Here is a 115343-nt window from a genome sequence, read left to right on the forward strand (position 1 = left end):
ATGCCGCCTCCTCTGAGGCGGCATAAGTATCAGATAGCCGGATAGTCGCCAGTGCCTTCAGGCCAGGGCGTGAGCAGGTCAAAGCCCGTCTCGGTGACGGCGACGGTATGCTCCCACTGGGCAGACAGCGAGCGATCTTTTGTAACCACCGTCCAGCCATCAGAAAGCACACTGGTCCCTGCTTTTCCAGCATTGATCATGGGTTCGATGGTAAAAATCATGCCTGCCTGTAAAGGCATTCCTTCGCCCGGCGTGCCGTAGTGAAGAATTTGAGGTTCGGTATGATAAATCTCGCCGACGCCATGACCGCAATATTCCCTGACCACGGAAAAACCCGCGCTCTCAGCAAGGCGCTGAATAGCGGCGCCAATATCGCCCAGTGTCGCGCCCGGGCGAACCGTTTTAATGCCTGCAACCATGGACTGATAGGTAATATCCACCAGCCGTTTTGCACGCACGGATGGCGTCCCCACAAAATACATTCGGCTGGTATCGCCATACCAGCCATCTTTAATAATGGCGACATCAATATTCACAATATCACCTTCTTTTAATGTTTTGGCCGCCGGGATCCCGTGGCAAACAACATGGTTAACGGAAGTACAGGTGGTACGGGTGTAACCGTGATAACCGATATTGGCGGGCGTAACGTTGAGTTCATTGACAATAAAATCATGACAGATATCGTCCAGTTGCTCTGTCGTGATCCCCGGGCGTACATGAGGGGTGATCATCGCCAGCACCTGGGCGGCAGCATGCCCGGCAGCACGGGCTTTTTCAATCTCTTCTGCAGAATGGATCTTAACGTTCCCCATTACACTTCTCCTTGTGGGGTTAAATCGGCATGATGTAGTACCTGGCGAATATCGGCACCGCCGTTCATTTCGATGCGGATTAATGTTTGAGCAAGCTCATGTTGTGTCAGCTGGGGATACAGCTCGGCCAGCATACCCAGTTTTAACCAGTGCTCAGCCTGCGCATTTATTGAGCGGCTCATCGCCTGGCTGGCGATGCGTAAGTTTTCATGCATCAGATCGGATATTTTAACAATGCCCATGCGAAGCCTATATGGAATGTATACGTTTTATATATAGGTTACGCTTTTTGCGGTGACAGTGAAAGCTGAATTAACCGGTCATAAAATGCTTAAAGCGCCATTCTTCCAGTAGCGCGATGAATTTCTAACTTCATGGCACAGTCTGAGTGCGTATTTAATCTGTTCTGATCCCGCGCCTTTTATTGGCGTGCCGGGCAGAGTTAGTCTTTGATGTGACCGATCAGCAAAGTCAAACACCATTCTCTGACCGGGTTAAACTTCATAAACCTATGCGGCATTACCCAGGTTAACTTTTCATGTTACTTAGCAGATCATGAACCATAATCTACTGTTGAAAATCTGCGATATTGACGCATCACGCCTGTTCCGTCCTGGCCATCGCGCTGAGGTCTGCAATTCATGGGTTGGGTACAATCAGACAGAGATTTGTTTTTGTCTGATTGTTGCTCCTGCTTCAGTTACAGGCCGGTTGCGGATGTCCGTTGCCAAGACGCGGCGTGGATTGTGCAGAGTGGCGGTAATGTGCGGGAGGTTTAACGCAGGCGGTGGTATTTTATCCGGGGCTTTACGCCTTAAAACGGCATCATAAAAGGATTACGCGTGTCCACGTTGCACTTAACCACCGGGATTAACCTTATGAGAGCACTCTTCGTCACAGGCCTGATCTTTGCGCTAGCCGCATGCTCCAGCTCAGTGGGTCGCAATGTTGATACAGCAACCGTTCAGAAAATCAGGCCAGGCCTGACAACCCGAGCGGATCTGATCGCGATGTTTGGCCCGCCTGATACGGAATCCCCGTATCCCAACGGACAACAGTTACTGATGTGGAAATACAGTAAAGCCAGAGCGCTGGCTACCTCGGCAGGTGAAACGCTTACGGTACAGACAAAAAATGGCAAAGTGTTTAACTACACCTTCAGTAAAAGCTGACGTTTTATCCCGATATCTCTGCGCACAATAAAAAACGTGATTGTATTGCCAGGTTAACACAATCGCGGATCTGTGCAGGGAGATAACGTATTCCTCTTCGTTCAGGAGGGATGTGATGAATAAGCCCATCGTGGCAACCGGCACCGGAAAACGTATTCTGAAAATTGTCGGTATGGCCGGTGAGCTGGCCGATGCCATGGATAATATTTCGCTGTCCTTATCAATACAGGCAGGACATTTTTCAGGTCAGTATTGCCGTTAGCCAGATGGATGCTGCCACGCAAACGCACGCTGTATTTGTCGAAGAATCCTCCTTAGTCTCGCAATCTTAATCTGAGCAGATGTACGCTATGGTGAAAACCTCCGCTTAGCGCGCCCGCCCCGCGTCATTAACGTGTTTCCCGTTGTCTCGTCAGCGATGACTGTGCAACGCCATGTTGCGCTTGCTGCACAGCGCCGGTAAAGCCCGCCCACATCCTTCGGCGTGTTAAGTGCCGGGCAGTGAACACCTCATTCCCCTCTGAAAATCCCGACGGCAATGCCGATTTGAAGAAAAACGTCTCTCCTGGCGAATGTCACGGGGAAGGGCAGCTTCTCTGCGTAGCGTCGAGGCGTTAACACAGTCATTGCCGTTTTACATCCCTTTGCCTTGATTCCTTTTCAGAATCAGCGTAGCGACGTCTTTGTGACTCCAGACTTAACAGGTCTGGAGTCACAGTCGGCAGAAAGGTAGAATCTGCAATACGGCTTTATTATCTGGGAAGGGCAGTGGCTGAAATCAGCATAAATACAAGGTCGCCCCATGTCGGCCATCACGTTATGGTATGGCTGGAGCAGATCAGAAAGGCTTCGCTGTCTGAAGTCGATAATTTTGGTGACGAGGGCACGGTCGAGCAGGTCATTAAGGTCTGGGTAAAGCTGTCATTACTCGTTACGCGTCGCCGTCCTGAAATCGCGATTTCCTCCCTTCTCCGGCATGTCTTACCGAATATTGGCTCACTCCCGCTGAAGAATCTGACGCGATTACGACTAAACAGACTATATAACATACTGATTTCAGAGGGTAAAAAGGAAGAGGCGCGGCGCGTATTCGCGTTGACAAAACAGTTTTTATCCTGGGCAGAAATGCAGGGTTATCTTGAGCATTCCCCTGTTGCTTCAATAAAAAAACGTGACATTGCAGGCCGTGCGGCCTCACCGCGCAGTCGACAGTTGTCGGATGCTGAGATTTGGGTGTTCTGGCATGGGCTGGACAACTGGGCGCTTTCTGAACAGGTCCGTTGGGCACTGCGGCTTTGCCTGGTGAGCGCGCGACGACCAGACGAGATCGTTCAGGCTCGTAAAGCAGAATTTAATTTACAGTCAGGGCTGTGGAAACAAGGTACGCGAAACAAATCGCAACGTGAACATACGTTGCCGGTCTCTTCCCTGATGCGCCTGTGTATCGAGTCGTTGTTAAAGGCCAGCGATCCTGCTTCGCCCTGGCTGGTACCGGCACCGCGCGATGTGATGCAACCGCTGTCAAAAGGTGCGCTTAATCAGGCTCTGCGACGCATGTTGCGCGCACCGCGCGGCCTGGGACTGGAACATTTTACACCACGTGACCTGCGGCGAACGGCACGCTCAAAGTTATCTGCACTGGACACGCCCAACGACGTGGCAAGAAAAATCATGAATCATGCATTAGAAGGGATAGATCGTGTTTACGATACGCACGACTATGTCGTGCAGATGCGCGCTGCACTGAAAAAGTATTCGGAATCATTACAGGTAATTATCAACAGTGATAGTTACCATTTTCTACATCATCGTTATGAAGGTGAAAGGCTGAAATTAGACAGTTCCTCTGTCATGGTCATGAGCCTTTAACGGGACAGTCAGGCTGTTTCCAATAAAAAAGCGGTGTCCTCATCGACACCGCTTAATTATGTCAGATCAGGAAGTCATCGAGAGAACCGCCTGCATCCAGGGCCTTTTTAATAGGCGATGGTGTACGGCCCTGACCTGTCCATGATTTCTTTTCACCGTTTTCGTCGGTATATTGATATTTAGCCGGGCGCGGGGCACGTTTAGCTTTTGTTTTAGTTTCTGTAGGTAAATCCATCAGCTCAGAAATATCGATGCCGTCATTCATCAGCATTTCTTTATATTTAGCCAGCTTGTCTGCTTTTTCACGCAGCAGGGCTTGCTCAGCTTCTTCTTCTTCACGGCGTTCAGCGACAACGACAGAAAGCTTTTCGAGCATCTCATTTAACACATCAAGCTCAATTTCCCGGGCTTGTGCGCGTAAAATACGAAGGTTATTTAATGCTTTGAGCGCATCCATTGATTAATCCTTAAATTACAGCGAATATTTTAAACAGAGCCATTCTACGAAAAATATTCCCAGAAGGAAATATCTCTTCAGGCCGAAATGTACAAATTTGTTACTGTAAAGATTATTACTGACTTTCAGAACCTGAGAAACGGCATAAAGTTTAAGAATACATTGATGTTTTAAACATATTTAAACCGCCTCATGCCAATGAAAGGCGAGCAGGTTCTACACAACATGAATTATAGAATCTCTTTTTTAAGTTAAAAAATCAATGAAAATCAAAACCTAATACCTGGCTATCTTGATTTGTCGTCACGTTGCAAACCTGGAATGATGTGATTTGTCTCGTCAGAGAGAAATGATAACGTATAGTTAATAATAGCCACCCTTAAATAAAAGCTGGTCTGAGCGGACGAAATGCCTTACTAAAAAAACCGCTATTGAGGATAACGTTTTGTTATGTGTAAATCCTGATTTTGATGCCAGACATCCCTCAAACCTTCCTTAACCCGACCGTTGCAGCTGTTGGCTGCTTTGCGAAGGTGAGAAACGGCTTTACCCGATCTGAGAAAAATAGCATTCCGGATTTCGCAATTACACAAACCCGATAAAGCAACCTGTAACCTGTGGCAGGCTTCATGCCAGACGGAACGTTTTCTCTGTCAACCCAACGGCCATAAGTCTGTATTATCTGAACATAAGCGAAGCGTCAATAAGGGCAATAACGTTCACATCACCGTTGTTAATAACAGCCTTTACCCATTTTTTCCATATTGTTTAAACCTGCAGTCCACCTGTCTCAGATAATGACCGCATTATATATAAGGAAAAAAGACATAAGCGAGTGTGAGAAATAATTCTGTTCACACAGGGGTAAAACGGATGGCTCAAAAATATCCAGGCCAGCTAATTTCAGCGTTACGTCACGCGCTCGGGTTCAGAAGTACTGTGCCCGACTTGCGCTAAAACATCTGCATTATCAACAGAATACACACATCGGCTTTTCTGACGCTTTTAAAGATAAATGTTAACAATAACTTGCAATGATAATCTAAATGAGTATATTTCTCATTTGTTTTTACATGTTATTGTTTTTGTCCTTATTCCTGATGGCCAGCCCGCACGGTAGTTAACTGGGACTGATGCAGGGCAGTGGCAGCTAAAAAAAAGAAAACGAGGCGTTAGAATGTTTCTGAATATCCCCCTCCTGAACAGGGATCGCGTGAAGGCCACTTTTCCTCTGGTTCCCTCACGCTTATCACTTTTGGCAACCCTTGTGGCAGGCGTATCTTCACATAATGCGTTTGCAGAGACGCCATCGGATGTGAATACGAGCAACCCGACGCTTATCGTTACTGCGGCTGAACAGCCGGTTTCCGAAAATACTTCCTCGGACTACAGCGTACCTGTTACCCGCGCGGGCAATAAGTTACTTTCAACCGTGCGCGATATTCCTCAGTCTGTAAGCATCATCAGCGCGCAGCGCATGAAAGACCAACAGCTACAGTCGTTAAATGATGTTCTCGACAACACCACGGCTATTCAGACGAGCACAGCGGATATGGATCGTAAGACCTATTATTCTCGCGGGTTTTTAATCGACAATTACCTGATTGACGGTATTCCTACTGTATTCGAAGAACGCTGGAATTTGGGTGATGCACAGACGGATAGCGCATTATATGAACGCATTGAAGTGGTCAGGGGTGCAAACGGGTTATTGAACGGTGCCGGTAATCCTTCCGCTGCCGTTAACATGGTACGTAAACATGCCGACAGTCATCAGCCAGAAGGCGAGATATCCGCCAGCTATGGCAGCTGGAATAAACAGCGTTACGTTATGGATGTGCAGTCCCCGTTGAATGCTGCAGGAAATGTTCGAGGCAGAGTGATTGCGGGTTATCAGGATAATAATAGCTTTATTGAGCGTTATGGTGCTGAAAAGAAATTTGTTTATGGGGTGATTGATGCCGATCTCAATGACGCCACCACATTATCTGCAGGCTATGAATTTCAGCAGCTGAATACTGACAGCCCAATGTGGGGCGGTTTACCGCGTTGGTACACAGACGGTAGTAAAACCCATTTTCGTCGCGGCTTTAATACCGCCCCTGACTGGACTTATAACGATAAAGAGAGCAGAAAACTTTTTGCCCGGCTCAAACACACTTTTGCAAGTGGATGGCAATGGACCCTTAACGGCACCCATGATCGGTCAACGCTTAACAGCAAAATGATGTATATCGCCGGCTATTTTGACAAAAATACGGGTGCAGGCGTTTCTCCCTATGCGGATTATCCTGTCGTTGCGGGCACGGGATATAATGCAGCCAAACGTCAAGTCGATGCTGTGGATACCTTCGCCAGTGGCCCTTATCAACTCTTCGGACGCACCCATGAATTAATGGTCGGTGTTAGCTACAGCAAACAAAAAAACACTTATTACGGTACTTTTGCGAATATCTCGCCAGAAGAATTGGGGAATTTTAACCTTTTTGACGGCCAGTTCCCGGAAACGGATTGGGCGGCGCGCACCTTGTCCCAGCAGGATATTACCCGACAAACCTCGGGCTACCTTGCCACCCGTATTTCACTGGCGGATCCGTTAAATCTGATACTGGGCGCACGTTACACCCGTTGGAGCAAAAATACGCTGACCAACGATATGGAAAAAAATAACATCACGCCTTATGCGGGTCTGATTTATGACATTGATGAGAACTGGTCAACGTACGCCAGCTATACTTCCGTGTTTCAACCGCAGTCATATCGTGATCTCTCAGGTGCCTATCTGGCGCCGGTTATTGGTAAGAACTACGAAGCCGGCGTTAAATCTGACTGGTTCGACAGCCGCTTGACCACGTCAGTCTCGGTCTTTCGGGCTGAGCTGGATAATGTGGCACAGACCACCGGTCGCATTATTCCGGGTACCACCGAGTCAGCGTATGAAGGCAAAAATGGTACGGTAAGCCGAGGAATTGAATTCGAAATTAACGGCGCAATCACAGATAACTGGCAGATGACCCTGGGAGGCACGCGTTATATTGCCGAACAGCGTGATGGCACGGCGGTAAAACCCGACTTACCGCGAACGCAGTTAAACGTCTTTACGCGCTACCGTTTACCCATGTTCCCTGATCTGACTGTGGGTGGCGGAGTGAAATGGCAAACGCACGTCTGGAGCGATAATTCGGCACCGGAAGGAAACGGAACGTGGCGTGCAGAGCAGGGCAGCTATGCGTTAGTCAATTTATTTAGCCGCTACCAGGTGACGAAAAATTTTGCTGTTCAGGGCAATATTAATAATCTCTTTGATAAAACCTATGACACGAATGTTGCGGGGGATATCGTTTACGGTGAACCCCGCAACGTCTCTGTGACTGCCAGCTACCGTTTCTGAAGACGCGGACTTTCACCAGTGAGCGCCTCACCCGGGGCGCTTGCTTCCCCTGCTTTTTCCCCTTCGGCCCGACGCAAATCGCTGATCCATCACGTTTTGACGTAATTGCCAGGCCAGAAAGTCGGGGATTTGCGCTACACTGACCAGCGTTAATCCTCCATTCTGCCGCTATGATAGCGCTGTCTGAGGCAAACTAATTCACCTGGAAGAAGTATGAAAATCAGATTCCTTTCGGCTAATGAGCAAAAACTGGCGGAGGTGCGTGAAATCCTGGAGCCAGTGGGCGTCGAAGTCTTGCCGATCGCTCGTCGTATTGAAGAAATTCAAACAGAGAATGAGCTGGATTTGGTGCGTGACAAACTCACAAAAGCCTTCTCAATTATTGGGCGCCCTCTCTTCGTTGAGCATACCGGACTTTATCTCGATGGGCTGAATGGCCTGCCTGCGGGGCTGACGCGCATATTCTGGAACCGGCTGGATGCCGATCGTTTTGCCTCCCTCGTTAATGGCCTCGATAGCCAGGGCGTCACGGCCAAAACCGTACTGGGCTATTGTGACGGGCGCAAAATGTATCAGTTTTACGGCGAATTACGTGGCACTATTGCCTCAAAACCGGCGGGCCCGCGTGGTTTTCAGTGGGACTGCGTGTTTATTCCTGAAGGCTACGATCAAACCTTCGCTGAGATGGGCGACAAGAAAAATGAAATCTCAAACCGTCGCATTGCACTGGACCGCTTCGCGTCCTTCTTAAAAACAGCACGAGGCGTGGCATGAAACCTGAACTGAAGCGGGCTTATGACTCCGGTAAGCTGATACTCTTTGCCGGTGCAGGCCTGTCCCGCAATCTTGGCCTGCCAGAATGGCATGAGCTCATTGCCCATCTGGCCAACGAGCTGGGGTACGATCCCAAAATTTTTAATACCTATGGTACGCACCTTTCCCTGGCCGAATACTATAAGCAAAAAAAAGGATCGCTAGGGCCGTTAAGAAGCTGGATGGATCGCGAATGGCATCGGCCGGATATTGATGTTCGTAGCTCTGAAATTCACACCATGATCACGCAGGGCAACTTTTCGCGTATCTATACCACCAATTATGACCGCTGGCTGGAAGCGGCACATGAGGCGCACGGTGTGCCTTACTCAAAAGTCGCGAATGCGGCCGATCTGGTGTCATTAACTGAAGACAAGCGCCACATCATTAAACTGCACGGCGACTTTGATGATGATACCTCCATCGTTTTAGATGAAAGCAGTTACTTTGAGCGCCTCTATTTTGATTCGCCGCTGGATATCAAACTGACCCATGATGTCATGGGGAATTCGGTGTTGTTCGTGGGCTACAGCATCAGTGACTTTAATATTCGTCTGCTGTTTTATCGCCTGACCAAAATGTGGGGGCGCACGGGCCTGGCCACTGCGCGCCCCAAGTCGTACCTTTTCACTAACCGCAATAACCCGGTGGCAAAAGAAGTGCTGGGTCAGTGGGGCATTGAAATGATCGTCTCTGAAGAAGACGATCCTCGAAAAGCCCTGGCCGATTTTATGCAAGCGCTTCTGGCGTGATGCGTGGGGCGGGGCTGACCACGTCGTTGTAAAATCTGAACCGCATGTCAGGTTTATCGGGCGTGGTGATTCTTCTCTGGAAAATGCGGATTACTGTGGTATGCTGTATAAATACACAGTACCTGAGGGCAAAACTATGGCTGTTGAGACAAAATTTGTAGTGGTCAGAAAAGGTGAAGAGAAGATGACATTTGCCAACAAAAAAGAGGCTGATGCCTACGACAAAATGCTGGATATGGCGGAAGCGTTCACCGACTGGTTGCTGACTCATCAGGCGGAGATGGATGAATCTCAGGCTGAAACACTCGGCCTGTTGCTGGCAGAACAAAAAGACGCCGTGCAGCACATTCTTCGCACCAGTAAACTGCCTCAGTCAACCTCAGGCGGTAGCGCCCCTGAAGCGACGGATGCTGATCATGCGCCGCAAAGTGACAAGAAAGTCCGCGCCGTCAAAGCCGCCTGACCGGTTTATGCTGGAAGCCTGCTTCCAGCATAAACACTCTCTTTTCCCATCTTTTATCCGTCAATGACCGACTCAGCGGTGGGTTTTTGATCCTTCTCAGCGAATCAAATGCGTCACGGCAAAAGCATAGTGATGAAGGTATCTGGCCATGCACGTCATGCAAAGTACATAACCATGAAACCAGCCTGATTTGTTTAGCATGAATGGGTTCCCGGTTCAGTTATGCCTGGTTAGAAGAGGGCACAGACTGCCATTTAATCCCCGCCTATGTATTGTTTCATATCAATACTATTCAGATCAGTAACGGATTCCTGCGTATTATTATGGCCATGTTCAGGTCAGATCGGTACGATCGCCTCGGGTCGTCGGATGGGAAATAACTAAAAAAGTGACACTGTCATTTCCGTCGTTACGTGCCTGATGTTTCGCACCCGGTGAGATCTCAATGCCTTGCTGCGCCTGCAGGAGATGGACGATGCCCTCAATTTCCATCGTCAGCTCTCCCTCTAAAACGAAAAAGAACTGGCGAGACTGAACGTGAAAGTGTCGGGTTTCAGCAGTCGCAGGCGGCATATGTTCATGAATAATGCTTAAATCCTGGCGTTTCAGCAGATGCCAACCATCACAGTTATTTCCCCAAACATAATGTTCTGCGTTGTCTTTCGAAATCATAAATCCTCTTTTTGCCCGCAACGGATAATGTGAGCCGATTCTGGCTTTGATTCATCTTATTAAAGTTAAATTCTGGCGCGCCGATAGTTATTCCAGGGACATGAAAGATTGTATCTGACAGGGTGGTTAATTTAGCCGGTGTATTCCAGGGGAATCAATATGACCACTCAACCCATTAAAAAAACCATGAGTACCCGCACGCAGATGCTTCTTGCGGGCGGCCTGACGATTACGCTTGGGTTTACCGTGACGATTGGTGTTCTGAGCTGGCAGTCGGCAAAAGAACAAAAAACGCTGGCCGAACATTATCTGCAGCAGATCGCTCAAAGTCGCGGGCTGCAAATTCAACAAGAGCTGAGTTATGCCCTTAATATGGCGCACAGCTTAGGCCAAAGTCTGATTGCTCTGCCCAAAGCGGGCATTAACGATCGTAAAGTCGCTGACAGAATCATGGAATATTCACTCAGAGCCAATCCTGATTATCTCTCGATGTCTGTGATTTTTGAACCCAACGCGTTTGATGGTCGTGATGCTGAATTTGCAGGTCAGAGCGGACAGCCGCCACAGGGCCGTTATGCCTGGTTTGTTGACCGCGATCAGGCCGGTAATTACGCCATGCATCCGTTACTGTCCTTTTTAACGCCGGGTCAGGGTGATTATTATCTGGTTCCCCAGCAGACAAGAAAAGATACGCTGATTGAGCCCTACAGTTATGCCTACAATGGTATACCAACGTTATTGACCTCTGTAGCCTCACCCATTATCGATCAGGGTAAACTTTACGGCGTGGTGACTTCCGATATCTCCCTTGCCTCACTACAAAAGAAAGTTAACCAGATAAAACCCTGGCAGGACACCGGTTATGCCCTGTTGCTCTCTAACACAGGCAAAGTCGTTTCCTCGCCAGATAAAGATGAGGCGGGCAAAGCGTGGAAGGGGGAAAAAGACAATTTCACCCAGCAAATTGTGGAACATGACGACCCGGTGCTGGGCGAAAAAGCCATGTATACCTGGTATCCGGTCACGGTAGGCAATAGCGATAAGCCCTGGTACGTTGGAATTGTCGCACCGGTCAGCCAGGTGATGGCTGCGGCGAATCGCCAACTCTACTGGGCTATCGGACTGATGCTGGTAAGCATCCTGTTGGTCGGCGCGGTACTGGGGCTCTTGTTCAATCGCAAAGTCATGCGTCCGCTCGGCGGCGAGCCTGCAGAGGCAGCCAGAATAGCGCTGGCGGTTGCGGAAGGTAAGCTCAGTAACCGCTTTCACGTTGCACCGGGCGACAACAGCAGCCTGTTTTATGCGCTGCATACCATGCAAAGCCAGCTGCAATCTATTGTGGGCCAAATCAAAGATGCCAGCGCGTCGGTGCGAGAAGGGGCTAGCGAGATTGCCAGTGGTAACCTCGATCTGGCATCGCGTACCGAACAGCAGGCGGCTGCGCTGGAGGAGACTGCAGCCAGCATGGAGCAAATCAGCGCAACGGTTCGCCTTAATGCCGATAATGCTCAACAGGCCACGAATCTGACCGAAAATGCCACCTCAATCGCCAGCCGGGGCGAAGCGCTGGTTGGGCAGGTGGTGCAGACCATGTCACAGATTGATGACAGCTCGAAGAAAATTGGTGACATTACTACGATGATCAACAGCATCGCCTTCCAGACGAATATTCTGGCCCTTAACGCTGCGGTTGAGGCGGCGCGCGCTGGCGAGCAGGGACGAGGCTTTGCTGTCGTGGCCTCTGAGGTGCGTAATCTTGCCCAGCGAAGTGCGGGCGCGGTGAAAGATATCGCTGCCCTGATTGAAGAATCGAGCGTTCGGGTTCAAAGCGGCGTGAAACTGGTTAACGAAGCAGGCAAAACGATGCATGAGATGACGCAGGCCGTATCGTCAGTGCAGAGCATCATTGATGAAATCGTCTCTGCCTCTGATGAACAGGCGCGCGGTATCGGTCAGGTCACTGTCGCAGTTAACGAGATGGACGGTACGACACAACAAAACGCCGCACTGGTGCAGCAAATGTCGGCGGCCGCCAGCTCGCTGGAAGATCAGGCGCAGCAGTTGGCGCAAACGGTGGAGCAGTTCCGCTAACGCGCGGTAAACCGCTAAAACACAACCCGCACGGTGCGGGTTGTGTTTTCAGTCATTAACCCGGATAGATACCGCGATCTTTACGTGCCATCAGGATACGTTCGCAGGCCACGATATAGGCTGCGGTACGCAACGAGCACGCTTTCTCTTTGGCTTTTTCCCATACGTGAACCATGGCTTCCGTCATGATCTTGTCTGAGCGTTTATTAATTTCGTCTTCGCTCCAGAAGAAGCTGGCCATATCCTGCACCCATTCGAAGTAACTGACTGTCACACCTCCGGCGTTACAAATCACGTCGGGTACAACAATCACACCGCGGTTTGCCAGAACATCATCAGCATCCGGATAGGTCGGACCGTTAGCGCCTTCGAGCACCAGCTTACAGCTCAGGATCTCAGCACGCTCCCGCGTGATTTGTCCTTCCAGCGCGGCAGGGATCAGAATATCCATTTCCGTATGCCAGAAACGCTCTTTCTCGATGTTTTGTGCACCAGGGAAGCCTGCGATCTGCTTGTTTTCAGTCTGCCATTGTGTCAACGCATCCATATCCATGCCGTCAGCGTTGAACAGCGTTGCAGTGTGATCCTGAATCGCCACAACGCGCGCGCCCGCCTGACTAAACAATCGGGCGGCTTCACTGCCTACGTTACCAAATCCCTGTACGGCGACACGTGCGCCTTCAATCTGGATGCCGGCTCGGCCAGCAACCTCACGGCCAGTGACGAACACACCACGGCCGGTCGCTTTTTCACGGCCGAGGGAGCCGCCAAGGTGAATAGGTTTACCTGTCACCACACCAGTCACTGTGGTGCCCAGATTCATGGAGTAGGTATCCATCATCCAGGCCATCACTTTGCCATTGGTGCCGACATCGGGGGCCGGGATATCTTTTTGCGGTCCAATGATGATACCGATCTCGCTGGTATAGCGGCGCGTCAGACGTTCGAGTTCGCCTTCAGACAGTTTAAAAGGATCGACCCGAATCCCACCTTTTGCCCCGCCGTAGGGCAGATTGACAGCGGCACACTTGATGGTCATCCAGGCTGAAAGGGCCATGACCTCATTTAAATCGACATCGGGATGATAGCGAATCCCGCCTTTACCCGGACCGCGTGAAAGGTTGTGCTGAACACGATAACCCTCAAAATGACGAATGGAGCCGTCATCCATTTGCAGAGGAATATCAACAATTAATGCACGCTTAGGATGACGTAAAGTATCAATCCAGCGCGTAAGGTCGCCCAGGTAAGGCGCAACGCGATCGATTTGTTGTAGGTAGGTGGACCAGGCTGAAGTACTACTGTCAGACGCGTAAGATAACTTATCCATACAAAACCTTTCTTATCGAAGTTATTTATTGTGTTGAGCCGTGGAATGACGCGCGCTTAAGCGCGCCGACATAATTTATCATTACCAGAGAAAATATGATGTCGACCAGGCGGTCATTATCCCCATGCTATTTCGATTAACGGTGAATAAGAGTGAATAATATTTCGACTTATCGGCCCCGGATGCGGCTGTTTCGTGCATAAATAAGGCATTGTTAGTGCATAAACCTAAAATTTTATGATTTATCAGTTCTTTGAAGGGAGTCAAAAAGTTAATGAATTGTTTCAAAGGATATTGACTTTGTTGCACCGCCAGGGTGCATAAATATAAGTAATGCGAAGGTTACTTTCACTTATGCGAAGAGGCTAACGGACAATATCTCACGCTTTTTTCACCGACGGCAGGGCAGAAAATAAGACGTGCCAGCAAAATGCGTTTATTAAAACGGGATGGAACTCAACCGCTAAATTTTTACCCTGAATAAGGAAGACGGCCGTGAGCGGATGAAAAATGCTGCGAACAGCAGTGCATCAGTTTACGCTTTGACCTTCTGAAATCAGCGACAACAGATGGTTAACCGCTTTAGACGCATTATTCCGCCGCCAGGCAAAAGCCACATCGGTAAAAAGCGTATTGTTAGCGATTTCCCGGAAGCAAATCTGCGGATTCTGCACGCAAACCATCGATTCCGGTATAAGGGCTATACCGCAACCTGCGCCGACCATACCTAGAGAAGAACTGATTTGCGGAGCCTGCTGAAAAGACGATGAGGAGAAACCCGCGCGCAAACAGGCACTGACAATAAGCTCATACAGGCTGGGTGAAACGTCTCGCGGAAAAATAATTAAGGTTTCCTGCACCAGTTCGCTCAGCGCGATGCTGGATTTTTGTTGCAGAGGATGCGCAGCAGGTAAAGCCAGCAGCATCCGTTCGGTAGAAATGACGCGCAAATTAAACGATTTACTGCTTTCGCAGGGAAGACGAAGAAATGCCGCGTCCAGCAATCCCTCCTGGAGATCCTGAATAAGCAATGACATGTTCTCTTCCCGCGTCATCAGCTCCAGGGCGGGATAGCGATCTTTAAATCGCCGAATAATCTCAAAGACGTTGGGATCAAATGCCACCGAACTGGCAAAGCCCAGCGACATTTTGCCAGAGATCCCCCGGGCAACGCCTTTCGCCTTTTCCAGCGCATGATCGGCGAGTTGAATGATTTCAATCGCATCCGCCAGAAATGTTTTTCCTGCATCCGTCAGTTCCACACCGCGCGTCAGTCGTTTTAACAGCGGCGTACCGATTTCATGCTCCAGTCGCTGAATTTGCTGACTGAGTGGCGGCTGCGAAATGCCAAGCAATTCGGCCGCTCGGGTAAAGTGCTGCGTTTGAGCGACAGCAACGAAATAACGTAGATGGCGCAGTTCCATATTAAAAACGTCTCAAAGTTTACAGGTTTTGCTATTGGATTCTGTCCGCAAACAGGGTCACCATTATGTTAACACGGCTTAACAGTTAACCTACGAGGCATCCGATGAGCAATTTTGTAACTGATTGTTCCTGCGAGGATCAACTAAAATATACCGTCCAAAAGCTGCGAAAAAACATGCCAGAAAGTGTTATGTATCAAACCTCTTTGATGAGTGCGCTGCTGAGTGGTGTTTATGACGGTGAAACCAGGATTGCTGACTTACTGCGCAAAGGTGACTTTGGTCTGGGAACCTTCAATCAGCTGGATGGTGAACTCATTGCGTTCGACAGCAATGTGTATCAGCTGCGCGCCGATGGCAGTGCCCGGCCTGCTGATCCTGACCAGAAAACGCCATTTGCGGTAATGACCTTTTTTCAACCCCAGCATAAACACGTTTTTGAACGCGCGGTTCAGCGCGATGCGCTGCACCAGCTTATCGACAGCGAAATCACCTCCGACAACCAGTTTTGTGCACTGCGTGTAAGCGGACATTTTTCATCCGTCCAGACGCGTACCGTTCCGTGCCAGTGCCGGCCTTACCGATCGATGCCTGAAGTTCTGGGAAACCAGCCCATATTTGAATTCACGCACCGCCATGGCGAGCTTATTGGCTTCCGCACGCCGCAGTACATGCAGGGTATCAACGTCGCGGGATATCACGAACATTTCATCACAGACGACAGAACCGGCGGTGGGCATATCCTGGATTATGTGCTGGAGCAGGGCACGCTGACTTTTGGTGCCATCAGCAAGCTGGTGATCGATTTACCTGAAAACGCCGACTTTCTTAATGCCAACCTGACGCCGGAAAATCTGGATGATGCCATCCGTTCTGTCGAAAGCTAATCACGAGGCCTGAAATATGAAAACTCTCTCTGATACGACGCTCTGGCACTGCGGTGCAGACCTGGTTGTCGCGCAACTTGAAGCGCAAGGCGTCAGCCATGTGTTTGGCATCCCTGGCGCAAAAATTGATAAGGTATTTGATTCCCTACTGGATTCATCTATTCAGACTATTCCCGTGCGGCATGAGGCGAATGCCGCCTTTATGGCCGCGGCAGTAGGCCGTCTGACGGGTAACGCTGGCGTGGCGCTGGTCACATCCGGTCCGGGCTGCTCAAACCTGGTGACCGGTATGGCTACCGCAACCAGTGAGGGCGACCCGGTGGTGGCTATTGGGGGCGCGGTCAAACGCTCCGACAGCGCCAAGCAGGTTCACCAGAGTCTTGATACCGTATCTATGTTCCGCCCGGTGACAAAATATGCGGTTGAAGTCACCGACTCGTCGGCACTGGCGGAATGTGTATCAAACGCGTTTCGTCACGCTGAACACGGTCGCGGCGGCGGTGCGTTTGTCAGCCTGCCACAGGATATCGTTGATCAGCCGGTCACGGGTAAGGTGCTGAGCCATCACGGCCGCATCACGCTGGGTGCGGCACCGGATGTGATGATTGATGCGGTCAGCCGTGAGATCGCCCACGCAAAAAATCCCGTGATCTTGCTGGGCCTGATGGCAAGCCAGCCTGAGAATAGCGAAGCCATTCACGATCTGTTAAACCGCAGCCATATCCCGGTAACCAGCACGTATCAGGCTGCGGGTGCCGTTCGCCAGGAGCACTTTTCCCGTTTTGCCGGTCGCGTGGGACTTTTCAACAATCAGGCAGGCGACAAGCTGCTGCAACAGGCCGACCTGATTATTACCATCGGCTACAGCCCGGTTGAGTATGAACCTGCCATGTGGAACAGCGGGAATGCCACCTTAATCCACATTGACGTTGTGCCAGCGGAAACGGACAACCGCTATTTGCCAGATGCGGAGCTGGTCGGCAACATCGCCGCCACGCTGCGTAAACTGGCACAAAAGGTCAGCCAGCCGTTACAGCTCAGCAAGGAGGCTGCCAGTATCCTTGAGGACCGTCAGCAGCAGCGGCAGTTACTTGCATTACAGGGCGCGAGCCTGAATCAGTTTGCTCTTCATCCGCTGCGCATCGTGCGTGCGATGCAGGACATTATCAACAGCGACGTCAGCCTCACCGTTGATATGGGCAGCTTCCATATCTGGATTGCCCGCTATCTCTACAGCTTCCGCGCGCGCCAAATCATGATTTCTAACGGGCAGCAAACCATGGGCGTGGCCTTGCCCTGGGCGATTGGTGCCTGGCTGGTCGATCCACAGCGTAAAGTCGTCTCGGTTTCAGGAGATGGCGGCTTCCTGCAGTCAAGCATGGAGCTGGAAACCGCCGTCAGGCTCAACGCCAACATTTTACACATTGTCTGGGTCGATAATGCTTACAACATGGTGGCGATGCAGGAAGAGAAAAAATATCAGCGTGTTTCAGGCGTGAACTTTGGGCCCATTGATTTTAAAGCCTATGCGGAAGCATTCGGTGCGGCGGGATTCGCGGTGAACAGTGCCTCCGAACTGGAACCCACGCTGCGCAAAGCGATGGATGTTCAGGGGCCTGCTGTTGTGGCAGTGCCAGTGGATTACGCCGATAACCACTTGCTGATGGGGCAGCTTCACCTCAGCCAGTTACTTTAATTTCAACGGAATAAGGAAACGATGATGAAAATGCGGGTTGCGCTTGTGACAGGTGCGGGTCAGGGCATTGGTGAGGCGATAGCCTTGCGTCTGGCAAAAGACGGATTTGCCGTGGCCGTGGCTGATTATAATATTGAAACCGCGTCGCAGGTTGCGGAAAAGATTAAGAATGATGGCGGCCGTGCGTTTGCCATCAAGGTGGATGTAACAAAACGGGATCAGGTATTTCATGCCGTAGAAGAAGCGCGCAGCGTATTGGGTGATTTTAACGTCATTGTGAATAACGCAGGTGTCGCGCCCTCAACGCCCATTGATGAAATCACCGAAGAGGTCATCAACAAGGTTTACGACGTTAATGTCAAAGGCGTGATCTGGGGCATGCAGGCCGCGATAAAAGCATTCGCGTCTGAAGGCCATGGCGGAAAAATTATTAACGCCTGCTCTCAGGCCGGGCATGTCGGCAATCCCGAGCTGGCAGTTTACAGCTCAAGCAAGTTTGCTGTTCGGGGCCTGACACAAACTGCCGCACGGGATCTGGCACCGGCGGGGATCACCGTAAATGGCTTTTGTCCTGGTATTGTTAAAACACCGATGTGGGCGGAGATCGACAGGCAGATTTCCGAAGCGGCAGGCAAACCCGTGGGTTATGGTACTCAGGAGTTTGCGAAAAGAATCACGCTTGGTCGGTTATCAGAACCCGAAGATGTCGCAGCCTGTGTCGCCTTTCTTGCCGGCCCGGATTCTGATTACATCACCGGACAGTCGTTACTGGTAGATGGTGGCATGGTGTTTAGCTAACCGGAAAAATGTCTGGCGCTACGGCGCCAGACTGCCCGGTATTCTGTCACCTCGCATGAGGTAGGCTGAGATCCTGCATGACGTTCTGTGAAAAAATAACGCCGCTTACTTTTTCCCTCATTTCCTGACAATTTTAAGAGCATACCGAGCGTTTCCGGGCTTCCATCGTTCAGTGAAACGGCTAAAATAATGCGTTCATTTGCCAGGGAGTAGGACAGCTATAATGCGTTATCGTAATCTTTTTACCGCACTTGCGGTCGCCACAACATTAGCCGGATGCGCCCGGCATCCAGCCGCCAATTCCCCCGCTGCGGCAGCGGATGATTTTACGACCGGACAGACCCAGATCGATGTTTCACACGTGATTACGCGTGCGGATGACGGTTCACATATTTATCTGACGGTAGATGGTAAAGATGCAGGCGAACTGCCCAATGGTGAAAGCAAAATCCTTCGTGTTCCCGCGGGTAAACATGAAGTCGGCGGTTACGTGCGCACGTTGTTTGGCCTGGGGCGGGTAACTATTGATCCCCTTGAAGTGACAACGTCACCTGAAGACGTTAAAAAAGTGGCTTATACCGTGACTCGTAATAAGGCGACCTTTGTTGAACAACCTAAACAGAGCGAACCCCAGCCGGCACAGACGCAGGAACAGGGCTAATCTGTCCTGCTAACGCCAGGTCGTGAATTTCACTGCCTGGCGATCGTTCAGATAGCGTTACGGCAGCAGCAGGTTATCTCTCTGCTGACGTCGACCTGCCGTGTAGTGCCCGTGACCTCAGTGCTTTATGGCGTTAATCTCGCCCTTGACGACAGCCGTTGTGCTTTTGATGACACATGAGGCACGATGGCAATTTGGATCACCCATAGCGCCTGTTAATGAATGCCTATAGCCCCAGTTCACTGAGAGAGGGATGATCGTCCGGTCGGCGGCCCTGAGGCCAGTGAAACAGTCGCTGACTGTCGGTAATGGCCACGTCGTTAATGCTGGCATGGCGTTTCACCATGTAGCCATTCTCATCAAATTCCCAGTTCTCATTGCCGTAGGAACGGAACCAGTTTGCCTGGCTGTCATGCCACTCATAGGCAAAGCGCACGGCGATACGATTTGAATGAAAACTCCACAACTCTTTGATCAATCGGTACTCTGCTTCCCTTTGCCATTTATCTCGTAAAAACGCCACAATTTCGGCCCGGCCCGTAATAAACCTATCGCGATTTCGCCATGCGCTGTCGGGAGAATAGGCCAGAGAAACACGTTCGGGATCCCGGCTATTCCAGGCATCCTCTGCCAGGCGCACTTTCTTTATCGCATCCTGTACATCGTTAAACGGGGGTAGAGGCTGACGTGGTGATTCCATAAGGTCTCCTGAAACGCTGGCAGACTCAGCGACACTTCAGCATTGGAGTGCCGGCTGATGACATTCATAAACGGGCAGGTTTTAGAGCGAAATGGCGTGAACCTGACAAACGGCGCGTGCCGCTTCTTTACCTTTTTTCACAAAATGCTCGGTATAAAAACGCACGAATTCGTCCGCAGGCTGAAAATTATGCGGTGTCAGTGAAACAGAAAACACGGGAACATTGGTAGCCAGCTGAGCCTGCATGAGTCCACTGACCACGGCCTGGGCCACGAAGTCGTGGCGGTAAATGCCACCATCAACGACCAGGGCCGCACAAACAATGGCGTCAAACTGACCTGTCTGCGCCAGGCGCTGCGCCAGTAAAGGCATCTCAAAGGCACCAGGCACGTCCCAGGTTTTAATTTCGTAACGCGTGCCGCTGTTTTCCATTTCCTGATTAAAGCCAGCCAGGGTTTGAGAAACAATGTCGCTGTGCCAGTTTGCCTTGATAAAGGCGACTCTTAACGGTTGCATAACTTACTCCAGTAAACGTGACATCCGGTGCACGTGAAATCGCAAAACGATCGCATTCTTCCGAATCAAAAATAAAGCTGTCTGATGAGCAGCACAGTAAATTCGCTCAGCACTTCTTAAATCACCTGGCTACCTGAGCGCCGGAGCCGGATGACGTCTCTTGCTTATGGCCGACATTATAAACTGATGTCAATAATCCGTGCTTATCTTTAATCCGCTTTTACCGCCATCCACCGTTACGGACGGCACCGATCTTGCGCGGATCATCCGCCAGAGCGCTGTCGTGTTTTATCCGTCTGGCCAATGCTCGCTTTTTGCGTAACGCTTTCCATTAATGTATCAGCTTAAAAATAGTACTGGATATTTAAACAGGTAATTGTATAATTATTCCACTGCCCGTTGGGTGTTGTCTGGAATGATTAGGGGGTAAAGCCCATGATGATATCGACAGAAATCTTCAAAGCAACGGATCATGCCATTACGATGACAAGCCGTGAAATTGCCCAAATGACCGGCAATACGCACGGCGAAGTTAAACGCTTAATTAAAAGTCTTGAAACGGCGCAGCGCCTTTCTCAGCCGCTTTCAGTCAATCTCTATGAGCGCGAAGGCCAGACGCGTGAGGAGTTCTGCCTGAATAAACGCGACTCTCTGCTGGCTGTCGCCCGACTTTCGCCGGGTTTTACGGCCGATGCGCTCGATCGCTGGCAGGCCCTTGAAGAGCGTGTTCATCTGCCAGATTTTACGAACCCTGCTGAAGCCGCTCGTGCCTGGGCTGAACAGTTTGAACAGCGACGCGCAGCAGAGAAACAACTGGCAGAATCGGCACCAAAAGCCGCTTTTTTTGACCACTTTGTCAACGTTGAAACGTCTCTGGGTTTCCGTCAGTTGTGCAAAATGCTGAAAGCCAAAGAGCCAGATTTTCGCCAGTTTCTGCTGGAGCGCAATATTATGTTCCGTGACAAGGGAGCCTTAAGGCCCCAGCATTACCATCTGCAGGCGGGTTACTTTACACTGCATTCAGGTACGGCGGACAATCAGCATGCTTTCTCGCAGGCTCGCTTTACCGCCAATGGTGTCAGATGGATTGCCAGCCTGTGGGCCGGACATCTCTCTGCTCAACTCAAAGGTGCGGCGGCTTAGCCTCACTTCTAGCGTGGAACAGGCCGCTGACGATGCGGCCTGTTTCAGCCAGCCTTTTACCAGCCTTTGATCGCATCACCTTTGTAAACTTCTTCTGCTTTGGCCGCGACTTCCGGAGACTGTAACGCAGACTTCAGCTTTTGGATTTTATCGCTGTCTTTGTTGTCCTGACGTGATACCAACGCATTGACGTAAGGCGATGAGGCGCTTTCCATAAACAACCCATCGCGACGCGCCGACAGGCCAGCCTGGGCAGAGAAGTTGGTATTTATGATTGAAAGCGTGACATTTGGATCGTCAAGAGTACGGGTTAACTGCGGCGTATCCACCTCAACCAGCTTCAGATGCTTAGGGTTTTCGATGATATCCAGCGAGGTCGGCAAATAGCCCACGCCGTCTTTGAGCTTAATTAAGCCCTGAGCCTGCAACAGCAACAGACTGCGGCCCAGCGTTGTGGCCTCATTAGAAAGGGTAATCGTATCGCCATCTTTGAGTTCGCTGATGTTTTTAATCTTGTGAGAATAGGCAGCGATAGGGAAAACAAAGGTTTTACCGACAACGGCAAATTTGTAGCCACGCTCTTTAGACTGTTCTTCCAAATAGGGGAGGCTCTGAAAGGCATTGGCATCAACTTCTTTATTGTTCAGCGCTTCGTTTGGCAGCACGTAATCGTTGAAGTTAAGCACTTCAACATCCAGCTGATACTTGTCTTTGGCAATTTTCTGAACTTCCTGCCAGATAGCTTCGTCGGGACCGGTGTTGATCGCCACTTTAACTTTATGATCGTTATCAGGTGAGCAGGCGGACAACAGTAATACGGAACTGGCGATTAGCGCCGTAAATAAACCTTTCATTAGTAGCGATTCCCATCAGTAAAAGATGTCAAAAGCCTAATACAAATTATCCGCCTTGCGTACTGACGCGGCGATATAAGATATAACCATTACTGCATGATTTGTCTAAAAATTCACCGCGTGGTCATCAGGCGCTATCCTGGCGTTTTTAACCGCTGGCAGGGTAATTGACGTCGTCGAACACGATCATAGGCTACGTTTAAACACGTTATTCATTTCAGTATTGCCGACGCGAGTCAGGAGAAGCCATGTCAGGGAATCATTCAGATAAATCATCAGATAATAAAATCGTTGCCGTACAGGTGTTAAAAAGTAGTGAAGCATGGAACGGTCAACACATTGACGCTTATCCGCAGGGTGAACCCGAACTGACCGTGATGCGCCTGACCATTCCTGCTCATTCTTCGTTACCCTGGCATACGCATCCCATGCCGAATGCGTGCTTTATCCTGTCAGGTACGCTTGTGGTTGAGGATAAAGAAACGGGTGAGCAGCAAACCTTTCAGGCTGGCGAAGCGTTAAATGAAACGGTGAACAGCGCACATCGCGGCTTTACGCTGAACACGCCTGCTGAGTTGGTGATTACCTATGCGGGGGTGAAAGGGATGGAGCTGACCGACCCGCTTCCCGGCGAACCTGAAGAGTTCTAGCGTGAGAATGCCTACCGGTACAGTTTCGGGTTAAACACTTGCTGGAGCCAGTCCTTTGCAGATCGCGTGAACGGGGCAGAAAACCTGATTCAGGGTGCGCATTTGGCATCTGGAATACTGTGTAGGGTCATGGCGCAAAAAAAACCAGCCGGTGAAGGCTGGTTTACGTTTGTATGCAACTCTCATTACGCTTTCAGCGAGGCGCCGCCGCAGATAACCAGTTCCTGGCCCGTAATGGCTGCGGCGGGTTCGCTGAGTAGATAACCCACTAGCGAGGCGACTTCTTCAGGTTGAATGAGCCGGCCAATCGGCGGAACCATAGGGGCCGACGACGTACGTTCAGGTCGGGTGAGCATGGGGGTTTCGGTCGCACCAGGCGCAACAACGTTAACAGTGATGTTACGCGGTGCCAGCTCCATTCCCCACGAGCGAACCATGCCAACCAGCGCCGCTTTGGTTGCAGCGTACTGCGAGCGGTTAGCGGCACCTCGCGACGTGCGGCTACCTATAATGACAATCCTGCTGCCAGGCTGCATCATCGGCACAAAGTGGTTCACCAGGACTTCCGCCGCCTGAACGTGCAACGACCACAGGCGCGTGCCGGCAGCGCTATCAAGTTCGCCTAAGGGGGCGGCCACCATCATCCCTGCTGCATGTATCAACGCATCCGGCGTATCGAGTGTGCTGATAACCGACTTAAGCTGTTCCGCATCCGTTAAATCCACGGCAACCCAGTTAAGGTTCGGTGAGGCCATCTCTCCCTGGGTTCTGCTAAGTCCCGTCACTTTCCAGCCGTTATTCAGCAGATGATGGGTGATGGCCTGGCCGATACCGGAACTGTATCCCGTGACGATAGCGTGACGCATCTCAGTCTCCTAACATAGATTTTGGCACTTTAAACACCGCTTTGCGGACCGTCATCGGTTCGTTGACCGCGCACAGCGCCTGATGAGGCTCACCGGGCAGAAACACCGCAAAGTCCCCTTTGCGTAGCGTTATGCTCACGGGCCATTCGCGGGGGCGGGTGATGAACAGATCGGGTTTCTTCTCTTCATCATCCGTCTTCGCGACGGACTGCGTACCGGCGTTGATAATCTCTTCGCCTTCCAGCATCACCTGAATATCCGCCCAAAGATGGTGATATTCGGTGTGCCGTAACGCGGCATCTTCGGTAGTGGCCTGCTGAATATTACAAAACCACGCAACATTTTCTGGCTGCCATTTACCGATATCTTTTGCTGCCAGTGCCTCAAACGTGCATGAGGGTAAACGGAGCAGGGCCAGTAAGGGTTCAGGTAATCCTGCCAGGGCCAGGTTGTTCAGATTTCCAACAATCATCAGATTACTCCTTCACCCACTCAGGCGTGACGCGCGCGTATTTAATTGCCTGACGAAAATAGGTATAAGCGATATGCAAAGTCCCCCCAGCATCCTGCTTGATGCTGGGATAGGAAAATTCACGGTTGCGTTTTTCCTGAGAGTTATTGGTCATACAGTATCCATCGCCTTCATCGAGGTTTTTCTGCCATGGCCAGGTCTTGCCGCCATCCGCTGAAATAGCCACGGTCATAGGCGCGCGCGGTGCCCCCCAGAATGCGGTACGGCCCGTCGTTTCCGGCTCTTTTCTGCCATCACCGTCATCGATCTCATCATATAGAGAGGCACGACGTTCTGTGGCCCCGGCCGCACTCATATTGTTAAATACCAGCGCCAGCTCGCCGCTGTGCAGCGTCGTCACCTGAATAGAAGAGTTGTTGTTAGGTAAAACAGTGGCCTCGGGCGCTGACCAGGTTTCTCCGCCATCGGTGGAGCGGCTCAGATAGATATGATCCGCCCAGCGGCTGCGGTAAAGGGCAACTAGCGAACCATCCTGTAAGGCGGTGATATTCATGTGTACACAACCCAGGCTGTCTGGCACGACCACATCTCGCCAGCTTTTGCCCTGATCAGACGAAATTTTCACCGCGCTGATATCATCATTACCTACCCATTTTTCACCTGGCTGGGTGCGGCAGTAGAACACGGGCAGTAACCAGTTACCGTTATCCAGAACGGTAATGGGCTGACGGATAAAGGTGCCTGGCTTATCTAACAGCGTATCGATCGGGCCCCAGGTTTGGCCAAGATCGCTGGACTGGCGGTATCGGACAATCGCAGTATCCTGATTGCCGGAGATCTGCGCCGTCCACAATAGCCAGAGAACATTATTGGGCGCGAGAAACAGCACAGGGTTTTGCTCAGACCGCGTGGGATCGTCAGACAGTTTGACGGCTTCGCTCCAGGTGTCAGCGCCTGCCGGCAAGCGAGAGCACCAGACGGAGATATCGGCAATCCCTTCCTGTGTTCCGCCAAACCAGACGCAGAGCAGGGAACCATCCTGCAGTGGCAAAATATTGGCGGCGTGGTTTTGCGGGCATGACGAAGGCAACATTGCCGTCATTACTCGGCCATCTTTTTCCCATGGCTTCAGATGGCCATCACGAATTACGGTTACGGTCATTTTATTCTCCTTTGCTTGCTGCATTTTTTGCCTCTACAGCGGCCTGGGTCCGGGCTTTACTTGGGATCATATGGTCAATAGCCATAATCAATGCCGGTGTCAGTAGCGCGATATACATGTTGTTGATACCAAAAGGATCGCCTAACAGATACCAGATGGAAGTCACCACACAGGCGCCCACCAGGCCCGCATTTGCCCCACGCGTACTTCTGTAGAACGGCGCGTAGAAGGCAATCACCGCAACAACGGTAATAGACAGACGAATAGCACGTGTAAAGAAAGAGAGTTTTAAGACTTCAGGCACGAACAGAACAAAAATCAACGGCAGGAAACCAATCAACAGTGATAACCAGCGCGTTGTTTTAAATTCCTGATCGGGCGTCGGTTTGAAATAAGGCACATAGAAATCTTTCACTACCAGTGAGGCGATCGCCAGAGCGACGGTACTGACGCTGACAAAGATGGAGGCCACCAGCGAGGTCGTTACCAGACCCGCCAGCCAGGGGTTCATGTCCTGCAAAAACACCGGCATGGCGTACAGGCTGTTAATTTCTGGATGCAGGTACTTTGCGGCCACACCGATCACCGCAATCGCCAGCGCAATCGGCATACAGAACAGGAAAGCAATCCACGTGGAGCGCTGGGCAGATTTCACGTCTTTAGTTGAGGAGATAGCCTGAATAACAAACTGTGTGCAGAAAATCGAACCAATAGTACCGATGAGCCAGGCAACGATGGTTGATACGCCGATATTACCATCCCAGGTCCAGTAATAGGCGGGCATTTCGTCGATCATGGGTTTGAAGCCGCCCGTTTGCGACAGTGCAAACCACAAAATAGCCAGAATACCAAAATACTTCAGCGCGCTGTGCAGCATGGTGACCCAGGCGATTCCCTTTAAACCACCAAACGCAAAGTAGAAGGTACTGACGATAGCGGTGATAAACGCAGCAATGGGCAGGGTAACGTGTAAGACCGTCGCGATAGCTGCGGCACCACTCACATAATTACCCACGTTTACCAGCAGCAGGGCATAAATCATAATCAGTGAAATGATATTCTTGGTACTGCTACCGTATTTTTCAGCGATGGCGCCCGAAATGGTAATTTTGCCGGTGTTATAAATACGTTTAACCAGAATCATACCAAATAACGGAAAACCGATTGCCGCACCAATAACAGACCATGACGCGGCAATACCGCCTTCAAAAGCGGCCTGCGCGGTGCCGATGGTCGACTTTGCCCCTATATATTCTGACATCAGCAGAATACCAACAATAAAGGCGGGCATGGCGCGTGAGCCTTCCATAAAATCGCCAGAGTTTTTACTGCGTAAGCGAAACGTTAGCCAGGTGGTAAATAAAATATAAGCCACCACGATGCCAATAATTATCAGGGTGTCCTGAGCGTTGAAAGTTTTCATTATAGCCTCAGATATAACAAGATAAATTCGGGGAGCACAGCGACTCCCTGTCTTTACGTTTTATTACTTCTTATTATCATTTCAGGTACAGGTTGATGATTCTGCGGATTTCATCTTCCTGTGCGGTATCAAAGTGAACGGCATAACGGCTTTCGCCCACGTTATAACCTAAAATCTGCAACGCTTTTTTAACTGCTGCGGGTGAAAATGCCACTTTATAAAGGTCTGTGCGTAAGCCCGTGACCTGCTCTTGCGCCAGCCGCGATCCTTCACGATCTCCGGCATGGAAGCGAGACCAGATAGCATTGATTTGACGCGGCGCGACGTTAGCCAGGCCTGAAATACAGGCTGAGCATCCCTCGACATAGCCCTGGTGAATCAGTGAGTCCGGACCGTTCAGCACATCGAAGTCTTTACTGTCCTTAACGGCATCCAGATAACCTTTCAGGCTTTCATAGCTTCCGGCGCTGTCTTTCACGCCAATAATATTCGGGTGTTCAGCAAGTGTGCGGGCCGTTTGTGGCTCGATCGTATTACCCGTCCTGGCCGGAATGTTATACAAAAACACCGGAACGGAAAGGGCATCCGCAATGGCCGTGTAATGATGAATGAGTTCGCGCTGATTAAGCGGCACAAAATAAGGCGTAATCACCGAAACTGCGTCCACGCCCAGTTTTTCGATTTGTTTGCCCAGCCGAATGGTTTCGCGGGTGGAAATCTCACCAATATGCGCCACAACGTTTCCGCGCCCCGATACTTCATTAACACAGGTTTCAGTAACAGTGAGTTTCTCTTTCTCATTAAGGACAAAAAACTCACCGTTAGTGCCGCCACAGAAAATACCGTTGCCCGCATTAAGTTGGCGAATAACCTGACGCTTAAGTTCATCAAGGTTAAGTCCGCCTTCTTTATCAAAAGGGGTAACAATAGCTGTTAACACACCTTCAATTTTCTTACGCATTACCCACTCCTTTTTTAAATTAAATCTTGGGGAAAAGTGTCCGGTAAATTGCAGCCACATCCTGATGGCTGACTACGCAAGGCGAATTGTTCATCAATCGCTTCACGTTCAGAGCCGCTTCACTGAGGGAATCGATATCATCGGATGGCACACCCAGGGCTTCCAGGTTATCAGGCAGGTTGAGGCGTTTGACTAATTTGGCCAGATAGTCAACCAGCGCATGTGATTTCTCTTCCTGACTCAGCGTGGTATCGGCTTCCGGGATCAGATCCCAGACGTTGGCAAATTTCTCCACCGCAAAGGGCCGCACTACTTTCATGCAGGGCGCCAGCAGAATGGCGTTAGCGACACCGTGAGGCAGATGCCAGGTACCGCCTAAGGGATAGGACAGGGCATGAACAAGATGGGTACCGGCATGGGCAATGGCTGCACCGCCATAATAAGAGGCCCACAGCATTTCCAGCTTGGCTGTCAGGTTATGCGGTTCATTAACGGAGGTTTCCAGATGACGGAATAATTTATACAACCCCATGAGTGCAACATTGTCACCGACAGGGTTCGAAATCGTTGCGGTGTAGCACTCAAGTAAATGGCACAGCGCATCAATTCCCGTTGATGAGGCGATATGCGCTGGCATGCTGGTTGTCAGCTCAGGTATCAGGGCAACATAATCTGGCAGCATGACAGGCGAAATAATACCGACTTTGGTATTTTGCTCGGGAATGGCCAGAATGGCATTTGGGGTCGATTCCGATCCTGTGCCCGCAGTAGAAGGAATGAGCAGCGACGGCAAGCGCGCTTCAATTTTCTGACCGTCCAGCAGAGCCTTGAGCGAAGGACGGGACGCATGGCATAAAACCGAGAGGAGCTTCGCCACATCCAACACGCTTCCGCCACCAACACCCACGACCAAATCATAGGCCTTACCTGCCGTGCGCGTCAGCACTGTTTCAACGTCAGTATGCGTCGGCTCTGCCGGAACATCGTCAATGAGCTCTACCTGACGAGCATCCTGCCCCAGTAGCGTGAGGATCTGCGCTGTTGCCGGCAAATTCACAATGTTTTTATCTGTTAAAACCAGCAGTCGTTTTCTGCCCGCCACGACGGGCGCCAGTGCGTTTATCGCATGAGAACCGCTTAATATCGTGCTGTTAATTATGGCCACATTCTTCTCCCCGTTTATGACTGAAATTCATCATGCTGCTGTAGCGCAATCACTCAGCGACTAAATTTATAAATAAAATGGCGCTTTATTAAATTGATCTTGCTCACATATAATCGATTGTGATTGAATATAATCAAATGATCGAGCGGGTGCTTTGCACACCTGGTCGCTGTATGTAAATGCGCCTTTAGCTGAAGCCGTCAGTGAGCAGCACGCGATTTGCTGCCTGGTGCGTGTTCCGTTGGTGATGCGCAGCGCACCGTCAAATGCGGTATTACTCAGGTGCGGAGATTGCGACGGCATCGTGCGCGACGGGATTCAGAATTGAGGGCCGGGCGGGTGATTGTGCGCCATACAGATACTTTCCCGGCCGCGGCCGGAGTCTGACTGTATTGATTAAAGTCGGTGTTTTCGGAGATGAAACCACCCTTTCAGAAATATTGAGCTTCGTTGAGGAGAAAACAGGTGACGAATACTGTTGCTATAACAATGGGAGATCCTGCCGGGATCGGTCCTGAAATCATTATTAAAGCGTTAGCCGAAGGTGCATTGAATGGTTCACCCGCGGTTGTTATCGGCTGCGCTGAGACTTTCCGCCGCATACTGGCCATGAACATCACACCTCAGGTTGAACTCCGGGTGATCGACCAGGTTTCTGAGGCACGGTTCACGCCCGGCATCCTTCATATTATTGATGAGAAGGTGGCGCATCCCGAAGCGTTGCAATGTGGTGTGGTTCAGCCAGAAGCCGGTGATGTGGCCTACCGTTGCATCAAGCGCGCGACCGAAATGGCGCTGCGTGGTGAGGTAAAGGCGATTGCGACTGCGCCGCTGAATAAAGAAGCGCTGCATCTGGCAGGGCATCACTATCCGGGCCATACCGAATTACTCGCGAAGCTAACGGACACCAAAGATTATTCGATGGTGCTCTACACCGATAAACTGAAAGTCATTCATGTCACCACACATATTTCCCTGCGCAAGTTTCTGGATACGCTGAGTCAGGCGCGGGTGGAAACGGTGGTGAGGATTGCCGATACCTTTTTACGCCGGGTCGGTTTCAGCCAACCGCGTATTGCGGTGGCAGGAGTAAACCCACATGCGGGTGAAAATGGTCTGTTTGGCGATGAAGAGATCCGTATTCTGACGCCCGCTGTCGAAGCGATGAAAGCGCAGGGCATGGATGTGTACGGCCCCTGTCCACCGGACACCGTTTTCATGCAGTGTAACGAAGGCATGTACGACATTGTTGTCGCCATGTATCACGATCAGGGGCATATTCCGCTTAAGCTGCTTGGCTTTTACGACGGGGTGAACATCACGGCAGGATTGCCTTTCCTGCGTACTTCAGCCGATCACGGTACGGCATTTAACATCGCCTGGACAGGTAAGGCTAATCCGGAGAGTATGGCGATATCAATTGATATGGCCATGAAGATTACCCGGGAGTAATAATTTATCGAAAGCTAATGCTTTCTGGTCACTCAGGCGATGGCAAGACATCGCCTTTTCTTCACCGGGCTGAAGCGTCATCGCTGTCCACAACCCATCCACCTCAACACGTTACCTCCACTTCGCTTGCAAATGACTACGAGCAGATAGTCATGCTCTATTACATAAGTTCTCTTTATTTAAGTTTTGATCGGCAGCGACCTGCCTCAGTGGGATAATATGAATGGATTGTCTCAGTGCTGTAGCGACTTTCTTATTTCAACGTCATTAACATTCGCCGCTCAGTTAATAACTCGGCGATGTACATTGAAGTTTACGGATTTTAAGCAACCGGTGTGATTATTCATTTTTTAGGTGATCGCTGCCTCATATTATCTGGTTAAAAATGTCACATTTATTACCTATAAAGAAAATGGAAAGATAAGTTTTCATTGTTATCAACCTTAACCGACTTTTCTGTTTCTGTATGACCGACGGCCGTTACGCTAACGCTATGAATATTCAGCATGCATGGCCGATCTTTTTTTGATGTTTAATCATTTTTACGTTTTATACATTGTCAGAAAGGCGCGCATAGTGACGCGGCTATTTTCATCGCATGATAAATCCCGCATGATGGTGTCGTATTATTTCCACCTCGATTCTGAGGTTATTGTTATATCTTCCTGTGCATTTCATCTATGCACCAGACTTATTCGACGCGCATTTTTCTGCGTATGAAAATGGATAACTGGAGAAATAAACATGAACTATCCTGCCGAGCCTTTCCGCATTAAAAGTGTTGAAACCGTATCAATGATCTCACGCGATGAGCGTGTTAAAAAAATGCAAGAAGCGGGCTATAACACGTTTTTACTGAATTCAAAGGATATCTACATCGATCTGCTGACAGACAGCGGTACAAATGCCATGAGTGACAAGCAGTGGGCAGGGATGATGATTGGTGATGAAGCCTACGCAGGCAGTGAAAACTTCTACCATCTCGAAAAAACGGTGAAAGAGTTGTTTGGTTTCAAACACATCGTTCCAACCCACCAGGGACGCGGGGCGGAAAACCTGCTCTCGCAGCTGGCCATTAAGCCCGGTCAATATGTCGCAGGAAATATGTACTTTACAACAACCCGCTTCCATCAGGAAAAAAATGGCGCAACCTTTGTGGATATTGTCCGCGATGAAGCACATGACGCCAGCCTGAATCTCCCCTTTAAAGGTGATATTGACCTGAATAAATTAGCGACGCTCATTAAAGAAAAAGGCGCCGAGAACATTGCCTATATCTGCCTTGCGGTCACCGTGAATCTGGCGGGTGGGCAGCCCGTTTCAATGGCAAATATGCGCGCCGTACATGAAATGGCCAGCACGTATGGCATTAAGATCTTTTACGATGCCACCCGTTGCGTTGAAAATGCCTATTTTATCAAAGAGCAGGAGGCGGGCTACGAGAACGTCAGTATCAAAGATATCGTGCATGAAATGTTCAGCTATGCCGATGGGTGCACCATGAGCGGTAAAAAAGATTGTCTGGTGAATATCGGCGGCTTCTTGTGTATGAACGATGAGGAGATGTTCTCAGCGGCAAAAGAGTTGGTTGTCGTTTATGAAGGTATGCCGTCATACGGCGGGCTGGCCGGTCGGGATATGGAAGCAATGGCTATTGGGCTACGTGAAGCCATGCAGTATGAATATATTGAACATCGGGTCAAACAGGTGCGCTATCTGGGCGATAAACTCCGTGAAGCCGGCGTACCCATTGTTGAACCGACGGGCGGACATGCGGTATTTCTTGATGCTCGTCGTTTCTGTCCACACCTGACGCAGGATCAGTTCCCTGCGCAGAGCCTGGCAGCCAGCATCTATATGGAAACCGGCGTGCGAAGTATGGAACGTGGAATTGTTTCCGCCGGTCGTAGCAAGGAAACGGGGCAGAACCATCGCCCCAAACTGGAGACGGTACGTCTCACTATTCCACGCCGTGTTTACACTTACGCGCACATGGATGTTGTTGCCGATGGCATCATTAAACTGTACCAGCATAAAGAAGATATTCGTGGTCTGACGTTTGTTTACGAACCTAAACAACTTCGCTTCTTTACTGCGCGTTTTGACTTTATTTAATACAACCCTGGCCCCGCAGGGGCCCTGTTTCTCTCCTATAGCCCTTCCTTTATTTCAGACCTGCCGCCATGGCAGGTCTGCAGTAGAACCGTTATTATCCAGCGGATTCAGAATGACGCCAAAATGATAATAAAGAGTCAACAGGAGAATTTCTCATGGTTATTAAGAAAACAACACCCGGTTTAATGAGTGGAACGATGCTTATCATTGCCACCGTCATAGGTGGCGGTATGTTCTCACTGCCGATTGCTATGGCTGGCATATGGTTTCCAGGCGCATCAATTATTTTAACGCTCATTGCCATAATGATGCTGTTAACCGGACTGATGCTGGTTGAAGTCAATCTCCATTATGGCGGTGGTGCGAGTTTTAACACCTTCACACAGGATTTATTAGGTCATAAATGGAATGTTGTGGTGGGTATCGCATTTGGCTTTGTCTTGTATATTTTAACTTATGCTTATATTTCTGGCTCTTCTGCTGTCATCTCTCAGACGGTAGAAAAATACAGCGGATTTTATCTTCCAGCCCGCTTATCTGTGATCATCGTAAGCGTGTTGGTCGGTGGCATCGCATGGTACAGCTCACTTTTGGTTGGTCGTATTACAACGGTGTTAATTATCGGGAAGTTTGTTGCCTTTTTTGCTACCTTCTCTGGCCTGATATGGCATGTCGAAGGCGCTAAACTTATTGACAGTGCCGCCTGGGCGCTGCCTGACACGCAATATCTGCCTTATATTTTAATGACGCTACCTTTCTGCATCATCTCTTACGGTTTCCACGGCAACGTGCCCAGTCTGGTGAAGCTGTATGGCACTCAGGGGGTTGAGAATATCACCCGGTCGATTTTTATTGGCACGGCTTTCGCTCTGCTGCTTTACATATTCTGGTTGGTCGTCACCATGGGCAATATCAGCCGCGCCGATTTTTCGCCCATTATCGCCAAAGGGGGGAATATTGATGTATTTGTCGAGGCAATAGGGGGCTTATTTACCAGCACGTCTATGGATCTGATCCTCACTTTCTTTGGTAATTTTGCGGTAGCCAGTTCATTGCTAGCCGCGACGCTGGGGCTTTTCGATTATATTGCCGATCTGTTTCATTTTTCAGACGACCGTTCTGGCCGGTTTAAGACGGCCCTGGTAACGTATTTGCCACCCGCTGTCGTTTGTTTCATCCTGCCCGGTGGCTTTGTCTATGCAATTGGCTATGCCGGTCTGGCCTTTACGATCTGGAGCGTTATTCTGCCGCCTTTTCTTGTGAAGGCGGCCCGCAAGCGTTTTCCCACTGCAGTCTATACCGCACCCTGTAATAACATGATCCTTAATCTGGTTATCGTGGTGGGGGGATTCGTTTACCTGACGGTGGTACTTGATGTATTCCGGCTGCTGCCTTCGTTTAGCTAAAGTGAAGCGAGCGCGATGTGTGCACCTTATCACCATCACCATCCTGTGCTCTCATGCTGCCTGATTAGCCCAGTGTCCCTTGCCGGGGGCTGAGCGACTCACGTCTTCAACACTTCTCAGGCTTCAGCCGCGATGCTCCCACGGACAAGCTGGCTGAAGCTCAGTGTCAGGGCTCAGTAAGCCCCGATCGACAAAGCGTATAACGACCTGTTATTCAAGGTGTGATGACAGGCAGCAGGCTAAAGGGTAATACCCTGCTGCTGCAGTCGCGTTGCGCGGAATCTTACCTGAAGGCAAACATGCATCTCTTCATGGCAACATCCTGAGATGAGGTCTGAGCAATGTGAATTGGGGTTTTAACAAGAGCGGCCCTCATTAAAACCAGTCAGAGGGCCAGGAGAGATCGGGACAGTGGTATTTATTTTGCTGATTTATTATTGATTTTTACTCGTTCAGTTAACAGACTGGTTTCAAGATCAGAAAAATTCAGGGTTCTCAAGAAGGCAGGATTAATATTCTTACAGGGTAACAGTCGGGTATCACCAAGGTTATTGACAAGAATGAGGTAAGGATTTGTTCCTTGCATATCAATCACAGAGTTCAATTTCCACATAATTTCCTCCTTGGTTCATGGATGTCATGAACACAGCTGGAATTATGCGTGGTAATCCGCCGGAAAAATGAGGAATCAGTGCTACCTGATGCTCTGTTTCCCTCATGGTAAGCATTAAATTATAAATACTTGATGTACATCTATGTCATTAAATTGTCACAATGAAAGCCATCGCGAATCGCGTAAGAAATAACTAACTCAAACTTGATCGGACCGACGATGAAACAGTGTTGTCATAATGGAGCTAGTTATGAAGGGTTCATTTTCCTGCATCACACGTTTTGAATAAATTTGAATTTATTTTACATGACGCCCTGTCAGGCATTACGCCTTTTTCCGGATCTAAGCATTTTTTGCCAGAGACGGTGCTGTCTCTGATTACTTATGTCTTAAAATATTAATAACATAAAAACTACCAATTTAACCTCATGGAAACAGGCTTGTGAGGTATATTCCTTACATGCTTATTATTTATTTCGCTATCTCATCCCAGCGCATGTCACAATTCAGGCGTTGCTTCTGGTATGGTAGTGGACTTGCATATTTTCATAGCGATAATCTTGGTTTTGACGAAAAAATTGTTCAACGCACAATCTGCAATCCACTAATTGATCATTTTGTCGCGGCGGTCATTTAATTTTAATTACCCCTTTTTTTCATCAATGCTGTTATGTCACGCAAGGACACAGCGAATCATGCGGGAAATAACCAAATAATAACTTTAATTAACAGTGAGATTACAATGCCAAATAAATTACTCAGTGCTAACGCCACCGTTCCACAGTGGGATCGCCATAATCTGGTTCCGAGAATCGTTCATCTCGGATTTGGTGCGTTTCACCGTGCCCATCAGGCTGTCTATGCAGACGTTCTTGCTGCTGAACACAGCAGCGACTGGGGTTATATTGAAGTCAATCTTATCGGCGGTGAGCAACAGATTGCCGATCTCAAGCGTCAGGATTTTCTCTATACCGTGGCAGAAATGTCCGCCAGTGCGTGGTCAGGCAGGGTGGTTGGCGTCGTCAGGCAGGCGCTTCATGCGCAGGTTGATGGCACTGAAGCCGTGCTGGAGGCGCTATGCCAGCCGCAGGTTGCCATTGTGTCGTTAACGATTACCGAAAAGGGCTACTGCCACGCGCCCGCGACAGGCGAACTGATGCGTGACCATCCCCTCATCGTAGCTGACTTAGCACAGCCCCATCAGCCCCATTCCGCCCCAGGCATCATCGTTGAAGCGCTGGCCCGCCGCAGAGCGGCGGGGTTAGCCGCCTTCAGCGTCATGCCCTGCGATAACATTCCTGAAAATGGCAGGGTGATTGCCGGGGTCGTTTGCGCCTATGCGCGGCAATGCGATCGCGAACTGGCAAGCTGGATCGAACAGCACGTCACTTTTCCTTCTACCATGGTGGATCGTATCGTACCCGCCGTCACCCAGGAAAGCCTGAATAAAATTGCGCAGGTAACAGGGGTGCAGGATGCTCTGGCGGTGGCCTGTGAACCCTTCAGGCAATGGGTGATAGAGGATAACTTCGTAGCCGGACGTCCTGAGTGGGAAAAGGCCGGCGCAGAACTCGTTAACGATATTGTCCCGTACGAAGAAATGAAGTTGCGCATGTTAAACGGCAGCCACTCATTTCTGGCCTATCTTGGTTATCTGGCGGGCTATGAACATATTTGTGACTGCATGGAGGATCCCGATTTCAGACGGGCAGCACGAACGTTGATGCTGCAGGAGCAGGCACCGACATTGCAAGTTAAGGGCGTGGATCTGACGCGTTATGCTGACCTGCTGATCGCGCGCTTTGAAAACAATGCGTTAAAGCACCGTGCCTGGCAGATAGCCATGGATGGCAGCCAGAAACTTCCTCAGCGCTGGCTGGACTCGGTTCGTTGGCATCTCAGAAACGAAAGTGATTTTGACCTGCTCGCCCTGGGCATTGCCGGTTGGATGCGCTATGTCTCAGGCGTAGACGAGCAGGGAAATCCGATTGAAGTGATCGACCCGTTATTACCCACTTTGAACGCTGCTGTGGGATCCAGTGCTGATGGCGAGGCGAGGGTGAAAGCATTATTAGGTGTCGATGCCATTTTTGGTGAGGCGCTGGCAAATAATGCGTACTTTGTGGAGCAGGTAACCCGTGCCTATCAGCTTCTGCTTGATAAAGGGGCGAAAGGCGCGGTAGCCGCTGCCGTTGCGCATTAATCTTCAGTGAGGCAAGCCACGGGCAGTGGCTTGCCTGGCGATTACAGGTTATCGTTTGGACGGCCAGATTGGTCGGCAACGACGCCCGTATCTGGTTTGAGTTCGCGCGTAAACCAGCTTACGACTTCCTGGATAACCTCCGGCTGGTACCAGGTGAGGTCGGCATGCTCTGCCCCTTTCACCACAACGTAGTCCACTTTCTCACCGGCTTTCCTGAGTGCATCAAACAGCTGCGCACTTTGATGGGGCGATACCAGAGAATCTTTATCACCGTGCATAATCAGGAAAGGCGGCTTGCTGTTTCGTAAATGTCCCATAGGGCTGGCATGCCGTGCTTTTGCCGTGTCGTCCATGATGCTTGCGCCAGCAAACTCACGAAAGGCTGGACCGTGCACCAGCAATGCCTCGGTTACCGCAGGTGACTGATGAACTTTTTGAATTTCATCGGCATAACCTTCGCCAATGTTAAGGAGGTCGGATATGCCATATAGCGTTGCCACTGCCTGCACATCAGAGGATTTATCGGTGAAATCACCGCGATCAAACGCCGTTTCCCCCTGTGTGGTGCCGAGCATTTGCACAAGCCATCCCCCAGCCGAATCGCCGAGTACACCAATGCGCGCGGGATCAATGCCGTATGTCTCGGCATGTTGTCGCAAATAGCGCACTGCCGCTTTACCATCATTTACCGGAGCCGGGAAGGTATCCGGTACAACGCGATATTCCGCAGCGGCCACAACAAAGCCAGCCTCTGCCAGCGCCATACGCATCTGGATGTACTTATCGTGATTGGCACTGGTAAAACCGCCACCGGGAAAATAAATGATGGCGGGTTTAGGCGCGTCGGTGCGGGGCACTAACAGCGACATATGGAGCGGCCTGGTCTCTCGTGCCGTCGTGATTTGTGAATAAACGATGCCACTAATGGCATCTATCTGATTGCGTGTTGGTTTGACCTGAATAACCTTTGCACCCTCACGATAACCCGTCAGATCGTTATGCTCTGTCGCCATCGCGCTCCCCATTGTCATCATTGCTGCTAACCCACCAATTAAAAAATTGTGGCATAGATTCATAATTTTTCCCCAGACGTTGAGAGAAATGCTCTCAATTGAACAAAAAAAACTGCATTGAGGCTGTCATTTTCAGCAATCAGACGGTAATGCATAAACGGCAAAGAGAAGTTGAGCGAGATTATGAAAGCCGGATTTTGGGGGAAAGATTGCGGAGTGATGAGGCGCGGGCCAAACCTTGTGGCGGTCTGGCCCGATGAGATTAGCGAATGACGATGGTAAGCAGGATAAAAACGACTGCGATAGCTACCACCTGAATAAAAATCCGATCAAGCGTGAATTTACGCATAGCGTCACCTCACGGCGTCAGTATTTGCCAGATACCCAATCCTGTCAGGATCAGGCCGGTTAAAAGAAAAATGAACGAAATTGCGCTTTCAGATGAAAACTTCATGATGTGCTTCCTTGTCATTATGATGACGGTTAATCGCATCCGTTGATGTGAACATTAACGTCATCCGGTGAGACAGCGTCCGGCTTCTGCCTGTCAGGCAGCCGCGCTGTTATCCCGGCCCGAGTGCGCTGATGTTTCGGCGGCAGGCACCTCTTTATTACGCCGCTCGATATCAATGTTGCATCAGGTGATAAGTCTGACGGTTTAACGATAGGCGGTAAGCCTCTTTATCGGCTGATTTTGGCATCATGTTCCTGTGCGGCTATCCGCATGCATGGCGACAAAAAAGGGATGATCCAGCCTGCTGTTAACGCTGCTCGTGTAGGAATAACTGCTGCGACAGCAAGACATCGCGTCAATAAGGCTTACAGCGATTGCACTCGCTTTGCGGGAGGAGGGAATAGCGCGTTTTTGAACAGTAACATGACCACAGTCCTCATTCGTTAACTGCTGGCTGACCAGAATGGCGATTGTCATGCGGGTAATCATGGTCGGCTTTGCGAAACAGCCATCCGAACCTTCAATCACGCCGATACCATGAAGCCTGAATGAATGCGTGCCTAGTATAATCAGGATGCAACGTGAGTAAAGCCAATACCTGTGGGTGAGTGAGGATAGGTTTAAGTTACTCAGACATGAAATTATCGTTGCTGATTTCCGGTCACGGTTATCAGCCCTTACCAGTGCCTCTGATTCAGGGCGCTTTCACGCCATTCGCCATTCGCAGTTGCGAAGGGGTCAAGCCTGTCACCTGTTTGAAGCGGTGGCTGAAATGACTTAGCGAACTAAAGCCAGTATCCAGTGCGATTTGCGTCAACGGCAGCGAGGTTGACTGCACCATCTGCTGTGCTTTTTCCATGCGGCGCTGCATGACGTACTGATGCGGCGCAATACCGAGCGACTGGCGAAACATCCTGGCAAAATGGTACTCACTCAGGTTTGCCTGAGTGGCCAGTGCATCAAGCGTGAGGGGCAATGCCAGGTGCGCATCAATAAAAGCCAGCGTATTGCGTAATACAAAGGGGGCCAGTCCACCCGTTACCGCCGGAGGCCGCCACTGAACGCTGGAATAGTGCTGGATCAGATGAGTTAATAACAGGGTGCTGGCAGTGCTCAACATGAGGTGATTTGCGGGCTGCTGCCAGTCACAGCTGAGTAAGAACTGGCGATACAACGTGGTGATACTGGCATCACTGCAAAATATTTTCTCATCCAGTGCAATCGACAGCGGGCTGCGATCCCATATTTTCTCGCCCACATCGCGTAAATGCTCATCTGTGCAATAGAGATGCACAAAAGAGAGGTTATTACGTACGTCCCATGTGGATTCGCTCTGCTGCGGCATCAGGCAGAATTTATCTGGTCCACCGCCGTTTCGCCAGCCTGAAGCGGTTTTGTGGTAACTCTCATAGCCATCGGCAACATACAGGCTTAGCGTGTGATGGTTACTGTTTACGGTAATCCTGTCTTGCTTGTTGTGCCACGCTGCCAGCCGGATGCCGGAGTTAAGCATGACCGATTCGCGCAACACAGCTTTATTTTGACGCAGTATTTCAAACGTGTCGTAAACGCGAGACATAACTCTTTTCCGCCCGTTCATCAGAGGCTCAGTCTAGGGCGAGAGCCAGCAGGTAGCCAGATCTGTATCGTTAAAATGCGCAAGATTTTGCAAATCAGACGCAGGTTCATAGAAGCGTGCGTCCTCATCAGTTGGGACACTGTGTTCTGCTTCGTTTAAAGGAAAAAGCATGAACGCATTACTCTATGCTGTGGTCGTGGTTATCTGGGGTACAACCTGGATTGCCATCTTTTTGCAACAAGGGCCCGTTGATGTCACGGTGTCCGTTTTCTGGCGCTTCGCCATAGCCAGTATTTTATTGCTGACGCTCCTGCAGATAATGGGGCGCCTGCGCAGATTATCGCCGCGCGATCATCTGTTTTGCGCTTTGCAGGGCTGCTGTGTATTTTGCTTTAATTTTTGGTGCTTTTACACCGCCGCCGGTTATATCAATACCGGTTTAGAGTCCGTGATTTTTTCCATGGCGGTGCTGTATAACGCAGTAAACAGTTATCTGTTTTTTGGGCAGCGCCCCCAGCCGCGTTTCTGGTTTGCGGTCACGCTGGGATTAACGGGCATGATCCTGTTGTTTTGGGACGATCTGCACATCAGCGGCGCAAGCGGTGGACTGTGGCGAGGCATCGGCCTGTCGGCGTTGGGCACGTTTGGCTTTTCTCTTGGCAACATGATCAGCCTGCGGCATCAGCGCAGACAGCTGGAAACCATGACCACTAACGCCTGGGCTATGTTGTACGGCGCAATAGTCATGGGCATTATCGCTCTGCTTCGTGGCGTGAGTTTCTCACCGCTCTGGACACTGAGCTACCTCAGTGCCTTGCTTTATTTGTCCATATTTGGTTCGGTCATTGCGTTTTGGGCGTATTTCACCCTGGTCAGACGTACGGGCGCCGCTAAAGCCGCATACACAACACTGATGTTTCCGTTGGTTGCCCTCACCTTATCGACGGTTTATGAAGGCTATCACTGGCAAAGCCACAGCGTGGTGGGATTGCTGATGATCCTGGGCGGTAACCTGGTGATGTTCGGACGTCCCTTGCGCTGGCCAAAACCGAAACCCATGCCGGGCACGCTATAAAGCAGTGATCAGATAAGGCGTTATTCACTGGCTTGCGGAATGCTCTGCGGCTGAAGTTGATATATCCATGCGGTGACACTGTCACCGTTTTCCAGGGCCACCTTAACGCTGATCCGGTCATAACCCTCCTCAAATTCATCCAGCATCGGCCAGTGTAGGTACAGATTGTCCGAGGAAAAAAGAAAGCCCTGCACTTGTGGCCCGCGATCGTCCACAACAATACCGGGGAAGCCTGCAGCCGCGCCGCGCCCTTCAGTAAAAAAAACGCCCCGGACAACTCCGGCCTGCCAGGCGCCACCGATGTTCTCCAGAAGAGAGGCGTTACTGCGGCCCGGACACAGGGTGCCATAAACAAACAACCTTTCCATATTCGTCTCTGTCACAAAAAATGCCACCTTACCTGTCTGGAATGTCGTTGTCATCAGGCAGGGGCGATCAGGTCACGAGTCTGTATATCAGGCTGATAAACAACAACCTTATGCAAGGCAACGCGCAAATAGAACAGGGTTTAATCGCTAAAGGCTGAGGCAAGTCATTATTTTTTATTCCCGTCAGCGGTTGAGTGACTTAGTCTTTATTTTCTATTTATCAAGTTTTAGAAATTAAATATATCTCTGATTAACAGGTAAAGCTGGTTTGTACTGTGCCGATAAGAATGCATTGCGATAACCTTTTTTCAATTTCACACTCAGGGGCTTTTATGACTATTACCCAGCGTTTGGTGCTGGCATTTTCATTGCTGGCGTTATCACTTTGTGCGCTCGTTGCTGTTTCATTATCCGTGATATCCGGTTTCCAGTCGCGCTTTGAATATGTTCAGGTGAATGCGATACCCAGCATTAAAGATCTGAACAAGTCAATCAGTGCAACTAACCAGCTCGGGCTGGCATTGTATCGTCATCAGTCGATGGCCGACAGCGCGAAACAGTCCGCAGCTGAAGATAAAATCAATGGCATTCTTGATAATATTAAATCGCTGAATGACTACTATATGGCGAATGATATTTCCAGTGATGAAGATAAAGCGATGACGGTACAGGCGCAACGTAACCTTGACGCGGTTCGTAGCACGCTTCCGGCATTTCTTGCAGCTTCGCGCAGTCACGATAATGCCCTGTCGCTAGAACAGCTTCAGGGCGAAAACGGCATTGGCGCCGCTGCCCGCAAAATGGAGTCTGACTTCACCAAACAAATCGATTTGAATATTAAAATTGGTGATGGATTAAGAGCAGAGAATAACCGTATTTATTCACAGACGTTTTGGATGATGACAAGTGCATCCGTGCTGGTTATTGTGTTACTCGGCCTGTTCTCTGTCAGTATTATTCTGGGAATTAAAAGAAGCCTGACCAGCATTAAAGATACGATGTCGACCGTCAGTAATAACCTTGATTTAACCTGTTCAGCGCCTGTCCTCAGAAACGATGAAATAGGCCAGACCGCATCAGCGTTTAATGATTTGTTGAAACGTGTATCCACCACTCTGATGTCTGTGAACCATTCAGCGCAATCTGTCAGTACGGGCGCGACGCAAATCGCAGCGGGCAATGAAGACCTGTCATCGCGTACGGAACAACAGGCGGCTTCACTGGAAGAAACGTCAGTCAGTATGGCGACGCTGAGCGATACCGTGCGTCAGAATGCGGAAGGTGCGGTACAGGCCAGCAATCTGGCAAATAATGCCAATACGCTGTCCAAACAAAACGGCTCCGCAGTCAGTCAAATGTTGACGACGATGGGCGACATTCGCGGCAGTTCTGCCAAAATTTCTGAAATCACCGGGCTTATTGAGGGGATTGCTTTCCAGACCAATATCCTGGCGCTTAATGCCGCGGTAGAAGCGGCACGTGCCGGTGAACACGGTAGGGGGTTCGCGGTCGTCGCCTCTGAGGTCCGTAATCTGGCACAGCGCTCTTCGTCCGCAGCCCGGGAGATTAAAGATCTTATCAACGTGTCAGTTTCACAAGTTGAGCAGGGCCTTGAGCAGGCAACAAGCGTGGGCAGCAATTCAGACAACGTCAGCAATGCTATTCAACAGGTCGCTGATTTAGTCAATGAAATTGCGGCCGCTACGGCCGAGCAGAGTAAAGGCATTGAGCAGGTTCATCTGGCCATCGGGCAAATGGATGAAGTGACGCAGCAAAACGCCTCACTGGTTGAAGAAGCGTCTTCGGCGTCTAAATCTCTGCAGGAGCAGGCAGAAACGCTATCGAGACTGGTTTCAACCTTTAAGGTTAATGACAGTGTCACCCAGGTTGCTTCACCAGCCAGTGTGCCGGTGAGCCCGTCAGTACCCGCACTGAAAAGGCCGGATTTGAAAGCAGTCAACGTCGATAAGGTTAACTGGGAAAGTTTCTGATGCCTTCTTTAGGGATCTAAGCCCGCCGGTGCCTGCTGGCGACAAAAAGCGCTGTGTACGACAGCGCTTTTTTATTGCCCGATGCACGTCTTTTCTGCCAGTAAAGCGGGTGAGCGTGTCGCTTGTTGTCCTGGGTAACAGGCATGCCTGATCAGGCCCCCTGTTACTGCCGGTTATCACTCACTGATCTTGCACCTGATTCTGACGGCGTCCTTCTCTTTGCATGACCAGGCTGAGCGAGGCCGGTAACAGCGTTAACGTGACCAGCGTTCCGGTGACCAGACCGCCGATAATGGCGTACGCCATTGGCCCCCAGAACACCTGCCGGGAGATGGGCAACATGCCGAATATCGCCGCACAAGCCGTCAGTAATATTGGTCGGGCGCGATGAATAGCCGCGTGATAAATCGCCTCGTTGTGCATCATGCCTGCCTGAGTATTACTGTCCACCTCACTGATCATGATCACCGCGTTACGGATGATCATGCCTGCCAGCGCGATAATCCCTAACAGCGCAACAAATCCCATTGGCGTTCCACTCGGCAACATGGCGATAACGATGCCGGGTAAGCCGAAAGGGGCCATCAGCAGCGCCAGCAACATTCTTGAGAAGCGTTTCAACTGCAGCATCAACAGGATAAGCATCACACTCAGCGTGACCGGCAACACCGCAAACACCGATCGGTTACCTTTATCCGATTCGGCGACGGTACCGCCTTCTTCAATATGATAGCCGGCAGGCAAGGACGCGCGGAATGTATCCAGTTCGGGCTTCAGCTGATCTGAAACGTTTTCAGCACGCGCCGTAGGGGCAATATCGGTTTGCACCGTAATGTAAGGCTGGCGCTGACGTCGCCAGATAACCGGATCCTCAAGCTGCCATTTCAATGTCGCAACCTGACCCAGTGGGATTTTCTGTCCAGAGGCGGTATCCAGCATCAGACCGTTGAGGATATCGGTATTTTGCCGTTCCTCATCGTTTCCCCTGAGCACTACATCAATCAGTCGGTTACGATCACGGATCGTGGTTACCTTACTGCCTGACGTCACAGTATTCAGCATGGAGGCGATGCTTTCAGAAGAGACACCAACCGCACGCGCTGCCGTCTGATTGACATCAAGTCTGATAACCCGCTCGGGTTCACCTGCTGTCATATTCACCTCACGCGTATTTGGCGATCGTGACAGCTGTAAGGCCAGTTTTTCCGCAATTTCACGAACCTGCCTGTAGTCGGGGCCTGTAACGCGGTACTTTAGCGGCCAGCCAATCGGTGGCCCCAGTTCAAGGGGCGAAACGCGCGAGGTGATATCACTAAAGTCACGTGCCAGGATGTGATCCAGCTTGTTGCGTACTCTGTCACGAGCGTCAAGGCTCTTCGCAACCACCACCAGCTGGGCAGTATTTTCATTGTCCAGCAAGACCTCCATCGGCAAATAGAAACGTACCGCGCCAGAGCCGACATAACTGGAGAAATGATCGATGTCGTTATCGCTGCGTATCAGGTTTTCCAGTTGTCCGGTTCGCCGGGTGGTTTCGGTTTGAGAGGCATTCGCGGGCAATGTCAGGTTCACTAACAGCTCAGGGCGGTCTGAGGCGGGGAAAAATTCCCCCTGCATCAGCGTTGTGCCGAAGCTCCCCATGCCCAGCAGCAGGAGGGCGAGAGTGACCGTCGTCCAGCGATACTTAAGCGTTTGATCGAGCAGGCGGCGATAAAATCGGCCCATCAGCCCCGGCTGTTTGTGCGTTGCGCGGGCGCTATCGGTCAGCAGCCAGGTGCCTGTCACGGGTGAAAACAGAATAGCCACCACCCAGGAGCAGAGCAGAGAAATCAAGACAACCGCAAAAAGCGAGTAACAATATTCGCCCGCGCTGGAGGCGGCAAAGCCCACCGGGATAAAACCGGCTATCATCACCAGCGTGCCCGTCAGCATAGGGAAGGCCGTGGTTTTAAACGCAAATGTTGCCGCCTGCCATTTGCTGTCGCCTGCTTCAATGCGTGACACCATGGTTTCCACCGTGATCATCGCATCATCAACCAGCAGCCCGAGTGCAATAATTAAGGCGCCCAGTGAAATACGTTGCAAACCTATCCCTGCAAACGTCATTCCAACAAACGTCATAGCCAGCACCAACGGGATCGCCGCCGCGACCACCAGCCCCGCCCGAAAACCCAGCGAAAAAAAGGATATCGCCAGGACAATGATGACGGCTTCCGCCAGCACCTGAACAAATCCGCTAACCGCCGTTTTGACGACGGTGGATTGATCGGCGACTTTTATCATATTGATACCATGCGGTAACTGGCTGGCGATAATTACCATCCGCTGATTGAGTGCCTGGCCAAATCTGAGCATGTTGCCAGAAGGGGCCATGGAAACCGCCAGCCCAATGGCGGGCTCACCATTGACACGAAAGGTGGAAGAGGGTGGCTGTGAGGGCTGAAGCGAGATCGTCGCAATATCCGACAGCGGGATAAAGCGCTGACCAATGCGCAGTGTAACCGCCTCCAGGTTTGCCACCGTCGTCAGCGCACCGCTGACACGAAGCGCAATATTCTCTTTATCGGTGCGTATTTCCCCCGCGGGCGCCACGGCATTCTGCGCCGTTAATGCATCGCTGACTTGCTGAAGCGTAAGGCCCATACCATCCAGCTTCCTGGGTGAGAAGGCGATAACAATCTGCTCCTCCTGTTCACCCAACAGGGTAATTTTGCCCGTGTCAGGCACATCCATCAGGTCACGACGAATATTATCGACCTTATCGCGCAGTTCACGTGGGCTGAAGCCATCGGCGGTAAAACCATAAATGGTGCCAAACGTATCACCAAACTCATCATTGACGCCTGGGCCCTGAACGCCTTGCGGCAGGCTTGGGGCGATATCCTGCATTTTTTTCCGGATCTGGTACCAGATGGTTGGAACCTGTGCCGGGGGCGTATCATCGCGCAGATTAACAAATATCACCGTCTTGCCAGCCCGCGTTTCACTTTCAATAAAATCCAGCGAAGGCGTTTCCTGAAGCTTTTTTTCCAACGTATCGGTGACCAACTGCATGGTGTCTTCGACCGTGGCGCCAGGCCACTGTGCCGACACCACCGCCGTTTTAATCGTAAAGGCGGGATCTTCATTACGCGGCAGATCGATGTAGCTGAGAACACCCGTCGTCATCACTAACAGCATAAAGAAGATCACCAGCTGCTGGTGCGCTAGCGCCCAGGCGGACAGGTTAACGCCGTGCAGAGTGCTGTCCGGTTTCATTTGTCGTTCTCCTCAAGCCTGACGCGCTCGCCTGGCAGCAATGTTTTTACGCCTGCGGTGACCACGCGCTCGCCCGGCTGCACGCCAGCGCTGAGATAGATCTGCTGTGCATCAAACCGCGTCAGTTGGATGGGCCTGACCTGAATCTGCTGGGTTTTGCTGTTAACGACGAAGACGGCAGGCCGCTCCCCGGCTCGCGTGAGTGCACTGGCTGGCAGCGCAATGACCTGGTCCACTTTTCCGGGAAAAGTGCCCAGTACCGTTGAACCCAGTGCCATATCGGCTGGCGGATTGGTCAGCGTCACGCGAAGCCGCCAGGTGCGGGTTTGTGAATCGGCCTGCGGGCTGATATCACGAAACTGCCCGTCCGCCTTCAGCGCAGGATTGGATAACAGCGCGATCCGGATCGGCGTGGTTGTCGCCTTTTCTGTGAGTGTAGGTTCGGCGAGGTCAAACACGGCATCGCGCTTGCCGTCGGCTGCCAGCGTCATGACCGTCTGCGCCGCACTCACCACCTGCCCGGGCTGAACGTTTATCGAGGTGATCACGCCGTCACGCGGTGCGGTGAGCTGTGTCCAGGCCATATTATCGCGCGCATTTTTAAGCGCAGCCTCACTGCTTTGACGGCGGGAAACGGCGACCTGCCAGTCACCTTGCGCGCTATCTAACTGCGCGCGGGAGATGGCACCGCCCGGCATGAGCAGCTTCATACGGTGAAGCGTGAGAGCGGCAACGCGCTCCGATGCCCGTGCACTGTTGAGATCGGCCGTCGCGCTGCTGAGCTGATTTTGGGCAGCGTTACTCTCTAATGTCGCAAGCACCTGACCTGCGGTAACGTGCTGACCCATATCGGTCGTTCGGGCGGTTACCCGACCCTCCAGTCTGAACGCTAATGCTATTTCTTCGTGCGCCCGGATCTCACCCGTTTGCGTCATAAGACCGCCACTGGAAAAGGGCGGTACCGTCAGGGTACGGACGGGACGTAGCGTGTCCCGCTGGGCAGGCTTTTCATCTCTACACCCTGCAAGTATCAAGATGCCTACCACGAACAGTGGCGGTACAGCAGCGTTGAAGAGGGTGAGGTGGCGCAGCGCCTGGCGAGCAAAACAAGGAATAAAATCTGTCATAGCCGGATTCCTTAAATGAGACAGCCTCATTTAACGTGGCTTATGTCCAGAATCCTTTTATGAATCATCAAGAAATGGTCAAGGTCAGCAAAAATGCCTGGCGCAGGGCGCGCAGGCTTCACTTTTGCCGGTCCTACTCTGCTGGCAGGCTTTCTATTATGGGCAGCGTAATCATGATGTGTAATCCTCCTTCAGGCGGCAGGCTGGCACGGATAGCACCGCCGTGAGCCTCAACGATGGCTTTCGCAATAGACAATCCCAAACCGCTCCCGCCAGAATGACGGGCCCGGGAGGAGTCTGCCCGGGTGAAACGGTCAAAGATAACGCTTAAGAACTGAGGATCGACACCCGGACCATAATCACGAAACTGCAGGGTGATGGCGGAGTCTGAGGCGTGCGCATCAATGGAAATTCGCTTGCCTTCGGCCGCATAGCGCAATGCATTCTCCATTAAAATCGTGATCACCTGACCGAAGCGGAAAGCATCGCCCGTATAAGGCAACGATGTTGGTGACTGAACATCTATTTCCACCTGCTCAGCCTCCGCCTGTAGCGCCAGCCAGGAAGCCCTTTCCCGCACCAGGTCAGCAAGATTAAACCGGGACAGATTCAGGCTCAGCTGACCGGCATCGGCTAGCGACAGCAGATGGAGCTCGTCTGTCAGCCGGCTCAGTTGCGTCAGCTGCTTCATAATCATGGAAAACTGCCGAGGTTCGGGTTCAAACACGCCGTCCACAATGCCCTGTAGTCGCCCCATGGCCGCGGTTAAGGGCGAGCGGAGTTCATGGGCAATCGCAACATGTGAGGCTTTAAGTTCACGCTCATAGCGCGCCAGCTGCTGGGTCATCAGGTTAAAGTCATCGGTGAACCGCACTAACTCCTGCGGCGCGCCTTTTACCTGACCGACCGAGGTGCTGAATTTTCCCCGTGCGACATCACGCGCCGCGTGCGCCAACTGGCTGAATTGTTTTGCCAGCGGCAAGGCAAAGCGCAATCCCATCACCACAAAAAAGGGAATAATGAAAGCGACCAGCACGGCTACGGTAATCCAGTCCGAAGACGCAATAGAAGGGTCGGAAAAGCCAACGCCCCACCATTGATCGACGATCTGATGAAAGCGAGCCGGATCCTGCTCCGGATGCAGGCGCAGTTGGGAAAACTCTGCCCAGAGTGCGGCGGGCATACGGTAGTAAACCCAGAGTATTTGCAGGGCAAATCTCAGCCACATGCAAAAGGCGATAAGAATCACGCCGCCTAAGCCGAGAATCAGTATGCGGATACAGATCCAGCGCCACATTGAATCGTTGCTGTCTGGCTTCATGGTTGTCTGAACCTGTAACCCACGCTGCGCACTGCGGGTAAAATCTCCGTCATCCCTGCGGCCTCAAGCTTGCGGCGGAGATTGTAGACGTGAGTATCAACGACGCGTTCAAGCGCATCACTCTCTGGCAGACAGTTCTCGAGCAAAAACAGTCGGCTGAACGGGCGAGTGGGTGCGCGCATTAAGGTCACCAGAATGGAAAATTCCGTCGGTGTCAGATCGAGTCGGTGAGTGCCTTGTGCATTGTTAACCACCGCGGTCAGGGAGTCAGGATCGACCTCCAGCCCTGCCCAGCAGAGCTTATCATCCGCCACTTTCGCTTGACGCGCGCGGCGCAGTACGGCCTGAACGCGCGCGACCACCTCGCCGGGATGGTAGGGTTTAACGACATAGTCATCTGCGCCGTAGCGCAACGCGCCGATTCTGTCTGGCGCGTCTCCCATCGCGGTTACCATAATAACGGGCGTGTCACCGCTGCGTCTGATCGCGGCCAGCACTTCAGTGCCATTCATCACCGGCAGCATGACGTCCAGCAATATCAGGTCAGGTTGCCAACGCCCGACATGTTCCAGCCCCGTCATGCCGTTACTGGCGACCATCACGTCGTAGCCATCACGTTTCAGATAGGCTTCCAGTACGCTGGCGGCATCGGCGTCATCTTCAATAATCAGTACGCGTTTTGTTTTCATTTGGGCCACCTTGACCGTTTCTCCATCGTTTCCTGGGCTTTTGTTGACATGCTGTTTTTATACTCCAGCCTGGTCGCGACAATGTCGCCTTTACGACACCACCTGATGAGATCAAGCAAAGTGATAATAACCGGAAAACATGCGCTTCACATGGTCAGTTTAATGCTGACGCTAAGTGTTCTGAATGCCAGGGCAGATGACAGTTCTGCGCCGGAAAACAGCCTGACAGTGGGTTTGGCGGCAAACAATACACCACGTTACAGCGGGGCGAAACAGCATCACTGGCAAGCCGTTCCGGTTATTCAGTGGCGCGAGGGGCCGATATTTTTTGATTCTCAGAAAGGGATAGGTTACGACTTACAGGCTGAAAACGGCCTTTACCTGGAGCATACACTGGGATTAAGTCTGGGTCGCTCAGACCGTGATTCGTCGTGGAGAGCAGGGGACGACAGCCTGAAAGGCATGGGGAATATCGATCCGGTTGTCAATACCGCCCTGGCTCTCGGCTGGTCGGTAACGCCCTGGTTTATCGTGGAAGGAAAAGCGACGCTTCCGCTAAGCGACAGCCAGGGTGTTCAGTATCAGACATCGGTCACCCTCATTCCATGGCAGACGAAAAGTGACACTGTAGCATTGCAGATAGCAGGACTGTTTGGGGATGCGCGCTATATCAACACGTTTTACGGGGTAAGCAGGGAGCAGCATGTCCGAAGCGGTTACGCCGATTACACCGCCCATGGCGGCTTCTATGGGACGGATGCCAGTGTGACATGGAGCCATCAGTTTGCTTCAGGATGGGGAACCAGTTTAATCGGCGATTACAGCTGGCTGGATAAAAACGCGGCGGACAGTCCAATTGTCTTCCGCCGCGGGGGGGCCTCCGTGACGGCGGCAATCACCTACTCATTCTGACAGGCCAGACCAACAGGATTGTCTGACGGCTACGGGCGCTGAGTTCCTGTGAGGGTTAAGCCAACCCCCAAAACAGGTCTGTCAGCGCTTAACCTTTATGGCATGCAATCCGGTCATAGCCTGTTGGCGATTTCTTTGCGGCTGCTTTGCGCTTTTTGCTGTTGATCTTAGGCAGCCAAATCCTGAACTGCTCAGCCAGCAGTCTCGCCTGTTGTTCATCAACCGTCCGGCAAATAAACAGCTTACTCTTGGTCTGATGCGTCACATCAGTGGCATAAATTTCGTAGCTGCTGCCGCGCTGATCGTATTCGATGTCGGTGAAATGCATGTGTGGCCACAGGCCAGTTCTGACCTCAAATTTGCTCAATTCCATGTTTGTTACCGTTAAGTTATTGCTGTGATTAATGTCGTTATCCCTGGTCGGGCCAGTAAATGTAGAACAAATTAGGATTTGTGCCAGTGCGAGGCAAAATTTTTCCGTATTTTTCAAGAGTGATGTGTAAAATCAAGGTATTACCCTCTAATGCAGACTGGTCTTAAGGAGAAAAAATGATTGTCAGGACATGGCACGGATGCGTTCCGCGAGAACATGCCGAAGGGTTTGCCCGCCATCTACAAAAGACGGGTGTTGAGCACGCCCTGGCGACGCCAGGGAATAAAGCCGCTTTCGTGCATCAGGAAACGCAGGGAGAGTGGCAGCATTTTTTTCTGGCGACGTACTGGGAGGATTTAACTGCAGTGAAAAAGTTTGCGGGTGAAAATTACCACGTCGCCGTGACCTGGCCGGATGATAAGGCCTTTGCCTTAGTCTCTGACCCCTATGTTTTCCAGCATCAGGTGAGCGAAATCGTGCCGCTGTAAATGCTCAATATCGGTGCGCCCGTCGGTTGATGAAATCAGCCGACAGGCTGACAAAAGCGGAGAAGATAGCCGTCGGGGTCCTGAACCAGGAACTCTTTTTGACATTCGACGCGTTCCCCCGTGTCGTAACAATTTTCGCGTAGCGGCCGAAAGAGGGGCGTACTCAATCTGAGCAGACGACTGTAGAGCGTCTCGATGTCCGGAACGTCAATCTGTAAGTTTATTCCTCGTCCCAGAGGATAGGCCATTTCAGCGGTGAGCCAACCGCCATTGTGCACCTGTTCAATCATTAGCTGTGCTTGACCATAACAGAGATAGGCAAAGTCAGGATTCTCGCGCCTGATTCTCACCTTAAAACCGATCGCCTCCACGTAAAAAGCCCAGGATGCCGCAAAATCCGTCACGGCAAGTTCAGGCACCATCGGGTTCCAGTATTGAGTGGCTGAGGTTTCATTGGGACGCATGGTTACGGGTAACACCCTGAATTTCAATAAAATTGTGGTTAAGTGAGATTTTCTGTCGAATAAAGCGGGCCAGACGACTAATAAATAACGCGATTCACCTCTGTGACTTTCCCCGATCGTAGCGATTCTGTCAATTTTGTCTTCAGACTTTTTTGAACGCCAAACTGTCTTTTTAGTACCTTCACGCAACTGTCAAACATATCTGTTTATTTAATGTGATTAGTCTGGTAAAAGTGAGAAATATCATGTCAATTTGTTAATTTCTCAAGGTGTTTAATGTTTGGTTAAGGTTCCGGGCGTATGATTTGAGACCGGTGTGAAATAAATATTTTTCTAATGTTTTATTTCTCTTGCCAGATTTTTGTGATTTTGCCTGTTTTTTGCCGATTTTGACGACGTTTGATGAACGTTCAATTGCATTTTTCTCACTTTTGCATTTCAAACTTCATCTCAGTTTGTAGAAAAACGGCAAAACAGTTTAAGGATATTACTTGATGGCGTTTCTTCCGTTTTCCCGCCCATCTCTGGGTGAAACTGAACTGTCTGCAGTACGTGATGTGTTTGCATCGGGATGGATTACTACCGGGCCAAAATGTGCAGAACTTGAGCGTGCATTCTGCCAGCTGACCGGAAATCAACACGCTATCGCCGTGACTTCCGCCACCGCCGGTATGCATGTCATGTTGATGGCGCTGGGCATTAAGGCAGGGGATGAGGTTATTACCCCTTCACTGACCTGGGTTTCCACACTCAACATCATCACTTTACTGGGCGCCACACCGGTCATGATCGATATTGACGTCGATAACCTGATGGTCACGCCTGAAGCCATTGAAGCGGCAATCACCCCAAATACCAAAGCGATCATCCCTGTCCACTACGCTGGCGCACCCGCCGATATCGATGCCATTTATGCTATTGGCAAACGCCATGGCATTCCGGTCATCGAAGATGCGGCACATGCGGCCGGCACGTATTACAAGGGCAAGCATGTTGGCGGGCATGGCAATGCTATTTTTTCATTCCACGCTATCAAAAATATGACCTGCGCCGAGGGTGGTCTGGTCGTGACCGACGATGCTGCCCTTGCCGATCGGATCCGTAGCCTCAAATTTCATGGCCTTGGCGTCGATGCCTTTGACAGACAAACCCATGGCCGTCAGCCGCAGGCGGAAGTCATCATGCCCGGCTTTAAATACAACCTGCCTGATATCAGCGCGGCCATTGCGCTGGTCCAGCTTGAAAAGTTGCCTGAAATCAACCAGCGCCGCGCGGCCATTGCGCAACGCTATCTGGAGGCGCTGAAAGATACGCCCTTCAAGCCGCTGGTTCCGCCCGCCTGGTCGCACCAGCATGCGTGGCATCTCTTCATCATCCGTGTGGATGAGCAGGCATGTGGTTTCTCTCGCGATGCGCTGATGCAGAAGCTTAAAGAGCAGGATATCGGAACCGGCCTCCATTTCCGCGCGGCCCACACGCACAAATATTACCGCGAGCACTATCCGCAATTATCGTTGCCCGCGACTGAGTGGAACAGCGAACGCATTTGTTCGATTCCGCTGTTTCCCGACATGACAGATGATGACGTTGAACGCGTTATCAGCGCACTACGTGAACTGACTGGGGTTTAAATGTTCGACGATAAAGAGATTGAAAAAGTATCGGTAGTGATCCCGGTCTATAACGAGCAGGAAAGTTTACCGGCATTAATTCAGCGCACGAATGATGCCTGTAAAAGTCTTAATCTGGACTATGAGATCCTGTTGGTTGACGACGGGAGCCAGGATGCATCAGCCGTAATGATTGCTGACGCCGCCTCGCTGCCGGACAGCCATATTGTGGCTGTGCTACTTAACCGTAATTATGGCCAGCACTCCGCGATCATGGCGGGCTTCAGTCACGTCAGCGGAGATTTGATTATCACGCTGGATGCAGACTTGCAAAATCCACCTGAAGAGATCCCGCGTCTGGTGGCTGCCGCCCAGGAAGGCTATGACGTTGTGGGCACCGTTCGCCAGAATCGCCAGGACAGCTGGTTCCGCCGTCAGGCATCACGCACCATCAACCAGATGATTCAGCGCGTGACCGGAAAATCGATGGGTGATTATGGTTGCATGCTGCGGGCTTACCGTCGCCACATCATTGATGCCATGCTGAACTGCCACGAGCGCAGCACGTTTATCCCTATTCTGGCGAATACCTTTGCACGACGCACGATCGAATTGCCCGTCACTCATGCTGAACGTGAGCACGGCAGTTCAAAATACAGCTTCATGCGCTTAATCAACCTGATGTATGACCTGGTGACCTGCCTTACCACGACCCCGTTACGCATGCTGAGCGTGCTCGGCAGCCTTATTGCGCTGACTGGTTTTGCCTTCTCCGTGGTGTTGATTCTTCTGCGACTGTGTTTTGGAGCAGCCTGGGCCGGTGATGGCGTCTTCGTGTTATTTGCCGTGCTGTTTATTTTCATCGGCGCGCAGTTTATTGGTATGGGGCTGCTTGGCGAGTATATCGGCCGTATTTACAACGATGTTCGTGCCAGACCTCGCTATTTTATTCAACGTGTTATCAATCCTCAGAAAGACCGTTCTGTACAGGAAACCGAGTAATGAAAACTATCGTCTTCGCTTATCACGACATGGGTTGTGCGGGCATCAATGCGCTGTTAAAAGCGGGCTTTACCATCAGCGCGATCTATACCCATGCCGACACGGCGTCAGAAAATCACTTTTTTGGCTCAGTGGCGCGAATCGCGGCTGAAAATTCTATCCCGGTTTATGCTCCGGATGAAGTTAACCATCCTCTGTGGATCGATCGCATCAAATCGGCTGAACCCGATGTGATTTTCTCTTTCTATTACCGTAACCTGCTGTGCGATCAGATTCTGAACAGTGCGAAGCAGGGTGCCTTTAACCTTCACGGCTCACTGCTGCCGAAATATCGCGGACGCGCACCATTAAACTGGGCGCTGGTCAACGGAGAAACCGAAACCGGTGTCACTTTACACCGCATGGTTAAAAAAGCGGACGCGGGGGAGATCATTGCTCAGCAACGTGTCGCCATCGCCGATGAAGATAACGCACTGACGCTGCACCGCAAGCTGGTTGACTGCGCCAGCGCACTTCTTGAAAGTGCTTTACTTGCCATGAAACAGGGCAACATCGTTGGCACCCCGCAAAATGAAGCGGACGCCACGGTCGTGGGCCGTCGTACGCCAGAAGATGGCCGGATTAACTGGGCGCTGCCTGCCAGCCAAATTAATAATCTGGTGCGTGCGGTGACCGATCCGTGGCCGGGCGCGTTTGCCTTTGCCGGCACCACCAAATTCGTAGTCTGGAAAGCAAAAGTACTCTCTACCCCGCATAACGTCAGGCCCGGCACCGTGCTGTCTGCAGAGCCATTTGTCGTGGCCTGTGGAGAAGGCGCCCTGGAGATTCAGACCGGCCAGACCGCAAACAGCGTGTACATGAACGGTGTTCAGCTGGCTCAGCATCTGGGCATGGTGAATGGCGCACTGCTTTATTCACAGGCCGTTGCAGCCGTAAAACGCCGTACCCGTGTCTTAATTCTGGGTGTGAACGGGTTTATCGGTAACCATCTGACCGAACGTTTGCTGCAGGATGACAATTTCGAAGTCTTTGGTCTGGATATCGGTTCTGATGCGATTAGCCGGTTTGTCGGACATCCACGCTTCCAGTTTGTTGAAGGCGACATCAGTATTCACTCTGAGTGGATTGAGTATCACATCAAAAAATGTGATGTGATCCTGCCCCTGGTGGCCATCGCAACACCGATTGAATATACCCGTAATCCGCTGCGCGTTTTCGAACTGGATTTTGAAGAAAACCTCAAAATTGTTCGCGACTGCGTTAAATACGGCAAACGCATTATTTTCCCCTCGACGTCTGAAGTGTACGGCATGTGTACCGATGCGAATTTCGATGAGGATCACTCAAATCTGGTCGTGGGTCCAATTAACAAACAGCGCTGGATTTATTCCGTTTCCAAGCAACTGCTGGATCGCGTTATCTGGGCTTACGGGGAAAAAGAAGGGCTGCGCTTTACCCTGTTCCGTCCTTTCAACTGGATGGGCCCGCGCTTAGACAACCTGAACGCGGCGCGTATTGGGAGTTCACGTGCGATCACTCAGCTGATCTTAAACCTGGTGGAAGGATCGCCCATCAAGCTGTTTGATGGTGGTCGCCAGAAGCGTTGTTTTACCGATATCAGCGACGGTGTCGAAGCGCTGTTTAAAATTATTGAAAACAAAAACAATAATTGCGACGGACAAATCATCAACATCGGTAACCCGGATAACGAAGCCAGTATCAAAGAGCTGGCTGAGCGTCTGCTGGAAAGCTTTGAACGTCATCCGCTGCGTGCCAGCTTCCCACCGTTTGCCGGCTTCCGCGAAGTGGAGAGCAGCAGCTACTACGGCAAGGGCTATCAGGATGTTGAACACCGTAAGCCATCAATCCGTAATGCTAAACGTCTGCTCGGCTGGACGCCTACCGTGGAAATGAACACCACGATTGATAATACGCTCGACTTCTTCCTGCGTACCGTTGAGCTTCAGGACGACAAGGAATGAGAAAGGTTGGTCTGCGTGTTGATGTAGATACCTGGCGCGGGACAAAACTTGGCGTCCCCGCGCTTCTGGATCTGTTCAATAAACATGATCTCCAGGCGTCGTTTTTCTTTAGTGTCGGACCCGACAACATGGGACGCCATTTATGGCGTCTGATGAAACCACGCTTTCTGTGGAAAATGCTGCGCTCACGCGCAGCATCCCTTTATGGCTGGGACATTCTGTTAGCCGGAACGGCCTGGCCAGGAAAGCGGATCGGGGCAGGGATGAGCGATATCATTCGCTCAACCGCCGATCGCCATGAGGTCGGTCTGCATGCCTGGGATCATTTTGCCTGGCAAACCTGGGCGGGCGTCTGGAAAGCGCCGCAGCTCATTCAACAGATAGCGTTAGGGCGCGACGCGCTGGAAGCCATAACCGGACAACCTGTGACCTGCTCAGCGGTGGCCGGATGGCGCGCTGATGGTCGCGTAATCCAGGCAAAAGAAACGTTTGGCTTTCAGTACAACAGCGACTGCCGCGGTACCAGGCCGTTTCGCCCACAGTTAAGAAATGGCGAGCTGGGTACGGTTCAGATCCCTGTCACCTTACCGACATGGGACGAGGTCGTCGGACCCACGCTCAGCGCCGAACGTTTCAACGACTACATTCTGGAAAAAATTCAGGCTGACCAGGGCACGCCGGTTTATACCATCCATGCCGAAGTGGAAGGTATCAGCCAGCTTAGTGCGTTTGATACGTTGTTGCAGCGCGCCCGTGAGCAGGGAATACAGTTTTGCCCGCTGAGCGAACTCTTACCTGCAGACCTCGAAACCTTACCGGTGGGTAAAGTGGTTCGTGGTCATATCGCTGGCCGGGAAGGCTGGTTGGGTTGTGAGAATTTAACAAGGTAAGCACCATGACTGCCACCAAAAAGACCCTATTACTGGTTTCACTTTTTATCCTCTATTATTTAGTCCCTCTGGAGTTCCGTAATCTCTGGCAACCTGACGAAACACGTTATGCCGAAATCAGCCGGGAAATGCTGCAAAACGGTAACTGGATTACGCCGCATTTCTTCGGTCTGCGTTATTTTGAAAAACCGATAGCCGGATACTGGTTCAACACCGTAGGTCAGGCCATTTTTGGCCACAATAACTTTGCGGTCAGGATTGGTTCGGTCTTTTCAACGTTGATGAGCGCAGTGCTGATTTTCTGGCTGGGCTGCCGTATTTTTGCGCAGCGCAGCGTGGCGCTAACGGCCAGCGTGATCTTTTTAACCTCGCTGCTGGTTTACGGCGTTGGAAGTTACGCGGTGCTGGACCCGATGCTGACATTGTGGATGGTGGCCGCCATGTGCAGCTACTGGTATGCCAGTGAGGCACAAACTAACCCGCAAAGGGTCGTGCGTTATCTGCTGTTAGGGCTGACCTGCGGTATGGGCTTTATGACCAAAGGTTTTCTGGCTCTTGCCGTACCGGTGATAGCGATCCTGCCCTGGGCCATCTGGCACCAGCGTTTCCGCGAACTGGTTATTTTTGGCCCGCTTGCCATCGTCAGCGCGGCATTAATCAGTGCGCCTTGGGCGATCGCGATTCAGCAGCAGCAATCTGACTTCTGGCATTACTTTTTCTGGGTCGAGCATATTCAGCGTTTTGCAGAAGAGAATGCCCAACACAAAGCGCCTTTCTGGTATTACGTACCCGTCCTGATCGCCGGTGCGCTTCCCTGGCTGGCGCTGCTGCCTGGCGCATTGCGGTCGGGCTGGCGCGAACGCAAACAGTCTCCCGGTGCGCTTTATCTCCTGAGCTGGGTGGTCATTCCTCTGCTGTTTTTCAGTATCGCAAAGGGCAAACTGCCAACGTATATCCTGCCCTGCTTTGCGCCGTTGGCCTTGCTGATGGCCAGCTATGCCTGGCAAAAAGCCCGCCAGAACACGCGAGTCTTTACCATCAATGCGTGGATAAATATCGTATTCGGTACGGCCTGTATTATTGCGTTATTAGCCGTATTTGCGCCTTGGGGTTTGAGTCATCGACCGCTCTATGGACCGCATCAGTTGCTGGCGCTGTCTATGGCCGTGTTGTCCTTTGCTGGCTGGGCAATTGCGGGGCTTTTCAGCCTGAAATCGCCACAAAGTCGTTGGCTGGCAGCGGCACTATGCCCGCTGGCTCTGGCACTCTGTGTGGGTTCGGCCATTCCTGAAGGCGTTGAAAACACGAAGCAACCTCAGGTGTTTATTCGCAGCATTGAAAGCAGCCTTGCCAATAGCCGCTACATATTAAGCGATAATTCAGGCGTCTCTTCTGCGATTGCCTGGACGTTGCAGCGTAGCGATATCATTGCATACAGTCAAAAAGGCGAACTGCAATATGGCCTCAGCTTCCCTGATGCGCATTCCTCCTATGTCAGCAGCGAAGATTTCCCGCAGTGGCTTAAGGCACATCGTAAAGCGGGCAATGTCTCATTGATTTTAATGCTGGATCGTGGAGAAGCGACGCCAACAGACTTACCGCCTGCGGATGCTGTCTACCGTAACGGTCGGATGCTTTTGCTGCAATATAACCAGGCTGATGAGTGATGAGTTTGTTGTTGGTCCTGCTGACCAGTCTGCTTACCTGTGCCGGTCAGCTCTGCCAAAAGCAGGCGGCGCGTCAGACCAACCGGGCACGACTTACAGGCTGGCTGGTTGCCAGCTTGGCGCTGCTGGCGCTGGGGATGGTCGTCTGGCTGTTGGTGCTGCAGCGGTTGCCCGTCAGCCTGGCTTACCCAATGCTGAGTATTAATTTCATCCTGGTCGCGCTGGCCGCGCGCTTTGTCTGGCAGGAAAGAATGACCCGCTGGCAGTGGATGGGCACCGTACTGATTGTGGTGGGCGTGGCCATCATAGGGAGTTACGCATGAGAGGCTACCTGCTGGCACTGTGCAGCGTCTTACTGGTGACGCTGGCCCAGCTGATGCTGCGCTGGGCAATGCACCAGTTGCCCGCGCTGCCGATGTTGATAACGCAATACGCGCTTTACTGGCTACCGCTGCTGGTGCTGTGTGGCGGTTTAACGGCGTATGCCTGCTCGATGGTGAGTTGGTTTTTAGCATTGCGCCACCTGCCGCTGAGCCGGGCTTATCCGCTACTGAGCATCAGCTACGTGCTGGTGTGGTTGCTGGCGATCAGCCTTCCGCTGTTTGCAGAGCCGTTCCATGCGGGCGCGATGGCGGGGGTATTTCTGATCCTGGTGGGTTTACTTTGTCTGTGCGTCAAGCCAGGAAAAACGAGCTGAAAGCACGGTTTCGCTCTGAGCCATGTCAGGCAGTTAACGTCTGGCTATGCCGAAAGAGCAGGGGCAGGGTTGGCGAACCGCGTTGATGCGTATCAAACACAAACGCCGGCATTATGCCGGCGTTTTTTATCATCACAGTCAGAACGTTTCCCAGTTACCCTCAGCTGGACTGGGCTGACGAAGAGAGACAGGCGCTTTGGTCACAGATTTTGCTGTGTTGTGGCTAACGGCCATTCCACTCTTGTTCGCGGGCAAACGGAACACGGCGACCGTTTTTTCCAGCTCTTCTGCCTGAGACTCCAGCGAGCTGGCGGCGGCTGAAGACTCTTCAACCAGTGCGGCGTTTTGTTGTGTTGTGGTATCCATTTCTGTCATTGCCTGAGCAATTTGTGATATGCCGCGGTTTTGCTCATCGGAAGCCGCCGCGATTTCGCTCATGATGTCCTTCACCTGCGTGACGGACAAGACTATTTCATCCATCGTCGATCCCGCCTGATCGACCAGCGTGGACCCTTCGTTAACACGATGCAGTGAGTCACGGATCAGCGTCTCGATTTCCTTCGCCGCCACAGAACTGCGCTGCGCAAGATTTCTGACTTCGCCGGCGACAACTGCAAAACCCCGACCTTGCTCGCCCGCCCGTGCCGCTTCAACAGCTGCGTTCAACGCCAGAATATTTGTCTGGAAAGATATTCCATTGATTACGCTGATGATTTCGCCAATTTTACCTGAGCTGGTTGTAATGCCTTGCATGGTGGTGACTACGTTACGAATGATGTCACCGCCCCGTCCGGCATTCGCCGATGCTTCCGTTGCAAGCTGGCTGGCATGGTGCGCGTTTTCAGCATTTTGCTTAACGGTGGAAGTTAATTCTTCCATACTGGCAGCGGTTTGCACCACGGCGGCAGACTGCTGTTCAGTGCGCGATGACAAGTCCATATTACCGGCGGCGATCTCAGAAGAGGCACGCGCCACACTGTTCACTCCGTCGCGCACGTTGGTGATGATGTTTTGCAGACTTTCGTTCATCACGCTGACCGCCTGCATCAACTGGCCCAGTTCGTCGCGCCGCGTGGTTGAAAGCGTGGCGGTAAGGTCGCCTTCAGAGATGCGCTGAGCCACGCTCAACGTTTCTTTCAGCGGTACCGTAATGGCGCGCGTAATACGCCAGGCAACCAACAGGCTGAGCAGGATACACAATGCGGCAACGACGGCGATCTGACGTTCAGCGTTAAGTAGAGCGCTGGTAGATTCAGATGCCTGGTAGTCAAAGAGCTCAGCCACAGATGTATTTAACTTTTCGGCCACTGCACTGAGTTGTGAAGAGGCAGCGGCCTCTGCACCCACGGCAGTCATATAGTCCGTGAAAGCCTGCTTTAATTGCGTCAGATCCGTTTTTTGCGTATTAAGGACCGTCTGGATCTCAGGAATGGCGAGCGCCGAAAGCTGAGTTCGGATCTGCTCAATGGACGTAATATTACCGTAAATTTCGACTTTACTGGCTTCAGTGGGCTTGTCAATAAAGCGCTCGACGTCACCGGCGACCTCCTTCAGTAATGAGGCTAAGCGTAATACCTGCAGCATTACCTCTGGCTGAGCGGGAATATTCACCCCATCAAGACTTTGCCCAAGCGTGAGCAGATCGTTACCCTGAATAACCGCAGAAGCCGCAAAGGTCTTTTTGGAGGCGAGATAGAATGCCTGGCGCAGGGTTTGATAGCTTTGTAACGCGCTCCCCAGAACGTCAAGCTGTTGTTCACCCTGAGCGTTCCAGTCAAATTTCTTTAACGTGTCAAAATGGGCGCTTAATTCGTTGAGTGCGCGGGCGTTGACCTGAGCATACTGCTCGTCTTTCGTGTACTGATACAGTAAACGGTTCATGCGCGCTTTACTGAGTGTATTGACCATGTTGACGGTAACGTCTTGTTTTGCTGAATTCTCTTTAATGCTTTGGAAACCTTTAAAGGCCAGAAGCGCTATCGCGAGGGTCGCAACGATAAGCACGCCAAAACTCAACCCCAGCTTTTTTCCTATTTTCATATCGGAAAACGTACGTGTAATAAACATAATTTCACCCTGACAGGAAGGAAAAAGAAAGCGTGTTTTGCAGCCTGTATTAACCCCACACTGCTTAATGAAACTTATCGACTACCACCATGAAAACTTTAAAGACAATTTGAAATATAAATTCACAACTGTGACATCAGTCTGTTTAAGCGCTGTTTTACGACTTTTTTATGGTTTAGTATTAACAGTTAAGCCCATAATAGTTAGGGGGCGAATAATTTAAGCAGGTTTTTTGCTGACTTTTTTTTTCATTTGAAACCAGAAAAAATATAAAATTTAAAAATCTTTACCAAGAATAAAAGATTTTAAAATCAATAGGTTGGTTGATCTGCCTTCCGGCGGGTATTTATTAACATCTTAAAGATTTGATAATCACCCCTGAAACTTAAATGTGCAGAAAAAATACGTTACTTTCTCTTAACATCGCCAGCTTAGTGATTAACATTCTAGTTATAATTTGTATTAGTTAATTACAGAGATTAAATGATATTTCTATGAAACTCGCTCCCTGAGAGGTACGTTTAATCTGATTAATCTTTTTCAACTATTTGGAAACAGGCTAACCAAACATGCAATATATGACCTTTCTTCTTGCTGCATTAATTTTCTGCGGCTCTGCCGCCGCCGCGCCAGCGTCAGAACCCGTTTCACTACTCTCTCGGGCACTGCATGAGAGAATGCTGTTAATGAAGGATGTTGCAGCCTTCAAAAAAACGCACAATAAGCCGATTGAAGACCTGGCTCGGGAACAGGATGTGTTAGCCGAAGCCAAAGAGAAATCGGCAAAAGCTGGCCTCGATCCACAGTCTGTGACCGCTTTTTTTCAGGGACTGATGGATGCAAGTAAAGCGATTCAGTATCGTTATCTGGCAGACTGGTTGAGTGCTCCGCATGCCGTCCCACCCGCGAAAGATCTGGCAGAGTTGCGCCAGCAGATTAATCTGTTAGACGGACAGATTTTGCAAGCCATCAACCAGCAGCTGTCACAGGGTGGTTTTACCAAAGGCGATTTAGCTCAGCTACATCAGCAGCTAAATGTCCAGCATCTGAGTGATAACGACATCAATAACGTTTTGCTGGGGCTGGAGCACATTCGGCTCAAAAAATAACGGTCCGCCGCGCGCGGCGGAATGCACGTCCAACATCCTTGAACGTCTTCTCATACGTTTGCAACGTGACAGGTTATCTACCTTAACGGGTACCGCAATTTTTACTCTAAGAATCCTTAACTCCCCGAAGCGTCAGCAGGAAGTTGACGCTTCGTAACCCGGCAATTGCGCCTTTCGCGGCGAAAGCACGCTCATCCGGGTTACCTGCGTTTCTTCATTGCTGAAAGCCTGCAGGGCTGTTTAAAGAAAGGTAGGGAATGTCACGATTTATATGGCTGTAGCCGACTACGTTGGGCGTAAGGGGCCGTTCATCATCTGCGCCATCTTTTACGTCCTCTGGCGCCGTCATGCCGCTTAAGCGCCATACGAAACACGGCTCGTTAATTCAGATTAAAACGTCCGCTTTGTGCTGTGAGTTCAACCGATAGATGCAACACATTTATTGAACCCTTCTGCGGGTGATTCATAGTCTGGCGTTTTTCTCGGCCTTTCGTTGAGCTGTCTGGCAACGCTGTTTAGTCTTTGCTGGCTGTGAACCGATAAGTCAGTTCCCTTTGGAAAATATTGTCTGAGCATCCTGTTCGTATTTCCATTTGAGCCATGTTGCCAGGGGATTGAGGATCGCAGAAGTAAATCTGGATGTCTGCTGCTACAGTAAACCGGGTGTGGCGGGTCATCAGTTCTTAAAGGAGCCTCACCCCTGATTGTTTAGAGCGTTGATACTCTCGGAAGCGCTTAAAAACAGGGCATAAATAACCGTCGCAAGCACTTTTTTTGACAGTGAGTAAAAAACTGAGGTTTTTAGCAATAATATTTTTTTAGAAAAAGTATGAAAGTGACGCCTTTTTCCAGGGGCAAAATTAAATAATCCTCCCACTTTATGTAACTGCTCACTTGCAGGCAGGTAACAACGAAACAAATCGATTGGAAATTAATCAACTGTGATAGTATGAGTTTCATTCCTCTAAAGGGTAACCACCATGTCTCTTCTCGATTACGCCAGGAAGTTCATGAGTGCTCCGTCCACGGTAGTCTGTCCTGCCTGCGGTTTAAGTTCCTCCCAGCCTGCCTCAAAGATTCGCCTGAAACAGGCTATGCTTTGTCCGGGATGTAAATCTCTCTTTGTCTCTCCACGTTAGCACCTGACTTTCAGATCCGACGATCTTCCCTGTTATACCGTAAAGACCTGGACCTGCAGCTGATAAATCCCTGATGCCTTACGCCCATCCTGAGAGAACGTTTCTGAACTGATTTCTCAACTGCTCCTGCGCGTTAATGTCGCATGAGAGCAAGACTATGAAAATAAATCCTGGGGCATGGTTTCGCCGCGCCCGTATCATGACAAAAGCGCCAGGGCGCGCATCGTTTTCTTCCAATGACCCTATGGGGGAAAACACTCCGCGCCCGGAGCTGTTCTCAACGCCTCAGCTTGAGCGTTATGGTCAAAAGCTGGCGCATACGCATAAATTGTCGCCGGACAAGATGCCGTACTACCTGCTAAAACGATTAAGTGATAACGAAGCCGTTATTACACAAAACTGTTACACGCTTAACGCCGGTAAAAAAACCAGCATTATGCCCGCTGGGGAGTGGTTGCTGGACAACTACTACCTGATTGAGGAGCAAATTCGCAACGTCCGCCAGCACTTGCCGACCAGCTTTGGCAAAGGTCTTCCTTCACTCGCGTCTCCGCACCCTTGTCCGCGTATCTATGATATTGCTACCGAGGCGGTTGCGCATGGTGACGGACGCTGGGACACCGCCAGTCTGACCAGCTACATCGGCGCCTACCAACAGGTCACGCCGCTGACGTTAGGGGAAGTCTGGGCGTTGCCCGGTATGTTGCGACTGGCGCTGATTGAAAATCTGCGTCGGGTCAGTATTGAGGTGGTTCAGGCTCAGCAGGAACGCAGCCTTGCTGACAGCTGGATAACGCGGATGACCGACTGCGCCGAACATGCGCCAGCTGACCTCATTCTGGTGATCGCCGACATGGCGCGTTCCCGGCCGCCACTGAGCAGTGCCTTTGTCGCGGAAATGGTTCGTCGTCTGCACGGGCAGGGGAATGCGCTGGCATTACCCTTGGGCTGGGTAGAACAACGCCTTGCCGAGCAAGGCCTCACAACCGAGTTACTGATCCATCGCTTCAACCAACAGCTTGCGGCCAGTCAACTTTCCGTCAGCAACAGTATTGCCGGGTTACGCCTGCTCAATGAAACCAACTGGGCTGATTTCGCCGAGAACATTAGTGTGGTTGAGCAGACGTTACGTCGCGATCCGGCGGGCATATATTCCTGTATGCATTTTGATACCCGCGATCATTATCGCCATGTGATTGAGATTCTGGCCCGGGAAAGTCAGCTCAGTGAGCCCGACGTGGCAAGCCGCATACTGGCGTTGTCAGCATCAACCCAACCGGGCATGCCCTCTCATCACATTGGATATTATCTGATGGGAGAAGGGCGGCGTCAGTTAGATCACCATTTGTCGGTGGCGAGCTCTGGCCTCAAACGCTTGCGGCACAGTCTCAACAGATATCCTCTGTTATCCTGGCTTGGGAGCATGAGCCTGTTAACCACGGCGGCCACCGCCGCAATATTGTATGACACAGCGAGTCTGGGTATGGCCTGGTGGTTGTTACTACTGGCTTTACCTTTGATTGTGGCGTTGAGTCAGTTGGTCAGCGATATACTCAGTGAAGCGACGACCCGCTTTCGGACTCCCCGACCGCTGCCACGAATGGACTTTTCTGACGGGATTCCGGTGACATCCTCCACGCTGGTGGCGATCCCCTGCATGCTGACGAGTCACGCCGGCTTCAGCACGCTCCTCACAAGCCTTGAAGTGTGCTGGCTTGGCAACCAGGACGATAACCTCTGTTTCGCGCTTCTTACCGATTTTGCTGACGCGGCGACTGAAAGTACGGATGAACAACGCGCACTGTTTAGTCAGGCGATGTCAGAAATGCACCGGCTTAACCTGCGCTATCCTTGCCGCCATCAGCGCTTTTATTTGCTCCACCGCTCGCCTGAATGGAATGCATCGCAGGGGATCTGGATGGGTTATGAACGCAAACGGGGCAAGCTGGCGTTGCTGAACAGCTGGTTACGTCATCCAGACACGCAATTTTCCAGCGTTGCGGGCATGCCCGCGAACCGCTTACCCAGACAGATTAAGTATGTCATCACGCTGGACAGCGACACGCTCCTGCCACGTGATACCGCGCATAAGCTGGTCGCAACGATGGCGCATCCGTTGAACAAGCCGGAATACGATCCGCGATGTCAGCGGGTCGTCAAAGGATACGGTATTTTACAACCGGGGCTGGCAGAAGAGATGCCGCGTAACGGTCAGGGCCGCTATGCCGCGATGCGCAGCAGCGTACCGGGTAATAACCCTTATTCCATGATGTCTTCAGATATCTATCAGGATCTGTTTGAAGAAGGCTCCTTCGTCGGCAAGGGAATTTACGACGTGGATATTTTTGTCCAGGCCACGGCCAACACCTGCCCGGAAAATCTGGTGCTCAGTCACGATCTTCTGGAAGGATGCTATGCCCGCGCCGGGCTGCTGAGCGAGGTCTTACTCTACGAGCAGTACCCGAACAACTATCTGTCCGACGTCGCACGCCGTACGCGCTGGATCCGTGGCGACTGGCAACTGCTTAACTGGCTTAAGCTGCGGGTCCGAAAAGCGGATGGGACGCGGGATAAAAACCCATTGTCAGCGCTCTCTCGCTGGAAGCTGTTTGATAACCTGCGCCGCAGCCTGGTCGCCCCCGCATTACTGGTGCTGCAGTTTAGCGCGCTGCTGTGGGTGCCGAATCCGGGATACTGGCTGGGCGTTCTGGCCCTGGTCTGGCTGCTGCCTGCTGTGCTCTGTATCCTTATCGATCTTGCCAACAAGCCGCATCGTCGTCCTCTGAGGCAACATCTGGTGCTGGTTACGGCGGGGGCACTGAAGCGACTTTCCCGGATTGGACTCAATTTTATTTTATTGCCCCATGAGGCGGGCTATTCGCTGTATGCGATCGCCGTAACGCTCTGGCGCCTTGGCATCAGCCAGCGCAACCTGACGCAATGGTCAAGCCACAGTCCGGACAGCCTTCAGTCCCAACTTTCTGCCTTTCGTTTTTATCGGGTAATGTGGCTGAATGTGGCTTGTGGTGCGGCACTCACGCTTCTGACGCTGTTACTGGCGCCACAATGGCTGACCCTGGCCCTGATCATCAGCCTGTCATGGTGCCTGGCACCGCTATTATTGAGTGGACTGAGCCGCCCGCCAGCGCGTAAGGCGTTTCTGCCTGACCCGCAACAGAAACGACTTCTGCGTCAGACCAGCAGAGAAATCTGGGCGTTTTTCGAGACCTTCGCGACGGCGCAGGAAAACTGGCTTCCCCCGGACAATTATCAGGAAATCCCGGAGCCAAAAATCGCGCATCGCACGTCACCCACCAATATCGGACTGTCCTTGCTGGCGAACCTTACGGCCTGGGATTTCGGTTATCTCTCTGGCGCGGATGTCCTGCAGCGCATCACGCAGACGCTCGACACGCTGGATAAGATGGAGCATTACCGGGGACATTTGTATAACTGGTATGACACCCGCACGCTTGCGCCACTCAGCCCGCGTTATGTTTCCAGCGTTGACAGCGGCAATATGGCCGGCCACTTACTGACACTGCGCGAAGGGCTGTCAGCCATGCGTCATCAGCCCGTTTTCAACGGCGTACGCCTACTGGAGGGGCTGAATGATACTCTGCATGTGCTGGAAAAATATTGGGGCCATAACGCGCCAGCCAGCCTGGGCGTGCTGCGCACGCAGTGCCTTAATGCTGCATCGTTACCTTCAGGGCAGTGGTTAAGCGAACTCAAAAAAATGCAGGTGCACGGCAACGAACTGGCCCGGCTGTCTCAGGAGGAAAGCCGCGTGGTGGTGCGCTGGACGGCGCATCTGGTCAGTCAACTGCAGCAGCTCTGTGATGAATGGACGACGCTGCTTGGCTGGCTACCGGTGACATATCATGCACAGGCCCTGCCTACGCTGAGTGAGCTGGCTGGCGGAATCACCCTTGAAGCGGTTATCGCGCCGACAGCCGTTATGACCCAGGCCCGGCGGCGACTGGCGATTATCAGCGAACTTGAACAACGTCTCGCCGACCATGCGCGAATGGATTTTACGTTTCTGTATAACACGGCTACCAGCATGCTAAGTGTGGGCTACAACTGCGATACCAACACGCTGGATAAAAGCCACTACGATCTTTTGCCTTCAGAAATCCGCCTGACCAGTTTTGTCGCTATTGCGACGAATCAGCTGCCGCTTAAAAGCTGGTATGCACTTGGCCGACTGTTTACCACCATCGATCGTGAAACTGCCCTGATGTCCTGGAGCGGTTCAATGTTTGAATATCTGATGCCGAATCTGGTGATGCCAACCTGGCACGGCAGTCTGCTGGATGATATGAGCAAATCTGCGGTAATCAGGCAGATAAACTGGGGTAAAGAGCGTGGCGTGCCGTGGGGCGTCTCTGAGTCTGGCTACCATGCGTTTGATGTTCAACATAATTATCAGTATCAGGCATTTGGCGTACCCGGCCTTGGTCTCCGGCGCGGACTCGCCGACGATATGGTGGTGGCCCCTTATGCCACGCTGCTGGCGCTGTTGGTTTCACCGCAAAAGGCCTGCGACAATCTGCTCAGGCTGCAGGAAAACGGCGCGCGCGGCGAATATGGTTTTTATGAAGCGTTGGACTATACGCCATCGCGACTGGCAACCGGGCAGCTTTTCCTGGTTGTTCAATCCTGGATGGCGCACCATCAGGGCATGGCTTTCCAGGCGCTGGGGCATCTGCTGCTTGATGCCCCTATGGCCGGGCGATTCATGTCGAGTCCGGCGTTCAGATCGGCCAGCCTGCTGTTACAGGAGCGCGTACCCGATGAGGTTGAACTCTACAGCCCGCGTCGTCATTTTGAATCTCATGAGGGAAGAATTAAGCCTGTGCGCTATGAACCGCGAATCTTCACGCATGCGGATACGCCGACCCCCGAGATACAATTATTGTCCAACGGGCATTACCATCTAATGATAACGCCAGGCGGTGGGGGATACAGTCGCTGGAACAACATCGCATTGACACGCTGGCGCAGCGACAGCACCCGTGATAACTGGGGAACGTTCTGCTATATCCGGGATCCGCTCACTGACGAGGTGTGGAGCAATACCTGTCACCCTCTGGGGGCCAGTGCGGACATCAGCGATGAAATCATCTTTACCGATGCGGGGGCCGAGTTCAGGCGCGTGCTCGGCTCGCTCAGCGTGAAAACCCGGGTTGTGGTCTCACCGGAAGATGACATCGAACTGCGTCGTGTCACCCTGATGCATCGAGGCCGAAGCCCACGAACACTCGAGCTGACGACCTATGCTGAAGTGGTGCTTGCCTCGGACATCAGCGATCAGGCGCACCCGGCGTTCAGCAACCTGTTTATTCAGACGGAAGCCGATCCCAGGCATGATGCCATTTTGTGCCACCGGCGTGCACGCTCGCCGGATGAACAGAGCCCGTATCTGTTTCATATGATGGTGGTGCATGGCGATTGTTCAGAGAACGTTTCATTCGACACCGACAGAGCGGGATTCATCGGCAGGGGTAAAAGCCCGGCTGATGCCCAGGCGGTCAGCATGAACGGACCGCTCAGCAACACGTCCGGCGCCGTGCTGGATCCGATACTGTCGATACGCCACGCGATTACGCTCCAGCCCGGACAGCCGGTGACCATTGATATCGTTTTTGGCGTCAGCGAAAACCGTCAGCAAAGCCTCGCGCTGATGGAAAAATACCGCGATCATCCTATCGCCGATCGCGTGTTTGAACTGGCCTGGTCCCACAGTCTGGTTGTGTTACGGCAGATGAATGCCAGCGAAGATGACGCAACTTTGTTCAACCGCCTCGCCAGCGCGGTACTTTATCCCTGTCAGGAACTGCGCGGTGACGAACAGGCCATCAGCCGAAACCGACGTGGTCAGTCGGGCCTGTGGGGTTGGGGGATCTCAGGTGATTTGCCGATTGTGCTGATCAGCCTGACCAGCGAGGAAAAAATTGCTTCTGTCACCACGCTGATTCAGGCACATCGCTACTGGAGACTGAAAGGGCTGGAGGTGGATCTGGTGATTCTTAATAACAGTCCAGGTGGCTACCAGCAGGCGCTGCAGACGCAGATTATGGATTTAATCTATGCCGGTTCTGAAGCCAGCTTGTTAGATAAACCCGGGGGGATTTTTGTCCGTAACGGTGAACATTTGTCTGCCGAAGACAAGCAGTTGCTGATGAGCGTGGCCTGTCTGAGCCTGGACGATCGCGCTGACGGCATCAATGAACAACTTAACCAGCGTATTCACGCAACAAAAAAACGCGTCAGGCCTTTTGTGCCCTCGGTGACGTCAGAGAGCAATCATCACGCCGACTGGATACCGGAAACTCACCTGTTGCGCCATTTCAATGGATACGGTGGCTTTTCTCAGGATGGTCGCGAGTATCAGATCCTGCTGAGAGAAAACCAACCGACGCCAGCGCCCTGGTCAAACGTGCTGGCAAACGAGAACTTTGGCAGCGTGATTTCTGAAGCAGGCCAGGCCTACAGCTGGTTCGAAAATGCGCACGAATATCGCTTAACGCCGTGGGAAAACGATCCGGTAAGCGATCGTAGCGGGGAGGCATTCTATCTGCGTGATGAAGAAAGCGGCGCATGCTGGTCACCCATGACCCTGCCCGTGCGCGGTCAGGGCGATTATCTTACCCGCCACGGTTTTGGTTACAGCGTGTTTGCCCACCGTGAAAATGGACTGGACAGCGAACTGACAGTCCTGGTGGACGAACAGGCGCCGGTTAAGCTTGCAATACTGAAGCTCAGCAACCATTCGGGCCGTACACGCAAATTGTCTGTCACCGGCTACGTGGAATGGACACTTGGGGCAACGCGCAACCACTCTGCTGCGCATATCATCACGCATTCGCCCGGCCTCGCGGGGGGAAGTGCGGTCATGGCCAATAACTTCTACGGTGCTAATGGCGGGGAACGCACCGCCTTTTTCGCCGTTAACGATCCTCTGAGTACGGTAACGGGCGACCGCCGCGAGTTTATCGGGCGTAATGGTTCACTGCGCGCCCCGGCCGCCATGACGCTTCGCAGACTCTCGGGTAAAACGGGAGCCGGGCTTGATCCCTGTGCCGCGCTACAGTCGACAACCTCCCTTATTGACGGTGACCAGAAAACCTATGTTTTTGTCCTCGGCGTGGCCGATAACCCGGCACAGGCACAGGAAACGCTTGCCCGTTTTCTGCATGAGGAAAATGCGCGTCAGGCGCTGAATCAGGTTCACCATTTCTGGCACAACGTGCTTGATAAGGTCGTTGTGCAGACGCCCGACAGCAGCGTTGATTTGCTGGTAAACGGCTGGCTGCTGTACCAGACATTAGCCTGTCGCATCATGGCGCGCAGCGGCTACTATCAGTCCGGTGGGGCATTTGGTTTCCGCGATCAGTTGCAGGATACGCTGGCGCTGAGCCACGTTGCACCGGAGCGACTGCGCAGCCAGATCCTGCTGTGTGCCTCACGGCAGTTTATTGAGGGGGATGTGCAACACTGGTGGCATCCTCCGCAGGGTAATGGCGTGCGAACCCGCTGTTCGGATGACTACCTGTGGCTTCCGCTTGCGGTTTGTCACTATGTGGATACAACGGGAGATACTGGCGTGCTGGCGCAGCAGATTCCCTATCTTGAAGGGCGTCCGCTCAAGCCCGGCGAAGAATCAGTTTATGATACGCCGGTTATCAGCCACCTCGAAGAGACGTTGTGGCAGCACTGCGTAAAAGCGATTGAGCGGGGGCTAAACTTCGGCCAGCACGGCCTGCCGCTAATGGGGGCAGGTGACTGGAATGACGGGATGAATCTGGTCGGTATTGAAGGCAAAGGTGAAAGCGTCTGGCTCGGCTTTTTCCTCTACGATATTTTGCAACGCTTTGCGGCGCTGGCTGAACAGCGCCAGGATGAACGCGTGGCAGCATTGTGCTATTCAGAAGCGCTGAGCCTGCAAAAAAATCTCGAATCTTACGCCTGGGATGGTGCATGGTATCTCCGCGGCTACTTTGACGATGGTACGCCGCTGGGGACAAGAGAATCGCAGGCGTGCTGGATCGATGCGATTGCACAAAGCTGGTCCGTTTTGTCCGGCGCAGCTGATCCAGTGCGCAGTGCGCAGGCTATGCAGTCACTCGACAGCTATCTGGTGGATAACGATGCAGGATTGATCAAGTTGCTAACGCCACCGTTTGATGGTCATGGTCCTAATCCCGGTTACATACAGGGTTATCTTCCGGGTGTGAGGGAAAACGGCGGGCAGTACACGCATGGCGCCATCTGGGCGGTCATGGCGTTTGCCCGGATGGGACAAAAAGCGCGAGCGTGGCAACTATGGTCAATGATCAATCCGGTAAACCACACGCTGCAGACTGAAGGCGTTAACATCTACAAGGCGGAGCCCTATGTGATGAGTGCAGATGTATACAGCGTTGCACCTCATACAGGCCGTGCCGGGTGGAGCTGGTACACCGGTTCCGCAGGCTGGGCCTACCGTCTGGTGACTGAAGAGTTACTCGGAATAAAACGGCACGGAGAGACGCTGGTTATTCGCACTCACTTACCTGATGACTGGCCTTCGATCAGCCTGTCCTATCAACACGGGCGCAGTCAGTATTACATTAGGATTTCTCGTCACGACGGTGAACCTCGAGTGACTATGGATGGCACGCTCCTGCCGGATGACCGCATTCCTTTGCGGGATGATGGACAAAATCACAATGTCGATATTATTCAGCGCTGACCGTCCGCTCTGTGCCAGGAGCAGACATTGATAATTCAGCGTTACTGTGGTTATTTGGGTGCAGGCAAAGCGCCCGCCCCCAAAAAATCTCCCAAAGAAGCCGCATAGTTTCTCCCAGACATCAGGCTAACCCTGATATATTGACGCCAAAAACCTGCAAAAGAAGAATAATATTTAGCGTCACGATAATCACTGTGCCAATTACCGATAATATTACTGTAAGTTTATTATTTACAAACTCTCCCATAATGTCGCGGCGGCGAGTAAACATTACCAGCGCTATCATGGGCGCTGGCAAAGCCAGACTCAGGACAACCTGACTGTAAACCAGGGCATCTGTTGCATTAACTCCCATTGAAACCACGACAAATGCGGGGATCATGGTTACCAGACGGCGTAACCAAACAGGAATGTAGAACCCCACAAATCCCTGCATAATCATCTGACCCGCCAGAGTTCCAACCACTGAACTTGAAATGCCCGACGCAATCAGAGACAACAAGAATACGCCTGCAGCACTAACCCCCAGTAAAGGTGTCAGCGTGTGATAGGCCGTCTCAATTTCAGCAACATCACTGTGTCCAGCATGGAATGCACTCGAAGCCATGATAACCATCGCAATATTGACCAGTCCTGCAATACTCAGTGCAATCACAACCTCAATATTTGAGAAAGACAGTAATTTGCGGCGTTCACTTGAATTTTTTGCTGGAGTGCGGCTCTGCGTTAACCCTGAGTGAAGATAAATAGCATGCGGCATCACCGTTGCCCCGATAATTCCTACTGAAATGGTTAACGCCTGGGCATCAGGCAGCTTCGGAATGACCATGCCAAGACCTGCTGCAGTCCAGTTGACTGGGGCAATAAACATCTCGATCAGGTAACACAGCGCAATGACGGCAACCAGTCCACCAATCATCAGTTCTAACGGCCTGAACCCGCGTTTTTCAACCAGCAACAATGTGTAAGTGATCAGCGCGGTAATGCCCATTCCTACCAGTAAGGGGAGATGAAACAGGATTGATAGCGCCAGCGCACCGCCAAGAAACTCAGCCAGATCGGTTGCCATTGCAGCAATTTCGCTGACAACCCACATGCCCCATACCACGGGTGAAGAAAACTGGTCACGGCACATTTCAGCTAAATTTTTATTAGTGACGATACCGAGTTTCGCCGACAGAGCCTGGAAAAGCATGGCGATAATGTTGGCCATCACGACCACCCAAAGAAGGGTGTAACCATACTTTGCTCCTGCCTGAATATTTGTCGCAAAGTTTCCTGGATCCATATAAGCGATAGACGCAATAACCGCAGGTCCGGCAAAAAGTAACGGCGTCATTAAACGGCGTTGACGACCGGATAATACTTCTGCAATCGAACGATTGGTTCGTTCAGTTAAGGTTGAAGACCGAGTGGATCCGGACATAACGTTACTTACCCCTGTTTTGTATTTTTAGACTAATTTAAGAACCAAATCATAGCACTTGCTATACTTCATAGCGGAAGCTAATTTCATGATGAAATTAGTGCTATTTTGTATCTGAATGTAAGGGAAAGGTGAACGACTTGTTTCAGTTAAGTACTTAAGTACCACACCAACGCGAGCAATACTGGGAAGAATCAAAGGGGAATGTTCGCTTTTTTTCATAGTGGGCACTGCGCTTAGTAAACTCGTCTGCTTAGTGCCATAAGCGAAAGCAGCTAACAACAATTGTGTTGCCAACGGGGGAAAAAACGCAGGGTTCTCAGGAAGATGGCTGGAAGAACAAAATCTTTAGAAAATGGCCCGAAAAGTGACCTGCTCCCCGTTATTTGACACAGCTTGAGCAAAGTCCGCTTTGTGCCAGAAGCGGAACTTACTTAGATCGTGCTATGTTAGTTTGCCGGGAGCAGGTCAGCCAGCTTGACAAGAGGCGCTGGCCCCGATTTAGCTTATAAGCACTGCGCTCACTTATGAGGCCGGGCTTTTTGTTAGCGTAGAATCAACTTCGGTATTCTGTTGCTATATAATTCGAGGTATCTAAACAGCGCCACCTCGCCCGTTATCAGCCTGAAGAGAGTACAGCTCAAAAGGTCATCTTTGTAACGTAAGTAATTCTTTCTCTAAGCGGTCAAGACATCCCGAGTTTATGTCTGAAGGAGACGTTGCACCTGTCAGTGTCATTGTCACTTTCATATCTTCAGCATACAGCCGTAGTAAATGTTCTACTCCTTCTTCTCCGGCTGCGGCAAGAGCATAAATGTACGCGCGCCCCAGTAAAACTCCTTTCGCCCCAAGAGCAAGCATGCGGATAACGTCAACGCCAGACCGAATACCAGAGTCCACTAATACGGTGAGATCGTCTCCAACGGCATCTGCCACACGAGGCAGAGCTCTTGCTGTTGGAACTGCGCCATCCAACTGCCTTCCGCCGTGATTAGAAACGACAATACCATCAGCGCCAAGCCTTACTGCATTTCGTGCATCCTCAGGTTCGAGAATTCCCTTAATGATTAGGTTCCCTTGCCAGCTTTCGCGAATCCACTCCAGATCTTTCCAGGTGATAGATGGATCAAAATTGCTGCTGATGAATCCCATATAGTCTGCCATCTTCATCTTATGTCTGGTATAAGCCTCAATATTACCAAAGGATAGAGGACGGCCTCTCAGCCCGACATCCAGAGCCCATTGAGGGTGAATGCACGCCTGTACATATTGCCTAAGCGTCGACATCGGTCCAGACATTCCGGAACGTTTGTCACGGTATCTGGAGCCAGGTATGGGCATATCTACAGTAAACACGAGAGTCTTCATACCTGCGGCCCACGAACGCTCAAGCGCATTGCGCATGTATCCGCGATCCTTAAGCACATAAAGCTGCGACCAGAGTTCTCCAGATGCATGGCTCGCAACTTCTTCAATAGAACAAACTGATACGGTAGAAAGCGTATAGGGAATACCTGTTTTAGATGCAGCCCGAGCTGCCTTGACTTCCCCACGACGGGCATACATGCCAGTAGCTCCAACAGGACCCAATGCTATGGGTAAGGACCATGATGACCCAAGTACTTTGGTGGAAAGATTAGTTTCACCGACTCCACAAAGAACCCGCTGGCGAAGAGCTACGGATGACAGTTCGTAAGCATTGGCATTCATTGTATTTTCTGCCACAGCCCCACCATCTATGTAATCAAAGAGAAATCTTGGGATGCGCATACGTGCAGCTTCACGATAATCAGCGGGCGATGAAACTATCATTTTATCTTTTCCTTATTTAATAGAATCAGGTAGACGGTCTGAATACAGAAAAACTATATGCTTCATAAAGCCATTGCAGAAATGAATTTTTAGAACCGAAATCATTCCTTTTAGGAATGGCTTGAGTTTGAAGCTGATTATTTTTCCGGCGATATATAAGAAGACGTATTCAATGAATTTATCAGTGCTTACGGGGAAGAGCTTCTCGTCCGAGAGTGCAACACCCAACATTAAGGGTGGGATTTGATTACATTCCGGGCGCTACTACAGCATCAGGGAGGACATATGGTGTTCGAAAGGGTTGTTATGTTCATTATGTCAGAACTTCCATGTCTCTATCATTTTGACGTCCGCTGTTCGCTCATAGCAGACATATCTAAATTGTTTAATTGAACGTGCCAACATCAGACCAGCGCAGGATTGACCGGATCGTTCTCTTTCAGACACAATCGAAACGACGCTTCTGATGTGTCGGGGATACTTACTCAGAAACCGGCGGAATGGTTGTGGACTGTAGTTGTGCTAAACCCCGGCTCAGCTATGGCGTTTTGTCATTTATAGGGAGTAAACATGGAAGTAACGGTAGAAATGTGTCCGCCAGATGAATGGGAATCCATGGTGAAAATTTTTACCGAGATGGAAGAGCACTACTATGGTAAGGGCATCATTCAGAAAACACTGTTGAAGAATTATCTCCGCAATCGACTCTTCAGTCAGCTCTCCGGTACTCAGGTGCTCAGGGCTCGCCGCGATGCAAATATCGTTGGGCTGGCGTGTTGCAGCATTCTCTATCCTTCGCCCCGGTACAGTGGAGAGTTACACATCAAAGAGCTGTATGTTTCACGGAGTGAGAGAGGTAAAGGCACTGGGGAATCCATAATGCGCTTTATGGCAAAACTCGCTCTTGAGCATGAGTGTCGTAGCCTTAGCTGGAATGCCGAGAAATCAAACGCCGGAGCAAACCGTTTTTATCAATCTTTAGGGGGCAGAATAAATGGCGATATTGTGAATTATTATCTCCATGGTGACCTCCTGAGTAAACTGGCTTCCGGCAGTTTGGCACCGTCTGGAGGCTGTACCGGTTAGTCTCTCGCACTGATTTGGCTTGCCTGCAAGGCAGAGGCAACTGCGTAATATTGATGCCGTGTCCGCTCTGTGCCAGAAGCGGACATTACCAACCAGTTGATTAGCGGGTAGCAGGTCATCATGACCGCATTCTTATGCTAAATTTGGGTTTCGTGCATACAATAAAAGGATACGTATGAGAATCGATATCTGTGGAGATTCTGACATTCCCGATCTGGCAAAGATTTTTGTCGAGATGGATTCTTATTATTTCGGGAGTGAAGCGGCCAGCTATGAAGAAATGCTCTCTTATCTGACCCACAGGTTTTTTTCCGTCTATTCCGGAGTAAGTGTCGTAGGAGCATGGAAAAACGGAGTCCTTGTCGGATTTGCAACGTTCACACTGATGTTTCCTGCTCCAAAGTGCTCCGGTCAGGCATATATGAAAGATCTTTTCACTTCAGCGGCGGTTAGAGGTCAGGGAGTCGGTAAATCACTTATGCGATTTATTGCGGCTTTCGCCGTTGAACATGGCTGCACGCGATTTGACTGGACCGCTGAAACCACCAACCCGAAAGCTGCCGAATTTTACTTGTCCCTTGGGGCTTCTTTCATCAAAGAAAAGCAGTATTTTCGATTGGATCATCAGCGTTTAGCTGCGTTTGCTATGCACAACACACATCCCTAAAGCCTATCCCGGCTTAGAAGCTGCACTTCATGGCCGGGACGTTATTTTAATTTGGCAGAATTGCCGGTCTTCATCATGTTGACTTCCGCCTCTCGCTCATAGCGGACCTCCAGCTCAGTCAGCCTGTCCGCTTTGTGCCAGGAGCGGACCTTATAAACACTAAGGTACGATCGTTTAGGGGCAGTCTATGGTGAGTTATTATAGTGAGAACTCATCACGACCTAAGAAGATCGTAACAGATTCAGCCCCCTTGAGAGCGCAACATATAAATCAGTTGTGGACAATCCATCCGAGGCGTTCAGGCAGAGGCCAGCGCATGACTTCGCCGGTCCCTTCCAGAAAGGCAAGCATCAATATCTGTCGCGTGTTCTTTGGGACCAGAGGGGCACTCGCCCAGCAAATTGCTGACATGGGCTGCTACTGAAAATATGTTATTTCTCCAGGAGGATAAAAGTTGCGAGGGTGAACGAACCGAAGGTCAGTTACGTCTGCGACTGGACATACGTCCCTAACCAGCAGTGTCGCTTGGTTAATACAGAAAATGCTCGGTATGCCGGTCGCCAAAAAGCATGATGCCGAGCCCGGTCAGCATGACCAACACGCCGCCCATCTTCATGAGCGAAACCGGCCGTCATATAGCGCCCAGCAGACCAAAATGGTCGATCACCTGTGATGAGAGCAACTGTCCGACAATCGCCAACCCGAGCGGGGCTGAAAAACCGATTTTTGGTGCAAGTACCACATAGCTGAATAACGCACAGGCACCGATCTTTCCGCCCATCAGACTCCACAGAGGCTGTGAAGGGATGGCAGCAAGGGCGGTGAAAACCCCTCCACGTAGCAGAGAGTAAACGCCGAGGCTCAACGCCGAGGCCGTGAAGGAAAATAACGCGGCGGTGACCGGGTCGCCCCCGAGCCCTTTTGCAAGCTGACTGTTCAATGTTGTCTGCAGGGTAATACCCAGACCTGCTGCAAAAGCCAGTACGTAATAAATCGCGCTCATGCTGTTCATCTCAGTTAGTTTGCCTGCACCAGCGGCAGGAATTTTTCCGCAAAGATGTCTGGCTCATACCCTGCTGCCGAAAAAAGGTATTCACGTGATTCATCAATGGCTGCGCGAAGGCGTTCACTGTCCACACCCGCTTTCCCGGCTAACGCCGTCTGAAATGCAGAATGGAGGTCGGAGGTAAAAAACACCAGATGGCGGGGTGTAAAGGTATTGATCCCGTCGAACATAAATTCAAACACCTTGCCGGTTTCAGGGCTAAGGAGGCCGCTGAAAGGATAGCGCTGGCGCAGGTCTCCGACGTTTTCCGGCGCACACCTGGTCTGTCAATGAGCTCGGGAGATGTCATCAGGGCGTGATGAAGCCGGGTGATGAGCCTGACAATGACGTTTGGGTTTGGCTCCCGCTCAATACGAATCCCCATGTCTATAAGGGTTTGGCAAGGGGGAACGCATGATGGAGTTATGGCGCGCATAGCGCCCTCGCTTTTTTGCTTCTGTTGTGTAGATAAAATGCGCGTCTGTGGAGGAGGATGGGGGCATTTTTTTCAGGCGGGCTGAACCATGATGGTTGCTGCTGCTCCGCCAGAAAAAAGGCTATTCGTGATTCAGGAAAATATTTCCCATCGAATCAACACTTTGAAATCAAGTAATTAAGCTCGGATCGTTCCAGAGACGAAATCCCCCCTCGAATGCCAGTGTGTTGTCGCCTTTCCGGCACTTTGGCGGGAGTGAGTCAAGTTCATCTACGTTTCCTCCGCCTAAAACCACGTAGTCAGGCTGCAACGCGGTGGTCAGCATTTCCACCACGTCAAAAACCCGCGCCTGCCATTTTTTGTTCCCCTTTTTTACCCGGTAGGCTTCACCTACGTAGTGTTCGTAGCTATTGCCTTTGCGATAAGGTAAGTGAGCGATCTCCATGGGCTGAGCGACGTTTTCGATGATCATCGCAGCCCCTAGTCCCGTGCCAAGACCGAGGAACAGCATGCGTCCGCCCTGATAGGAACCCAGCGCCTGCATCAGGGCGTCGTTGACGATACGAACAGGGCAGCCAAATGCGCCTGCATAGTCAAACCCCACCCAGCCCTCACCGAGGTTGGCGGGCTCCCGAATGGGTTTATTGTCCGCGACGGGACCCGGAAATCCCATCGCAATCACATCATAGGACATGCCTTCCGCCAGGGTCTTAACCGCGGCAACCATGTCTGCGGCCGACATGTTTTTTCCACTATCTGCCTTCTTTTTTATCCCGCCAGTGCTGGAGAGGATCTTCACATGGCTTCCGCCGATGTCGATGGACAAAACAACATGATCTTTCTTTTTTTTAGTTTGCCGCGTCATTGGTAATTCTCCATAGGCTCAAACGGGATCGACCCAGCCGCCGGGGGGCATAAAGTCCGCCATAGCGGCAGGCCCCCAGGTTCCTGGTTTGTAGGCAGGTGGAACGGTTTTATCCTTCAGTATAGGTTCGACGATTTTCCAGGCCAGCTCTGCTGCATCCTGCCTGGTGAAAAGCTGACGATCGCCCGCCATGGCATCGCCAATCAGCCGCTCGTAGGGCGCCATATCGCCCAGACCATCGTCCAGCGCGGTGAGTTCGACCGCTTCACCCCGCATCTTTTCGCCGGACGCCTTGCGTCTCGCGCCAATGCCGATCGTAATATCTGGGCCGAGGCGAAAGCGAATATAGTTGGCGGGCTCGTCGGTAATTTCATCGAAAAGGGTAACCGGCGGTCGCCTGAAGCGCACAACCACTTCCGTGGCATGCGCGGGTAAATTTTTCCCAGCACGGATATAGAAGGGAACGCCACTCCAGCGCCATGTTGTAATCTGAAAGCGAACCGCAGCAAAGGTCTCCGTCAGAGAAGACGCGGCGACACCCGGTTCATCGGTATAGCCTTCAAACTGACCCCGAACCACGTCATCGTCTGACAGAGGCGGCATGGCCTTTAACACCTGGACTTTCTCATCAACCAGATCGTCGGATGCGCCGGAAGAGGGTGGTTCCATGGCAAGTAACAGAAGCACATTAACCAGGTGATTCTGGATCACATCACGGATGCAGCCAACTTCGTCATAGAATTTGCCGCGTCCCTTGATGCCGAAGTCCTCAGCCATGGTGATCTGAACGCTTTCGATATGTTCACGATTCCATATGGGTTCAAGGAAGCTGTTCGCAAAGCGAAAGTAGAGGAGGTTCTGGATAGCCTCCTTGCCCAGAAAGTGGTCGATGCGGAAAATCGCGTCCTCATCGAAAACCTTGTGCAGCACCTCGTTCAGCTGCTTTGCCGAAGCGAGATCGCGGCCAAACGGCTTTTCCACCATAAGTCGGGCGTTTTTCGCGATACCGGCCTCTGCCAGCCCCCCCGCAACCGTTTCGAACAGGGAGGGGGGAATGGCAAGGTAGTAGAGCGGGTTATGATGACCGGCAAGCGCCTCGCGCAGCCCGTCGAATGTTGACTGAGATCGATAATCGCCTGAAACGTAGGAAAGCCTGTCCGCCAGTGCGGCAAAGACCGCCTGATCGACCACATCGACATGTTTTTCAACTGCCTCTTTTGCACGCGCGATCAACTGGTCACGCGTCCAGTCTTCAAATGCAACACCGATAATGGGCGTACTAAGCGTTTTACGCTTCACCATTGCATAGAGAGAAGGGAAGATCATCTTGTAGGCAAGATCGCCGGTGACACCGAACACTACCAGCACATCTGATCGTTGCTGCGCCATCGCTGTGTACCTCCGCGTTACCTGGTTTTTTCCAAATGGCCGCCGAAGGCGTGCCGCATGGCTGAGAGGACTTTTTCGGCAAACAGTGCTTCGCCACGAGAAGAGAAACGCCCGAAAAGAGCAGACGCGAGAACCGGAGCAGGAACGCCCGTGTCGACAGCCGCCTGCAATGTCCAGCGCCCTTCACCGGAATCAGACACGCGGCCATCATAATGGTTGAGATTCGGGTCCTGTTTCAACGCCTCGGCTGTCAGATCCAGCAGCCAGGAGCCGATCACCGAGCCATGTCGCCATACCTCTGTAACGGCGGGAAGATTGATATCAAAACGATAATATTGCGGACTGGAAAGGGGCGCGGTTTCCGCATCAACCTCCCGCTCGCCGGTTCCGCTATTGGCGGCCTTTAATATGTTCAGGCCTTCGGCATAGGCGGCCATGACACCATATTCAATGCCATTATGTACCATCTTGACGAAGTGTCCGGCGCCTGCTGGCCCGCAATGAAGATAACCTCTCGGCGCCGTGCCCAGGGCCGCATCTTCCGCAATGTTCTGACCGGCACCGGGCGCAAGCGACGCAAAAATCGGGTCCAGGCGCTTCACGGCCGCCTGCGGGCCGCCAATCATCAGGGAGTAGCCACGCTCGAGGCCCCAAACGCCACCCGATGTGCCGACGTCGATATAGTCGATTCCGAGAGGTGAAAATTCCCCGGCGAGGTCGATAGCTTCACGGTAAAAGGAGTTGCCCCCATCGATAATAGCGTCGCCCTTATTCAGCGCTGCTGCGAACTCCCGCGCAATCTTTGGTGTTATCGCCGCGGGGAGCATGAGCCAGACCGCGCGCGGCGCCTCCAGCTTCGTAATCAGATCGCCAGGGGATAACGCGCCGGTTGCGCCTTCTTTAACCAGTGCGTCAACGTTATCGGCGTTCACGTCGTAAACGACGCATTCGTGGCCCTGTTTAAGAAGGCGACGTACCATGTTGGCGCCCATGCGGCCGAGACCTACCATTCCAATCTGCATATCATTCTCCATTGCCAATGCGGGTTTGATCGTTCGGTTCATTTACGACGTGAACGGTAAAATCGGTGTTTTCCCAATGTTCAACGTCAGGCCAGTAAAAGGTAAAGACAACGCGGGTTCCTGCGGTTTCGTGCTGTACAGGCAGGTCCACGTAATAGGTTCCAAGCCCCGATGAGCGCGCCGGGGAGTCAGAAACGGTAGCCCAGTCATCCGTACTCCAGTGCACCAGGGCGTTCGCTTCCGTTTCCAGCCTCAGTTGCTTCCCGACAGGAAGGGAGGATACGCGGTTGTTAAAGCGCCATATGCGCAAATGCGATACGGTCTGATTTCTGATATAGCGTTCAACGCCTTGGGGTGGCATATCGAAGACCGCGCCATCGCGAAGCGATCGCAGCAGTTTAATGTGTTCGGAATGTGCCCAGACAAGCGGCATGGCGCTACCGGAAGGACGCCCGAAGAACAGCGCCTTATCAGGAATATCGGGGCCGTCCCATACCTGTTCCGGTAACAGCCCGCCCGAGCCTGCCGATTTTTCCAGCGTGGCCAGGAGCGCCTCAGCCGCGTCGTGCCTGCCCGCTGCCAGCTCGTAATGCGCGCGTTCGCCCGCCAGCAGAGGCCATGGACGCCCCTGGCCGATACCGTCGAACGGCGCGCCGTCTGCGTGTTCGCCATAGCCATCACCGGTGTACCGATACCACAATGGCCCCTGGGGTAAATCGACCCGAAGACTGTGGTCAATAGCCTTTATCGTATCAAGGATGTGCGGGTCGTCCGCTGCACGCAGGCCGAAACGCACCAGTGCCAGGGCATCCGGGCTCAGCACATCAGCGGTCGGCAGAAGCGCCCGATCCGGTGTCTGGTTGCGAATCTCGGTATTGCCGGATGCGCTGACCTCATCCGTTGCGCCCGACGGCGCGATGCGGACATAGTGACCGGAAATGCCAATCGAGGTGCAAAAATGGGGATCCCCGGCAAAGGTCCATTTTTCAATCTGCTCATTCCAGCAGTCTGCGGTTTCTCGCAGGTGGTTTGCCGCCGCTTCATCTCCGTCTATCGAAAGCAGATCCGCGGCGGCAAGCAGTGCAGCGATCTCAACCGCCAGGGTAAACGGGCTGTAGCCTGAGTCTTCCTCCCAGCGGTCCTCCGCGGTCGCCGGGCCGTTGGTCAAAATGTAGCAGGCCGCGCGGCGTAGCATAGGCATAAAGCGTTTCTGCGCTTTATTGTCGAGATAGCCGAGTCTGCGCAGCATATCCATAAGCAGAAGGGGGAATGCACACTCATCCATCTGGATGCCTGTCCAGTAGGGTTTTCCATCCAGCCACAGGTTCTGTGGCCAGCGCCCGGAGGGCTCCTGAACACGACGGAGATATTCCAGAATGGCGAGTGCCTGGTCGGCGTCGCCTGCGGCCAGGAAACCCCCTGCCGTTTCGACCAGGTCTCGCGGCCAGACCAGATGATAGCCGCCAAGATCGTCATCGCCCTTCGAAAATCCCCAGGGTATCGTCAGGCTCGCGACAACGGCGCCGGGGCAATCAGCGGCTCTGTGCGAGGCCAGTACCGCCGTTGAAACCCGGTATGTATTGACGCCGTTTCGCGCTTCTTGATCGAGTGGAATGAGCCTCTCCTGCCACGCTTGCCAGTTGCGAATATACCCATCGCGCGCTTTATCAAAGCCCGCGTTAAGACTGGCGGTTGCCGCCGCTGCGGCCTCGGATTCCGTTTGGCCGAAACCAATAGCCAGCGTGGCTTCACTGCAGGCGTTGGTGAACGCCAGCTCTCCGGCAAGCGCGACATTGCCGTCGTCTGCCCGCCGGTATTGGTTCACGAGGCGTCCCTGTTCTTTAAGCTGCTGCCAGCCGTCTGACAGACCGACAAACCCGGCGCTCATTGCCGTCCAGGGGATGTCGCAGACGAGCGCCAGATAGCGGGAGCGGCCGGTGGCGAAAAGCACTGGCTTATCGTCAAATTCGCCGATCCAGGCGGCGTTCATTTGTCCGGCATTCACCAGATGGGGAGCGAGCAGTGCGGTGACGGTGTAATCCTCAACGTTCCCCTTCAACGCGGTGAAACGGACCCGCTGCAGCACACAGTCACGGGCCGGATCCGTAATGATGTCCTTCTCAAGCCTGTAGAGGCCGTCACGCGCCGTGTTGGTGATTGTGAAGGCCGGAATGCCTGGCGAGTGGGTACGGGTTTCGGTCAGGCAGTCGCGCTTTTCTTCGGAGAAATAACCTTCAGGCCCCGTGATGACGAAGACGCAATCGCGGGTACAGGCGCTGTCAACGCGTGGATAATAGATTTCGTTGAGAACGCCGTGGCTCAAGGTGAACCAGACGCGCGAGTCTGATGAAAGGGCCGTGCCGATTCCGCTCTTGGCACTCGATGTCCATCGGGCTTCAATTCCTGGCCTTCCCGGGGCGGCGTCAACGCCTGCGCGTAATGGCGGGTCGTCATGCTTCATGCACGTTTGCAACGGGACGGCGTCGCTGTCAGCGTTTGACATTTTTAGGATACCTTGGCGGTCTGCGTAGAAAATCTAGACGACGACGTTGCGGAGTAAATCCTGGCTTCATGCGGCGGCTTTTCTGTACCGGGGCAACCCGGTTCACCTTGCGCCTGAGCAATATAGAACCAAACTCCAAGATTTATATAGCGCTGATAGTGTGTTGAATCAACCATCCCTATCAGCGCAGCAACACCGAAAATTATTCACGACAAGACGACTTTTCGCCGCTCACCTTCATCCGCACATGAACGTCTTCCTCACTGACTCATTAACCGCCGCGACCCGCTCCCCTTCATCGCGCGGACACTAAACCCGCGCCCCATCTCTGGGTAGCCAGGGCGACGATGCGCCTTGCTTCAGACGAACCCGACTGATGCCCGGCAGCGCAAGAACGTGCGTCCTGATAGCACCGCTCTCCCGTCTGGATTTTCAGCTAAACGCATGAAATCACATCATTTAAAGGGCTGTACCCGACTACGTCGGGCGTACGGCGCTGAGCCGCATCTTTGCACTTATCGCTGTAGTCCTGGTCAGGCTAAAGGTCTGGCTCAACGATCGCTTTGTGCCCGTAGCGGACGTGATAGCAGGGTAGGTCAGATATCTAATGTACAAGGCCCCATCGGGCAAGGCAGCGTGAGATACCCTGTGGCCAGCTACGTTGAGCCTGGCAGGTAAATCGACAGTGCGCCCCTGCGTAATGTCTTTTTTTGCAATGTCTAAAAGCAGAAAACTTACATCGTGTTACGAGATAAACCCCATCGCCAAAGGTGACTGTATGTCACAGCCGAAAATGACAGATGCTGATTACATCTTGCTGGCCAACTTCCGCACGGAACTACGCAGATTTATTGCCTTTAGTGATAGTCAGGCACGCAATGTGAGATTGACACCACAGCAACATCAGGCGCCACTGACTATTTGGGTAGCGCGAGAAGCAACGGCAACGGTGGGTTAGGTTGCAGAGCGGCTGATTTTAAAACCGCACAGCGCGTCCGGGCTGATTAGCCGCCTGCAGGACGCCGGACTCATCACTCGCCAGGCCGATGAATCGATTGACACCTCAGGCGGAAGCCTTGCTTGAGGCACGCGCTGGCGCATATCGAAGCGCTCAAAACGCCAAAACCTTTGCAGGTAGAACGGGTCGATGAGCTTGATGGCTGACAGCGCTGGAGCTGTCCGCCGCGGTTAGCGTAAACAATCGATATATTTTTGCGCAGACTGCTTCACCACACTGCTGGCATCGGCAATAATATCGCGCCCTTCAAATGCGCTGTAAAGTTTCCTGAAATCATAGGGTTGAAGTCGATTGACGATCGCAGTGATTGTCGCGGCGGGTAAAGGAAGCATATTGGGATAACTCCACATAAAAGAGACTGCGTTTGACCCTGCGCTAACCTGCACGATATCACCAGAGAGCACGATGCCATCCTCCTTTGCCCAGTGCAGCACGGTTCCACCTTCAAAGTGTCCTCCCAGACGTAACAGTGTCACATCAGGCATGAGGGTTTTTGTCTCACCTTCCCATAACCGCAGATAGGGGCTGTCACGCATAATCCACTCGCTGTCACTGGCGTGCAGGTAAATCGGCGCATCAAAGACCGCTGCCCAGTCTTGCATGGTGCTGTAGTAATGAGGATGAGAAACCGCAATCGCGCTGATGCCGCCCAGGGCACGAACGATGTCAATCGTGGCATCGTCAAGATCGGGAATGCAGTCCCAAAGTACGTTGCCCTGCGCGCCCTTTACAAGAAAGGCCCGCTGGCCAATAGCAAATTCAGGAACCGTTTGCAGGCTGAATAATCCCTTTTCCAGCTGAGACCATTTATTACTGTGGGCCGCATGCAACGCCTCAGGTGAAATCCACTGTTGTCCTGTTGGCGGGACATACTGACGTTCGTCCTCACAGATTTTACAGCGATCAATGTGAACATCCTGCTGTTGATAAGACGTGCCGCACGTGAGGCAAATTTTGATCATCCTGCGTTCTCCCTTAACCCTTTCAGATTAATTTTAGAGCCTGTATCAGGTGCAGGTTTCAATTTGTGCCATAGGGCGTGAAGGACAATTAATGGCTGTAGACCAAAAAGTGGACGTTGTTGATGTAAAACTGCGCCACCTGGGTCATGCCAAGACGCTCGTGCGCCTGAATTGATCGACGATTATCAGCCTGGATAAACAGCACCGGGGCCTTAGTACCGTAGTGACTGCGCAGTTCATCGTACAGACGCAGCAGCAGGCCCTGACCGCGGGCCCGGGTGCTGATGCAGGCCGGGCCATAAATCCAGCACTGCTTCCCGGGCGGCCAGGCGCGCAACATGGCGTTCACCACCTCCGGGCCTTGCCGGAATGATGAGGTGCTAAATAACACGCCGGCAATCCCTGCCGCACACTGCGCGACTGCCACTATGGCGCCGGGGTGATTCAGCATGCCGGCAACTTTTTCGGCGGGGAAATCGCCATTCAGCGTGCCGCCATTGCCCGCTGCGTTTTCCTGAAGCAGTGCCGTGATGCCTGCCAGGTCATGCGTCGTTGCTTGCCGGACGAGATAGTTATCTGGGGTAGGCATAATGCGATACTCCCTTAAAGATGATGCCGCCGTCCGGTTTTACGGGGTATTGCGGCGGTACAATGCCCACTCATCTATGCGCTCTCCCGAAGGCAAGGTACAGTATCCCTCTTCGCCAGCCGCTGTTTTCACGCTGTCAATTTTGCCGCCGACAGCAAGGCAATGTTGGGATGCAGGATTAGCCAGCTGTGATGTCGATGTTTCACGCGGTGAGGGTGAGGACAGACAGCCAGAGAGCAGCAGAGAGAGTAAAATCGGTAAAAAGGTTCTCATATAACCTGCTTGTTGTTGAAGAGCGCATTCATATGCTATCTGGATTTATCGGGTAAATCATTATAGCCACTCAAAAGGAGAAGGATGATGTCTGACAAACCGTTAAAAATCGTCACGCTGCTGGGAAGCCTGAGGCAAGGCTCGTACAACGCCATGATCGCGCGTGCACTCCCACAGCTGGCGCCAGAGGGGATGACCATAGATGCACTGCCATCCATTCGGGATATTCCACTGTACGATGCGGATCTTCAGCAAGAAGAGGGATTCCCCGCCACGGTTGACACGCTGGCTGCACGTATTCGCGAGGCTGATGGCGTTATTATCGTCACACCCGAATATAACTACTCCGTGCCTGGCGGTTTAAAGAATGCCATTGACTGGTTATCTCGCGTACCGAATCAACCTTTGGCGGGAAAACCGGTGGCGATTCAAACCAGCTCCATGGGCGCTATTGGTGGAGCACGTTGTCAGTATCACCTGCGTCAGATTCTGGTATTTCTCGATGCCATGGTGCTGAACAAGCCGGAATTTATGGGTGGGGCGATCCAGAATAAAGTCGATGAGCAGGCCGGGAAGGTGATTGAGCAGGGCACGCTGGAACATCTGGCAAAACAGTTAGCCGCGTTCAGTGATTTTATTCGCAGGGTAAGCGAGGGGTGATTTAAGTTAATCCTCTGAGAAGAACCACGCTCTGCAAAAAGCGTGGTTCTTAAATTGTCGATTAACGAAGTAAAGACAGCATAGTCTGAGGTACCTGATTGGCCTGGGCCAGTACCGACGAGCCCGCCTGCTGCAGAATCTGCGCGCGTGACATGTTCGACACTTCCGTCGCATAGTCCGCATCCTGGATACGGCTTCGTGCTGCAGTCAGGTTAGTCACGGTGTTATTCAGGTTACTGATTGTAGACTCAAAGCGGTTCTGAGATGCACCCAGCAGGCTGCGCTGACTGTCGACGGCCTTGATGGCTTTATCGATATCCGCCAGTGGGGTGCTGCCTGATGCGGTGCCACCACTACCGCCGGTTACGGCACCCTTCAGCACGTCAAAACCAATAGCCGCAGTGCTACGGGCGGTTCCGTTAACTGTCTGGCCAGTGGTCACGCTGGTATTCTGCACGGTGCCTGACGAGGCGTTACCGGCCGCAGCAAGATCGAAGCTGTCACTGGAACTCAGAGTGATACCGATAGTCTGGCCATCCTGCGCACCGACCTGGAAATTGTAAGTGCTGCTACCCGATCCTGTGTTGAGGACTTTCAGACCGTTGAAATCTGTCTGCTTGGTATCGCGGTCAATCTCCTGCATACGCTGGTTAACTTCAGCCTGGATTGAGTCAATATCAGATGCTGAGTTGGAGCTGTTCTGAGCCTGAACAGTCAGGTCACGGACACGCTGCAGGTTGTTGTTTATTTCATCCAGTGCACCTTCAGCCGTCTGAGACAATGAAATACCGTCATTGGCGTTACGTGCGGCAACCGTCAGGCCGTCAATATTCGATGTGAAACGGTTAGCAATCGCTTCACCGGCCGCGTCATCTTTGGCGCTGTTGATACGCAGGCCTGATGACAGGCGCTCGATAGCCGTACCCAATGATGACTGTGACTTATTCAGGTTGTTTTGAGTAATTAACGACAGAACGTTTGTGTTGATCACTGACATGGTAAATTCCTTCTTATAGAAACGTATTATTTACGCCTTATTATTATCGAGCTGACTACGCCAAACTTTAATGAAAAGACGCCAGTTAAGATTAATTAGTGAATGGTTTTTTTTACAGGGCGGTGAAGTTGTAAATACAGAAAAAACTCAGAAAAAAGTTATTATAAGCACACACAAACCTCAATCAGAAGAATAACTTTTTAAAGGTTAAAAACCTTTTGTTACAGCATTTATCATCAAAAAGCACAGATGATTAAATATTTACATTATTAGCCGCATGGTATGATGAGTCATGTTTTTTCTGTAACACAGCCTCTCATTAAGGAAATTACATTAACTCTCCCTAATTAAAAAGTAAGATATATCATTATCCGGCATTACGATGATAATAATTATTTTTTTACATTTCCCCACAAGAAAGACAGACGTCCGTAGTCAAGAAAATTGCTGGCAGCGTTAAAACCAGTTTGTCATGAAAAACGACGGGAGTTCAGCCTTGGCTCTCATGCCCAGAGACATCGGTTAGCGGACGGGTAATAATGTTGAACGGATTTCTCGTGTTCAGCTTAAGCAGAGAAGGGACGAACGGGGAACCGGTCTGGGAAAGGACAACATCAAACGGCGGCGCGCTGATGGCAAGGTGTACCATCAGCGCGGAAGATAAAAATTTCGGCTAAACCAGAATTACATTTTTGCGAACTGTGCAGAGAGGTAATCCCCCGTCTGCGTCATTGAAGACACCAGCGTACTCAGATTGGTGAACTCCGTTTTATACTGCGCCATGACCGCGGTGATCTGATCATTAACGTTGTTATATTGATCAGACAACTGTTTTAGCGAGGTATTAATCCCTGTCGTCGCGTTTGATACCGTGCCGTTGCTGGCTAACATATCATTGAGTCTGTTGGTCACCTGCGTCGCGAACCCCGTAGTTTTGCCATCACCGGTCAGAAAACTTAAAACATCTGCAGGCTGATTGGTTAAGGCGGCATTCAGCTTGGTGCTGTCTACCGTCAGGTCACCTTTATCGTCCTGGGTAATGCCGAGTTGTGAGAGTACCTGAATGCTTCCGCTACCCTGAGGATCGGAAAACTGGCTGCGCAGGCTGGTCTGGATATTCATTAACGTATTATCCCCCAGCAGATCGCCATTATCGGTACTTGGCGCCTGGCCTTCCTGCACGGGTGTATAATTTGTCTGATCTGCAATGGTTTTTTGCAGGGAATTATAGGCATCAACGTACGTCTGAATCGCCGTCGCCATAGGCGTGGTATCCGTGGCGATAGATAAGGTTTCAGGGGAACCGCTGTTAACTTTATTCAGATTCAGTGTGACCCCTTCAGGGGCATCGGTGACGATGTTGCTGCTGCGCGTGATAGCCAAACCGTTTATCTTCAACTGAGCATCCTGAGCAGCAACCTGCTGTGTCATGCCGTTATTACTGCCGCCACTGCTGTAACTGATATACTGTGACAGCGTCGAGTCATTGGTGCTGACGGTCATCGCATTCGCGGTACCGCTATCACGTGCGGTCAGGGACAAATAGTAGGTGTTATCGTTTGCCATAATCACGCTGGCATTAACGCTACCTTGCTGCTTGTTAATTGCATCACGGATATCTGTCAGACTGGTCTGATCCTGGTTTAAGGTCACGGTCAGCGGCGATTTCTGCCCAGACTGGCTGATGGTAATCGTACGTGATGCCATGCTGCTGTCACCGAGATCGGTACTTTCGCTGCTGGCGGACTTAGAAAGCAGAGACTGCGCGGCGGCGAGCTGATCGACCTCAACGGAATAGTTTCCGGCTGCGGCACCGCTGGCAAGCGTGGCAGTAAAGGCGGTATTTGAGCTGGTGACTTTGGTTGTGGCAATGCTCGAGGCATTTTCCAGCGCAGAGGCGGCCGTTTGCAATTTCGACATTGAACTCTGAACCACGCCCCAGGCCGTCAGCTGCGCATTATAAGACGCCTGCTGATTAGTAATCGGTGTCAGTTGCGCCTGCTCAGCTGACTGTAAATTATCATATAACGTATTGAGGTCGAGGTTAGTACCAGCGCCAAGTGTGCTTATGCTTGCCATATTCTTGTCCTGATGAAGTGACACCAGAACTAAAAATACAATGCATTAATCAGGGGTTTTTCTGATTTTAAATGTTGTTGCAAATCGGTTTATTGTCATTACTTAACCATCAATTTTCTGTTAAGGAGGTAAAAAATTGTTAACGCAATAACAATTTGAAATTCTTCCGGGGCGGTTAATTTGGCTTTTGAATAATCTACATCGGTGCCGTCTGCAAACACATCAGCGATTAATCAGTCATTTAGCCAGCATCCTCCACCTTAAGCCAAATTCATTTTTCCTAATCATCATGGCTCAGTTATTCACTCTGCTTATCCTGTTTAAACCACGATCGACGACAAATTGATGCAAAAAACGGAAAAATACTTAATGCAAATTATGCGGTGTCCTGAAAATATCCGTCGCTAATCAATGCGTTTACAACCGGGCCAGAAAGGTGGATGACTGCTTTTTATTGCGTATTCTTCCCTGTTTCCGGTAAAAAATATTTTCGCTGCGCGTTAAGTTTACGATTGTTACATCCATTTACGGCAGCGATCGAAACGTTAACAAAGGTGCACGTTGAAGCACATATCGCAAAGCGGAGCCCAACCCGATGTCAGGGCGCAGGGCGACGTGAAGAGGTGCATATTAATGCGTCGGCCTTATACCTGTCGGGAAAAACGTGCGTCAAAAAGGAAGGGGATGTTTACTGCCTGTCTGACGATCGCACTGAATTCAGGATGCTCGGGATTGAGAAGATAATTCGATTCCACGGGCGAAAGGGCACTGGGCACGCGCAGTGCGACCGATCCCCCGCTTTGTATCCAGGCATCACCAAATAAACGCAGCGCTGCAGGCGCTTCCGGTGCGGCCCAGTCGTCAGGCAGTTGCTTGATATCAATCCATTCAATCAGCCTGTCGGGAACGTCAATGCTCATGAGGGTAAAAAAGTCCAGCACGCTGGCGCTTTGCAGATGGATAAGCGTCTCCAGCATGGTGAGGGAAGCGGTTTCAGAAGCGTAGACCATCGATACGCCGACGCTGTTCCAGCGTCCGCCGCCTTCACGGGCACCAAAACCGCTCCAGGCCGACCCCAGATAGCGCGTTTTGGTCATGCGATAGAGCTTCAAGAATACACACCGTGTTCAAGCCGGGTAATGAGTTTCAGCACTTCGTAAGCCCCGGTTTCTGACGCGACCAGATCAGCCGGTTTTTTATTGCCTAAGGCGCGCGCAGGCTCATTGAGCCACTGCCGTGCCTTTTCTTTATCGCCCTCAAACAGCTCAACCGCACGATCCATCACGCGAATAAAACGCACCAGCCGTTCGCTCTGCTCCGCAGTAAAGCGGCTTTTAACGCCGCGGGTGAAGGTTGAGCCCGCAATGCCGGTCATACGGCGCAGTTCTGCCTGAGAGATTTGCGCCCAGGTGACAATGCGACTGGCTACCGTGCCGTCCAGACCATCATCGATTTGATCCATCAGCATCACGCCGTCAGCACTGCTCAGGCCAGCAAATTGCCATAGACGATCCGGTTCTGCAGCGGATACGGGTAAAGTGAACTGTTTCATCATCACCTCCATTTGGTTGTTCTATTATAGCCAAATGGTGATGTCGTTCAATCAGCCATTGATGCACTGTCATCATAAGAAAATAAAGTCGTTTTATCATTTCTCTGGCTGCAGACAGAGACACGAAGTTATACCGCCCTGACGGTCAGCGCCGGGTCTGACAAGAAAACGTAAAAGCGAGACTGAAAACAAAGGAAAAACGGCTACGAACGACGCATTTAGCTGGACATCATTACAGGTACACCATGGTCAGTGTGGCTTCTACAGACAGGGCATCATTTTTTAACATGGCAAGATTTTTACCCAAGGCAACTCTTATCGATGACTGTGTTATATTGCCGCTCTTAAACACAGGTACTGGGCTCAACCGATAGGGACTATCCGTTATGAAACGACACGATATTAATTCTTCCTCTCTGTTCCGCAGTGCGGGATTCGACCCGACGTCAGGTGTACTGGAACTTGAATACCGCAATGGCACCTGCCGTCGCTGGCTTGCCGTGCCTGCTCATACCTATCAGGGATTCTGTGCTGCCCTCGATCAGGACGCTTTTTTCCGCGAAAGTATCGACAACCGTTTCTTCTCCATGTATCAAAAGAGTGATGCCTAGCGCGCATTGCTGAAGCCCTGAAAACATTGACCGCCGTCACCGTTTTCAGGGCATTGACGTGGCAGGGATAACCAGACACATTCGGGTCTGCCTGTTGCTGACTGCCAGTATTATCCCTGCAGGCTGATCTTTCTGTCTGCGCAGTGAGGTAACGATGAAAAAATCGCTTATCCGCGTTTTTTTAAGTTTAGTCACCCGCATGGCTGTGGTACTGGTTGCACTGACAGGAATAACGGTTGCCGCCGAAAACATTCCCTCGTCCGCGCGCTCCGCTGAGCAACCCTGCTGTGGTCCCGTCACGCCTGCCGCTCAGGCGATCCTCACCGTGCTTGATCGGTCGGACGTTGAGCATTTATGGCTCAATCATCATCACGTCAACTGGGAAACCGGTCAGCCTGACAAGCCGGATGACTATTCAGGCCCCGGCAATCATACTCACTGCAGTGCGTTTGCGGCGGCCATGGGGGCCCGGCTGGGTGTGTATATGCTCAGGCCACCAGAGCACAGCCAGATATTGCTCGCAAGCGCGCAGACACGCTGGTTCGACAGTCAGGAAGGGCGTCAGGCGGGCTGGATTAGGGCGGCCGATGCACTACATGCACAGCAGCTTGCTAACCAGGGAATGCTGGTCGTGATTTCCTATGAAAGCCCCGATAAGCACAGGCCTGGCCATATCGTTATTGTCCGACCTTCATCAATCACGCTGGCCAGATTGCGCGCAGAGGGGCCTTACATCACCCAGGCCGGAACCCATAACCTACTCGTCGGCAATGCAGCCACTGCGTTTGCGGGCCACCCGGGCGCCTGGCCTGACGGCGTGAAGTTTTTTGCGCACGCATTACGGCAATGACGCCGGGAGAGATGCGAGGCCAGTTTAGCCTGTGGTGTAAACAGCCTGGAACAGTAGCGTTCTGCCCGCCATTTTTTACGCCCGAATCTGAATCCCTTCGGTAATGATGTGCTGGACACTTTTCACCGTTTGTTCAAAAAATACAGGATCGCTGAGTGTTTTACCGGTAATCGCCTCAACCTGCACACCAAAATCTGCGTAATGCTGAGTGGTGGCCCACAGCATAAAAATCAACTGCATCGGATCGATGGGTGCGATCAACTCATCTTTAATCCAGCCGCGAATCACGTCCGATTTATCCTCCACCAGCGTTTTCAGGCTGCCGCCCAGCTCCTGTTTCAGCAGCGGTGCGCCCTGAACCATCTCCAGACAAAATAATCTTGAGGCCTGAGGATGGTCACGGGAGACGCAAAGCTTCAGGCGAATATATTCCCGTATTGCTTCCAGAGGATGCTGATCGGACTGCAGTGCTTTAAGCGGTGCCAGCCAGATATCCAGCAGCCCTTTGAGCACCGCAATGTATAAATCTTCTTTCGAGGGAAAGTAATAGAACAGATTGGTTTTCGAGACATCCGCGCGTTCAGCAACCTGCTCAAGACGGGTGCCGTGAAAGCCATACAGTGAGAAGAATTCCAGTGCAGCGGCCATGATAGCGCCACGTTTGGCAGCAACCGCTCGCGAACGTCGCGTCACAGATTTCGATGGCGTTTTCGCGGCGAGGTTTTCTCCGGCGTCAGAACCCGGGTTTTCGGACAATGGCTTCACAACATTTCCCTGATACACACAACAAGGTCAAAAGCATAACAAATAGGCATTAAGGCGACTATCGTCATACGCGTTATTTATAAACACAACCTGATAACAACCCAGCACAACCAATATTTAACAAAACTGCACCATTTGCGCTCAACTCTGCCTGATTAACGTGCAGTTATTTTTGAGTAAGTGGTCTGTTTTAGACCATTTACTCCATTATAAATCTACACAACCCCATAACATTCTGTTTTAAATTACTTTTTAAAAACTGGCATCCGCTTTGCAAATGTCCTTACGTCAGGAGATTTCAGCACGGTGCAACAGGAACCCGCAGGACGCACTTAAGCCGCGCAGAGATTTTCGCAAGCCCTTGTTGTCGTCCCAATTATTTTCAATCGAGGTGAGCTATGAAAATCGGTGTCTTTATTCCTATCGGTAACAACGGTTGGCTAATTTCAGAAACTGCGCCGCAGTACAAGCCAACCTTCGAACTGAATAAAACCATTGTGCAGAAAGCAGAGCACTACCATTTCGACTTCGCGCTCTCGATGATCAAACTGCGCGGCTTCGGCGGTAAAACGGAATTCTGGGAACACAACATGGAGTCATTCACGTTGATGGCCGGTCTGGCCGCCGTAACGTCCCGCATTCAGCTCTACGCCACCGCCGCCACCCTGGTCATGCCACCGGCAATCGTTGCGCGCATGGCTGCCACAATTGACTCCATCTCCAACGGCCGGTTCGGCGTGAACGTGGTAACCGGCTGGCAGAAACCGGAATACGAACAAATGGGCATGTGGCCTGGCGATGACTATTTTACCCGCCGCTACGATTACCTGACCGAATATGTCAGCGTACTGCGCGATCTGTGGGGAACAGGGCACTGCACGCTTGACGGCGAATTTTTCAAAATGGATGACTGTCGCGTCAGTCCACGCCCGCAAAGCGAAATGAAAGTCATCTGCGCCGGACAAAGTGACGCCGGCATGGCGTTTTCCGCCAAACACGCCGATTTTAACTTCTGCTTTGGCAAAGGCGTCAACACGCCAACCGCTTTTGCACCTACCGCAGCCCGCATGAAAACAGCGGCTGACGCTGAAAACCGTGACGTGTCCTCTTACGTGTTGTTCATGGTGATTGCCGATGAAAACGACGAGGCCGCGCGCGCCAAATGGGAGCTGTACAAAGCCGGTGCTGATGCGGAGGCCCTGTCATGGCTCACCGACCAGAGCAGTAAAGATACCCGATCCGGCAGCGATACCAATGTTCGCCAGATGGCCGATCCCACGTCAGCGGTCAACATCAACATGGGGACGCTGGTCGGCTCCTGGGCCAGCGTCGCCAGAATGCTTGATGAGATCGATACGGTTCCCGGTGCGGGCGGCGTATTGCTGACCTTTGACGATTTCGTCGAAGGCATTGAAAACTTTGGTCGCTACATCCAGCCGTTAATGAAAACGCGCCAGCACATCGGCATTGAGCAGAAAGAGGTCGCATGATGAACATTGTTGAAAATCAAACCGTGGTTCGCCGCGCGCCCGATAATGCTGGCGAGGAAAGGGTGCTGGCCGCGCGTCCTGAAGCGATTGGTTTCACCCCGCAGCAGACGGCGCTTATTGTGGTGGATATGCAAAACGCTTACGCCTCGCAGGGCGGTTATCTTGATCTGGCAGGCTTTGACGTGTCTGCCACCGCGCCGGTCATTGCCAATATCAAAGTGGCGATTGCCGCTGCTCGCGCGGCAGGCATTAAAGTGATTTTTTTCCAGAACGGCTGGGACAATCAGTATGTTGAAGCCGGGGGGGCGGGCTCGCCCAACTTCCATAAATCCAATGCGCTGAAAACAATGCGCAAACGTCCCGAGCTGATGGGCAAACTGCTGGCGAAAGGGGACTGGGATTACGATCTGGTCGATGAACTGCAACCCCAGCCGGGCGATATTGTGCTGCCAAAACCACGCTACAGCGGCTTCTTTAATACCCAGTTGGATAGCCTGCTGCGCAGCTACGGCATTCATCATCTGGTTTTCACCGGCATCGCCACCAACGTGTGCGTCGAATCCACCCTGCGTGACGGCTTCTTTCTGGAATATTTTGGCGTCGTACTGGAAGACGCGACACACCAGGCGGGCCCCGAGTTTGCGCAAAAAGCCGCGATTTATAACATCGAAACGTTTTTTGGTTGGGTCTCCAGCGTAAGCCACTTCTGCGACGCGGTGGGTTACAAAACTGAACAAAACGCGGCCTGACCGCTTGTGAAAAGGACAATGAACGATGCCTAAACGCGCCATTATTCCAGCCGGCAGCGGTGTTCCGCTGGCGCCATTTGTTCCCGGTACGCTTGCCGATGGGGTCCTGTACGTTTCCGGTACTTTGCCTTTTGATAAAGACAACAACGTCGTACATGTGGGCGATGCGGCAGCACAAACCCGCCATGTACTGGAGATCATCAAAAGCGTGATCGAAACCGCAGGCGGCAGCATGGATGACGTCACCATGAACTCGATTTTTATCACCGACTGGGCGAATTACGGGGCAGTGAATCAGGTCTATGCGGAGTATTTCCCGGGTGAAAAACCGGCAAGGTTCTGCATTCAGTGTGGGCTGGTGAAACCGGATGCGTTGATCGAAATCGCATCGATTGCCCACCTTGGCAAATCATCTGTTCGGTGATGTATTTCATCTGAGGAAACAGTATGTATTACAAGGTATTGGGTCAGCAAAACGCTGATGCAGAAACCGTCGTGCTCTCCTCGGGTCTCGGCGGCTCCGGGGGATTCTGGCAGCCTCAGCTGGCGATGCTCTCGGCGCATTTTCGGGTGGTGGTCTATGACCAGTACGGCACCGGCGCCAGTCAGGGTAGCGTACCCGCCGGTTACCGGATGGAGGATATGGCCGATGAGCTGGCAGGCTTACTTAACGCGCTGAATATCAGCCGCTGTCATCTGGTCGGTCACGCACTGGGCGGCATTATGGGTCTGCATCTTGCCCTGCGTTATCCCGCGCTGCTGCAAAGTCTGGTGGTAATTAATGGCTGGACAGTCCTTAACAGCCAGACGCGCCGCTGCTTCGACGTCCGTCGGAACCTGCTGCTTAACAGCGGCGTAGATGCCTACGTGCAGGCGCAGCCGCTGTTTCTGTACCCGGGTGACTGGCTTTCTGAACATGAAGCTTTCCTGCAGGAAGAGCGCCAGCATCAGGTGGCGAACTTTCAGGGGATGGAAAACCTGCTGCATCGCCTGCAGGCGCTGATGGACTCCGATCTGACCACCTCGCTCAAAGGCGTCATCGCGCCGACCCTGGCGTTGAGCGCTAAAGATGATTTGCTGGTGCCCTGGTCCTGTTCAGCCGATCTCGCCTCGCGTCTTCCCCATGGCGAGCACCTGCAAATGGGCTACGGCGGACATGCCATGAGCGTAACGGACCCCGATACGTTTAACCCGATTTTACTGGACTGGCTGCAGCGGCAGGCTTCGCATCCATCCGGAACACCGTCTGATTTCATACCTGTGGAGATGCCATGACCGAAGCATTAACCGCCAGCGCGCTGGCCACGTTGTTCACCGAAGCCCGCACCCATAACGGCTGGCTGAATAAACCGGTAACAGGCGAACAACTGAAAACGATTTACGAACTGGCGCGCATGGGGCCGACCTCGGCGAACTGCAGCCCGGTGCGCATCGTATTTATTCAGAGCCAGGAAGCGAAACAACAACTGGCGCCGGCACTTTCCAGTGGCAATCTGAAGAAAACGATGACCGCTCCGGTGACGGCGATTATTGCCTGGGATCCGGAATTCTATGAGCTGCTGCCTGAACTGTTTCCGTCCGGCGATGCCCGTTCATGGTTCACCTCCAGCCCACAGCTGGCACAGGATACCGCGTTCCGCAACAGCAGTTTACAGGCTGCGTATCTGATTATGGCCTGTCGCGCGATTGGCCTGGATACCGGACCGATGTCCGGTTTCGACAATGCCAAAGTTGATGAAACCTTTCTGGCGCAGGAAGGCTGGAAATCGAATTTTCTGATTAACATTGGTTACGGCGACAGCAGCAAAGTCTATCCGCGCGCACCGCGCCTGGACTTTGACCGCGCCTGTCGCGTGCTGTAAGCATCACCGATCATGACTGAGGACAAGAGCATGCAATCAACCCTGAACGCCACACTGCCCGAGACCGACATGCCCCTTGCTGAAAAAGAGGCTGCCGTTGAGAAACAGGAATACCGCAATGCCATGGCGCGCCTCGGCTCTGCCGTCAATATCATCACCACTGACGGCCCCGGCGGTCGGGCAGGTTTCACCGCCTCTGCTGTGTGCAGCGTCACCGATACGCCACCGACACTGCTGGTGTGCCTGAACCGTTCTGCGTCGGTACATCCGGCGTTTATACAAAATCAGGTGCTGTGCGTAAACACGCTGGCCGACAGCCACGAATCACTTTCTAATTTATTCGGCGGAAAAACGCCGATGGAACAACGCTTCGACGCCGCCGAATGGACAGATCTCGCCACCGGCTCCCCGATCCTCACTAACGCGCTGGTGTCATTTGACTGCAAGGTCACGCAGATCACCCGGGTCGGTACCCACGATATTATGTTTTGTGAAGTTGTTGCACTCCGTTGCAACGATGACTGCCACGGACTGGCGTATTTCGACCGACGCTATCATCCGCTGATGCGTCAGATAGCCTGTTAACTCAATCCGCATTCAACTTAGTAAGGATCGTACATGGCACATTCCTGGTTTCCGCAATGGCGTAAAAGAGAAGGTAATCTGGATGGCGCGGTGATCGCGCCGGATGAACGGCTACCGTTTGGCGCGACGGTGATCATGGGACTGCAACACACGGTGGCGATGTTTGGCGCCACGGTACTCATGCCATTGCTGATGGGGTTTGACGCCAATATGGCGATCCTGATGTCGGGCATCGGCACGCTGCTGTTCTTCCTGGTCGTAGGCGGGCGCGTGCCGAGTTATCTCGGTTCCAGTGCTGCATTTGTCGGGTTAGTGATTGCCGTGACCGGCTACAGCGGCCACGGCACGAACCCGAATATCGGCGTCGCGCTGGGCGGGATTATCGCCTGTGGCCTGATTTACATGCTGATCGGTTTTGTCGTCATGGCGGTCGGCACTCGCTGGATTGAGCGCCTGATGCCGCCGGTGGTGACCGGCGCGGTAGTGATGGCGATTGGACTCAATCTGGCGCCGATTGCCATAAACAGCGTATCCGCTTCATCGTTTGACAGCTGGATGGCGGTGATGACGGTGCTGTGTATCGGATCGGTGGCGGTGTTTACACGCGGTCTGGTACAGCGACTGTTACTGTTGCTGGGTCTGGTGGCGGCGTACCTGATTTATATGGCGATCACCAACGGCCTCGGGCTGGGCACGCCGGTGAATTTCAGCGCCGTGGCGCAGGCGCCCTGGTTCGGCGTGCCCACCGTCACTACGCCGGTATTCAGCACGCACGCTATGCTGATGATTGCGCCGGTGGCGGTGATCCTGGTTGCGGAAAACCTTGGCCACATTAAAGCCGTGGCGGGGATGACCGGTAAAAATCTCGATCCCTACATGGGCCGCGCCTTTATCGGGGATGGCCTGGCGACCTTGCTTTCGGCTTCGGCGGGCGGCACCGGCGTGACAACCTATGCCGAAAATATCGGCGTCATGGCCGTCACTAAAATTTACTCCACGCTGATTTTTGTCGCCGCCGCAATCATGGCCATTGTGTTGGGTTTTTCGCCTAAATTTGGTGCCTTGATCCACACCATTCCTGGCCCGGTGCTCGGTGGAGCATCCATCGTGGTATTTGGCTTGATTGCCGTAGCTGGCGCCCGCATTTGGGTACAAAACCACGTTGATTTGGGCCTGAATGGCAATCTCATCATGGTGGCAGTTACGCTGGTACTGGGCGCGGGCAACTTCACCCTAAGCCTGGGCGGCTTCAGCATGGGCGGCATCGGCACCGCGACCTTTGGGGCGATTTTACTCAATGCTTTTCTGAGCCGCAGCAAAATGGCAAAGACGCCGGCTGAGATTGAGGCAGCCACAGAAACGGCGCTGAGAGAGCCGTAACCTTTTATTGCTTCGTCTGTCGTCAGTGGGTGTTAAGGGTGCCTGGTGATCGTTGCATAACACTAACCAGGCATTTTTCACCGCCTTTGCGCGCCTGACATATTATCTTTTCCTATGAATTCCCCCGCAAACTGAACTGATTTTCGCCCTGATCCCTGAATTAACGTGGGTGCCATAACCTTTTCATCTGACTATAGCCTGCGGTTATATCCTCCAACTAAACAAGCATTCGTCACCTTTTGAAGCGCATGAAATAGTGGGTTCAGAAACTTACCTTTGTCTGAAACGAGAAATATCATGCTAATTCCACAACCCTATTTACTTTTTCTTGGCGATGTCACCGATCCACTCGCGGCAAAAACGGCGCGCGGTATTCATATCTGGCGGCCGGAGCAGTGCGTGGGCGAAATTAAACTCCCGGGCTGTACTGTCAGCCTGGGTCTGGATGAACTTGACATCATCAGCGCCAAAGCACGCGGCGCGAAAACGCTGGTGCTCGGTACTGCTAACGCAGGGGGCTATCTGCCAGAACACTGGCTGGATACGGTGAAAAGTGCCATCAAAGCAGGCATGAACGTTGCCAGCGGACTGCATCACCGTCTGGTGGACGAGCCCGAACTGGTGACGCTTGCCCAGACGTTTGGTGTTGAGCTTTTTGACTTACGTCATATGCGTCCGACGCTGAGCGTCGGCAGTGGTAAGAAGCGGACAGGCAAACGGATACTGACTGTTGGCACTGACTGCTCCGTGGGCAAGATGTACACCTCACTGGCGCTGGAAGCGGCGATGCGTGAGCGCGGAATGAAAGCGGATTTTCGCGCTACAGGTCAGACAGGGATTCTGGTGGCGGGCGAAGGGATTGCCGTGGATGCGGTCATCGCGGATTTTATTGCCGGTGCGGCCGAAGCGCTGTCACCCGCGAATGATGAGGATCACTGGGACATCGTTGAAGGGCAGGGGTCACTGTTCCACCCCTCTTACGCAGGCGTCAGTATGGGGCTCATGCACGGTGCGCAACCTCACTGGTTGGTGATGTGCCATGAAATGGGGCGCCCCCATATGCGCCATTTACCTCATCAGCCAATGGTCAGCCTGAAAGACTGCGTTGAAGCCAATCTGCGCGCTGCCCAGGTGACCAGCGCGTCTGTCCAGCTGGCGGGGTTTGCCATTAACACCTCAAATTACACGGAAGACGAAGCGCGCGCCTATTGCGCCGAAGTCAGCGCAGAGTTTGGTTTACCGGCTACGGATCCTGTGCGTTTTGGCATCGACGAGATCGCCGCACTGCTTCAGGCGCGGGGGTGAAATGAGACAGTTGCAGATTGACGTGGTGGAACTGCCGCTGGCACGGCCCTTTGCTATTTCGCGCGGTACGCGTACCGCCGTCACGGTTATCCGGGTCACGCTGGAGCAAAACGGTTTCATTGGGCGAGGCGAATGTACGCCCACGGCGCGCTACGATGAAACGCCAGACAGCGTTCAGGCCGAGCTTGAGGCAGTGCGCGCTGACGTTGAAGCCGGCCTGAGCCGTCATGATCTGCAACACCGCTTACCCGCCGGTTCCGCGCGCAACGTGCTGGACTGTGCGCTGTGGCGACTGGATGCCGCCCGCGCCAGTCAAACGCTATGGCAGAAAAGTGCACGTCCTCAGCCACGCTCGGTGATCACGGCGGAAACCCTCAGCCTCGATACGCTGGAAAATATGGCGCTGGCGGCGGCGGATGCCGTATCGCGTGGCGCCATCCTGCTCAAAATTAAGCTCAATCGTGATGCGGTTCTGGAAAAGGTGGCGGCCATTCGCGCTGCGGCACCGCGCGCCACGCTGATTATCGACGCTAATGAGGCCTGGTCGGGAATGGACCTGGAAAGCCTGCTGGCCGCACTTCAGGGCTATAACATTGCTATGGTCGAGCAACCGCTTCCCGCCGGTCAGGATCAGGACCTGCAACGTTTTCATCATCCGGTTCCCGTTTGTGCTGATGAGAGTTGCCATACGCGCGAGGATATTGCCGGACTGCGGAACCGCTACGAGATGATCAACATCAAGCTGGATAAGTGCGGTGGCCTGACGGAAGCGCTGGCGATGGTAGAAGAAGCACAAAAGCAGAATATGCGCATCATGGTCGGCTGCATGCTGGGCTCATCACTGGCGATGGAAGCCGCATTGCCGGTGGCGGTTAACGCAGAGCACGTCGATTTAGATGGCCCTATCTGGCTTGCTGCCGACAGTTCTCCTTTTTTGACCTACTCCGAAGGCCGTATCTGGCTATAACTCTACGAGGCGACGATGACGGACACACGACTCACTTCTTCTGCCAACAGTGCCGCCGGTTCATCACCCGTGCTTGATATTCGGGATCTCAGCGTCTCATTTCGTGGGCGCAGCGGCGAGAATCAGGCACTAAAAGGCATCAGTTTTGCCATTAATCCGGGCGAAATTGTCGCCGTAGTGGGTGAGAGTGGCTCAGGGAAATCAGTCACTTCTTTGGCCGTAATGGGCTTACTGGCGAACAGCGGCCGTATCGATCGCGGCAGCATGCAGTTTCGCGATCGTGGCGGAAAAGTACATGCGCTGGAAACACTGGATGAAAATCAGCGCCGCACGTTGCGTGGTCGTGAAATGGCGATGATCTTTCAGGAGCCCATGACCTCGCTGAATCCGGTGCTGCGCGTCGATGACCAGCTCACTGAAGCGTTACGCGATCATCAACAGTGCGACAAGAAAGAAGCGCATGCGCGCGTGCGTGAATTGCTTCGACAGGTGCGTATTGCCGATGTGGATCGTGTCATGAAAAGCTATCCGCACGCGCTCTCAGGCGGTATGCGCCAGCGGGTGATGATTGCGCAGGCGCTGGCCTGTGATCCGCAACTTCTGATTGCTGACGAACCTACAACGGCGCTGGATGTTACCGTGCAGGCGCGCATTCTGCACATTCTGCGTGAGCTGCAACGCGAGAAACAGATGGCGGTGCTGTTTATCACTCACGATATGGGCGTCGTGGCTGAAATCGCCGATCGTGTCGTGGTCATGCTGCGTGGCGAAGTCGTCGAACAGGGCAGCGTCGCAGCGGTTTTTGCCGCCCCGCAGCACCCGTATACCCAGGCTTTGCTGGCGGCGGTGCCGAGACTGGGCGACATGCGCGAATATGCGTGGCCGCAACGCTTTCCGCTGCTCGGCACACAGAATACCGTCGAAAATGAACAGCATACCGCGCGCTACGACACCGCGCCGTTGCTCGATGTGTGTGGGTTGAAAGTCTACTATCCCATCCGCAGCGGCATCTTTTCGACGCTCACGCATCATGTCCATGCGGTTGAGCAGATTGATTTCAGTCTGTGGCCAGGTGAAACCCTGGCGATCGTGGGCGAAAGCGGCTGCGGCAAATCGACGACCGGCCGTGCGCTGATGCGCCTGATCAACAGTGACGCCGAAAGCATTCACTTCGAAGGGAAAGAAATCTCTCACCTGAAAGAGGCAGCATTCCAGCCGCTCCGCCGTGAAATTCAGATGGTGTTTCAGGATCCCTACGCCTCACTGAACCCTCGGCTTACCGTGGGTTTCACCATTGCCGAGCCCTTGCTGTTACATGGCATGGTGTCCTCACTGGAACAGGCTTCGCCACAGATAGATGCGTTGCTGAAGAGCGTTGGTCTGCTGCCCGAGCACGCGCGTCGGTATCCACACGAATTTTCAGGTGGTCAGCGCCAGCGTATTGCCATTGCCCGCGCCATGGCCCTGAAGCCCAAAGTGATTATTGCTGATGAAGCGGTATCGGCCCTTGACGTCTCCATTCAGGCGCAGGTGGTGAACCTGATGATGGATCTGCAGCAGCAAACGGGCGTGGCGTGGATTTTCATCTCTCACGATATGGCGGTCGTCGAGCGCATTGCCAACCGTGTGGCGGTGATGTACCTCGGCCAGATTGTGGAGCTTGGGCCGCGTCAGTCGGTATTTAATCAGCCGCAACATCCTTATACCCAACGCCTGCTGGCCTCCGTGCCGGTGGCGGATCCCGAGAACCGTCAGCCCCGTATTATCGATGACAGCGAAATCCCTTCGCCGTTAAGAAAAGTGGGCGAAACGGTCACTAAACCCCGTTATCGACAGGTTGCGCCTCAGCACTGGGTCGCTGACGGCATTGCATTGCGATAATTCAACGACCAGGAGATTTTTATGAAAACGCTGTTTCGCCGTACTTCACTCGCCCTCGCATTGACGACGACGCTGGTCATGACTGCACAGGCACAGGATCTGCGTATTTCAATGTATGCCGATATTACGGGGCTGGATCCGCACGATACCTCAGACAATGTCAGCTATTCGGTGCAGAGTGGTATCTTTGAACGACTGTTTCAGTTCGATCCACACATGAAGCTCCAGCCCTGGCTGGCCACCGGTTATACCTCAAATGAAAATGCAACGGAGTTTACGCTGACGTTGCGCAAAGGCGTCACCTTCCAGGATGGCACACCTTTTGATGCGGAAGCCGTCAAAGCCAACCTTGATCGCCTGGCAGACCAGAAAAAAGGGCTAAAGCGTAACAGCCTGTACAAAATGATCGATAAGGTTACGGTGCTGGCACCCGATCAGGTAAAAATCGATCTTAACCAGTCGTTTGGTGCCTTTATTAACACGCTGGCACATCCTTCCGCAGTGATGTGGAGCCCGTCCATTCTCAAGCAATATCCAGACGAAGCCCAACTCCGGTTGCATCCGGTGGGTACCGGTCCGTTTAAATTTGTTGACTGGACACCGGGCAAAGCGGTCACGCTGGCGAAGTATGACGGTTACTGGCAGCAGGGATGGCCAAAAGTCGATCATGTTATCTTCTCACCCAGCCCGGAAGATGCAACACGCGTAGCCGCGTTGAAGTCGGGTCAGGTTGACGCAATCTGGCCATTGCCTTCGGATCTGATTGCTGCCGTGAAACAAGACAGTAACCTCTCTGTTCAGCGCGATCCCAGCATTTATCTTTATTACATGGCGATTAATACGCAGCACAAGCCACTGGCAGATGTTCGCGTGCGTCAGGCAATCAACTATGCGATTGACCGTAATCTGTGGCTGAAGGTGGCTTTTGCCGGTTTAGGTAAACCAGCCACATCCGCCATGCCCGAAGGTGTCCAGTTTTATCAGAAACAAAACGATCCTGATTATCACTATGCGCCGGATAAAGCCAAAGCGCTGCTGAAAGCGGCGGGCTATCCGAATGGTCTGGATCTCAAACTCTGGGTTACGAATGCAACGGCCAGCGTGCGCGCCGCTCAGGTACTGAAAGCGCAGCTGGGCACGGTGGGCATTCGTGCCACGGTAACTCCGATGGATTCCGGCACACGCAACGCTAAGTTATGGGGCGTACAGGACCCGAAAAAGGCGGAATTTGACCTGTACTATGGTGGCTGGTCGACGTCAACAGGCGATGCCGACTGGGCGCTGCGTCCGCTGTTCGCCACCGAATCCTGGGTACCCACCTCCTACAATGTCTCCTATTTCAGCAATCCTGATGTAGACAAAGCCATTGCCGCCGGGCTGGCAACGGCCGATCCGGCAAAGCGTGGTATCGCCTATGCGCAAGCACAGAAACTCATATGGCAGGATGCACCGGTGGCATTCCTTGGTACGCCAGACAATCTCGTTGGCAAACGCCGCACCCTGAATGGTGTTTCCATGCTGCCTGATGGCAATTTGCTCTTCACTCAGGCGTCGTTTAAATAAGACGCGGATTGCTCTCACGTCCCTTTCCCTCGCAGGGCAAAAGGACGTGAGGGCACCCGTCACAGTGCATTTCAAGGAATGGCATGTTTGCATACATCCTTCGCCGATTACTGGAGATGATCCCGGTTTTGCTGGTGGTCTCGCTGCTGGTTTTCGGTTTTATCAAGCTGCTGCCGGGCGACCCGGCGCGCATCTATGCTGGACCGGATGCGCCCATTGAGGCGGTTGAAGCGGCGCGTCAGCACCTTGGGCTTAACGATTCGCTGCCACAGCAGTACGTCCACTGGATCGATAGCCTGTTACACGGCGATCTTGGCACCACCTACCGCACCCAGCAACCGGTGCTGCAGGTGATTAAACAGGGCTTCATGCCAACGCTTTGGCTCGCCTTAGCGGGGTTTGCCTGGTCCGTGATTCTCGGCCTCGTACTTGGCGTTCTCGCGGCACTGAAGCGAGGAAAATGGCAAGACTGGACGCTGATGAGCATGGCGGTGGGCGGTATCTCAATGCCTGCTTTCTGGCTGGGTCTGTTGCTGATCCAGTTCGTCGCGATGCCTTTTGGGCTGTTCTCAGTCAGCGGTTTCAACAAAGCCAGTGATATTGTCCTGCCCGCCATCACGCTGGGTTCGTCAGTGGCGGCAGTGATGGCTCGGTTTACCCGCTCAGCCTTCCTGGAGGTGGCGCAGGAAGATTACGTGCGGACCGCGAAAGCCAAAGGACTGCGTAACCGCCTCGTGACGTGGAAACATGTGATGCGTAATGCACTCATTCCGGTGATTACCATGCTCGGTTTGCAGTTCGGTTTTCTGCTGGGCGGCTCCATCGTCGTGGAGAGCGTCTTCAACTGGCCGGGATTAGGCTGGTTGTTGATTGAGTCGATAAAAGCGCAGGATCAGCCGGTTATTCAGGCGCTGGTGATGCTGTTCGTGTTTGAATTTATTGTCATTAATCTGCTGGTCGATCTGCTTTACGCGGTCGTCAATCCGGCGATTCGTCTGCGACAGGAGCCGAGATGAGTATTCAATCGCTGACTGAAAACCCGACTCAGGTCATCCGTTCGCCGTGGCGCGATTTCCTGCATGCCTTTGTGCGTAATCCTCTGGCGCTGGTCTCAGGCGGATTTGTACTGTTGTTGATCGTAGTGGCGATCTTTGCGCCCTGGCTGGCCCCCTGGGATCCGATGGCACCAGACTGGATGGCATTGTCGTCACCGCCCAGCGCGGCACACTGGATGGGAACCGACGAGCTGGGGCGTGATCTGCTCAGTCGCATTATCTATGGCGCGCGTATTTCGCTCTATGTCGGCGTGCTGTCCGTAACGCTCGGCATGATTGTCGGTGTGGTGTTGGGTTTACTGGCAGGCTATTACGGCGGCTGGGTCGATATGCTGATCATGCGCGGCGCCGACGTGTTATTCGCTTTTCCCGGCATGTTACTGGCCATTGCGGTTGTCGCGCTACTTGGAACCGGCCTGAACAATGTGATCATCGCGGTCGCGGTGTTCAGCGTACCCGTTTTTGCCCGTATTGTGCGCGCCTCGACGCTGTCATTGAGACAGGCCGCCTATGTGGAAGCCGTTCGCTGTGCCGGTGCACCCGATCGCATCATTATCCTGCGACATATTTTGCCCGGTACGCTTTCCAGCGTGATTGTCTACTTCACTATGCGCATCGGCACCAGTATTCTCACCGCAGCGGGCTTAAGCTTTATTGGCCTGGGGCCGGAGCCGGATGTGCCTGAATGGGGTAATATTCTGGCGATGAGCCGGAGCATGATGATGGCTGGCGCATGGCACATGAGCGTGTTTCCGGGGCTGGCGATTTTTATCACGGTGCTGGCGTTCAACCTGCTCGGCGACGCGCTGCGCGATACGCTCGACCCGAAACTGAAGAGCTGACCATGGATTTTCAACAATTGCAGCGCGATCTGCTGCTAAACCACTGGCGTCACGCGCGTACGTTGGGACAGCCGCGCGGCGCTTGCGGGCCCGGCAATCGAATCAGCGATGTTGCCGGCGTGCGCGTCGGACATTACACGCTGAATGATGGAGAAAGGCAGACTGGCGTCACCGCTATCGTTCCGCCGGGCGACAATGTGTTTCTCACGCCGCTGCCGTGTGGCGCGGAAGTGCTCAATGGCTTTGCAAAACCGGTCGGGCTGGTACAGGTCGAGGAGCTTGGCGTGTTACAGACGCCGATTCTGCTCAGCAACACGCTGGCGGTGGGCACGCTGTTTACCACGCTGGTCCGGGATGCCATCCGTCGTAATCCGGAGCTGGGGCGGACATTGCCCACGGTAAATCCGCTGGCACTGGAGTGCAACGATGGCTGGCTTAATGATATCCAGTTGTTGTCCATCAGCGAGGCGATGGCGCAGGCGGCATTGCGCACGACCGCCGCCGATTTTGCACGCGGCAGCGTCGGGGCAGGGCGCGGGATGAGCTGTTTTAGCCTGAAGGGCGGGATCGGCACGGCCTCTCGTGTTATTCCCTCGCTCAACGCCACGCTCGGGGTGCTGGTGCTGGCAAATTTCGGTACGCTTAGCGCACTAACGCTTGACGGTGTGCGACTCGGCGACATGATAGCGCCGCTGCTGGCCGGGCAACCGCCGCAGCGTGATGCCGGCTCTGTCATCATCGTGATGGCCACGGATGCGCCACTGGATGCGCGTCAGTTGAAACGCATTGCCCGGCGTGCCGGCGCCGGCCTTGGACGGCTGGGCAGCTACTGGGGCCACGGTTCAGGTGATATTGCCGTGGCGTTCTCAACGCAACCCCTGCCGCAACCGCCTCAGGATGACCAGCTGGAGCCGCTGCTTGCCGCCGCGGCAGATGCAACCGAACAGGCTGTTCTGGATGCCTTGTTGAGCGCGGAGGCCGTCACCGGCTTTCGTGGTCACCATCGGCCCTCACTGACTCAGATTCTGGACAAATTAACCGCATGAAAATTTTTATCTCTGCCGATATTGAAGGTATCGCGGGCGTCATGCGCCCGGAGCACTGCACACCAGGCAACCCGGAATATCAGATGGCCCGGGGGCTGATGGAACAGGAAGTCAATGCCGCGATTGAGGGCGCGTTCGCGGGGGGCGCAACGGAGGTGGTGGTCGCCGACAGCCATGCGCAAATGACCAATTTACGTGCGGAAAATATTGATCCACGCGCCCGACTGGTGCAGGGTAAACCTCGCGGTCTGTCGATGGTTGAAGGGATCGAGCAGCAGACGTTCGACGGATTATTTCTGGTGGGCTATCACAGCGCAGCAGGCGAACCTGGCGTACTGGCGCACACCATTAACGGCCGCGCATTCTGGCGTATCCATATCAATGGCCTTGTGATGGGGGAAACCGACATTTATGCCGCCGCTGCCGCTGAACAGGGTACGCCTCTGTTGTTGGTCACCGGCGACGATCAGCTCCAGAGCTGGATAGCAGAATATTATCCCACGGTTGATTACGTCTGTGTAAAACGCGCCATTTCCCACACCTGCGCGGAATCCATCAGCCCCAAAGCGGCGCAGCGTGCAATATGCGCCGCGGCAAGCGCCGCACTGCAGCATTCACATCAGGCAAGCACGACTCGCCTGGCCGCGCCTTATCGCATGCAGCTCCAGGCCAGCAAACCCGTGCTGGCCGATCTGTTTAGCCTGATTCCCGGTGTCACGCGCATCGATGCGGTTACCGTGGAGTATCAGGCGGAGCGGATGGGGACGTTGATCAGCTTGCTCAGTGCCTTTTCCTATCTGGCGAGTACCCAATCGTCATAAGAGGATGTGCGTATCGGCAGCGGCAACGTTAGCGCGCCTGTTCTGCTGCCCTGAAACACCGCTGCCATACAGGACTACCCATCGGCCAGCCGCGCGGCTGGCCATCCAGCGATGTCGCTTCCGTTGCACCACGATGGGGCGAACGCCTGTCCTGACAGCGTTTCCATTCTGTCCGGCCCGGAGGTGCAAAAACCAGCGCGGCAGAGCCCATTTCATCTCCTCTCTTCAGACGCAGTCATCGACTCATACCGATAGCCAGATGAAGGTCGGCGACTCAGCCACCGTCAGCTTTACGGTACAAATTTTGCAAGAGAGCAGGGATTGCCATGTAATAACCTGGGGTTTGGGCTCTGCCGGAAAGCGGTTGCAGGCTTTCCCGTAAAGTTGCGGTGTTGGCAGTCTCATGCAGGCACTGCTGTAAAAGGGTGGTGACAACGGCCTGCGGTCAGGTGAATCCAGTTAAGGTGAATAATAATGCGGCTCCGTCACATAGAGGTATTTCAGGCCATCGTACAGACCGGTAGCATCAGCGCTGCAGCGCGCTTGCTGAATGTGTCCCAGCCGAATATCAGCCGCGTGCTGAATCATGCGGAACAGCAATTGGGTTTTGCACTGTTTGAGCGACGGATACAGGGAATGAGCGTCACGGCGGAAGGACGACGCCTGCTGCCCGAAGTAGAAGATCTTTATCAACGTTTGCAATCCATCACTCAACTCACCGAACAACTGCGACGCGGCGAAGGGCAGATAGTCCGCGTGGGTGCGGCTCACGCGTTTGGTCAAATGGTGCTGGCACCCGCATTGGTCACCTGGCGACAACAGGTGGCCTCGGTCAGTGTCGAACTGGTCACGGAGCACTTCAAGACCTTGTGCCAAATGATTCTGGAAAATCAGCTTGATTTCGCCCTGGTGTTTGGTCAACAGGTGGATGCAGACCTTTTGGCTGAACCGCTGTTCCAGTCTTCCATGGTGGCGCTGCTGCCGCTCAATCATCCCCAGCATGAACCCGTTTCGCTGGAATGGTTATGCAGCAATAATCTGCTGATGATGCAGACCCAGGATCCGCTTGGGCGCGTATTACACCGCGCGCTGCGCGATAAAAAGCTGAATCCCGCTGTGTCACTGTCGATTAAAACCTATTCGGTGATTGCGGATATGGTCCTGGCAGGCGGCGGCGTGGGCGTCGTGGATCTGTTCACGGCATGCCGCTATGCCGACCAGCTAAAATTGCTCCCCGTCGCGCAACCGTTGCCGTTTGAAGTGATGCTGATCAGCCGTCGTGATAAACCCCAGTCACAGTCCACTCTGCAACTTAAGCAGGTAATACGTAACAGGCTGTGGGAGATTGCCCGACAGTGCGAAGCACAGTTTCTGGTTGAGAAAGCAAGCTAAAAACGGCTTCTGGTGAATCTGGTGGTACACCTGCTATCGGCAAAGGTTTGCGTCACTGTTTTGCCTTTTGAAACCTGTTCTGGTCGTCCCGGTGCAGTCATGGATACTTATTTCTTTTAAAGACATCCGGCGCTTTCTGTCCCCGTCAGTTGTTCCGGCAGGGACTGAGAAGGGCACACACTTTACTTCTGAATCCAGCAAGGGCCCGGCCTGCCAAAGAGGTATCCCTGCAGTAACGGACATTCATTCGTCTTTAGCCACTCCGCCTGTGCAGGCGTTTCCACGCCCTCTGCGGTCACTTCAACCTGGAGTTGACGGCAGAGTGAAAGAACGGAGCTGACGATGGCAGCCGCTCCGGAGTCCAGGTGCAAATCGTTGATAAACGACCTGTCTATTTTTATCCTGCTGAACAGTCCGGAACTGAGGTGGTTCAGTGAAGAAAAGCCCGTACCAAAATCATCCAGTACGATATGAATTCCGGTATCCCTGAACCTGCGAATCATTTCGTAACTGCCTTCGGGGTTGTCGAACAGCGCCGACTCGGTGATTTCGAGCTCCAGCCGGTTTGGGTGCAGCCCACTCTCAATAAGAACCGTTTTCACCCTGTTGGCCAGCTGTGGATCACGAAACTGACGGGGCGAGATATTAACTGCCACGCGTTCGTGCCCTGACCACTCCGCCATATCGTTGCAGGCTCGCTCAAGCGCGAATGCGCCAATATCATGAATAAGCCCGGTTTTTTCAGCGAGCGGGATGAACACGTCAGGCGAAACATTTCCCCTTACAGGATGATTCCAGCGCAGCAGAGCTTCATAGGAAACCACTTCCTCACTGATGCTGCAGACGACGGGCTGGTAAAAAATCTGCAGCTCACCGTTCTCCAGTGCACCACGCAGGTCATTTTCCAGGCTAAAGCGCTCTGCCGCCGAACTGGCTAGCTCATCGGTAAAAATTACCCAGCCTTTGCGCCCGGCTGACTTGGCAGCGTAGAGGGCGATATCGGCCGCCGATAACATGCTTTCGGCATCACGCGCATAGCCCGGAAAGAGGCAAACCCCGAAGCTGCAACCCGAGGTGACTTTCCGCCCTTTCAGCATGAAGGGCTCCTTCAGGACCATCGTCAGGCGTGATGCTGTTTCGCTTGCGTCTTCTGCCGAGCTAATGCCGGGCAAAACGGCAACGAACTCGTCACCGCCCGTGCGGGCCAGAATGTCGCCCGGGCGCAGGACTGACAGCAGCCGTGCCGAAACCTCAATGAGCAAGGTATCGCCCGCCGCGTGACCCAGAACGTCGTTGACGCTTTTAAACCGGTCTATGTCAGACACCATGACCGCAAAGGGTTCGTCACCGTCCAGAAGCGTTTCAAGCTCAGGCATCAGGCCACGGCGGTTGAGAAGCCCTGTCAGCGGATCATGAAGGGCCAGATGGTTTGCTCTGACCGCAGCCTGATACTCCGCCGTGACGTCCAGTATGGTATACAGGAGATAGTCATCTCCACCGCCCGAATTCAGCCTTTCGGCGGAAATCCGTAGTGAAAATTCCGGCTCATTATCGCCCGAAGAAACCGTTTCACTAAAGCCCTGGTCGGGGAGGAGGTCAAATGCCTGCCTGAACACAGCCGCGAGATTGTCTGGCAGGCCCGCAGGCAGGGCGGTTCGGGTATTCCCACTGCGTACCCGTTCTTGCAGACAGGACAAATTCATGGCCGTCGGGTTCGCGCGTATGATGTCCCCCGATGCAACGTCACACAGGATGAGCGCGCAAGGCGTGTGGCTGAATACGGCGTCGAGCACCTTATTTGTGTCTGATAACTCGGTTTCCCTTTTCAGGATAACTTTTTGAGCGATGCGGAGCGCCGCCCTTTCCTGATAGCCTTGTGAAACGTCCCGCACGATTTTGATAAAGGCCGCATTATCTTCATCGGAAGGATTGAGAAATTCTATTTCAACTGATGCCCGAAACGCGCTGCCGTTTTTGCGCAGGCGCCAGCCCTCTCCTGTGAACTTGCCGCGCTCACGGGCCTCCCTCAGGTTGGCCTCAGGGATATTCCTGGCCTGCTCATCTTCATCATAAAAAACCGAAATATGCTGCCCTCGGATATCGCGGCTATCCCATCCCTTGATCTCACGGCATCCAAGATTCCAGCTCATCACTTCTCCGGTGGAAGACAGCAGATATATCGCACAAAGAGACGTTCTGGCCACGGCGGCCCCCAGTTGGTCATTGGTTACGGATTTCATGTGGCTATCCTTGATGAGTTCATCGACCTGTTCGGAGATGATCTGGCGTTAAAAACGATTATCGGCGCCGTTAGCCAGAAACAGAGACAAAAATTTGTAAAAATTTAGTTGAGGCCATATTACGCCACCTGTCTGGACCAGCCCAATCATAATGCACACGGGACTTAGCAGCGTTCGCTTTTCGCTGTAGAGTCAGTCGTTTCACGCACAATTAATTTTTTAAAAGTCTGCCGCAAGTGACTTAATGCAAATCCAAACAGCGCTATCTGCTGTACGCATTCCGGAGGCACCGATCTCACCAATACGGTTATCATCCCGCAAAAAGCGCGGAAGCCTTTTGCCGCTATCCTGTTTATGTGTTTAGATTGATAGAAATCTATCATCACCAGGCTGAGTAATGAAAAAAATCTCTATGTCAGCGGTGGCACGAGCAGCCGGCGTGGGCGTCGCTACCGTGGATCGCGTGCTTAACAACAGAGCTTCTGTTAAACAGGAAACCCGGCAACGGGTCCTGCGCGCCGCTGAAGCCTTAGGCTACCGTGAAGACCTCA

Annotated in this window: 98 protein-coding genes and 2 pseudogenes (1 of these 100 only partly in view); 55 read left to right on the forward strand and 45 right to left on the reverse strand. The window is 52.4% G+C overall.

The genetic code is table 11. The annotated features are described in order from the left end of the window. Positions 1-29 precede the first annotated feature (29 nt). Both map and QLG08_RS06565 read right to left on the reverse strand, forming a co-directional pair. Positions 30-815: a type I methionyl aminopeptidase gene (gene map, locus QLG08_RS06560; RefSeq protein ID WP_013028064.1), complete on the reverse strand. Its 786-nt coding sequence runs from the start codon at positions 813-815 to the stop codon at positions 30-32. Continuing rightward, entirely contained in the window at positions 815-1057 is a 243-nt protein-coding gene (locus QLG08_RS06565; protein WP_013028065.1) for a ParD-like family protein, read from the reverse strand. The genes map and QLG08_RS06565 overlap by 1 nt, the downstream gene beginning before the upstream one ends. Before the next feature lie 636 nt (positions 1058-1693). Between QLG08_RS06565 and QLG08_RS06570 the strand changes: the two genes are divergently transcribed. The 3 genes from QLG08_RS06570 to QLG08_RS06580 all read left to right on the forward strand — a co-directional run bounded on the left by QLG08_RS06570 (position 1694) and on the right by QLG08_RS06580 (position 3856). Next, complete coding sequence (locus QLG08_RS06570) at positions 1694-1987, forward strand: hypothetical protein (protein ID WP_033766331.1); 294 nt, start codon at positions 1694-1696, stop codon at positions 1985-1987. A gap of 115 nt (positions 1988-2102) precedes the next feature. Next, complete coding sequence (locus tag QLG08_RS06575; protein WP_014604589.1) at positions 2103-2249, forward strand: hypothetical protein; 147 nt, start codon at positions 2103-2105, stop codon at positions 2247-2249. A 506-nt stretch (positions 2250-2755) separates the two neighbouring features. Then, the gene (locus QLG08_RS06580; protein ID WP_282472859.1) at positions 2756-3856 is read left to right on the forward strand and encodes a site-specific integrase; all 1101 of its coding nucleotides are present in this window, start codon (positions 2756-2758) and stop codon (positions 3854-3856) included. A gap of 61 nt (positions 3857-3917) precedes the next feature. On the opposite strand, the gene QLG08_RS06585 is transcribed toward QLG08_RS06580, so the two are convergent. After that, positions 3918-4313 carry an H-NS family nucleoid-associated regulatory protein gene (locus QLG08_RS06585; RefSeq protein WP_013028069.1) on the reverse strand — a complete coding sequence of 132 codons (396 nt, stop codon included), beginning with the start codon at positions 4311-4313 and terminating at the stop codon, positions 3918-3920. 1177 nt (positions 4314-5490) lie between these two features. Between QLG08_RS06585 and fhuE the strand changes: the two genes are divergently transcribed. The 4 genes from fhuE (at position 5491) to QLG08_RS06605 (ending at position 9732) form a co-directional block, all read left to right on the forward strand. Continuing rightward, complete coding sequence (fhuE, locus tag QLG08_RS06590; RefSeq protein WP_272847714.1) at positions 5491-7704, forward strand: ferric-rhodotorulic acid/ferric-coprogen receptor FhuE; 2214 nt, start codon at positions 5491-5493, stop codon at positions 7702-7704. A gap of 213 nt (positions 7705-7917) precedes the next feature. Then, on the forward strand, positions 7918-8478 hold the full coding sequence (locus QLG08_RS06595) for a non-canonical purine NTP pyrophosphatase (RefSeq protein WP_013027794.1): 561 nt from the start codon (positions 7918-7920) through the stop codon (positions 8476-8478). After that, positions 8475-9269, forward strand: coding sequence for an SIR2 family protein (locus QLG08_RS06600; RefSeq protein WP_013027795.1), 795 nt, complete (start codon positions 8475-8477; stop codon positions 9267-9269). The genes QLG08_RS06595 and QLG08_RS06600 overlap by 4 nt, the downstream gene beginning before the upstream one ends. Before the next feature lie 136 nt (positions 9270-9405). After that, entirely contained in the window at positions 9406-9732 is a 327-nt protein-coding gene (locus QLG08_RS06605) for a YebG family protein (protein ID WP_014333057.1), read from the forward strand. Between the two features lie 333 nt (positions 9733-10065). On the opposite strand, the gene QLG08_RS06610 is transcribed toward QLG08_RS06605, so the two are convergent. After that, positions 10066-10404 (reverse strand): cupin domain-containing protein, encoded by a 339-nt coding sequence (locus tag QLG08_RS06610; protein WP_019105854.1) that lies wholly within the window; start codon positions 10402-10404, stop codon positions 10066-10068. A 159-nt stretch (positions 10405-10563) separates the two neighbouring features. On the opposite strand from QLG08_RS06610, the gene QLG08_RS06615 reads away from it, so the two are divergent. Further along, positions 10564-12495 carry a methyl-accepting chemotaxis protein gene (locus QLG08_RS06615; protein WP_014333058.1) on the forward strand — a complete coding sequence of 644 codons (1932 nt, stop codon included), beginning with the start codon at positions 10564-10566 and terminating at the stop codon, positions 12493-12495. Positions 12496-12550: 55 nt separating this feature from the next. Here QLG08_RS06615 and QLG08_RS06620 read toward each other — a convergent pair whose 3' ends face one another. Both QLG08_RS06620 and QLG08_RS06625 read right to left on the reverse strand, forming a co-directional pair. Continuing rightward, on the reverse strand, positions 12551-13825 hold the full coding sequence (locus tag QLG08_RS06620) for a Glu/Leu/Phe/Val dehydrogenase (protein ID WP_013027799.1): 1275 nt from the start codon (positions 13823-13825) through the stop codon (positions 12551-12553). 530 nt (positions 13826-14355) lie between these two features. Beyond that, positions 14356-15249 (reverse strand): LysR family transcriptional regulator, encoded by an 894-nt coding sequence (locus QLG08_RS06625; RefSeq protein WP_013027800.1) that lies wholly within the window; start codon positions 15247-15249, stop codon positions 14356-14358. A 104-nt stretch (positions 15250-15353) separates the two neighbouring features. On the opposite strand from QLG08_RS06625, the gene budA reads away from it, so the two are divergent. The 4 genes from budA to QLG08_RS06645 all read left to right on the forward strand — a co-directional run bounded on the left by budA (position 15354) and on the right by QLG08_RS06645 (position 19291). Next, on the forward strand, positions 15354-16136 hold the full coding sequence (gene budA, locus QLG08_RS06630; RefSeq protein WP_272847715.1) for an acetolactate decarboxylase: 783 nt from the start codon (positions 15354-15356) through the stop codon (positions 16134-16136). A 16-nt stretch (positions 16137-16152) separates the two neighbouring features. Further along, the gene (alsS, locus tag QLG08_RS06635) at positions 16153-17832 is read left to right on the forward strand and encodes an acetolactate synthase AlsS (protein WP_014604595.1); all 1680 of its coding nucleotides are present in this window, start codon (positions 16153-16155) and stop codon (positions 17830-17832) included. A gap of 24 nt (positions 17833-17856) precedes the next feature. Next, positions 17857-18630 (forward strand): (S)-acetoin forming diacetyl reductase, encoded by a 774-nt coding sequence (locus QLG08_RS06640; RefSeq protein ID WP_272847723.1) that lies wholly within the window; start codon positions 17857-17859, stop codon positions 18628-18630. A 223-nt stretch (positions 18631-18853) separates the two neighbouring features. Continuing rightward, positions 18854-19291, forward strand: coding sequence for a hypothetical protein (locus QLG08_RS06645; protein ID WP_272847716.1), 438 nt, complete (start codon positions 18854-18856; stop codon positions 19289-19291). Between the two features lie 226 nt (positions 19292-19517). On the opposite strand, the gene QLG08_RS06650 is transcribed toward QLG08_RS06645, so the two are convergent. Next, positions 19518-19991, reverse strand: a complete 474-nt coding sequence (locus QLG08_RS06650) for a nuclear transport factor 2 family protein (protein ID WP_014333065.1) — start codon at positions 19989-19991, stop codon at positions 19518-19520. 81 nt (positions 19992-20072) lie between these two features. Continuing rightward, the gene (locus QLG08_RS06655; RefSeq protein WP_272847717.1) at positions 20073-20507 is read right to left on the reverse strand and encodes a 6,7-dimethyl-8-ribityllumazine synthase; all 435 of its coding nucleotides are present in this window, start codon (positions 20505-20507) and stop codon (positions 20073-20075) included. 435 nt (positions 20508-20942) lie between these two features. Between QLG08_RS06655 and QLG08_RS06660 the strand changes: the two genes are divergently transcribed. Continuing rightward, a complete protein-coding gene (locus QLG08_RS06660; protein WP_014333068.1) occupies positions 20943-21650 on the forward strand; it encodes a phage antirepressor KilAC domain-containing protein in 708 nt (235 codons plus the stop codon). A gap of 56 nt (positions 21651-21706) precedes the next feature. Here QLG08_RS06660 and QLG08_RS06665 read toward each other — a convergent pair whose 3' ends face one another. Beyond that, entirely contained in the window at positions 21707-22504 is a 798-nt protein-coding gene (locus QLG08_RS06665) for a MetQ/NlpA family ABC transporter substrate-binding protein (protein WP_013027808.1), read from the reverse strand. A 248-nt stretch (positions 22505-22752) separates the two neighbouring features. Here QLG08_RS06665 and QLG08_RS06670 point away from each other — a divergent pair, with 248 nt between their 5' ends. Then, positions 22753-23154 carry a cupin domain-containing protein gene (locus QLG08_RS06670; protein ID WP_014604599.1) on the forward strand — a complete coding sequence of 134 codons (402 nt, stop codon included), beginning with the start codon at positions 22753-22755 and terminating at the stop codon, positions 23152-23154. 185 nt (positions 23155-23339) lie between these two features. Here QLG08_RS06670 and QLG08_RS06675 read toward each other — a convergent pair whose 3' ends face one another. From QLG08_RS06675 to QLG08_RS06700, 6 genes are all read right to left on the reverse strand, one after another. Further along, entirely contained in the window at positions 23340-24020 is a 681-nt protein-coding gene (locus tag QLG08_RS06675) for an SDR family oxidoreductase (protein WP_272847718.1), read from the reverse strand. A gap of 1 nt (position 24021) precedes the next feature. Further along, on the reverse strand, positions 24022-24492 hold the full coding sequence (locus QLG08_RS06680; protein ID WP_013027811.1) for a YhcH/YjgK/YiaL family protein: 471 nt from the start codon (positions 24490-24492) through the stop codon (positions 24022-24024). A gap of 4 nt (positions 24493-24496) precedes the next feature. Next, entirely contained in the window at positions 24497-25654 is a 1158-nt protein-coding gene (locus tag QLG08_RS06685; protein ID WP_105078508.1) for an exo-alpha-sialidase, read from the reverse strand. Position 25655: 1 nt separating this feature from the next. Beyond that, positions 25656-27077, reverse strand: coding sequence for a sodium:solute symporter family protein (locus QLG08_RS06690; protein WP_272847719.1), 1422 nt, complete (start codon positions 27075-27077; stop codon positions 25656-25658). Between the two features lie 76 nt (positions 27078-27153). Then, positions 27154-28038 (reverse strand): dihydrodipicolinate synthase family protein, encoded by an 885-nt coding sequence (locus tag QLG08_RS06695; protein ID WP_013027814.1) that lies wholly within the window; start codon positions 28036-28038, stop codon positions 27154-27156. Between the two features lie 19 nt (positions 28039-28057). Beyond that, positions 28058-29203, reverse strand: a complete 1146-nt coding sequence (locus QLG08_RS06700) for an iron-containing alcohol dehydrogenase (RefSeq protein ID WP_019105847.1) — start codon at positions 29201-29203, stop codon at positions 28058-28060. Positions 29204-29668: 465 nt separating this feature from the next. Here QLG08_RS06700 and QLG08_RS06705 point away from each other — a divergent pair, with 465 nt between their 5' ends. From QLG08_RS06705 to QLG08_RS06715, 3 genes are all read left to right on the forward strand, one after another. Next, on the forward strand, positions 29669-30655 hold the full coding sequence (locus QLG08_RS06705) for a D-threonate 4-phosphate dehydrogenase (protein ID WP_014604602.1): 987 nt from the start codon (positions 29669-29671) through the stop codon (positions 30653-30655). Between the two features lie 744 nt (positions 30656-31399). Next, positions 31400-32770 (forward strand): tyrosine phenol-lyase, encoded by a 1371-nt coding sequence (locus QLG08_RS06710; RefSeq protein ID WP_282472860.1) that lies wholly within the window; start codon positions 31400-31402, stop codon positions 32768-32770. Between the two features lie 155 nt (positions 32771-32925). After that, the gene (locus tag QLG08_RS06715; protein ID WP_104933809.1) at positions 32926-34176 is read left to right on the forward strand and encodes an aromatic amino acid transporter; all 1251 of its coding nucleotides are present in this window, start codon (positions 32926-32928) and stop codon (positions 34174-34176) included. Positions 34177-34594: 418 nt separating this feature from the next. On the opposite strand, the gene QLG08_RS06720 is transcribed toward QLG08_RS06715, so the two are convergent. Continuing rightward, complete coding sequence (locus QLG08_RS06720) at positions 34595-34789, reverse strand: hypothetical protein (protein ID WP_013027819.1); 195 nt, start codon at positions 34787-34789, stop codon at positions 34595-34597. Positions 34790-35531: 742 nt separating this feature from the next. Between QLG08_RS06720 and QLG08_RS06725 the strand changes: the two genes are divergently transcribed. Continuing rightward, on the forward strand, positions 35532-36992 hold the full coding sequence (locus QLG08_RS06725) for a fructuronate reductase (protein WP_282472861.1): 1461 nt from the start codon (positions 35532-35534) through the stop codon (positions 36990-36992). Positions 36993-37033: 41 nt separating this feature from the next. Here QLG08_RS06725 and QLG08_RS06730 read toward each other — a convergent pair whose 3' ends face one another. After that, entirely contained in the window at positions 37034-38068 is a 1035-nt protein-coding gene (locus tag QLG08_RS06730; protein ID WP_041931041.1) for an alpha/beta hydrolase, read from the reverse strand. A gap of 193 nt (positions 38069-38261) precedes the next feature. Between QLG08_RS06730 and QLG08_RS06735 the strand changes: the two genes are divergently transcribed. Then, on the forward strand, positions 38262-38417 hold the full coding sequence (locus QLG08_RS06735; protein WP_155644247.1) for a hypothetical protein: 156 nt from the start codon (positions 38262-38264) through the stop codon (positions 38415-38417). A gap of 288 nt (positions 38418-38705) precedes the next feature. Here QLG08_RS06735 and QLG08_RS06740 read toward each other — a convergent pair whose 3' ends face one another. Both QLG08_RS06740 and QLG08_RS06745 read right to left on the reverse strand, forming a co-directional pair. Beyond that, the gene (locus QLG08_RS06740) at positions 38706-38987 is read right to left on the reverse strand and encodes a hypothetical protein (RefSeq protein ID WP_013027822.1); all 282 of its coding nucleotides are present in this window, start codon (positions 38985-38987) and stop codon (positions 38706-38708) included. A gap of 166 nt (positions 38988-39153) precedes the next feature. Further along, complete coding sequence (locus QLG08_RS06745) at positions 39154-40038, reverse strand: AraC family transcriptional regulator (protein WP_014598165.1); 885 nt, start codon at positions 40036-40038, stop codon at positions 39154-39156. A gap of 169 nt (positions 40039-40207) precedes the next feature. Here QLG08_RS06745 and QLG08_RS06750 point away from each other — a divergent pair, with 169 nt between their 5' ends. Beyond that, positions 40208-41113: an EamA family transporter gene (locus tag QLG08_RS06750; protein WP_174261527.1), complete on the forward strand. Its 906-nt coding sequence runs from the start codon at positions 40208-40210 to the stop codon at positions 41111-41113. Between the two features lie 20 nt (positions 41114-41133). On the opposite strand, the gene QLG08_RS06755 is transcribed toward QLG08_RS06750, so the two are convergent. Further along, positions 41134-41481 (reverse strand): gamma-glutamylcyclotransferase family protein, encoded by a 348-nt coding sequence (locus tag QLG08_RS06755; protein WP_014333089.1) that lies wholly within the window; start codon positions 41479-41481, stop codon positions 41134-41136. A 332-nt stretch (positions 41482-41813) separates the two neighbouring features. Here QLG08_RS06755 and QLG08_RS06760 point away from each other — a divergent pair, with 332 nt between their 5' ends. Continuing rightward, positions 41814-43472: a methyl-accepting chemotaxis protein gene (locus QLG08_RS06760; protein WP_014333091.1), complete on the forward strand. Its 1659-nt coding sequence runs from the start codon at positions 41814-41816 to the stop codon at positions 43470-43472. A 180-nt stretch (positions 43473-43652) separates the two neighbouring features. On the opposite strand, the gene QLG08_RS06765 is transcribed toward QLG08_RS06760, so the two are convergent. The 4 genes from QLG08_RS06765 to QLG08_RS06780 all read right to left on the reverse strand — a co-directional run bounded on the left by QLG08_RS06765 (position 43653) and on the right by QLG08_RS06780 (position 49867). Next, positions 43653-46730, reverse strand: a complete 3078-nt coding sequence (locus QLG08_RS06765) for an efflux RND transporter permease subunit (protein WP_282472862.1) — start codon at positions 46728-46730, stop codon at positions 43653-43655. Continuing rightward, positions 46727-47857 carry an efflux RND transporter periplasmic adaptor subunit gene (locus QLG08_RS06770; protein WP_014604610.1) on the reverse strand — a complete coding sequence of 377 codons (1131 nt, stop codon included), beginning with the start codon at positions 47855-47857 and terminating at the stop codon, positions 46727-46729. The genes QLG08_RS06765 and QLG08_RS06770 overlap by 4 nt, the downstream gene beginning before the upstream one ends. Before the next feature lie 133 nt (positions 47858-47990). Next, positions 47991-49178: an ATP-binding protein gene (locus QLG08_RS06775; protein WP_029569546.1), complete on the reverse strand. Its 1188-nt coding sequence runs from the start codon at positions 49176-49178 to the stop codon at positions 47991-47993. After that, on the reverse strand, positions 49175-49867 hold the full coding sequence (locus QLG08_RS06780; RefSeq protein WP_041457877.1) for a response regulator: 693 nt from the start codon (positions 49865-49867) through the stop codon (positions 49175-49177). The genes QLG08_RS06775 and QLG08_RS06780 overlap by 4 nt, the downstream gene beginning before the upstream one ends. A 150-nt stretch (positions 49868-50017) precedes the next feature. On the opposite strand from QLG08_RS06780, the gene QLG08_RS06785 reads away from it, so the two are divergent. Then, positions 50018-50779: a MipA/OmpV family protein gene (locus tag QLG08_RS06785; RefSeq protein WP_241533463.1), complete on the forward strand. Its 762-nt coding sequence runs from the start codon at positions 50018-50020 to the stop codon at positions 50777-50779. Positions 50780-50867: 88 nt separating this feature from the next. Here QLG08_RS06785 and QLG08_RS06790 read toward each other — a convergent pair whose 3' ends face one another. Continuing rightward, entirely contained in the window at positions 50868-51152 is a 285-nt protein-coding gene (locus tag QLG08_RS06790; RefSeq protein ID WP_014604614.1) for a hypothetical protein, read from the reverse strand. Positions 51153-51328: 176 nt separating this feature from the next. On the opposite strand from QLG08_RS06790, the gene QLG08_RS06795 reads away from it, so the two are divergent. Continuing rightward, a complete protein-coding gene (locus tag QLG08_RS06795; RefSeq protein WP_014333098.1) occupies positions 51329-51640 on the forward strand; it encodes a hypothetical protein in 312 nt (103 codons plus the stop codon). Between the two features lie 35 nt (positions 51641-51675). Here the strand turns inward: QLG08_RS06795 and QLG08_RS06800 are convergent, their stop codons facing one another. After that, on the reverse strand, positions 51676-52062 hold the full coding sequence (locus QLG08_RS06800; RefSeq protein ID WP_272847724.1) for a VOC family protein: 387 nt from the start codon (positions 52060-52062) through the stop codon (positions 51676-51678). A 533-nt stretch (positions 52063-52595) separates the two neighbouring features. On the opposite strand from QLG08_RS06800, the gene arnB reads away from it, so the two are divergent. Genes arnB through arnF form a run of 7 tightly spaced genes read left to right on the forward strand, consistent with a single transcriptional unit; the run spans position 52596 to position 59952 of the window. After that, positions 52596-53735, forward strand: coding sequence for a UDP-4-amino-4-deoxy-L-arabinose aminotransferase (gene arnB / locus QLG08_RS06805; RefSeq protein WP_085980275.1), 1140 nt, complete (start codon positions 52596-52598; stop codon positions 53733-53735). Next, the gene (gene arnC, locus QLG08_RS06810; RefSeq protein WP_013027836.1) at positions 53736-54716 is read left to right on the forward strand and encodes an undecaprenyl-phosphate 4-deoxy-4-formamido-L-arabinose transferase; all 981 of its coding nucleotides are present in this window, start codon (positions 53736-53738) and stop codon (positions 54714-54716) included. Next, the gene (arnA, locus tag QLG08_RS06815; RefSeq protein WP_282472863.1) at positions 54716-56698 is read left to right on the forward strand and encodes a bifunctional UDP-4-amino-4-deoxy-L-arabinose formyltransferase/UDP-glucuronic acid oxidase ArnA; all 1983 of its coding nucleotides are present in this window, start codon (positions 54716-54718) and stop codon (positions 56696-56698) included. Before arnC ends, arnA begins: the two co-directional genes overlap by 1 nt. Beyond that, positions 56695-57588 (forward strand): 4-deoxy-4-formamido-L-arabinose-phosphoundecaprenol deformylase, encoded by an 894-nt coding sequence (arnD, locus tag QLG08_RS06820; RefSeq protein ID WP_013027838.1) that lies wholly within the window; start codon positions 56695-56697, stop codon positions 57586-57588. The genes arnA and arnD overlap by 4 nt, the downstream gene beginning before the upstream one ends. Positions 57589-57593: 5 nt before the next feature. Then, a complete protein-coding gene (arnT, locus tag QLG08_RS06825) occupies positions 57594-59255 on the forward strand; it encodes a lipid IV(A) 4-amino-4-deoxy-L-arabinosyltransferase (protein WP_282472864.1) in 1662 nt (553 codons plus the stop codon). Further along, positions 59255-59578: a 4-amino-4-deoxy-L-arabinose-phosphoundecaprenol flippase subunit ArnE gene (gene arnE, locus QLG08_RS06830; RefSeq protein WP_014333104.1), complete on the forward strand. Its 324-nt coding sequence runs from the start codon at positions 59255-59257 to the stop codon at positions 59576-59578. Before arnT ends, arnE begins: the two co-directional genes overlap by 1 nt. Then, positions 59575-59952, forward strand: a complete 378-nt coding sequence (gene arnF / locus QLG08_RS06835) for a 4-amino-4-deoxy-L-arabinose-phosphoundecaprenol flippase subunit ArnF (RefSeq protein ID WP_013027841.1) — start codon at positions 59575-59577, stop codon at positions 59950-59952. Before arnE ends, arnF begins: the two co-directional genes overlap by 4 nt. Before the next feature lie 138 nt (positions 59953-60090). Here the strand turns inward: arnF and QLG08_RS06840 are convergent, their stop codons facing one another. Continuing rightward, positions 60091-62019, reverse strand: coding sequence for a methyl-accepting chemotaxis protein (locus QLG08_RS06840; RefSeq protein ID WP_110015489.1), 1929 nt, complete (start codon positions 62017-62019; stop codon positions 60091-60093). 569 nt (positions 62020-62588) lie between these two features. On the opposite strand from QLG08_RS06840, the gene QLG08_RS06845 reads away from it, so the two are divergent. Continuing rightward, complete coding sequence (locus QLG08_RS06845; protein WP_013027843.1) at positions 62589-63128, forward strand: chorismate mutase; 540 nt, start codon at positions 62589-62591, stop codon at positions 63126-63128. A 417-nt stretch (positions 63129-63545) separates the two neighbouring features. On the opposite strand, the pseudogene QLG08_RS06850 reads toward QLG08_RS06845, so the two are convergent. Beyond that, positions 63546-63787: pseudogene (locus tag QLG08_RS06850) on the reverse strand (IS30 family transposase); the annotation flags it as partial. Positions 63788-64108: 321 nt separating this feature from the next. Here QLG08_RS06850 and QLG08_RS06855 point away from each other — a divergent pair. Together QLG08_RS06855 and QLG08_RS06860 are read left to right on the forward strand one after the other, a co-directional pair. Next, entirely contained in the window at positions 64109-64267 is a 159-nt protein-coding gene (locus tag QLG08_RS06855) for a YnfU family zinc-binding protein (protein WP_217267919.1), read from the forward strand. Positions 64268-64424: 157 nt separating this feature from the next. Beyond that, the gene (locus tag QLG08_RS06860) at positions 64425-73007 is read left to right on the forward strand and encodes a glycoside hydrolase family 94 protein (RefSeq protein WP_282472865.1); all 8583 of its coding nucleotides are present in this window, start codon (positions 64425-64427) and stop codon (positions 73005-73007) included. A gap of 121 nt (positions 73008-73128) precedes the next feature. Here QLG08_RS06860 and QLG08_RS06865 read toward each other — a convergent pair whose 3' ends face one another. After that, positions 73129-74433 carry an Nramp family divalent metal transporter gene (locus QLG08_RS06865; RefSeq protein ID WP_210454168.1) on the reverse strand — a complete coding sequence of 435 codons (1305 nt, stop codon included), beginning with the start codon at positions 74431-74433 and terminating at the stop codon, positions 73129-73131. A 648-nt stretch (positions 74434-75081) separates the two neighbouring features. After that, entirely contained in the window at positions 75082-76245 is a 1164-nt protein-coding gene (lldD, locus tag QLG08_RS06870) for an FMN-dependent L-lactate dehydrogenase LldD (protein ID WP_110021572.1), read from the reverse strand. Positions 76246-76815: 570 nt separating this feature from the next. Between lldD and QLG08_RS06875 the strand changes: the two genes are divergently transcribed. Next, positions 76816-77331 (forward strand): GNAT family N-acetyltransferase, encoded by a 516-nt coding sequence (locus QLG08_RS06875; protein ID WP_019105832.1) that lies wholly within the window; start codon positions 76816-76818, stop codon positions 77329-77331. Between the two features lie 175 nt (positions 77332-77506). Next, complete coding sequence (locus tag QLG08_RS06880; protein ID WP_105083254.1) at positions 77507-77998, forward strand: GNAT family N-acetyltransferase; 492 nt, start codon at positions 77507-77509, stop codon at positions 77996-77998. A 529-nt stretch (positions 77999-78527) separates the two neighbouring features. On the opposite strand, the pseudogene QLG08_RS06885 reads toward QLG08_RS06880, so the two are convergent. The 9 genes and pseudogenes from QLG08_RS06885 to QLG08_RS06925 form a co-directional block, all read right to left on the reverse strand. Then, positions 78528-79001, reverse strand: a pseudogene (locus tag QLG08_RS06885) (DMT family transporter). A gap of 14 nt (positions 79002-79015) precedes the next feature. Continuing rightward, positions 79016-79234, reverse strand: coding sequence for a hypothetical protein (locus QLG08_RS06890; protein ID WP_014604621.1), 219 nt, complete (start codon positions 79232-79234; stop codon positions 79016-79018). Between the two features lie 414 nt (positions 79235-79648). Further along, positions 79649-80344, reverse strand: coding sequence for an ROK family protein (locus QLG08_RS06895; RefSeq protein WP_210452088.1), 696 nt, complete (start codon positions 80342-80344; stop codon positions 79649-79651). A gap of 18 nt (positions 80345-80362) precedes the next feature. Next, on the reverse strand, positions 80363-81733 hold the full coding sequence (gene zwf / locus QLG08_RS06900; RefSeq protein WP_272847686.1) for a glucose-6-phosphate dehydrogenase: 1371 nt from the start codon (positions 81731-81733) through the stop codon (positions 80363-80365). A gap of 17 nt (positions 81734-81750) precedes the next feature. Next, entirely contained in the window at positions 81751-82755 is a 1005-nt protein-coding gene (gene gnd / locus QLG08_RS06905) for a phosphogluconate dehydrogenase (NAD(+)-dependent, decarboxylating) (protein WP_264418200.1), read from the reverse strand. 1 nt (position 82756) lies between these two features. Next, entirely contained in the window at positions 82757-85258 is a 2502-nt protein-coding gene (locus QLG08_RS06910) for a glucan 1,4-alpha-glucosidase (RefSeq protein WP_272847687.1), read from the reverse strand. A gap of 1188 nt (positions 85259-86446) precedes the next feature. After that, the gene (locus tag QLG08_RS06915) at positions 86447-87238 is read right to left on the reverse strand and encodes an MBL fold metallo-hydrolase (RefSeq protein ID WP_022622887.1); all 792 of its coding nucleotides are present in this window, start codon (positions 87236-87238) and stop codon (positions 86447-86449) included. A gap of 88 nt (positions 87239-87326) precedes the next feature. Beyond that, a complete protein-coding gene (locus QLG08_RS06920; RefSeq protein ID WP_014604627.1) occupies positions 87327-87827 on the reverse strand; it encodes an N-acetyltransferase in 501 nt (166 codons plus the stop codon). A 39-nt stretch (positions 87828-87866) separates the two neighbouring features. Continuing rightward, positions 87867-88100 carry a DUF333 domain-containing protein gene (locus QLG08_RS06925; RefSeq protein WP_013027857.1) on the reverse strand — a complete coding sequence of 78 codons (234 nt, stop codon included), beginning with the start codon at positions 88098-88100 and terminating at the stop codon, positions 87867-87869. 87 nt (positions 88101-88187) lie between these two features. Here QLG08_RS06925 and QLG08_RS06930 point away from each other — a divergent pair, with 87 nt between their 5' ends. Further along, the gene (locus QLG08_RS06930) at positions 88188-88760 is read left to right on the forward strand and encodes an NADPH-dependent FMN reductase (protein WP_014598338.1); all 573 of its coding nucleotides are present in this window, start codon (positions 88188-88190) and stop codon (positions 88758-88760) included. Between the two features lie 61 nt (positions 88761-88821). Here the strand turns inward: QLG08_RS06930 and QLG08_RS06935 are convergent, their stop codons facing one another. The 4 genes from QLG08_RS06935 to QLG08_RS06950 all read right to left on the reverse strand — a co-directional run bounded on the left by QLG08_RS06935 (position 88822) and on the right by QLG08_RS06950 (position 93388). After that, positions 88822-89757: a flagellin gene (locus QLG08_RS06935; RefSeq protein WP_013027859.1), complete on the reverse strand. Its 936-nt coding sequence runs from the start codon at positions 89755-89757 to the stop codon at positions 88822-88824. Positions 89758-90441: 684 nt separating this feature from the next. Continuing rightward, the gene (gene fliD / locus QLG08_RS06940; RefSeq protein WP_014333136.1) at positions 90442-91836 is read right to left on the reverse strand and encodes a flagellar filament capping protein FliD; all 1395 of its coding nucleotides are present in this window, start codon (positions 91834-91836) and stop codon (positions 90442-90444) included. Positions 91837-92480: 644 nt separating this feature from the next. Beyond that, positions 92481-92948, reverse strand: coding sequence for an RES family NAD+ phosphorylase (locus tag QLG08_RS06945; RefSeq protein ID WP_013027861.1), 468 nt, complete (start codon positions 92946-92948; stop codon positions 92481-92483). Then, positions 92945-93388, reverse strand: a complete 444-nt coding sequence (locus QLG08_RS06950) for an antitoxin Xre/MbcA/ParS toxin-binding domain-containing protein (protein WP_014598335.1) — start codon at positions 93386-93388, stop codon at positions 92945-92947. The genes QLG08_RS06945 and QLG08_RS06950 overlap by 4 nt, the downstream gene beginning before the upstream one ends. A gap of 386 nt (positions 93389-93774) precedes the next feature. Between QLG08_RS06950 and QLG08_RS06955 the strand changes: the two genes are divergently transcribed. Both QLG08_RS06955 and QLG08_RS06960 read left to right on the forward strand, forming a co-directional pair. Then, positions 93775-93999, forward strand: coding sequence for a KTSC domain-containing protein (locus tag QLG08_RS06955; RefSeq protein WP_013027863.1), 225 nt, complete (start codon positions 93775-93777; stop codon positions 93997-93999). 154 nt (positions 94000-94153) lie between these two features. Further along, complete coding sequence (locus tag QLG08_RS06960) at positions 94154-94849, forward strand: hypothetical protein (RefSeq protein WP_228225144.1); 696 nt, start codon at positions 94154-94156, stop codon at positions 94847-94849. Positions 94850-94924: 75 nt separating this feature from the next. On the opposite strand, the gene rutR is transcribed toward QLG08_RS06960, so the two are convergent. Next, entirely contained in the window at positions 94925-95614 is a 690-nt protein-coding gene (gene rutR, locus QLG08_RS06965) for an HTH-type transcriptional regulator RutR (RefSeq protein WP_014598333.1), read from the reverse strand. A gap of 398 nt (positions 95615-96012) precedes the next feature. Here rutR and rutA point away from each other — a divergent pair, with 398 nt between their 5' ends. The 16 genes from rutA (at position 96013) to QLG08_RS07045 (ending at position 112552) form a co-directional block, all read left to right on the forward strand. Beyond that, positions 96013-97104: a pyrimidine utilization protein A gene (rutA, locus tag QLG08_RS06970; protein ID WP_272847688.1), complete on the forward strand. Its 1092-nt coding sequence runs from the start codon at positions 96013-96015 to the stop codon at positions 97102-97104. Next, positions 97101-97853: a pyrimidine utilization protein B gene (rutB, locus tag QLG08_RS06975; protein WP_019105823.1), complete on the forward strand. Its 753-nt coding sequence runs from the start codon at positions 97101-97103 to the stop codon at positions 97851-97853. The genes rutA and rutB overlap by 4 nt, the downstream gene beginning before the upstream one ends. Positions 97854-97878: 25 nt before the next feature. After that, positions 97879-98277, forward strand: coding sequence for a pyrimidine utilization protein C (gene rutC, locus QLG08_RS06980; RefSeq protein ID WP_272847689.1), 399 nt, complete (start codon positions 97879-97881; stop codon positions 98275-98277). A 23-nt stretch (positions 98278-98300) separates the two neighbouring features. After that, positions 98301-99128 carry a pyrimidine utilization protein D gene (rutD, locus tag QLG08_RS06985; RefSeq protein ID WP_013027869.1) on the forward strand — a complete coding sequence of 276 codons (828 nt, stop codon included), beginning with the start codon at positions 98301-98303 and terminating at the stop codon, positions 99126-99128. Beyond that, positions 99125-99715 carry a malonic semialdehyde reductase gene (locus QLG08_RS06990; RefSeq protein ID WP_013027870.1) on the forward strand — a complete coding sequence of 197 codons (591 nt, stop codon included), beginning with the start codon at positions 99125-99127 and terminating at the stop codon, positions 99713-99715. Before rutD ends, QLG08_RS06990 begins: the two co-directional genes overlap by 4 nt. A 30-nt stretch (positions 99716-99745) precedes the next feature. Continuing rightward, positions 99746-100300 (forward strand): NADH-dependent FMN reductase RutF, encoded by a 555-nt coding sequence (gene rutF, locus QLG08_RS06995; RefSeq protein ID WP_019105820.1) that lies wholly within the window; start codon positions 99746-99748, stop codon positions 100298-100300. Positions 100301-100333: 33 nt separating this feature from the next. Then, positions 100334-101680 carry a pyrimidine utilization transport protein G gene (rutG, locus tag QLG08_RS07000; protein WP_272847690.1) on the forward strand — a complete coding sequence of 449 codons (1347 nt, stop codon included), beginning with the start codon at positions 100334-100336 and terminating at the stop codon, positions 101678-101680. 297 nt (positions 101681-101977) lie between these two features. After that, the gene (dgcN, locus tag QLG08_RS07005) at positions 101978-102985 is read left to right on the forward strand and encodes an N-acetyltransferase DgcN (RefSeq protein WP_014333151.1); all 1008 of its coding nucleotides are present in this window, start codon (positions 101978-101980) and stop codon (positions 102983-102985) included. A 1-nt stretch (position 102986) separates the two neighbouring features. Beyond that, positions 102987-103952: an N-acetyl-D-Glu racemase DgcA gene (gene dgcA, locus QLG08_RS07010; RefSeq protein WP_014333152.1), complete on the forward strand. Its 966-nt coding sequence runs from the start codon at positions 102987-102989 to the stop codon at positions 103950-103952. Positions 103953-103967: 15 nt separating this feature from the next. After that, complete coding sequence (locus QLG08_RS07015) at positions 103968-105833, forward strand: ABC transporter ATP-binding protein (protein WP_272847691.1); 1866 nt, start codon at positions 103968-103970, stop codon at positions 105831-105833. Between the two features lie 21 nt (positions 105834-105854). Further along, positions 105855-107396 (forward strand): glutathione ABC transporter substrate-binding protein, encoded by a 1542-nt coding sequence (locus QLG08_RS07020; RefSeq protein ID WP_013027876.1) that lies wholly within the window; start codon positions 105855-105857, stop codon positions 107394-107396. An 83-nt stretch (positions 107397-107479) separates the two neighbouring features. Next, positions 107480-108412, forward strand: a complete 933-nt coding sequence (locus tag QLG08_RS07025) for an ABC transporter permease subunit (protein WP_013027877.1) — start codon at positions 107480-107482, stop codon at positions 108410-108412. Continuing rightward, the gene (locus tag QLG08_RS07030; RefSeq protein WP_014598325.1) at positions 108409-109293 is read left to right on the forward strand and encodes an ABC transporter permease subunit; all 885 of its coding nucleotides are present in this window, start codon (positions 108409-108411) and stop codon (positions 109291-109293) included. The genes QLG08_RS07025 and QLG08_RS07030 overlap by 4 nt, the downstream gene beginning before the upstream one ends. Before the next feature lie 2 nt (positions 109294-109295). After that, positions 109296-110339 carry a P1 family peptidase gene (locus tag QLG08_RS07035; RefSeq protein ID WP_282472866.1) on the forward strand — a complete coding sequence of 348 codons (1044 nt, stop codon included), beginning with the start codon at positions 109296-109298 and terminating at the stop codon, positions 110337-110339. Beyond that, positions 110336-111160, forward strand: coding sequence for a M55 family metallopeptidase (locus tag QLG08_RS07040; protein ID WP_089528402.1), 825 nt, complete (start codon positions 110336-110338; stop codon positions 111158-111160). Before QLG08_RS07035 ends, QLG08_RS07040 begins: the two co-directional genes overlap by 4 nt. Positions 111161-111634: 474 nt before the next feature. Further along, positions 111635-112552 carry a LysR family transcriptional regulator gene (locus tag QLG08_RS07045; RefSeq protein ID WP_014333158.1) on the forward strand — a complete coding sequence of 306 codons (918 nt, stop codon included), beginning with the start codon at positions 111635-111637 and terminating at the stop codon, positions 112550-112552. Positions 112553-112734: 182 nt separating this feature from the next. On the opposite strand, the gene QLG08_RS07050 is transcribed toward QLG08_RS07045, so the two are convergent. Beyond that, positions 112735-114792, reverse strand: a complete 2058-nt coding sequence (locus QLG08_RS07050) for an EAL domain-containing protein (RefSeq protein ID WP_013027882.1) — start codon at positions 114790-114792, stop codon at positions 112735-112737. A 397-nt stretch (positions 114793-115189) separates the two neighbouring features. Between QLG08_RS07050 and QLG08_RS07055 the strand changes: the two genes are divergently transcribed. Then, positions 115190-115343, forward strand: partial view of a LacI family DNA-binding transcriptional regulator gene (locus QLG08_RS07055; RefSeq protein ID WP_112900541.1) — the 5' portion only. The gene runs 869 nt beyond the window's last position; 154 of the gene's 1023 nt are visible here — the first part of the coding sequence; the start codon lies at positions 115190-115192; its stop codon lies beyond the right edge, outside the window.

Origin of the sequence: Pantoea sp. V106_11 (assembly GCF_029967885.1) — a bacterium.
Classification (GTDB): Bacteria; Pseudomonadota; Gammaproteobacteria; order Enterobacterales; family Enterobacteriaceae; genus Pantoea; species Pantoea ananatis.

Excerpts from the sequence above, each read along its gene's own strand:
- alsS (WP_014604595.1), top strand. The coding sequence starts at position 16,153 with ATGAAAACTCTCTCTGATACGACGCTCTGGCACTGCGGTGCAGACCTG.
- QLG08_RS06840 (WP_110015489.1), bottom strand. The coding sequence starts at position 62,019 with ATGTTTATTACACGTACGTTTTCCGATATGAAAATAGGAAAAAAGCTG.
- QLG08_RS06730 (WP_041931041.1), bottom strand. The coding sequence starts at position 38,068 with ATGAATCTATGCCACAATTTTTTAATTGGTGGGTTAGCAGCAATGATG.
- rutB (WP_019105823.1), top strand. The coding sequence starts at position 97,101 with ATGATGAACATTGTTGAAAATCAAACCGTGGTTCGCCGCGCGCCCGAT.
- QLG08_RS06610 (WP_019105854.1), bottom strand. The coding sequence starts at position 10,404 with ATGATTTCGAAAGACAACGCAGAACATTATGTTTGGGGAAATAACTGT.
- QLG08_RS06950 (WP_014598335.1), bottom strand. The coding sequence starts at position 93,388 with ATGAAACAGTTCACTTTACCCGTATCCGCTGCAGAACCGGATCGTCTA.
- map (WP_013028064.1), bottom strand. The coding sequence starts at position 815 with ATGGGGAACGTTAAGATCCATTCTGCAGAAGAGATTGAAAAAGCCCGT.
- QLG08_RS06935 (WP_013027859.1), bottom strand. The coding sequence starts at position 89,757 with ATGTCAGTGATCAACACAAACGTTCTGTCGTTAATTACTCAAAACAAC.
- QLG08_RS06920 (WP_014604627.1), bottom strand. The coding sequence starts at position 87,827 with ATGCCTACCCCAGATAACTATCTCGTCCGGCAAGCAACGACGCATGAC.
- QLG08_RS06695 (WP_013027814.1), bottom strand. The coding sequence starts at position 28,038 with ATGCGTAAGAAAATTGAAGGTGTGTTAACAGCTATTGTTACCCCTTTT.
- QLG08_RS07015 (WP_272847691.1), top strand. The coding sequence starts at position 103,968 with ATGACGGACACACGACTCACTTCTTCTGCCAACAGTGCCGCCGGTTCA.
- QLG08_RS07030 (WP_014598325.1), top strand. The coding sequence starts at position 108,409 with ATGAGTATTCAATCGCTGACTGAAAACCCGACTCAGGTCATCCGTTCG.
- QLG08_RS06565 (WP_013028065.1), bottom strand. The coding sequence starts at position 1,057 with ATGGGCATTGTTAAAATATCCGATCTGATGCATGAAAACTTACGCATC.
- lldD (WP_110021572.1), bottom strand. The coding sequence starts at position 76,245 with ATGATAGTTTCATCGCCCGCTGATTATCGTGAAGCTGCACGTATGCGC.
- arnE (WP_014333104.1), top strand. The coding sequence starts at position 59,255 with ATGAGTTTGTTGTTGGTCCTGCTGACCAGTCTGCTTACCTGTGCCGGT.
- gnd (WP_264418200.1), bottom strand. The coding sequence starts at position 82,755 with ATGCAGATTGGAATGGTAGGTCTCGGCCGCATGGGCGCCAACATGGTA.
- QLG08_RS06745 (WP_014598165.1), bottom strand. The coding sequence starts at position 40,038 with ATGTCTCGCGTTTACGACACGTTTGAAATACTGCGTCAAAATAAAGCT.
- QLG08_RS06955 (WP_013027863.1), top strand. The coding sequence starts at position 93,775 with ATGAAACGACACGATATTAATTCTTCCTCTCTGTTCCGCAGTGCGGGA.
- QLG08_RS06660 (WP_014333068.1), top strand. The coding sequence starts at position 20,943 with ATGATGATATCGACAGAAATCTTCAAAGCAACGGATCATGCCATTACG.
- QLG08_RS07050 (WP_013027882.1), bottom strand. The coding sequence starts at position 114,792 with ATGAAATCCGTAACCAATGACCAACTGGGGGCCGCCGTGGCCAGAACG.
- dgcA (WP_014333152.1), top strand. The coding sequence starts at position 102,987 with ATGAGACAGTTGCAGATTGACGTGGTGGAACTGCCGCTGGCACGGCCC.
- fhuE (WP_272847714.1), top strand. The coding sequence starts at position 5,491 with ATGTTTCTGAATATCCCCCTCCTGAACAGGGATCGCGTGAAGGCCACT.
- QLG08_RS06890 (WP_014604621.1), bottom strand. The coding sequence starts at position 79,234 with ATGTTCGACGGGATCAATACCTTTACACCCCGCCATCTGGTGTTTTTT.
- QLG08_RS06795 (WP_014333098.1), top strand. The coding sequence starts at position 51,329 with ATGATTGTCAGGACATGGCACGGATGCGTTCCGCGAGAACATGCCGAA.
- QLG08_RS06880 (WP_105083254.1), top strand. The coding sequence starts at position 77,507 with ATGAGAATCGATATCTGTGGAGATTCTGACATTCCCGATCTGGCAAAG.
- QLG08_RS06665 (WP_013027808.1), bottom strand. The coding sequence starts at position 22,504 with ATGAAAGGTTTATTTACGGCGCTAATCGCCAGTTCCGTATTACTGTTG.
- QLG08_RS06605 (WP_014333057.1), top strand. The coding sequence starts at position 9,406 with ATGGCTGTTGAGACAAAATTTGTAGTGGTCAGAAAAGGTGAAGAGAAG.
- rutD (WP_013027869.1), top strand. The coding sequence starts at position 98,301 with ATGTATTACAAGGTATTGGGTCAGCAAAACGCTGATGCAGAAACCGTC.
- QLG08_RS06655 (WP_272847717.1), bottom strand. The coding sequence starts at position 20,507 with ATGCAACCGTTAAGAGTCGCCTTTATCAAGGCAAACTGGCACAGCGAC.
- arnF (WP_013027841.1), top strand. The coding sequence starts at position 59,575 with ATGAGAGGCTACCTGCTGGCACTGTGCAGCGTCTTACTGGTGACGCTG.
- QLG08_RS07025 (WP_013027877.1), top strand. The coding sequence starts at position 107,480 with ATGTTTGCATACATCCTTCGCCGATTACTGGAGATGATCCCGGTTTTG.
- QLG08_RS07020 (WP_013027876.1), top strand. The coding sequence starts at position 105,855 with ATGAAAACGCTGTTTCGCCGTACTTCACTCGCCCTCGCATTGACGACG.
- QLG08_RS06640 (WP_272847723.1), top strand. The coding sequence starts at position 17,857 with ATGAAAATGCGGGTTGCGCTTGTGACAGGTGCGGGTCAGGGCATTGGT.
- arnD (WP_013027838.1), top strand. The coding sequence starts at position 56,695 with ATGAGAAAGGTTGGTCTGCGTGTTGATGTAGATACCTGGCGCGGGACA.
- QLG08_RS06735 (WP_155644247.1), top strand. The coding sequence starts at position 38,262 with ATGAGATTAGCGAATGACGATGGTAAGCAGGATAAAAACGACTGCGAT.
- arnT (WP_282472864.1), top strand. The coding sequence starts at position 57,594 with ATGACTGCCACCAAAAAGACCCTATTACTGGTTTCACTTTTTATCCTC.
- QLG08_RS06910 (WP_272847687.1), bottom strand. The coding sequence starts at position 85,258 with ATGTCAAACGCTGACAGCGACGCCGTCCCGTTGCAAACGTGCATGAAG.
- QLG08_RS06770 (WP_014604610.1), bottom strand. The coding sequence starts at position 47,857 with ATGACAGATTTTATTCCTTGTTTTGCTCGCCAGGCGCTGCGCCACCTC.
- rutG (WP_272847690.1), top strand. The coding sequence starts at position 100,334 with ATGGCACATTCCTGGTTTCCGCAATGGCGTAAAAGAGAAGGTAATCTG.
- rutA (WP_272847688.1), top strand. The coding sequence starts at position 96,013 with ATGAAAATCGGTGTCTTTATTCCTATCGGTAACAACGGTTGGCTAATT.
- budA (WP_272847715.1), top strand. The coding sequence starts at position 15,354 with ATGAGCAATTTTGTAACTGATTGTTCCTGCGAGGATCAACTAAAATAT.
- fliD (WP_014333136.1), bottom strand. The coding sequence starts at position 91,836 with ATGGCAAGCATAAGCACACTTGGCGCTGGTACTAACCTCGACCTCAAT.
- QLG08_RS06915 (WP_022622887.1), bottom strand. The coding sequence starts at position 87,238 with ATGATCAAAATTTGCCTCACGTGCGGCACGTCTTATCAACAGCAGGAT.
- QLG08_RS06685 (WP_105078508.1), bottom strand. The coding sequence starts at position 25,654 with ATGACCGTAACCGTAATTCGTGATGGCCATCTGAAGCCATGGGAAAAA.
- QLG08_RS06960 (WP_228225144.1), top strand. The coding sequence starts at position 94,154 with ATGAAAAAATCGCTTATCCGCGTTTTTTTAAGTTTAGTCACCCGCATG.
- QLG08_RS06645 (WP_272847716.1), top strand. The coding sequence starts at position 18,854 with ATGCGTTATCGTAATCTTTTTACCGCACTTGCGGTCGCCACAACATTA.
- QLG08_RS06865 (WP_210454168.1), bottom strand. The coding sequence starts at position 74,433 with ATGTCCGGATCCACTCGGTCTTCAACCTTAACTGAACGAACCAATCGT.
- zwf (WP_272847686.1), bottom strand. The coding sequence starts at position 81,733 with ATGGCGCAGCAACGATCAGATGTGCTGGTAGTGTTCGGTGTCACCGGC.
- QLG08_RS06860 (WP_282472865.1), top strand. The coding sequence starts at position 64,425 with ATGAAAATAAATCCTGGGGCATGGTTTCGCCGCGCCCGTATCATGACA.
- QLG08_RS06675 (WP_272847718.1), bottom strand. The coding sequence starts at position 24,020 with ATGCGTCACGCTATCGTCACGGGATACAGTTCCGGTATCGGCCAGGCC.
- QLG08_RS06600 (WP_013027795.1), top strand. The coding sequence starts at position 8,475 with ATGAAACCTGAACTGAAGCGGGCTTATGACTCCGGTAAGCTGATACTC.
- QLG08_RS06710 (WP_282472860.1), top strand. The coding sequence starts at position 31,400 with ATGAACTATCCTGCCGAGCCTTTCCGCATTAAAAGTGTTGAAACCGTA.
- QLG08_RS06780 (WP_041457877.1), bottom strand. The coding sequence starts at position 49,867 with ATGAAAACAAAACGCGTACTGATTATTGAAGATGACGCCGATGCCGCC.
- QLG08_RS06595 (WP_013027794.1), top strand. The coding sequence starts at position 7,918 with ATGAAAATCAGATTCCTTTCGGCTAATGAGCAAAAACTGGCGGAGGTG.
- QLG08_RS06855 (WP_217267919.1), top strand. The coding sequence starts at position 64,109 with ATGTCTCTTCTCGATTACGCCAGGAAGTTCATGAGTGCTCCGTCCACG.
- QLG08_RS06725 (WP_282472861.1), top strand. The coding sequence starts at position 35,532 with ATGCCAAATAAATTACTCAGTGCTAACGCCACCGTTCCACAGTGGGAT.
- QLG08_RS06680 (WP_013027811.1), bottom strand. The coding sequence starts at position 24,492 with ATGATTGTTGGAAATCTGAACAACCTGGCCCTGGCAGGATTACCTGAA.
- QLG08_RS06875 (WP_019105832.1), top strand. The coding sequence starts at position 76,816 with ATGGAAGTAACGGTAGAAATGTGTCCGCCAGATGAATGGGAATCCATG.
- QLG08_RS06925 (WP_013027857.1), bottom strand. The coding sequence starts at position 88,100 with ATGAGAACCTTTTTACCGATTTTACTCTCTCTGCTGCTCTCTGGCTGT.
- rutF (WP_019105820.1), top strand. The coding sequence starts at position 99,746 with ATGCAATCAACCCTGAACGCCACACTGCCCGAGACCGACATGCCCCTT.
- QLG08_RS06990 (WP_013027870.1), top strand. The coding sequence starts at position 99,125 with ATGACCGAAGCATTAACCGCCAGCGCGCTGGCCACGTTGTTCACCGAA.
- QLG08_RS06585 (WP_013028069.1), bottom strand. The coding sequence starts at position 4,313 with ATGGATGCGCTCAAAGCATTAAATAACCTTCGTATTTTACGCGCACAA.
- QLG08_RS06715 (WP_104933809.1), top strand. The coding sequence starts at position 32,926 with ATGGTTATTAAGAAAACAACACCCGGTTTAATGAGTGGAACGATGCTT.
- arnC (WP_013027836.1), top strand. The coding sequence starts at position 53,736 with ATGTTCGACGATAAAGAGATTGAAAAAGTATCGGTAGTGATCCCGGTC.
- QLG08_RS06620 (WP_013027799.1), bottom strand. The coding sequence starts at position 13,825 with ATGGATAAGTTATCTTACGCGTCTGACAGTAGTACTTCAGCCTGGTCC.
- QLG08_RS06845 (WP_013027843.1), top strand. The coding sequence starts at position 62,589 with ATGCAATATATGACCTTTCTTCTTGCTGCATTAATTTTCTGCGGCTCT.
- QLG08_RS06615 (WP_014333058.1), top strand. The coding sequence starts at position 10,564 with ATGACCACTCAACCCATTAAAAAAACCATGAGTACCCGCACGCAGATG.
- QLG08_RS06895 (WP_210452088.1), bottom strand. The coding sequence starts at position 80,344 with ATGACGCGGCAAACTAAAAAAAAGAAAGATCATGTTGTTTTGTCCATC.
- QLG08_RS06775 (WP_029569546.1), bottom strand. The coding sequence starts at position 49,178 with ATGAAGCCAGACAGCAACGATTCAATGTGGCGCTGGATCTGTATCCGC.
- QLG08_RS07045 (WP_014333158.1), top strand. The coding sequence starts at position 111,635 with ATGCGGCTCCGTCACATAGAGGTATTTCAGGCCATCGTACAGACCGGT.
- QLG08_RS06690 (WP_272847719.1), bottom strand. The coding sequence starts at position 27,077 with ATGAAAACTTTCAACGCTCAGGACACCCTGATAATTATTGGCATCGTG.
- arnA (WP_282472863.1), top strand. The coding sequence starts at position 54,716 with ATGAAAACTATCGTCTTCGCTTATCACGACATGGGTTGTGCGGGCATC.
- QLG08_RS06785 (WP_241533463.1), top strand. The coding sequence starts at position 50,018 with ATGGTCAGTTTAATGCTGACGCTAAGTGTTCTGAATGCCAGGGCAGAT.
- QLG08_RS06760 (WP_014333091.1), top strand. The coding sequence starts at position 41,814 with ATGACTATTACCCAGCGTTTGGTGCTGGCATTTTCATTGCTGGCGTTA.
- QLG08_RS06930 (WP_014598338.1), top strand. The coding sequence starts at position 88,188 with ATGTCTGACAAACCGTTAAAAATCGTCACGCTGCTGGGAAGCCTGAGG.
- QLG08_RS06625 (WP_013027800.1), bottom strand. The coding sequence starts at position 15,249 with ATGGAACTGCGCCATCTACGTTATTTCGTTGCTGTCGCTCAAACGCAG.
- QLG08_RS06790 (WP_014604614.1), bottom strand. The coding sequence starts at position 51,152 with ATGGAATTGAGCAAATTTGAGGTCAGAACTGGCCTGTGGCCACACATG.
- QLG08_RS06765 (WP_282472862.1), bottom strand. The coding sequence starts at position 46,730 with ATGAAACCGGACAGCACTCTGCACGGCGTTAACCTGTCCGCCTGGGCG.
- QLG08_RS06800 (WP_272847724.1), bottom strand. The coding sequence starts at position 52,062 with ATGGTGCCTGAACTTGCCGTGACGGATTTTGCGGCATCCTGGGCTTTT.
- QLG08_RS06755 (WP_014333089.1), bottom strand. The coding sequence starts at position 41,481 with ATGGAAAGGTTGTTTGTTTATGGCACCCTGTGTCCGGGCCGCAGTAAC.
- QLG08_RS06750 (WP_174261527.1), top strand. The coding sequence starts at position 40,208 with ATGAACGCATTACTCTATGCTGTGGTCGTGGTTATCTGGGGTACAACC.
- dgcN (WP_014333151.1), top strand. The coding sequence starts at position 101,978 with ATGCTAATTCCACAACCCTATTTACTTTTTCTTGGCGATGTCACCGAT.
- QLG08_RS06575 (WP_014604589.1), top strand. The coding sequence starts at position 2,103 with ATGAATAAGCCCATCGTGGCAACCGGCACCGGAAAACGTATTCTGAAA.
- rutC (WP_272847689.1), top strand. The coding sequence starts at position 97,879 with ATGCCTAAACGCGCCATTATTCCAGCCGGCAGCGGTGTTCCGCTGGCG.
- QLG08_RS07040 (WP_089528402.1), top strand. The coding sequence starts at position 110,336 with ATGAAAATTTTTATCTCTGCCGATATTGAAGGTATCGCGGGCGTCATG.
- QLG08_RS06720 (WP_013027819.1), bottom strand. The coding sequence starts at position 34,789 with ATGTGGAAATTGAACTCTGTGATTGATATGCAAGGAACAAATCCTTAC.
- QLG08_RS07035 (WP_282472866.1), top strand. The coding sequence starts at position 109,296 with ATGGATTTTCAACAATTGCAGCGCGATCTGCTGCTAAACCACTGGCGT.
- QLG08_RS06650 (WP_014333065.1), bottom strand. The coding sequence starts at position 19,991 with ATGGAATCACCACGTCAGCCTCTACCCCCGTTTAACGATGTACAGGAT.
- QLG08_RS06570 (WP_033766331.1), top strand. The coding sequence starts at position 1,694 with ATGAGAGCACTCTTCGTCACAGGCCTGATCTTTGCGCTAGCCGCATGC.
- QLG08_RS06670 (WP_014604599.1), top strand. The coding sequence starts at position 22,753 with ATGTCAGGGAATCATTCAGATAAATCATCAGATAATAAAATCGTTGCC.